Source organism: Paenibacillus tyrphae (assembly GCF_024158745.1).
GTDB lineage: Bacteria > Bacillota > Bacilli > Paenibacillales > NBRC-103111 > Paenibacillus_G > Paenibacillus_G tyrfis_A.
In genome coordinates, this window is the sequence record NZ_JAMZAW010000003.1 from 288,358 (window position 1) to 376,194 (window position 87,837).

Here is an 87,837-nt window from a genome sequence, read left to right on the forward strand (position 1 = left end):
GCGGCATATGATGGAAAGCGAAGTGATCTATCCGTCCAACGAGCGGTTTCTTACCGTGTTTATGCTTTCCGTATTTTCGTTCTTCCTGTTCACTTCTTGGCTGTTCTTCGCCCGCATCCGCAAACGGCTTCTCCGCTTCCAAATCGCCATGACGGAGACCGACGAATCCGGCATTCCGCAGCCGATCGCCGTGAAGAGAGTCGACGAAATCGGGCAGCTTGGGCTCGCGTTCAACCATATGATCGATCAGTTGAACAGCGCACGCCGCCGGGAGCAGGAGGAGGAAGCGCTGCGCAAGCAGCTGATTGCCAACCTGTCGCACGATCTGAGGACGCCGCTTACGACGATCCGGGGCCACGCTTATTCCCTGCGCAAGGAAGCGTTAACGCCCAAGGGAAAGCAATCGCTCGACCTGATCGAATCGAAGGTAGACAATGTGGCGCAACTGATCGAGAACCTGATGTCCTATACCTTACTGTCGGCGGGCAAATACCCGCTGCAGACCGCCCGGACGGACGTGCTCAGGCTGTGCCGGACCTCCGTCGCCTCCTGGTACCCGGTATTCGAGAAAGAAGGCTTTGACGTCGATGTCCGGCTGCCGGAGGCGGCCTTGTATTGGAATGTCGACCCGCAATGGTTTACCCGCATTCTGGACAACCTGTTCCAGAACATCGTCCGCCATGCCCATTCGGGAAAACTCGTCTGCGTCCGTACCGAGGAGCGGCACGGCACCACTGCCGTCGTCATCGCGGACAAGGGGCCGGGCATCCATGCAGAGTCAGGCAATAAAGGAGCCGGCATCGGCTTGACCATCGTTGCTTTAATGATCAAGGAAATGAGCCTGAAACAGGATATCGTCAGCTCCCGCGACGGAACGGCCATCTATATGTATCCGAAAATTTAAACGAATTTTAAACGAAAGCTCCCTTTCGTTTTAACCTTCGGCGTCTATCATGGAGGCTGAGGTGATTAAAGTGGAATCCATCATAACTACACATAACTTATCCAAGCACTACCGCTCGCGCAAAGCGGTCGACAAGGTCAATCTGGATATCCGCAAAGGCGATATCTACGGCTTCCTCGGTCCGAACGGCGCGGGCAAAACGACAACCATCCGCATGCTCCTCGGACTCATCAGACCGACGGAAGGCACGATCCGCATCTTCGGGAAGGATCTGAGGCAAGAGCAGCGGGCCATTCTCCGCAAGGTCGGCTCGCTGGTCGAGTATCCTTCCTATTACGGCCATCTGACCGCTTATGAAAATCTGGAGACGATCCGCCGTATTCTGGACGTGCCGAAATCGCGAATCGACGAAGTGCTCGCCGTCGTCCGGCTGACCAAAGAAGCGAAGCGCCCGGTCAAGGGCTTCTCTCTCGGCATGAAGCAGCGGCTCGGCATTGCCTCCGCCCTGCTCGGCCGCCCGGAGCTGCTTATTCTGGACGAACCGACCAACGGCCTCGATCCGACCGGGATCTTGGAAATCCGCGAGCTGATCAAAGCGATGCCGAAGGAGCATGGCATTACCGTGCTCGTATCCAGCCACCTGCTTAGCGAAATTGAGCTGATGGCCACCCGCGTCGGCATCATTCAGCAAGGCGCGATGATGTTCGAGGATACGATCGACAGGCTGCGCGAGCGGGCCCAGAGCAGCATCCGCATCGCGCTGTCGAACCCCGAAGGCGCCCAGCGTACCGTCGCGCTGACCGGGTGCCATGCCGAGCTCCGCGAATCTTCTCTGCTGGTTGAGCATATTTCCGACGATACGCTTGCGGAAATCGTCGCGCTGCTCGTTCAGTCGGGACACTCGATTTACCGCGTGGAGGAAATGAAGAAATCGCTGGAAGATATTTTCCTTGAGATGGTCGGGGAGGGAACCAGCCTATGATGTTCCGGGTGCTGGCTGCCGACTTTCTGAAAATTCGCCGGAAAGCGATCTGGTTTCTGATCTTCCTCGGGCCGATCGGCGTCATTGCGCTGCAGGCGGCCAATTACGGACTGCGTTACGATTATTTGATGGAAAAATACGCTGCCAACCTCTGGGGCGCTTTCCTTGGCAACATTCAGTTTCTCCTTCCGGTGACGATTCTGCTCGGTATCGCCATCATTGCGTCGATGGTCGCAAACATCGAGCACCAGATGAATTCGTGGAAGCAGCTGCTGGCGCTGCCGATCACGAGAACTGCCGTATTCAGCGCCAAATTTACGTTATGCGTGCTGATGCTGCTCGTCTCGTGCATCCTGCTGGGCATCGGCATCGTTGGGCTCGGGCTCGGACTGAAGCTCGGCACGGACGTGCCGCTGATTAGCGTTATCAAGCTGAGCTTCTATCCGTTTATTGCCTCTTTTCCGGCTTTGGCGCTGCAGCTGTGGCTGTCCGTGACGATGCGCAATCAAGCCCTTCCTTTGACGGTCGGAATTCTCGGAGGAGTCGTGTCGACCTATGCCAGCGATATGCCCGACTGGTTTTTATGGAAGCTTCCTTTGCTGACAAACAAAGCGGGCATACCCGAGTATTCGGTCGTTGCCGGTCTTGCGGTCGGAATCGTCATCTTCATCCTCGGACGAATTCATTTTACAAGACGGGATGTGAATTGAATGAGAACGTTTTTGAATGTGCTGTGCTCGGAGTGGCTCAAAATGCGCAAGGCCAACATTTGGCTGCTCGTCTTCGTCAGTCCGGCTCTTGCAGCGGTCAGCGGCTTCCTGTCGCCCATGGTCGCAGGTCTGCCCGAGTGGGAGTTGCTGTTTATAACGGCCGCCGCCATGCATGCTTTTCTGTTCCTGCCGCTGTTGACCGGGGTATTCGCCGCCTTCGTCTGCCGCTACGAGCATGCGGGCGGAGGCTGGAAGCAGGTACTGGCCCTGCCGGTTTCCCGCACGCAGCTTTACTTGGCCAAATTTACGATCGTCATCGCGCTGCTCGCCGTCACCCAACTGCTGCTGCTGGCCGTCGTCCTGACCATCGGTACGATTAAAGGCTTTACTTCGGCCGTGCCATGGGACGTTTTACTGCGGAGCGTGCTGGGTGGCTGGGTGGCAACTTTACCCTTGGCCTCCCTTCAAATGTTCGTATCGGTCGCTTGGTCCAGCTTTGCCGCGCCGCTTGCGATCAATGTCATCTTCACGATTCCGAATATGCTTATCGTCAATTCGAGCGACTACGGACCGTATTACCCTTGGGCGCAGCCCGTCCTGTCCATGCTTCCGAAGGGACAAGCGGATTTCGGCGCGTTTAACGTCCCGCTGGAGACGCTGCTGTTCGTAATTCTCGGGAGCTTCCTCGTCTTCTTCGCCAGCGGGCTTACTTATTTCCGCAGGAAAGAAATTTAATCGGAAGTGCAATAATAAAGAGACCGAACTCTCATTGGAGGATTCGGTCTCTTCGCTGTTTGTATGGTAGGTATTTTTTAGTTTTAATAGAAAAATCGCAATCGATAAGAAACAACAGCCTGTGATACATGTTACAATAGGATGGCTGCTGAACATTCTTTTGCCCCTACTTACCGCAATGAAATTCAATGTCGCACGGGAGGAAGTAGAGAGAAGTCGTTTGACAGAAAACTGTTGTTTTTATGCTTTTACAAAGAGAGGAGTAACAACGTGGAGAACCATACGAAACCAAACGACAGCGGAGGGACATTCGGGAGCAGAGCCAATTTAATGGTCGTTTTGGTTATGATTCTTGGGGTATTTGTAGCCATCTTGAATGAAACGCTCCTTAATGTCGCTTTGTCCAAAATTATGGCGGATATCGGAATTTTACCGAGTACCGCACAATGGTTGACAACCGGATACCTGCTGGTTATCGGGGTGCTTATCCCGGTCACCGCTTTTTTAATTCAGAAGTTCACAACAAGAACCTTGTTCCTTGCAGCCATGAGCTTGTTCACGCTGGGTACGCTGGCGGCGGCTGTTGCACCGGGATTCGGCATGCTTTTGCTGGGCAGGGTGCTGCAGGCGTCGGGAACCGGTCTGCTGTTTCCGCTGCTGACTAATGTCGTGCTGGCTACGGTCCCTCTGGAAAAAAGAGGCTCGGCCATGGGAACGATCGGGATCGTCATCACCTTTGCCCCGGCGATCGGACCGACGCTGTCCGGGATCATTGTCGAACATTTCAGCTGGCGGGTGCTTTTTTACGGCGTCATCCCGATCGCGCTGCTTGTTATCGCCATCGCCTATCTGAAGCTTAAGAACGTAACCGAGACGACGAATCCGAAAATCGACGTCTTGTCGCTCCTGCTCTCCACCTGTGGATTCGGGGGAATCGTGTACGGCTTCAGTAGCGCCGGCGAAGGTCACGGGGGCTGGTCGAGCGGCACAGTCCTGATTCCGGTTATCATCGGCGCCGTTGCTTTAGGTTTGTTCGTTTGGAGACAATTGACGCTGGCGGAACCGCTGCTGGATCTGAGAACGTTTAAATTCAACGTGTTCCGATTGTCGACGCTGATCATGATGATCGTCATGATGGCCATGTTCTCCGCCATGATGCTGCTGCCGATTTTCCTCCAGGGCGCGCTCGGCTACAGCCCGCTGCAAGCCGGTCTGGTCATGCTGCCGGGCGGAATTCTGATGGGCATTATGTCGCCGATTACGGGACGGCTGTTCGATAAATTCGGCGCCAAGTGGCTGGCGGTCGTCGGGCTGGCGTTGATCGCGAACACGCTGTGGCAGTTTTCCTCGATCTCCCTGTCGACGCCGTACGCGATGATCATGATTTTGAATACGCTGCTGATGCTCGGGATTTCGATGCTGATGATGCCGGTCATGACGAACGCGTTGAATGAGCTCCCGCCGCGGTTATATCCGCACGGCACGGCCATTATCAGCACGCTTCAGCAGGTGTCGGGTGCAGTCGGTACCGCGCTGCTGGTCACGGTGATGACCAACGGCTCCAAGAATTTCCTGGAAAGCGCCGCAGGAACCAAAGCGGATGCCCCGCTGCCTATACTGGCGATGATGGCCGGGATGAAGAGCGCATTTCTGCTGGCCTTCGGCCTGGTTCTCGCCGCTTGGATCGTTTCGTTCTTCCTGAAACGGGCGCAGCCTTCGGGAGGCGGAGGCGAACGGGTTTCCGCACACTAACAAGATTTAACTCCGGATTCGCCTTAAGCGATTGCGGACGCAAGAAGACGGCCCTCGCCAAGAGCGGGTGCCGTCTTCTTTGTTTTTCTACATGTACCTGATTATTGTTTGTCCACGATCACAATCGTCATCGATTCGGCGTTGTGCATGCGGACAAAAAGGGCACAACCCAGAGCCTCCGACGCGTCGCGGAGCGGAATGAAGCTGGAGCCGTCCACGATTTGAGCGGGAACGCCGAATTGGATCGTTTGTCCGTTGATCGTCGAGGACTTCTGACCGATCTTAAAGGTCATGACATCGCTGCCTTTCGTCGCCTTCACCGTTTGGGTTTCGGGGTTCCATTCCACTTTCGCTCCGAGCGCTTCCAGCGTGGAACGAAGCGGCACAAGCATGCTTCCATCCTTAATAAAAGGAGCCACCTCCGGGTTCAGCTTTTGGTTGTCGATGAAAATATGTACCCCCTCGCCGCGTCCGGCCCATTTCTCCGTCGCGCAAGTCATATGATACGTAACGTCGAGCGATTTCAAGTCCGCCCCTTGGACCGCACCGGGAAACGTAACATCCCATTTTTGGCTTTGACCCGGCTCCAAGCTCAGACCCGTCAGGAACGCATCGTTGTCCCATTCCCGTGTCGCCAATTCGTTTCCGCTGCCGTCCTGCACGGTAAGCTTGAGCTTTTCTACCTTGTTGACTTTTACGTTGCTGACGTTGACGAATACTCCTTTGACGACCAGCGCGTCCTTTTCGTATTTGCCCGACAACACCGCGAAACTAAGTTCTCCGGTTGACTGTACGGAAGCCGACGCCGGGGCGCCGAAGGCGAGCATCCATGTCATAACCATAACGGATAGCATGCTTAAAGCCAGAATCGATTTGAATCGTTGCTTCATCGTTTTCATAGAATGTGATCCTCCAAATGATTTGTCTTTTTTAATCGTTCATCGTCCCGTCCACAGGGTCCACCGAATAGCTCCAAAACTCGCCCGTTCTGTCAACCAAGGCGTTGACCGTCGGCTGCCCGGCCTTCGTAAAGATATGAGCGTAAGGATTTTCCGGGACGAATTCAACCGTATAACCGGTTAGATCGATGCCGAACAGCTTGTTCACCATCGGTTTTGCAGCGGCGACAGCTTCTTCTTTCGTATAGATCGGCTTTCTATCCTTATTCAGGAGAAGGGGCAAATTGGCTTCATTGTCTTCTTTCTTGCCGTACGCCGAGATCGATTGGATTGCGCCTGTCTTGGCGCCGATCACTACGACATAATTGCCGCCGTCGTCAAAAAACTTCCATGAATCGTATCGCCCGCTGGAATAATTGTGGTCTGCCTGTTTAAAGGCTACCGGATTTCCGATGTTCATCCGTTGAAATGCGTTCTGCGCGGCGTTCTTCGCTTTCTCGTCCCCCTGTGCGAAAGGATAGCTGATCAATATGCCTCTTTCGCTCAGCGTGTCCGCATCCAGGGTTACGATCATTTCCTTGCTTTGAAGCCTCCATTCATGCGTCGATTTACCGTCCTCAAACCGTTTCTCTCTCTCTACGGTCTCGGCGGTAAACGTTTTGTTCGCATCCACTTGACGAAAAGCTTCCGCAGCAGCCTCTTTCACGGCCGCATTCGTTTCGCCCCACGTATATTGGACATAAGCGTTCACTATTTGCTTCGTATTCCGGTCAATAGCGACTTGTCCTTTTCCGTTTTTATTCAGCAGGATCCATTCCGCAGTGATACCAGGGTCCGCTACTTCGTAAAGCTCCGCTTTCGAATCTCCCAGAAAACGGCGCAGCTCCTCTTGGGCCGCTTCAACGACGTTCTTGTCCAACGGGATATCGTGAATCGTCAGCTTCTTCTTCGCTTCCGAACTGCCGGACGATTCCGTCACGATCACAGGGGGCGCCGACAGATTGCCGGATGCGGACTCTGGCGAAGCTTTGGCATTGACCAGCGTCACGGAAGAAAGGGCAATGACGGAAGCCAGCCCGAGCGCCGACCAGCGGTAAGATTTTTTATGATAATTTTTGATCATGATGATTCTCCTTTTTATTTGTTGTTTGCCTCCCGATAAATTGGCCATACCCGGGGTCGGATACAAGGTGACATAATGCTCCAACAGGCGTATGATCGTATGGCCGTAGCTTTCTTTTTGCTCCGCTCCGATATAGGACAGCGCAAGCGCGTCGGCAGCCATTTCCTGATCTTCGCGCATCCGGTAATAGGCATACCACAGGACCGGATTGAACCAGTGCAGGATCAGCAAGCCGTTCATCAGCCAGTTCATGGCGACATCCTTGCGTTTCACATGGGCCAGCTCGTGAAAAAAAATAAACCGCAGCTGCCGGTCGTCCAGCATGTTCATGAGCGAATCCGACAGCACGATGCGCGGACGCATAAACCCGAACACGGCCGGGCTGGAAATCGGCCCCGCCGTGATTAACGGGATCGATTGTCGGATCGACATCGTCTTCCGGCACTGTTCGAACAGACCAGTAATTCTGAGGTCCGTAATGACGGGCTGCTTGGCGAGCCGGGCATAAACGCGCCGGTTTGCGGCTACAGTCAAGATCCCGAGACAAACCGCGCCCAGCAGCCACACGCCAAACACGAGCTTATAGATCGAAAAGCTTGCCGAAGGCTGCTTTTCCACCGGATCGGCCATCTGAACAGGCGGTCCTTGCTTGTCTTCTGCAGGAGCGGTCTTCACTGCCGCAGTGTTCGGCATTTCCTGGTGAACGATAGGCGATGCTTCCGGCGGACGCGGCGAAGGCGCATCGGAAGTCCGTAGAGCTTCTTGGCCGTAGGAAAGCAGGTTGTATACACTGAATGAGCTTTCGGGCGCCCACGGAAGAAGCAATCTTGCTACAATGACAAGCCACAGCATATAGTGCCATCTGGGGGACAGCTTGTTCCTTGCGATGACTTTGACTAACAAGACGAGTCCCACCAGCACGGCGGCCATCAGCGAGGTCTCCAATATCCAGTCAAAAAAGCTCAATAGAGAAAGGCTTAGACCGTCCAATGTCATCTGTCCTTTCTTCTGTCGCGATCCGGCCCCTCTTCCGTTTTCTCGTCGAGAATCCGTTTGAGTTCGCTAATTTCGTCCGAAGACAGCTTTTGCTCCCGCAAGAAATGGACCAGCAGCGGTTTGACCGCCCCGCCGTACAGCCGCTTGAGAAAAGACTGCGTCTCGGTCTGCACGTAATCTTCCTGCGAGACCAAAGGATAGTACAAGTAGGTTCTGCCCGTCTCTTGAAAGGCGATCGCATTTTTTTGAAGCAGCCGGCTAATCAGCGTCCGGACCGTTTTCGGTTTCCAGTCCATTTGCCCTTCGAGGGCCTCGATGACTTCGTTGCCCGTTTGCGGGGACCGGGTCCAGAGGATTTTCATCACTTCCCACTCGGCCTCGGATATTTTAGGCAGTTCTTTCATGAATCTTGTGTTCTCCTTTCCGTCCATCTGGATTACTGATGTAATCCTTTATTAGACTACACGCGTAATCCAAAAATGTCAACTTCAAAAAATCAATGCAGCCGAAAAAGGCATGCCCGCTTTCCCATTCGGAAGAAGCGGCGCATGCTTTTTGTTATAATTATTTATCCTTTTGCGCCCCATGCACAGCAAAGTTTACGCGCGTTCATTCATGCGTGCCGACATGCCTCTATTCCATGCTGCGGCCGGCGTGCAAAGGTGTGCTTTCCAACTGAGGGCGTCTTCTCGAAATCGTAAGCACAACCAGCATGACGAGCATCACGGCCGAGTAGAGCCACATAGCCGTCTGAATCGGGAAAGCGTCCATGACCCGCCCAACGCCCAGCGGCAGCAGTGAACCGCCGAGCCCGTTAGCCGCGAGCAAAATACTGGTCGTCCTCTCGGTCATGCCCGGCAGCGACTGATTGGCGTAAATGAGCGCCACCGCAAACATCCCGGACATCCCCAGTCCAAGCAGGAAGCTGAGTACGAAGCCTACCCAAGCATAGTGGCTGAACGGAAGGACGAGCAGCGACGCTAAGCTCAGCAGCGTTGCCGCCCACAGAAAGCGGAAGTAGGTCCACCGGTCGCCGAGAATGCCGGTCAGGATTCGCCCGATCACCATCGCCGTCCAGTAGACGGTGACGGTTAACGTCGCATGCGAGCTATCGATCCCCCACCGCTCCATAAAGATCGAAGGGAAGAAATGGACGACCGATACTTCGCTGCCGCCGTACAGGAAAAAGAAAACGGTACACAGCACCAGAAACGGAATGCCCGATCTCGCATAGGCCGGGCGTTGCGCCTGTTTCCCGCCGGACTCCGTTTCTTTGCGGGTCAGCATGCCGTCCATTTCCCCGAAGGACAGCCGCTTCCAGACGAGCGCCGTTGCAAGCGCGCCGATGCCGAGCAGAAAAAACGAATACGTCCACAGCCCTTTGGCGATCAGAAAGCTGGCGATCGAAGGCATGGCGAGCGCGCCGACGCCGAACGTCACCTCAAGCTTGCTCATAGCCGCCGCCTGCTTCTGCTTCACGGCCAAAAGAATAATCGTGCCGATGCACGATTCGACCAGGCCGGTGCCGAATCCGGCCAGCCCCGCCAGCAGGACGACCGCCGGCCAGGGAGGAAGCAGACCGGCGAACAGCTCCATTCCGACCAGCCCCAGACCGAGCATGACCGCAGATTTGCGGCCGAGCTTGCGGGAGATCCCCGGCATCGAGAGCACCCCGCTGAGCAAGCCGACAAACTGCACGAAAATAAGCATGCCCCCGCTGCCGTAGCTTTGCGAATAATGCGCAAGCAGCTCAGGCAGCACCGCGCCGACGATGACCGTGCCCACGCCGGTGATGACATAACACAAGCATCCCATCCAAATCAACCGGTTAATCATGATGCTCTCCTTCGCCTGCAATCAGCAGCTCCACCTGATGCTTATGAAGCTCTTCCTTCATTTCATCGCTCGGCTCCCGGTCCGTTATGATAAGGTCGATCCCTTCCAGCCCGGCGACGCGGTGAAACAGCTTCTTGCCGAATTTCGTATGATCGGCCAGCACAATCACTTGATCTGACTTGCGCATGACTTGCCGGATCAAATAGCTTTCCTCCTCGAACATGGTCGTCAGACCGTGCGGGGCGATGCCGCATGTGCCCAGCAGCGCTTTGTCCACCTGATATTCGGACAGCATTTCCAGTGTCCGCGCCCCGTAAACCAGCCGCTGCTCGTTATCGAGCAAGCCGCCGAGAAGATGGATGCGGATTTCGTCCTTCTGCGTCAGCATGCCCGCCAGATCGATCGAGTTTGTGACGACTACATTGCGCCGGGTCCGCATCGCCTCCACGGCACACCGAACCGTAGTGGAGGAATCGGTATACAAATAATCGCCGTCGTGAATCAGCGTCGCCGCCAGCCTGCCAATCGCCTGCTTGGACGGAGTATCCAGCTGCAGCCGCTGCTCGTAGTTCGGCACCTCCTTGGAGATCGACGGCAGCATAGCGCCTCCGCGGGTACGGATGATGCTCCCCTGCTCCTCCAGCTTGATCAGATCGCGCCGGGCAGTATCCCACGAGATTTGCAGCCACTCGCAAATTTCCGTAACGGTAATGCGCTGTTTTTCATTTAACTTCTGTACAATCGCAATCAGTCTTTCTTCTTGAAACATGCGTATTCCCCTTCCGAATACTTGCCCTTAAATTAAGTTTTTGTAAGTTATATTAAGCAAATTCAAGTGATATTCTTGATTATAAACCAAAATCCGCAGATTACAAGCGTTTGTACGGAAAACAACTTCTCATTTGCGCCCATAATAAAAACGACGGAGAAGGATCGTGTCTCCTTCGCCCGCCGTCTACCGTTCTTGGCATACTTTTAATACGGAGCTTTTCTTATATTTTTGTCCTTATCGTCGCCTTGCTCGTCTTTTTCTTCCTTCTCCTGCTTTTCTTCGTGAAATTCGATCGGCGTATTTCCCGTAATCTGATCGAAGGGAGTGTAATCGCTGTTCGGGATCGCCTTGCCGGCAATCATCTTGCAGATAATGACCGTAAGCAAAACGATGATCGGAACGATCAAGGAAAGCATCGTATATAATGCAAAATCGTCCATATTCCAGGTCCGCCCTTCCCCTTTATTAGCCATACTTGTCCGTCCATTCAACTTTTATACGAAGGGGGCCGAAAAATAGTTTCGCAGACCGGGTGTCAGGCAAAAAAATGTCCCCGCAAAGCTCCGGCCTCAAGCCGCCGCTCTACGGGGGTGTACAGTCTTCGATGAGGAATACATGACCGTTACAATTACTCGTTCGCCACGCCGATTGCGATCCAGTTGACCACTCCTTGCAGTTCCGGTGAAAATTTGGAACGGACCACTTCCAAAATAGCGCCGTCGGGCTCCTTTTGTTGAATGACGGCGTACGTGTTCGTCTGATCTGTGGAAGCTACCAGTACATAGTTATTGTCTGCAAAAGGCCGGTCAAAGATCAGCACAACTTCCGTCAGTTCGTCTTCGAGGCTTAGCAGGAACGGACTAAGCCCGAACTGTTGCACCGTCGTCCAGACCCCAACCGTCTGCACCGGCTGGAAGGACAAATGCTCCGGAGTGACCGCTCCGGCCGCCAGATGCTCCGACCCGACGCTTTCCGGCTGCAGCTGAATGCCCGCTATGGCGTCGGCTTTCGAGTCTTGCTCAGACACGGCGTCCAATGAGAGATCCAGTGCACTAATATGGACCTCCTCCAGCTCCGGCTCGAGCCCGGTAACCACCCCCTCCCCGGATTCCAGAATCACTGCTGCTCCATCCGCATCCGGTGTCTCAATTTCGTTCTGAATGCCGGTGTCTTCCGGATCGCCTGCCTCGGGGGCAGCTTCGTCCCACGCTTCCTCAGCCGGCTTTCTGGTCAGCAGCGCCTGCAGTGACGGTTCCAGATGAATGAAGGAAATCGTGCCCGGCACCAGATGGTAGCCCGAGATCGTCTCCTGCTTGATGTGCAGCCCGTCGACCGACTCGACGCACAAATGATCCGACGTCACCGAACGCTGTGCCAGTTTCTCCGACGTCACCGCTTGCGCCTGCAACTGCGCTTCGCCTACGGATTCCTCCGCTAACTGCTCCGCGCCTACTACGCCTTCGGCCAGATGCCGGCTGCGGACAGCCCCTTCCGCAAGGTGCAGGGACATCACTGCGTCTGCTGCAAGATGCCGGCTTCGCACTGACTCCTCCGCAAGGTGCAGGGGCGTCACCGCGCCTTCGGCAAGCTTCTCCGACGTCACCGCTTGCGCCTGCAGCTGCGTTTCGCCTACGGATTCCGCCGCAAGCTGTTCCGGACCCACCGCGCCTTCAGCCAGATGCCGGCTGTGAACCGAACCTTCGGCTAGGTGCTGCTCCGTCACTGCGCCTTCCGCAAGCTTCTCCGACGTTACCGCTGCCGTCTGCAAGTGCGCTTCGCCTACGGATTCCTTCGCTAGCTGCTCTGCGCCCACTGCGCCTTCGGCCAAGTGCCGCTCTGTCACCGCTCCTTTCGCAAGCTTCTCCGACGTCACCGCCTCCGCCTGCAGCTGCGCTTCGCCTACGGCTTCCTCCGCTAGCTGCTCCGTGCCCACTGCGCCTTCGGACAAATGCCGGCTGTGAACCGCGCCTTCAGACAGGTGCCGCTCCGTCACTGCGCCTTCCGCCAGATGCCAGCCGTGAACCGAACCTTCGGACAGGTGCTGCTCCGTCACTGCGCCTTCCGCAAGCTTCTCCGACGTCACCGCCTCCGCCTGCAAGTGCGCTTCGCCTACGGATTCCTCCGCCAGCTGTTCCGCGCCTACTGCGCCTTCGGACAGATGCCGGCCGTGAACCGAACCTTCGGACAAGTGCTGCTCCGTCACTGCGCCTTCCGCAAGCTTCTCCGACGTCACCGCCTCCGCCTGCAAGTGCGCTTCGCCTACGGATTCCTCCGCTAGCTGTTCCGTGCCTACCGCGCCTTCGAACAGGTGCCGGCTGTGAACCGAACCTTCGGACAGGTGACGCTCCGTCACCGCGCCTTCCGCCAGCTTCTCCGACGTCACCGCCTTCGCCTGCAAGTGCGCTTCGCCTACGGATTCCTCCGCTAGCTGCTCTGCACCTACTGCGCCTTCGGTCAGATGCCGGCCGTGAACCGAACCTTCGGACAGGTGACGCTCCGTCACCGCGCCTTCCGCTAGCTTCTCCAACGTTACAGCTTCCGCCTGCAATTGCGCTTCCCCTACGGCTTCCGCCGCCAACTGTTCCGTACCTACCGCGCCTTTCGCAAGCTTCTCCGACGTCACGGACTCCGCCTGCAATTGCACTGCACCTACGGCCTCCGCCGCTAGCTGCTCCATGCCCACCGTGCCTTCGGCCAGATGCTGGCCGTGAACCGCGCCGACGGCCAAGTGCAGCGCCAACACCGCGCCTTCCGCCAGCTTCTCCGACGTCACCGCCTCCGCCTGCAATTGCACTGCACCTACGGCTCCCGCCGCTAGCTGCTCCGTGCCCACCGCGCCTTCGGACAGGTGCCGGCTGTGAACCGAACCTTCAGTTAGGTGCTGCTCCGTCACCGCACCTTCCGCTAGCTTCTCCGACGTCACGGCCTCCGCCTGCAATTGCACTGTACCTACGGCTTCCGCCGCAAGTTGCTCCGTGCCTACCGCGCCTTCGGACAAATGCCGGCTGTGAACCGAACCTTCGGACAGGTGCCGCTCCGTCACCGCACCCTCCGCCAGCTTCTCCGACGTCACGGCCTCCGCTTGCAGGTGCGCTTCCCCTACGGCTTCCGCCGCCAACTGCTCCGCACCTACCGCGCCTTCGGACAAATGCTGGCTGCGTATCGCCCCTTCCGCAATGTGCAGGGCCATCACCGCGCCTCCTGCAAGATGCCGGCTTCGCACCGACTCTTCCGCAAGGTGCAGGGGCGTCACCGCGGCTTCGGCCAAGCGGCTGCCGTCCACAGCTCCTTCTGCAAGGAACGGCGTCGTGACGGTACCTTCGGCCAAGTGCCAGCCGTGAACCGAACCTTCCGCGAGGTGCTGCGCCGTGACCGTTCCTTCCGCCAGCTTCTCCGAAGTAACGGCACGCGCCTGCAGCTGCGCTTCGCCTACCGCCTCCGCCGCCAGTTGCTCCACGCCAACCGCGCCCGGCGTTAGATGCGCCGTCGTCACCGAGCCCTCCGCCAACCGGCTGCCGTCGACCGCGCCCTCTGCGAGATGCTCCGTTATGATCGCGTCTTCCGCCAGATGGCAGCTGTGCACAGCCCTTTCTTCAAGGTGCCTCGCCGTAACTGCTCCTTCGGTCAGATGCCCGCTGCGAACCGACTCTTCCGCAAGGTGCCTCGCCATTACCGCGCCTTCCGCCAGCTTTTCCGACGTTACGGCCTCCGCCTGCAAGTGCGCTTCGCCTACCGCCTCCGCCGCCAGTTGCTCCGCACCCACCGCGCCGGGCACCAGATGTGCCGTCGTTACGGCTTCCTCCGCCAGGCTACTTGTGCCTACGGCTCTCTCTGCGAGATGCCTCGCCGTCACCGCGCCTTCCGCCAGCTTTTCCGACGTTACGGCCCCCGCCTGCAAGTGCGCTTCGCTTACCGCCTCTGCCGCCAACTGCTCCGCGCCCACCGCGCCTGGCGTTAGATGCGCCGTCGTTACCGATCCTTCCGCCAAGCGGCTGCTGTCGACCGCGCCCTCTGCCAGGTGATTCGTTGTCACCGCGTTTTCCGCCAGCTTTCCCGATGTCACCGCTTGCGCCTGCAGCTGCGTTTCGCCTACGGCTTCCGCCGCCAGCTGTTCCGTGCCTACGGCGCCCGGCGCCAGATGCTGCGCCGTCACGGACTCCGCTGCCAGCTTTCCCGACGTCACCGACTGCTCCTGCAGCTGCGCCTCCCCTACGGCCTCCGCCGCCAGATGCTCCGCGCCCACCGCGCCCGGCGCCAGATGCTGCGACGTCACGGACTCCGCTGCCAGCTTTCCCGACGTCACCGACTGCTCCTGCAGTTGCGCCTCGCCTACGGCCTCCGCCGCCAGATGCTCCGCGCCCACCGCGCCCGGCGTCAAATGCTGCGCCATCACGGACTCCGCTGCCAACTTTCCCGATGTCACCGACTGCTCCTGCAGCTGCGCTTCGCCCACGGCCTCCGCCGCCAGATGCTCCGCGCCCACCACGCCCGGCGTCAGATGCGCCATCGTCACGGAGCCCTCCGCCAAGCAGCTGCCGTCGACCGCGCCCTTTGCGAGATGCTGCCCCATGACTGCGCCTTCCGCCAGCTTCTCCGACGTTACCGCCTGCGCCTGCAGATGGGTTTCGCCTACGGCCTCCGCCGCCAACTGTTCCGAGCCGACGGCGTCCAGCTTCAAATGCATCCCCGTCACCGAACGCAGCGCCAGCTTTGCCGACGTCACCGACTGCGCCTGCAGGTGTTCTTCACCCACGGCTTCCACCGCAAGCTGCTCCGCGCCGACCGAGCCGACCGCGAGATGCTGCGACGTCACGGAACCCTCCGCCAAGCGGCTGCCGTCGACCGTACCTTCCGCCAGATGACGGCCGCGTACCGATCCATCCGCAAGGTGCAGCGCCGTCACCGCGCCTTCCGCAAGCTTCTCCGAGGTCACCACGGCCGCCGCTAAGTGTCTGCCGCTCACCGCTCCTTCCACCAAATGCGGACCGCGCACCGAGCCTTCCATCAGGTGATGCATCATGACTGCGCCTTCCGCCAGCTTCTCCGCCGTTACCGCACGCGCCTGCAGTTGGTCTTCGCCTACGGATTCCGCCATCAGATGCTTCGCACCGACCGCATCCGGCGTCAGATGCGCCGTCGTCACGGACCCTGCCGCCAAGCGGCTGCCGTCGACCGCGCTTTCCGCCAAATGCTGCCCGTGTACCGATCCCTCCGCCAGATGCAGCGCCGTGACTGCGCCTTCCGCCAGCTTTTCCGTCGTGACGGCCTGCGTCTGCAATTGCGATTCGCCTACGGCTCCGGGTCTCAGATGCTCCGTACCGACTGCACCCGACGTCAAATGCATGCCCGTGACTGCCCCTGCCGACAAATGTCTGCCGCTCACCGCGCCTTCCGTCAGATGCGATCCCCGTACCGCACCTTCCGTTAGATGCAGCCCTGTCACCGCACCGGGCGTCAGATGCTTCGCCGACACCACGCCCGCCGCCAACCGGCTGCCGTCGACCGCTCCCTCTATCAAATGAAGACCTCGTACCGAACCTTCCGTCAGGTGCAGCGCCGTCACCGCGTTTTCCGCCAGCTTCTCCGACGTTATCGCACCGTCTTCCAGCTTATCGCGGGTAACGGCGCCGGTAGCCAGTTGGTGCGTCTTCACGGACGCTTTGCCGAGATGCGCATGTTGAATTGCACCCAAGGCCACATGCTCCGCCTGTACCGATTCCTTGCCCAGCTTCTCCGATGTTACGCTTGCGGAAGCCAGCTTCGCCGTCGTCACGGCCAAATTGGTCAGCTTGTCGGTCGACACCGATTCGCCGGACAGCTTGGAGGTGGTGACACTGTGTTTCGCCAGATGCGTGGTTTGTACCGCCCCCTCCTGCAAATGCTGGGTCTGCACCGCCCCCCCGGCCAGCTTATCGGAGGTGACAGCCCGGTCCTGCAGCTTCTCCGTTGCGATCGAGCGCTCTTGCAGATGATCGCTACCGACCGCCGCCGAGGCAATGTGCCCGGTCTGCACGGCTTTGTTAGCCAGATGCAGCGAATTGACGGCGTCTTCCGTCAAATGCTCGCCGGATACCGATTTTTTCGCCAGCTTCCGCGAGGTAACGGCTTGCTCGCCCAATTTCTCGGTCGTAACGGAGGAATCCGCCATCTGCTGCGTACTGACGCTATAAAGCGCCAATTTATCCGCTGTCACCGAGTGGGCGGACAAGTGACGGCCTTCTACTGCTCCTTGCTGCACATGCCGGCCTTCAATCGCCCTTTCCTGCACATGGAACCCCTGTACCGCTTCCTTAGACAACTTGCCTGAAGTCACGGCTCCGTCCTTCAGATGAATGGCCTGCACCGTGTCTTCCGTCAGATGGCTTGCGTCGATCTGCTTTGGCGAAATGTTAACGCCCCGGATCAACCCCGCCGTCAAATGATCGTGCAGCACCGAATTCAGCTTCAAATGCTCGGAAGCCACACTCCAAGGCGCCAGCTTATCCTCCGTAACCGACTGGGGTGCCAGCTTCTCGGCGCCAATTTCCCCATCGGCCAGCTTGGCGGAGGTCACTGAAAAATCGCGCAGCTTTTCCGTCGTTACCGCGCCTTCCAGCAGCTTTGACGAATTGACCACGCCGTTGGCCAAATGAATCGAATGAATCGCGCCGCTTCGGATTTTATCCGATGTGATCGACTGATGCTGAATCAGCTCGCCGGTAATCGCCTCGTCGGCAAAATGCTTCGTATAAATCGATTTTTCGGCAATTTTCATTCCGTCGATCGTCTTATCCGCCAGCTTCTCCGAAGTAATGCTGTTGTCCTGGAGCTTCTCCCCGCTGATCGCCCGGTCTTGAATTTTATCCGTCGAGACCGAGGCCTTGGCCAGATGCTCCGCCGTCACCGACTGCAAAGCGAGCTTTTGCGTCGTGACGCTGCGGTCCGCCAGCTTGGTGCTGTCGACCGCATAGTCGGTCAGATTGTCCCGACCGACGCTATTCCGTTTGATCCGGGCACCGTCGACGGCATAACGCGCGATTTTCTCCGTCGTGACCGACTCATCGGCCAAATCGTCCGTATACACGGTAGTTCCCTGCATAAACCGCGGTCTGACCGCCTCTTCAACCGAACGGATGGTCGGCTTCTCAACTGCACGGGTGACCGGCTTTTCAGTTGCCCGGGCGACCGGCTTTTCAGCCGCCCGGGTGACCGGCTCTTCAACGGCACGGGCGACCGGCTCTTCAGCGGCGCGGGTGATCGGCTCTTCAACGGTACGGGTGACCGGTTCTTCAACGGTACGGGGAGTGTCCGGAACCCCTTGCGATTCGGCAGCCTCTTGTTCTTCTTCTCCTTCCTCAAGGACTAGATGACCAATGCTGGTATCCTCATCAAAGTCGGCTTGCGGCCTCAAGATTCGCGGCTTATCGTCCAGCCACTTCAGCTCATTAATGTACGAGTCCATGCGCTTGCTGCGCACCGTTCGTCGCGTACCGGAAACCCGGCGGTTTTCTCGTTTCATGCTAGGTCCTCCCATATGGTGTAGTGCCTAGTTGGCCATGCTGGAAATGATTGCAAGTAGACACTTTTAACATATGCATTTACCTAGAAGGAGGTCATTCGCCCGGTTAAAAATGGGCGTACGCACAAGAAAGCCGAAACCGTTTTTCCATCGAACGCAAAGCGCAAAAAAAAGGCGGCCTCGTTCACCGCCCGTCATAAAGTGTAAGCCACCGCTCCGCCACCCGCTCCCATGTAAATAGCCGCTGTACCCGCTCCACGCTTTGCTCTCCCATGCAGCGGGCTTTGTTCTCGTTTTGCAGCAGGGAGATTACCGCCGGCGCAAGACCGCTCTCCAGAGCGTCCGGCTCCAAGGTCAGCCCGGTAACGCCCTCCTCCACAATTTCTGGCATTCCTCCGGCGCGAGTGGCGACGACCGGGACGCCTGCAGCCATCGCTTCCACGTTGACGAGGCCGAACGCCTCGCGGCGGACGGACGGAACGACGAGGACATCGGCCAAGCGAAACCAATCGTCCACTTCGCCGTGCGGAACATACGGAACGAAGCGTACATGGTTGCTCAGCGGCGCGCTCGTCCTCCGAAGCCGCCTCACGTAGGGGGTAAGCCGTCTCGAACCGTAAAATGCTCCCCCCACCACAAGCAGCAGCGCTTCCGGCACCTTGCCCACAATTTCGGGCATCGCGGCCAGCAAATGATGCACGCCCTTGGTCGGAATCAGGCGGCCGACGTACAGAATGATTTTACGGCCCTGCAGGCCGAGTCTGTGGAGCAGCGCCTCCCTCCTGGCTGCCCCTTCCGGAGACCATCGGGAAATAAAACGGTCCGGATCGACCCCCAGATGATTCACGATAATTTTGGCTTGGACACGCGGGTCTCTGCGCACCATTTCGTCCTTCAGGTAATGGCTATTCACCACGATCCGGTCCGCCGCGGCCAGACAACGCTGCAGCTCGGGCCGCCGGATATGGGGCTTCGAGATGAACGAAACGGAATGCAGCGACAGCCACACCTGCGCCCCCGGATGCCTTCGCTTGAGAAACCGGGCGAAGCGCGGGCGGTTCTCCACTTGAATGACCTTCGGCCGCAGCTTTCTCAGCTTGCGGCTGACGCTCTCCACATAGCGGCGGGGCGAAACGGCGGGCACGCGCTCGTAGAGAACGCCTTCGCGAATTTCGGTCCGGCGGAGCGTCCGGCCCCGCCGCCCGATCACCGCCAGTCGGACGTGCTTCTGCAGGCGACGGACGACTTGTTCCACGACCAATTCGACGGAACTGCTGTTGCCCGAAGGAATGACGAACGAACCCGGCGTCACGAAGACGACATCATGCTCTTTCATGGAGCAGCCTCCCCGCGATCTTTTTGATAGTATATTCTTGGCGCAGCGGATACGGATAGGCTTTAGTTGTCCGGGCCGCAGTTTGGGCCGTTTGAATTTTGCCAGGCAGGGCGTCATAATAAAAGAACGAACTTGCGAATATCCCGAGAGGAAGTGCAGACCGTGAGCCGATTGGAAACGTATATCGAACATTATGCGGAGCTCGCCGTGAAGGTAGGTATCAACGTGCAGCAAGGGCAGACGCTTGTAATAACCTCGCCCGTATCGGCTGCGGATTTCGTCCGCATCGTCGCGCGCAAAGCGTACGAGGCCGGGGCGAAGCACGTCTATGTCGAATGGGACGACGACGAACTGAAACGGCTGAAGTACGAGCTGGCTCCCGACGAAGCGTTCCTTGAATATCCGCAATGGAAAGCAGACGGCTTCCGTCAATTGGCCGAAGAAGGGGCGGCGTTCCTGCAGGTCTACTCCCCTACGCCCGACCTGCTTAAACAGGCGAAGCCCGAGCGGATTGCCGCGGCGAGCAAAACGTACGGCACCGCCATGCTGGAATACCGCCGCATGATGCAGGCCGGCCGAATCAGTTGGACGATCGTATCCGTTCCCTCGGCGGCTTGGGCGGCCAAAGTGTTCCCGGAGGCAAGCGAAGAAGAAGCGGTTCGTTCGCTGTGGGAACGAATCGTGCAAGCGGCAAGAGCCGACCGTGACCGGCCTGTGGAAGCCTGGCAGGAGCATCTGGCGGCGCTTCGCTCGAAGGTGGAGCGGATGAATGCGAAGAGGTACGCCCGGTTGATTTACCGTGCGCCGGGTACGGAATTGAACGTGGAGCTGCCTCCGGAGCACCAATGGGTCGCAGGCGGCATGCATAACGCCCAAGGCGTGTTTTTCGTGCCGAATATTCCGACGGAGGAGATGTTCACGCTGCCGCGCGCCGACGGCGTCAACGGAACCGTACGCAGCACGATGCCGCTGAACTGGAACGGGGCGCTGATCGACGGCTTCAGTTTGACATTCGAGAACGGGAAGGTCGTGAAGTGTACGGCGGAGCAAGGACAAGAGGCGCTGCAGCGTCTCATCGCGACCGACGAGGGCGCGGCCCGGCTCGGCGAAGTGGCGCTCGTGCCTCAGGACTCGCCGATTGCCGCGATGAACGTGCTGTTTTACAATACGGGGCTTGACGAGAACGCCTCCTGCCACCTGGCGTTAGGCAACGCGTATCCGCTATGTCTGGAAGGCGGCACCGCCATGACGCGGGAGCAGTTGGCGCAACACGGAGCCAATCACAGTCTGGTGCACGTCGACTTCATGATCGGGTCGGACGAGTTCGATATCGACGGAGAGCTGCCGGACGGGACGGTGGAGCCGGTGTTCCGGCGGGGCTGCTGGGCGGATTAATCCGCCCGGGCTCCGGAAAGCTCCGCGAACCGGAAGCAATCGGCCGTATGGTCCATCACCATGCCGGTCGCCTGCATAAACGCATAGCAGATCGTCGAGCCGACAAAGGTGAAGCCGCACTTCTTCAGCGCCTTGCTCATCGCATCCGATTCCGGCGTGCTGGCCGGCACTTCCTTCAGGCTCTGCCAGCGGTTGCGAATCGTATCACCGCCGACGAACTGCCATATATAACGGTCGAAGCTGCCGAATTCCTCCTGCACCGCGAGAAAAGCCTTCGCGTTCGTCACGGCGGCGCGCATTTTGAGCCGATTCCGGATCAGACCCGGATCGCCGAGCAGCTCGTCCAATTTGGCATCGTCGTACGCGGCTACCGCCCTGGGATCGAAGCCGTCGAACGCCTCCCGGTAGCGGTCTCTTTTTTTGAGCACCGTATACCAGCTCAGTCCCGCCTGCGCCCCTTCCAGGATCAGCATCTCAAACAGCTTTCGGTCGTCATGAACGGGAACTCCCCATTCCTTATCGTGATAGTCGATATATAAAGGGTCTTCGTTACACCAGCCACAGCGGCATTCCATAGGACGCATCCTCTCCTTTTTTCCCTAACTATACCACATTATTGCGACACGGTTTGTCACCGTTTTACAATTCGGCGGATTGAAATCTTTCCGATGCTTGTACGTATCAGGTATAATATCAGATATTACGCGACGCACAGACGCTTCGTATACGGCATATCCGAACCCGGCACAGTCAAGCCGAACGATACCAAACATCAGGCGGGGATTCTATGAATCATTCATTTACGGTATACGAACAGCAGATCCGGAAGCAGTTGATCGGGTGGGAGAAGGAACTGCTCAAGCCACCCGGCATGTTCGAAAAAACGTCCAGGGCGCTGCAAACGCGAATCAACCAAGCCATACCCGAGAAAGTGCATACGGCCATTACCGCAGCGGTCAAAGGCATTGTTCAGACCGCGCTGTTCAGCCTGGACTACATTCCGAAAAACGAACCGCTCCAAGACATGAGCTTGGCGTCGCGCGACCAGAAAGCCGAGGAACTGATCGGCTTCTACAAAAAGCTGGCAGCAGCGGAAGGCGCGGGGACGGGAGCTGGTGGCATTTTGCTCGGACTCGTCGATTTTCCAGTCCTGATCGGCATCAAGATGAAATTCTTGTTCGAGCTCGCCCACCTTTACGGGCATTCGACGCTCGATTATCGCGAACGTTTGTACATTTTGCATGTATTTCAGGTGGCTTTCTCCAGCCAAAACAAAAAGCCCGAGCTGTACCGCGCCGTCGTGAATTGGCCGCAAACCGTCAAAACGCTGCCACCCGCGGACTCATACGCCCAGCATATCGATTGGAGGCAGCTGCAGCAGGAATACCGCGATACGATCGATTTCCGCAAAATGCTGCAGCTTGTCCCCGGCATCGGCGCCGTCGTCGGAGCATGGGCCAACTACGGCCTGCTTGAGGAGCTGGGGCAGGCCGGCATGAACTGCTACCGCCGGCGCTGGCTGGACGAGACGGAGGAGAAAAGCAAGGCAACTTAAATCGAGGGAGAGGAAACGTAACTATGAAAATCAGTAAAGCGAATGCACCGCATTATATTTGGGGCGACCGGTGCGACGGCTGGCATCTGGTTCAGCAGCCCGAGCTGAGCGTCATACACGAACGGATGCCTCCGCATACGGCCGAGGTCCGGCATTACCATGAGCAGGCGCGCCAATTGTTTTTCGTACTGACGGGAACGGCCGAGCTGGAGGTGGACGGCGAGCTCCATACCCTCGGTCCGCAGGAAGGCTGTGAGGTGCCGCCGGGTGTACCGCATCAGATGAAGAACGTTTCCTCCGGTGACGTCGAGTTTCTTGTCGTCTCGCACCCGCAGACCCGGGGAGACCGGGTGGAAGCGCCGCCCTTGGCGGAGCCGAAAAGGGACTAGCCCGCCGCCCTCGCTTTGCTTCCCCGTTTCACTGCCGGAGGTGCCCGAATATACTATACGACCGATTCCAATGTTAGGAGCATGTCGTATGACCGTAGCTTCCAACCGGGCCATCCTGCTGGCCGCTATCGTCTATCAGGCCATCCGGCAGTACAACAATAACGGATCGTTCGAGCTGCCCCCCGGGTATAAGCTGGCCGCCGTCCTGGGCAAAAAGAAGTTTCCTTACCTCGGATTCATCCTGGAGTCCAAGCAATCGATCGTCATCGCGCTCCGCGGCACGGCGGCCGTATCCGAATTGAAGAAAGATTTGCAGTTCGATCAAATCCCGTTCCCTTTTGTCCGCAACGCCGGACGGACGCACCGCGGTCTTACGGAGCTGTACGCATCAGCACTCCGTGGGCCGATTATGAGCTACTTGAACAAAGCTTCCCCTCAAAAAAGACTATATTTGGCCGGCCACAGCATCGGCGGCTCGCTAGTTACGCTCTGCGCGCTCGACCTCGTCTTTCACACGCCCTTCAAACAGCCCGTAGTCTATACGTTCGGAGCCCCGAAGGTTGGTAATCCTGATTTCGTCCGTCGGTTTAACCGCCGAATTCACCACAGCACCCATATTGCCAACCGGTACGATCTCGTGCCGCTGCTGCCCCTCTCCTTCGGCAAAACCGTATACCGGCATGTCCGGTACCGCTACGTGATCCGCTTCCAAAACAAAGGCCTGCTGGGAAGCCATTCGATCAAAAGCTACTACAAAGAGCTGGTACGCCGGCGCACAGGCCGCAGCCGTCCATACTACAACCGCAGTCCGAAAGGCCTTCTGCCCGCAAAGACCGGCTAGCGGTCCAAATCCAAGGAAAAAAGCGAAGCCCGGAGGTGGGGTATCTACTGTAGGAGCGATAGCGTTCGCCTTTGTCTGCGGGAAATGCCCGCGTCTCAGCTGATAGAAATGATAGTTAGGAACAAAAATAAAATAACGCCCGGCGCTGTTCCGTACCCATATGTTCCAAGCCCGAGCGAAACAAAATTTCACGAGTAAAGATTTGAAGTTGTCTCAGGGATAGGCAGTCGCAGTGAACTACCCGCCACCTACGCTTTGCTTAGAGGTGGGGGCTTCTAAGGTAACCGTACCTAACGGTACGAAATTGACTTAGCTATCGAGCCTGTTCCATGCTCTATCTATGATTATGCTAACCATCGCAATCCTTCACGCTTGATATTGATCGAAGCATTCCAGTCTCGATCTGCAACAAAACCACAATCGCAGTGGAACGTACGCTCAGAAAGAGATAGAGACTCCTTCACTTGACCGCAACATGAACAAGTTTTGGATGAGGGAAACCACTTATCTATTTTGATAAGCCTTTTCCCTTGCTCCTCTAACTTGTATTGGAGAAATGTTGTGAACATGCCCCATGCATTATCGGCAACGCTTTTGCCGAAATTAAGGGCTTGTGCCATTCCCTTCATGTTGAGATCTTCGATAACCACGCAATCATACCGTTTCGCTAATTTGTGCGATTCCTTATGCAGAAAGTCTTTTCGCTGGTTTGCAATTCTTTCGTGTAGTTTTGCAATTTTCAATCGTTGCTTATGCCAACGGCTAGAACCTTTCTTTCTACGTGATAGAATACGCTGTTCCTTCGCTAATTTTTCCAAGGCTTGACGATAGAAATGAGGGGAATTGGCTGTCTTACCATCTTCACTATCAACAAATAAGCCGTTCATGGAAAAATCCAAGCCAACAACCGCTTGTACTTCTTTTGGTGTCGGTTGATGTTCGTATTCGGTCAGGATAGAAATATAGTATTTTCCTGTTTTTGTTCGAGAAACCGTACAAGACTTGATGACCTGATGTGACGGAATTTCTCGATGTTGCTTCATTTTTACAAGTTTTAGTTTCGGTAATTTGATATAGCCATCCAAGAGCATGATGTTTCCCTTGACCACGTTCGTTGTATAGGACTGCCTTGCTTTGCGACTTTTGAACTTCGGAAATGCAGCACGTCCGGAAAAGAAGTTTTGGTATGCCTTTTGCAGATGGAGCCCAGCGTTTGCTAATGCTAGGCTGTCTACTTCCTTTAGCCAAGGATACTCACCCTTGTATTTTGCAGGTGTAGGTAACTTTTGTTGCTTCAATGCATCTTTATCATCCTTGAATTGCTCATAGGTTTCCTTTCGTTCAGCCAACATTTGGTTGTAAACAAAACGAACGCAACCGAAGGTTTTTGCAAGCAGTTGTTCTTGTTGAGGCGTTGGATACAAACGGAACTTATAGGCCTTGTTCGCCATACCCAGTCACCTCACTTCAGTCCCTGATTTTCGATATATTTCTTGATTACTTCCATAGGTGCGCCACCTGTTGTAAGTAAGCAAAAACTTTTTGACCAAAAGTATTCTTTCCAAAGCTTCTTTCTTACTTGTGGAAACTCTTTTTTGACCAATCTCGAACTTGCGCTTTTATACGCATTGATGAACTTTGACAATTCGGTGTTCGGGTGTGCTTTGAACAAAATATGCACATGGTCCATATCATGATTCCATTCGACTAAGGATATATTGTAGTTTTCACCCAAACGAACAAACATATCTTTCACGTAGTCAGATGTGGTGTCATCCATCACTTTTCTGCGATATTTCACAACCAAAACAAGATGATAATACAATAGGAACACTGAATGATTATTGTTGTCTAATTTCATTAATATAACAGCCTTTCTTTTATCTAAGACTGATTATATCGCATCATACAAAAATGTGGCAACAAAAAGACTTTAGGCTTTGCCTACCGAAATCCATCTCCCACTTTCATCAAGCTTCGCAAGATTTAGAAGTGGGGGACTTCTTTCGGAGGAACGTTAAATAGCTTAGCTCTGTCTTTATCAATCGACTCCAAAACTTGTTGCGGCGTCGAGCCTCCCAGCATCATGTCCTGAATGTATTTGCCGACCGTCGTGTTGTCCCAGTACAACACCCCGTACTCCATATCCATGCCGTCACCTCCAGGTGCGTTTTCAAGGAGCGTTTTTCCACTCATTGTCGGTTTGGCTGGCACATCTATGAATGAAGGTGCAGGCTGAATGTCAGGTCGCGCATCGTAATACTTTTTCAAATTATCCGGTCTTGCCAGGAAATCAAAAAATGCTTTCACGCTCTCCAAATTTTTGGAATCTTTATACGCTACGCGCATATTGCCGCCTGCAGAATGAGAGAAAACATTGTTTCCCGCCATAGGAATAGGGAACATTCTCCAATCCATAGCTTTTGAATCCGCAAACCTTTCAGCGACTTCATTTTGATAGGAAGTGTAGCTCAGGAATGTCGCTGCCTGCTCGTTACCCATTGCCTCATAGCTGGAACCCCAAGTATTCGAAATCGGGTCCTTCCCAAAATATTCCTTGTCGTACATTTTCTTGAATTGTATAAGGAAGGTTTCAAACTCTTTTACGTCCGCAAACTTGATCTGATTCGAATTCAGCTTCTCGTACAGACCGGGATTGCTTTTTGCGGCAATAGGCCCCATTTGCGATAACCAAATGCCCCAGTGCCAGGATTCTTTTCCTACTTCATAAACAGGCGTAATGTTGTTGGCTTTTAAAGTGTCCAAAGTTTTCGTAAATTCAGTAAAGGTCTTGGGTACCGTTAAGTTATACTTTTCAAACGTTTTCGTGTTGTAAAGTATCCCCCATCCATCTACGGACCAGGTCATAAAGCCCATTACCTTGCCGTTGATCGTACTGCCTGCTTTGGCATAGGGCGCATATCTGGATACCCACTTCTCGTTCGACAAATCTGCAAAGTACTTATCCGGCAGGAACTTTTGCGCGCCTGCTCCGGCCCTGACCATGAAAATATCCGGCGCCTCTCCCGAAGCAAGTTTCGTTTTCAAAATGTTCGCATATTGATCGTCCGGAACGACTTGCATATTTACTTTAATGCCCGTTTCCCTCGTAAATGCCTCATTCAGCTCCGAATCGATCTTGGACCCTTTGTTTAACCAGTTTTGTGAACCTACGTAGGTGATCGTTATATCCTTAGCAGCGCCTTGTCCCTTGTTTTCCCTTTCGATTGTTAGATCCTTTTGCGTAGAGCAGCCGATCAATCCCGAAATGCCGAGGAGTGACACTATACTAACTGCCAATGCTTTTTGCCGATTTAGCTGACGCATATACGAACCCCTTAATTCATATTGTATTTTTTGAGATACACCCTTATTATTAAGGTTAAACAAAAATTAGTAAATAAAGGAATCTACTGTTTAATGTATATAAAATTTACTTCAAAGACAATGGATGATCGAAGGACATGAAACAGATCAGAACGGTGCAATCTAAACTTTTTTTAGTATACGCCAGCCTCATTACACTGCTTATTGTCATTTTTGTAACTTCATTTTATTTATACGTTTCTAGCGCGTTAGAGAAAAAAGCTTCCGAATCCATTCATCAGCTGTCTCTTAACATTTCGGATAAATTTGATGTTGAGTTAAAAGGCATGGATGCCATTGCTGAGAGAATCATTACATCTGATAATTTAAGAACCTATTTTTTCGAAAGCACTGACAGCCCTTATAAAGAACTTAATAACGGAAGGAATATATCCAACACTTTATTTTCCATTACCGGTTATCCATTTGAATTTTATCAAATTAATATTTTTCGCACCAACGGCAAGCTCATACAATTTGGTAAAAATTTCGATATGTCTCAACTGTCTCCCTATACGATACAGAGCCAGGTGTGGGTCAACCTTACACTTAAAGAGGACGGGCGTAAAACCGTCATTCCTCCGCGCATTACTGACTGGGATCAATCAAATAGGATTGTCCTTTCCGTCAGCAGGGCTTTCTCAGAGGTCTTGGGCAAACAGCTTGATAGCATCGTGGAGGTCCAGCAGGATTTCAGCGTTTTTCAAAATTTAGTCCATCGATCGATTACGATTCCTGGCGAAGAAATCTCTCAATCGACCAAGGTATACGTTTATGACAAGAACGGCGCGTTGATTTATCCGTTTTTCGAAGGCATCTCCCCGGACCAGACCTATTGGAATGAAGTGAAGGATCTTGCCAATCCGAGCGGTATTGTGAAACCGGACGGTCACTGGATTATGCCGGGGAATTCCACCAAGCCTTCGGAAATCATCGCCTATTCGCGATCCGAATTCAGCGGCTGGACCGTGCTGCTCATCGAATCCGAACCCGCTTTATTGCAGCCGGTAAAAGCATTCCGGAATCAAATCGTTTTGATCGGGATCGCTGCACTTCTGATCACGATGATTTTGACCTACTATATGTCCAAAGGACTGACCACCCCACTTAAAGCCATACGCAAGTCCATAGCCAACTTAAGCCTGCAAACGTTGCCGCCAACAACTATGCCTGCCCCTCCCTCTGATCTGAATGAATTGGAGGAACTGAACGCAGCTTTTGTGCAAATGTGTAAAAGACTCGAAGAGTCGCTTCACGAGGCCGTTGAGGCAAGGTCACGGGAAATAAAAGCTCGAATGCTTGCCCTGCAAGCCCAGATGAATCCGCATTTTCTATATAACACGTTAACTATCATTAGTATCAAAGCGGAAAACAATCATCAAACGGAAATTGTAAAAATGTGTAGCGATCTATCCGGTATGTTAAGATATATTGCTATCGATGGCTCAATTCCCGTCACGATTGAGCAGGAATTGGACTATACCGTGAAGTATCTGGACTTGATGAGGACCCGTCATATCCATCAGTTTTCATGCAGCATCGAAATACCGGCGGAAATGAACCAAGTGCGCGTACCGCGTCTTATCCTGCAGCCAATCGTCGAAAACTGCTTTAAACACGCTTTCAATAAAAGACCTCCTTGGCATATTCAAATTACGGGTAAAATGTGCGACAACGGCTGGGAAATTATCGTTTCGGATAACGGTATCGGATTTGACGACCAGGTTTTAACAAGTATTTTAACAAAAACCAACAATGCTGAGCCCGGAATTGAAGTTGATGATGATTTTCCTCATATCGGGTTGCTGAATATTTATCATCGATTGAAGTTATTTTATGGGGACAAGGCCTTCTTTCAGTTATTAAATAAAACTGGGGAGGGTGCGGAAGTTAAGATTGGGGAATCCGATCCAAGGGAGAATAATTATGCCTAGCGGCTACACATTCAAAGTACTGGTTGCTGAAGACGAGCAAACGATTCTTGAACACATTGTTGAGAAAATACGATATACCGACCCCAGCTTTCATGTCATTGCCACAGCTACGAACGGGGAAGACGCGCTGAAGCTTGTGGAACAACATAGACCGGATGTATTATTTACTGATGTGAAAATGCCGCTAATGGATGGGATTGAATTAGTACGCCTTGTGAAACAGCTTTTCCCTGAAATTCATGTCGTCATCTTAAGCGGCTTTGATAATTTCACCTTCGTGCAGCAGGCTCTTAAATTGGGAGTGTCCGATTATCTGCTGAAACCGATAATATCGGAAAACCTGCGGGATACGCTGCATGAGATCAAGGGCAAACTTGAACAACGCAATATGATTCTCGAAAGAACGATCATCACGCAAGATTTGAACGGAATTCCCCCGGTTCATTCGGAACATTCCGCCTTGCAAAACGAGATGTTTGTGCTGCACCTTATTTGTCTGGGCAATCTGTACAGATATGCAGTCAATGAATTGGATACGCATAGCCTAAGCAAAATTTGGGGCATATTGGAGTGGTCACAGCTACTGAATGACGAGCATCGGTCTACAACAAAATGGTGGGTCATTGACGAGAAAAATGATAACGTCAAGTTCCTTATTATGACGACAAATCCTAACCAAAGCGAATCGACAGTGAATATGACGCTGGAAATTCAAAAAGAAATCTCTCGATTCATGAAGGACGCTTTTTCTGTAACTTTGTGTACCCATCTTACTCCTGTTCCATTCGGTGAATTATGGGAAATGTCCCTGTCCCTTAGAAAATGCCTGGGCAAATTTCTTGTGCCTTGCCAATCGTCGATTATTACGTTTGGAGACTTGCCACAGCATCAAGATATGAACAGTTACCTGGATCCGGTAACTTTGAATGCGATCCAAATGCTTGTTAAGCAGCGAAAGTTTGATCAACTCGTACAGGAGCTGGCGCGGCTTTTTGAAGAATGGAAGCAAAAAAATTTGACGCAGGAAACATTAGAAAGGGTATTAGTTCAGATCATTAGGTTCATTTTTCTGCATTTGGAGGAACATAATCAAACCGTGATCGAGATTGAAGCCAGGATTTACAGTATTGTGGCGACCACCAAACATATCGACACTTTATACCAAGACATTCTGCAATTGATCGAAGAACACCTGCCTACACAAAAAAAACTTGATTCAGCCAAAGAATTGTACACGCGGCTTGAAGAATATATTCGTCTTAACTTCACTAAGCCAATTAACGTAGAGCATTTGGCTAACAAATTCCAATTCAATGCCTCATACATTAGCCGGGTATTCAAGAAATATCAAGGAGTGCCCCCTTTGCAGCACCTCATTTCAATGCGCATTCAAGAGGCCAAACGTTTAATCAAAGAAAAGCCCGAACTGGATTTTAAAGATATATCCGAAATTATTGGCTTTAACAATCAGCATTACTTCAGCAAAGTGTTTCGAAGCCGAGTAGGAATGAATCCGTCCGAGTATAGGGATTTGATGAAAAGCAATAGACCGTGATGCCAGAAAGACAAAGAGCCCCTCAAGGAGCGCTTTGTCTATGTCTTTCTTCATTACTTGATTAACTTCGCTTCCGCCCAATCCGCATGATCGTAAGCGATACCGTCTCCGTTGTCGGTTACCACAAGTCTCAACGTATTTTTTCCAGTGACGTTTACATTGACATTTACCGGTGCATCACCGCTTTTCATCGCTGCTGTGTTCTCAAAAGCCGGCGTGGTATTATTGTCAAGATAGACTTGGAACTTGACGGTACCACTACCAGTAGCCACTTCATCGTCGACCCCTACGGTTGCGGTAAATGTAGTATACTCCCCATTTAAGTTGTAGCGGATTTCACTATTCGCATGGGTTCCGATTCCTTTGGTATACGCCTTGTTTTTCAGCTTCAAAATATGATTGTCGACACTTCGGTCCAAATTAATTTTCCCATAACCGATTGTCGGAGTGCCTACCCAATTCATATCACTCAAGTAGTAAGGCGCTTCTACAGTAACACTCCTACCTGCTGGAACCGAAACCGTTACATAAGATACGTTCTTACCATTCAAATCTTTATGGCTTGCCGTTTGTGTATTGGTTGTCGCACCGTTGGTAACTTTCAATTGACTGGAATCCCCATAGAACTGAGCCTCCCAGTTAATAGCAGCACCAGAATTGTTTGTTAATGTCGTTTTGTAATTTCCGTCATGACGTACTTTCAGGTCGTTGCCACCGATACGAACATGATCCGCTTGCACCCAAGGAACTTCACTCGTAAGCCTCGGCACGGTAGCCACTTTTTGATTTGGCGCATCAGGTTGAACGCCCATCATACCGGTGATTGTGTTCGAAACGAACGTGAATGAAACTTCCGGATACGGATGCTGGTTAGTCATGAGATTTTTCATCCATTTCCAAGCCAAATCATTTTTTCCATGTAAGTAGAACATCTCGGGAATATACGTTTTCGCCTCGACATTTAGTTGCTTTGCCGTAATTGATTGATCAATGAAATTCAAATAAGAATCCGTTCTTGCTCCCTGATCGGTAATCAACTTCAACGGCATAAAGAAGCTGTTTTCGTGACCAAAATCTGTTTTGCGGGTGCCGTTTATGGTGATGCCCCGAACATACCTATCGCCGGAGTACCAGTAGGATTCGAAATATGAGCGCAGATTGTTAGCTTTGGTCAAGTAAGTTGTGGCGCCTGTTGCATCTCCGCGTGCCTCCAAAATTTTGGAATAAGCAAGCAGAGCCTGATATTGGCTGCCAATGCCGTCTCCGGATTCAAACAATTTGTCGGGGCCGCTAGGATCAAACTCGTGATAAGTGGCTAGCTGCTTCGTTTCGTCTGCAACGCCGTTATGATTTTGATCCTGATTATTCATAAAATTTGTAAACACGTTGGTATAATAAGTGTATAGATCACTATTGGGGTCTACCGTACCATCGTCTTTAAGTCCTATCCATTTCTTTTGACCTGTCCATAAATACTGCTCATAGCCTTTCTGTACGATCTCAAACGGAAAAGGCAGCTCGCGCCAATCCTTATCCATATAATAGCCATTGCCGAAAAAGTCGAATGACCAATAGGGCCAATATGGATTTGACGTATTGCTCTTGGCTGATTTGGCAAATGCATTAAACATAGAATAGTTTTGATTATCCATGTTCAGTAAATGCCCTGCTGCTGACTGATGTGCGATATCTCGGACGCAGAAGGCCTCTCTGAAATGAGTAATATCGTCAGCATAAGATCCCCAGTAGGCAGGAATGAGCGGTGGGGTGTAATTGGCTTTATATACTCCGGCATTCACCCAATCCGCATGGTCGTTGCTGATACCGTCTCCGGCATCGGTCACTCTCAACTTCAATACATTTACACCGGTGACGTTTACATCTACTGGTTTCGCTGCATCGCCGCCGATCATCCTACCGCTATCGAAAGCCGGGGTCGTAGCATTGTCGAGAAATACCTGAAACTGGACGGATCCGTTGCCAGCACCCACTTCATTGTCTACACCTACGTTTGCCGTAAATTTGGTATATTGTCCATTCAAATTGTAAACAATGTCGCTGTTTGCATGCGTCCCGAGACCTTTTTTGACAACTGGAAATGTAACGCCATTTAACTTCAATTCATTATTGGCCACACTTCTATCTTTACGAACTTCACCCCAACCGCTCCTTGTTGCGTCTTTTACCCAATCTAAATCACTTAGATACACGAAGCCTATGTATAAATTTTTGACTCGGGGATCTTCACATCCATCGGTTGTTGTACAACCGACGCTTTGCCGGGCTGCTTTGATATTATTCATCGTAGCATCGAGACTAAGAGCTCGGGTTTTCGCCCAATTAAAATAGTCATTCAGACTTGTGTTACCGGACGTCAGCGTCAAATCACTACTGGCTGCTTGGGCAGGGACAGGGGCTACATTTGACAGCATGCCTGTAACCATCGATGCAATCAAGACAACCTTTTTCACTTCTCTTGCTTTTCGTAACATTGAATCTCCTCCTCGTAATATGAATTTAAGCTGAGTCAATTAATTCCAGCGTGCACCTCCTTTCAATTCGTAAGCCCGATCCATATGCGGAAACCCTTTGACCCATTCCTCTATTTGGTTATAAATGGTATATAAATCATTTTAAGGAATCATTAAGTTAAGTATAGTAGCAAAACATTCGCTGTTAAATGTCGTTTCTTGACTACTTTATTTATACTTTTTTTACTTGTGCATTTTGAGCTCTTGAGGTACAAGGATTTCTGAACATTAAAAAGGGACTTTCCCCGACTTGGAGAGGTTTTCAAGCGAACAAACCTGAAAACAACCAAGCAAGTGAAGTCACTTGTACATTCTCTAAGTTTTTTTCCGGTTTTGCTTTTCCCTTGACAATCATCTTAAAAAGTATTATCTTAAATTTAAGACAAAATAGTAACTATCGACGGAGGTCCTCCCTATGAACGACTTTACAGCCCTGCTAAAATCGCGAAGATCGGCAACCAAATTCATCCCGAATACGGACATCCCGGACAAAGAGCTCGAAGAGATGTTCGGGCTGGTCAAATTCGCCCCTTCCGCTTTCAACTTGCAGCATGCGCATTACGTCGTCGTCAAAGACCCGGAGTTAAAAACGAAAGTGCATGAAGCGGCCAACAAGCAATACAAAGTGCTGACGGCTTCCGCAGCCATTCTGGTACTGGGCGACACGGAGGCGTACAAAGACGCAGCGAAAATCAACGAAGGCTTTCTTCACCTCGGCGTGATGAGCAAGCAGGAATACGACCAAACGGTCGAATACGTCAACGCGTTCTACGAGAACCGGGGCGAAACGTTCAAGCGCGAAGAAGCGATCCGCAACGCCAGCTTGTCGGCCATGCTGTTCATGCTGATTGCCAAAGACCGCGGCTGGGATACGTGCCCGATGATTGGCTTCGACCCGGATGCGATGCGCGCAGTCCTGAACATTCCGGACCGTTACGTTCCCGCAATGTTGATTACGATCGGCAAAGAGGATCTGTCGGGACAACGGCCGCGCGGCTATCGTAAACCGACCGGAGAATTTGTCACCTATAACCAATTCTAAACCAATCTAGCTCAGGTATGTATTGCCGCCCAGGAATGAGGAATACTGATTGCAGGCTCATTGGGCGGCAGCGAAAGGAGTTGCGAACGTTGAACGCAGAGAACAACCGGGACGAATCGCTGCATTTGTTCATTGTACTTTCCCGGGCGTGTGAATGGGTCACGGCCCACGCCCACCGGGACATCAGGCGGTACGGTTTGAATCCGACCGAATATGCGGTGCTGGAACTGCTGTATCATAAGGGCTCCCAGCCTTTACAGCAGATCGGCGGCAAAATTTTGATGACCAGCGGCAACATTACTTATGTCGTAGACAAGCTGGAGCAAAAAGGGCTTGTCGTACGGAAGCCGTGCCCGGAAGACCGCCGGGTCAGCTTCGCCGAAATTACGGAGAAAGGCACGGCATTTCTGGACGAGGCGTTCCCGCAGCACCGCAAAGCGATCGAAACCGCGGTCGCCGGCTTGAACGCCGAGGAAAAGCGTCAGGCGATCGGCCTGCTTAAGAAGCTCGGGGTCTCGGCGCAGGAAAGCTTCAAATAGCGGGTCGCCTCCGGCGAACCCGCAGCTCATATCTTAATATTGAGATAATCTTAAATCAAACCAGGCTTATCTATAAGGAGGTTATTTTGATGCAAATCATGATCTATCCCCCAACGATGCAAGGAACCGGAGCCTTCGACGGAGGCCGGATTACGGAGCAGAAGCCGATCGGATTTCCCGGCGAGCGGTCGGTGGTCAAGCGGGTCGGTCCGCTGTTTTATTGGGCGTGGGCTTTCGCCGCGGAGGAAGGCTATATCGGGTCTCATCCCCATCAAGCGTTCGAGATCATCACGTATGTTCTTGCCGGCAAGGCGGAGCATGGCGACTCGCTCGGTACGCGAAGCGTCGTCGGACCCGGCGGCGCGCAGGTGATGCAGACCGGATCGGGCGTGTCCCACGAAGAACGGTTTATCGGTCCGGATATGGAAGGCTTCCAAATCTGGTTCGAGCCGGAACTGAATGAAGCACTGAAACGGAAGCCGACTTATCGCCAGTTCGACCATGAGGAATTTCCGGAAGAAGCCGGAGAAGGGTTCGTACGCAAAACAGTCATCGGCGACGGATCGCCGGTCGAGCTCGTCGCAGACGCCAAAATGTGGGATTTGACACTGGAGCCAGGCGCCGTCTACCTGCACGTCATTCCGGCGGGCCATACGTTAACGGCACTCGCCGTCCGCGGACACGGAGCCTGGACGAACGTTTCGGCCGGAGACGCGGTCACTCCGTTCCGGCACAAAGATTTCATGCTGCTCGGAGCAGCTGCCGACACGAACGTGTCGCTTCAGGCCGCGGACGGTGAAACGGTGCGGATCATGCTAATCGAGGTACCTACCACCGTCGATTACCCGCTGTACCCGAAACGATAATCGTAAACTAAGCCCCGCGGATAACCGCGGGGCTTAGTGTTGAGAAAGAGGATTTTGACTGAAATAGAGATACATATGAAGGTGGGGTATCCACTGGAGAAGAGATAGCGGCCGCCTTTGTCTTCGGGAAATGTCCGCTATCAAGCGGTTTCCAATCAAATTTCCCGAGGACAACAGCGGTCGGAAGTGGATACCCCACCCCCTCGGATAACCGCGGGGCTTTTTGCGCGCAAAAAAAAAGGGCCTCCGCCGGCCCATGGCCCGTTCGGAGGCAAAAGAGAGAAAATGGAGGAATAGAGTATCGAATATTACCAGGTCTTGAATCCTTTCGAGCCAACGCTGGCATTCGAAATAATATCCATGACCGGTACGGAGTAAGCTACAAGAATAAGGACAACCAGCACACCGACCCATACGCCCCAGCGCTCGAAGATGGCCGGCGCTTTTTCCGCCGCTTCGCTCGCTTCCGCGATCGGGAACTCGGTTTCCCCTTTCGGGGCACTGAGCAGCATGACGATGTTAATGATCATCATGACGACGCCGATGAACAAGATCGTGCCGCCGATGGCCATTGCCACATGGTACGGCATCCAGCCTACCGCATCCGCGCTGTCCTGATACGTGGTAAAGGCGGTCCGGCGGGGCGATCCGAGCAGACCGACCGTATGCATCGAGCCCGACATGAAGAACATGCCGACCATCCACACGATCGTTTGAATAATCCCCATCCGGTGCATGAGCGGAGTCATTTCCCGCCCCAGCATTGCCGGAATCAGCCAATAAGTAATGCCGAAGAAGGTCAGCGCCACGCTCGTTGCCACCGTCAGATGGAAGTGGCCGGTTACCCACAGCGTGTTGTGAACGATAGCGTTCAACTCGTGGCTGGCGTTAATCAGTCCCCCGGCACCGGCCGGGATGAAGATCAGCATCCCCATGAACGGAGCGAAGAAGCGGACGTCCTTCCAAGGCAGCTTCTTCAGCCAGCCGAACAGTCCTTTCGCGCCGACGGAGCGGCCGTGCATCTCAAAGGAAGCGAACAGCGAGAACGCCGTCATCAGCGACGGAATAACGACCATGAACGTCAGAACGACCTGCACAAATTTCCAGACGTTCGAGATCCCCGGCTCCATGAGCTGATGGTGGAAGCCGACCGGAATCGAGAAGAGCAGGAACATGATGAACGACAGGCGGGCCAGCGCATCGCTGAACATTTTGCCGCCGATCACCTTCGGAATGACAACATACCAGCACATATAAGCAGGCAATAGCCAGAAGTAAACAAGCGGATGGCCGAAATACCAGAACAGCGTCCGGCTCAACACGACGTTGACCGTATCGACCCAGCCGAGCGACCACGGGATAAGCTGGAACAACACCTCGATCGCTACGCCCAGCGTTGCGATAATCCACATCAGCATCGTCACGACGGCCATAAACGTAAAGATCGGGGTCGTTTCACCACGGTGCGTTTTTTTCCAATAGCGGTAGTTGATGAAGATACCGAAGCCGCTCATCCAGCTCCCGACCACAACGAACACCAACGCGATGTAAAACGCGGGCGATGCTTTAAGCGGAGCATAGAACGTGTACAGCACCGTCGCCCGGTTCAGCAAAATCTCAACTGTGGCGATCGCCGTTCCGAGCGTCATCAGGCCGAAGCCGAGCCAACCGAGATTGCGGGCAATCGGCAGCAGATGGCCTCCGAGCGTACGGGCAACCCCCGCATACAAAAATCCGATGATGAAATAAGTGGTGAAGATGAGCGCCATCAAGACGCCGTGCGCCGTCAGCAGCTGGTAATAGCCGATGCCCATCGGCAGCGCAAGCATCCCCCCGCGGACAAGCCCTTGCATGACGCCGGCAATGCCGCCGAGAAACAGCGCGAAGAAAGCGAACAGAATATGGGCGAGCACTAGGGCCGAATCGCGCCGATCGAAACTTTTCAGATTTTGAATCATAGGGAATACGCTCCTTTAATTGCGGACCGGTCCGGACATTCCGGCGAAGGAATCGCCCCGCTTCCGCCTTCGAGAATTGTGATATTTTTCACAATATGGGATATTAAGGTTCTTTCCGCGACCGTATGCGCCTATTTTACGATGATTTTCATCATCATGACTTCGTGCGCCGCTCCGCAGTATTCGTTACACAGCACCAGATACTCACCCGGCTTATCGAACGTATACGAGAAATGATTCACTTCGCCCGGCACGGCCATCATGTTGATCGTCGTTCCGTTCACTTGAAACCCGTGCACGACATCGGAACTGGTCAATTGAAAGCGAACCTTTGACCCCGCCGGAATTTCCATTTTGTCGGGATTGTACCCGAAGGCAAAAGCAACCAAAATCGCCTCGTACTCTTTGTCGCCAATTTGGTGAAGCCCCGGCTTATCGAACGGCGGTGTCGTAGTCAGCGTATCCGGATTTACCGTATGCCGGTGATCGCCGGGCGGCTCCATCCCTAATGCAAACGCTCCCACACCAACGACCGTCAAAAACAAGACTAACATGGAAATCCCGAAAATGAGCCAAATTTTTTCCAAACGATGAATATGCATGCTCCTTCAACTCCTTCAATCTCTGTTCCGTTCCCGTTCCCCGTCTACGGTTTTACCCCCTGACTATGAACAATACGAAGACCCCGAACCAACTCAGCAGCAGAAACAATCCGAGCAGCATGACGGAAGCGAAAGTGCCTTTCAAGCCTTCCTCTTCGTTCTTTTGTTTGACAACCGGCGTTTCCCCTTGATGCATTTGGGATGCGGCGTTGTGCGGCTTAGCCATCTTATTCCCTCCCCTTGTGCGGGACATCTTATGTCCTTATTGTAGAGGTCCGGGACCGAAAGGCTCTATGATTTAAGTCACAGCGAAAGTCAAGGATTCTTGAACGTTTTATGGACGAAAAAGACGAAAAATGTCGAATCCACTTTCGGCTGTGACGAAATTCGATGACGGTATATTTTTGTTTATTTCTGCGCAACTTGTAAGGATAAGGGAGGATTCGCGTACGGAAGCGCACAGGAGGTAACGCCATGACCCCTATTTCGAAATCGATCGCCGAAAATTTGGATACCCTTTACCGTACCTTCAGCCATACGCCCGATCTGATCACCCGTCATTTCCAGATGAAGCCGGGAGCGCATGCGCTGCTGGTATATTTCGACGGGTTGACGGACAAGCCCGCCGTCAGCAATCATATTCTGCACCCGCTTATTCACGAGCTGGATTCGATAGACGACCTCTCGAACGCCTCGGCGATCACCGGACAAACACAGACGGTGACCCGGTGGGCCGATGTCGAAATGTCGCTTTTCCACGGGAACAGCGTTCTCTTCATCGACGGCCTGCCGTATTGTTACGTCTTTCCGACGCAAGGAGGACCGGAAAGAGCAATCAAGGAGCCCGATACCGAAAAGACTTTAAAAGGGGCGCATCTCGGCTTCGTGGAAGCGGACGGTCAGAACATTGCGCTCATCCGCCGCTATTTGCCGAACCGTGAATTAAAAATCAAGCAGTTCGTCATTGGCGCGAGAGGAAAAACCAAGGTTTCGGTTTTGTATTTGGAGGATGTCACCAAACCCGATTTGGTGGAGGAAATTGAGACCCGTCTTCGGCAAATCGATACGGACCACATCTTTAATGCGGGGGAATTAGAAGAGTATATCGAAGATCATCCGGCCAGCCTGCTGCCGCAATTCATCATTACGGAGCGTCCCGACTCGACCGTCTCGCACCTTCTGGAAGGCCGAATTGCAGTTATTGTCGATAATTCGCCGGGAGTGCTCATCGGCCCCGTCACTTTCCTGACGTTCTTTCAATCGATCGAGGACTACAGCAGCCGTTGGATCGTGGCATCCTTTATCCGGTTGCTGCGCTTTATTGCCTTTTTTATTACGATTTCCCTGCCGGCGGTTTATATAGCCATTATCTCCTTTCATTACGAAGTGCTTCCGCTGCGGCTGCTGATCTCCATCGGGGAGTCTAGAGCCAAAGTCCCTTTTCCGCCGATCATCGAAGCGCTTGTCATGGAAATCTCCATCGAAATGCTGCGGGAAGCTGGTCTCCGTCTGCCGGGCCCTCTCGGGCAAACGATCGGCGTCGTCGGCGGTATCATTATCGGACAGGCAGCCGTTCAAGCGGGCATCGTCAGCAACATTATGGTCATTATCGTAGCCATCACAGCCGTTTCGTCGTTCATTATTCCCGATTACGACATGGCTTCGGCTTTGCGCTTGATCCGGTTTCCGATGATGGTGCTGGCCATGATGTTCGGGATGGTCGGCATTGTGATCGGGCTTGCAATCTTTGTGCTGCATTTGATAGCGATGGAGTCGGTCGGCGTTCCGTACGGAAGCCCGGTCGCTCCTATCCGGATCATCGATTGGAAAGATATTTGGATGCGCATGCCACTGTGGAAAATGAACAAGCGACCGCTCTCCGCGAATCCGGCTCAATTGAAACGTCAGGGTCCCAGCCGGGAAGGGGACGATCAGAAAAGGTGACGGCTGGTCATGAAAAAATATACCATCAATGAAATCAACCTGAAGCAGTTCATCTTTACGATCTACAAGACCCAGATCGGTATCGGCGTGCTGTCCCTCCCGCGCGATTTGGCCGAGACGGCCGGGATGGACGGCTGGCTGGCGATTGTGCTCGGCTGGCTGCTCGCCATACTGTTCAGCGTCATCATCATTAAAGTGATGGAGAAGCATCCAAACGATTCGCTGTTCGACCTGTTCCCCAAATATTTCGGGCGATGGCTCGGCGGCTTCTTTTCCTTGCTGTGGATTTTGTATGCCTCCTTTTCCGCCAGCATCGCTATGCTCTCGTCGATTCACATTATTCAGGTATGGATTTTGCCGAATGCCAAAGAATACGTTCTGATGCCGCTGTTAGGCATTCCCGTCTACATGGCGGCCAAGCAAGGGATCCGGGTCATCGGCCGGTTTTCGGAGTTTGTGTTTCTGTTCACCCTGTGGATGCCGATGATCCTGTTCCTAACCTTGCAAGAGAGCACCTGGCTGAATCTTTTTCCGATTGCACAGAAGGGATGGCTTCCCATTCTTGCGACCGTCAAAGCGACCGTTCTCTCTTTTCTCGGATTTGAAATCGCGTTTATGCTGTACCCTTTCCTGCAGGACAAAAAATCGGCGGTCAAAGGCGTCTTTATCGCCAATACGATGTCCATGCTTATTTTTATGCTGATCACGATCTGCAGCTACGTCCGCTTCAGTCAGGATGTGATCATGGAATACGTCTACCCCACGTTGAACCTGCTGAAGCTCATCCGCCTTCCGATCCTGGAGCGGTTTGAAATTATTTTTCTTCCGTTCTATTTGTTTATCTTGTTTATGACGGTTATCCCTTATCTGTACATGTCCGTATTCGGCATCAGCCGGATGCTCGGCAAACCGGATCACCGTCCCTACTTGCGTCTGATCATGCTGGGCTGGCTGTTGCTCCCCTTCTTTTTCACTCCCTCCTTTTCCGAAATTACCGGATTGGGAAAGCTATGGGGCAATCTCGGATTGTTCGCGGCCGTCTTTTTCCCCATCTTCCTATGGGTATACCAAGGAATATTCCGTAAGCTTAGAAAGGGCGCATTCCGATGAAAAGACTCCTGATCGCCATCCTGACGCTCTCCCTGCTGCTCGCCGTTCCCGGGTGCGGTCGAAGAATGTATTTGGAGAACCGGCAAATTATTTTGATGACGGGCGCCGATCTCGGCAGCGACCAGCAGCTGACCGTCTTCACGTCCACCCCGGTGTTCAGTGTGGAGGCCAAGCAAAAATACAATATATCGGAAACGACCGCCGATACGCTGAGACAGGCCAGATCGAAGCTTGATACGATGAGCACCGGCCCGCTCGCTTCCGGGAAGATTCAGACGGTATTGGTCGGAAAAAAGCTGCTGCAGCGCGCGAATATACTGTATTATCTGGATGTGTTCATGCGCGATCCGAAAAGCGAGATCAACGCGAACGTCGTAGCTGTGGACGGCTCTGTCAAAGAGATTATGTATGCGAATATGGCGGATAAAGGACGGCCTGGCGTCGTCATAAAAGAACAGACGGAGGCAGCGTTCACCAGCCGAACGGCCGTAAAAACGATCATGCAGGAATTTCATCAGCAGCTCCTCGATCCGCGAAGAACGCCTTCCTTGACGGAGGTCAAGCTAAAGGACAACGAAATCGTCGTGTCGGGAACGACTCTTTTGTCCAAAGAAGGCACATACGTTACCTCGCTAAACAACGAGGAGAGTACGCTATTAATGCTTTTGCAGCAAAAAAAAGGGCAGCCCTTCCCTTTTACGCTGCACGTTCCGCCGCAGAAAATAAAGGCGCAGCAGCGAATGGCCTACGTCAGTCTGGAGATTGGACATGTGAAGTACGACATCAAGTCCAAGCATGAGAATAACCGGTTTGCCTTCGATATCCGAATGGACATTGATGTGAATATGACGGAACGGCTGTTCGAATACAACCTTGAGAAAGATAAGAAGCGATTGGAGCAAGCTATCGAACAGGAGCTGCAAAAAAAATGCGAAGCGCTGATCGCGAAAATTCAGAAGCACCGTATCGATCCGATCGGATTGGGGGTATATGCCAAATCGTTCCACTTCGATCATTGGAAAAAAGTCGAGAACGATTGGGGTCGGGCGTTAGGCGAAGCCAAGGTCCGCATGATGCCAAAGGTTACCATCAAAAGCTCCGGGGTTGCGATGTAGACTACCTTACGGTCGGCTTCGTTAACGGACAATCCGGGATCTCGAAGATGGCGATATTAAAGTTCGCCAGCTTGCGCAAAAAATAACACGTTTCCGGAAGATGGTGCTCCAGGAAGCGGAGCGTCGTCCGGTTTAACAGCTGGGAGTTCCGGTACAGGTCGAGAATATGCTCGACCAGATGATAGAAGACTACGACGGACTCGGACACTTGCTTGGCGAACAACCGCTGCAGCGGAAACAGCGGCGGGGTAAACCGCAGATAGCCTTTGATCGCTTTGTTTTTGATAATATGCGCTTGAAATTCCCGCTCGACTTGCTGTACCCTGAGGGATAAGGGAATTTCGACCGGGTCTAAGGCGTTACGTGCCAACACCGCATGCCCGAGCTGATCCTCCAGCCACAGGTCCAACAAATCGACCAGCGAAAGCTCCGGAGGCCTCTCCGCACGCATAGCATACAGGAGAAGCCGCAGGTATTCCTGATTCTCATTCAGCGTCCCGTTCAGAAACGTCGGCGACAAGTTTAAAATAATTAGGTTTTGCATCCGCAAATGCTGCATATGCCCTTCGAATTGAAAATAACCGACGGTTACCGGGTAACTGGCCTTGGCGAACTCCGCCATCTCGGGGGATTCGTATGGCAAGTCCGGGTCGACGGCGTACAGGCGCTCCCGCAATTGGCGGAACGCTACGATATATTCCTTCGCCGTATCGACCCACTGTTCTTCGGCCGGCGACAAATAATCGCGCATGAAGTAAGCGTGATCCTCCAATATTTCAAGCCAGAACCGGTGTTCGTCCCAGGCCGTCATCTGGGAATATTTCATAGCCATCCCTCCAAGACGTTATCAACCTATCCTATGTCTTGACCGGGAGCAATTAGTACCGGAAAAACAAACCGGCCATCATCAACGCAGGGTGACGCCGAGAGACAAACGATTTTGCAAAGGAGGGATCGTATGCCAGTTCCGTCGGTATTGGAAAATATCGCAAGCCTGTTTAAGGAAGAGCTGAGCGACAACCTGGCGGGCATTTATTTGCACGGCTCTTTGGCCATGGGATGCTTTAACCCGGACAAAAGCGATATCGACTTGCTGGTTGTTGCCAACCGCAGCTTGACAGCGGAAACGGCGAGGCGGATCGCCCAAAAGCTGCTTGCCATCGACGAAGAGCTCCCGAACGAAGGCGGAATCGAGCTGAGCGTCGTCTTGGGGAATAATCTTGACGAGTTCGTTTATCCTACGCCTTTTGAATTTCATTATTCCCCCTTGCACAGGGACAAGTATCGGACGGACGACAATTATATTTGCGGGGGCCGGGAAGATCCGGACTTGGCGGCACACCTTGTCGTCGCTTATCACCGGGGAATCGCTTTATACGGAAAGCCGCTGTGCGAGGTGATGCGGCCCATCGACAAGCGGTTTTATGTGGAATCCATTCTTCACGATGTGGAGGACGCTCCCCAAGGCATCCTGGAGGCGCCCGAGTATTATGTCTTAAATTTGTGCAGAGTGTTATATTATCTCAAGGAAGGCGTCGTTTCTTCGAAGCGCGAGGGCGGCGAATGGGGCTTAAAGGCACTGCCTTCGGAGTACGGAGAGACCGTTCGTCTATGCTTGGAGCGGTACGACGGCAGAGCGGACCGCATGGAGCCGGACAAGCGGCTTCTGCCCGATTTCGCCGGCTATATGCTGGGTGAAATCCGGCGGTCGGTTCAATGAGAAAAAGGCGCACCGTCGTATTCTGGCGGTGCGCCTTTTTGCGATAAGGACTATAATACCGGCCATGTCTCCTTGCGGTATGCCATGTCCCAGAACATGTACTCATACCGGCTGCTGAGAATAAAATGATTCTGCATCCGCTGCCGGTCTTGAGCCGTCGCCTGCTCCGCCAGCTCGTCCAGCCGGGCGATCTGCTCTTCGACAAGCACCCGGAACCATTCGCCGCCGTAGGCTGCGATCCATTCGCGGTAGATCGGCTCTTCCGGCGTGCAGCCCGCCAGCCGTTCGCCGATCTCGTAATACAGCCAATAGCACGGCAGGATCGCGGCGATGATGTCGCCGAGCTGACCGGTATAGGCCGCACGGATCATATGGGAAGTGTACGCATACGAAGTGGGCGCGGGCTCGAACGCCGCTTTTTCCTCCTCGGTGACGCCGAGCAGCTTGCTGAATTTCTCGTGCAGGGACAGCTCAGCCTCATAGGTGCCCTGCGCATGATGCGCCATGCGGTTAACTGTTGCCAAATCGTTCGCTTTAGCCGCGCCAAGCGCCTGCACACGGGCGAATTGGGACAAATAGTACGCGTCGTTCAGCACGTAGTGCCGGAAGCAATCGAGCGGCAGCGTACCGTCGCCGATGCCCTTGACGAACGGATGCTCGAAGCTGGCTTGCCAGCTTGCGTCCGCCGCTTGACGCACTTGTTCGGAAAATTTCATAACGAATCCGCCTCCTTCATATTCGATAAGCCAACCATTGCCTCATAACTACCGTACGTCGCCGACCGGAAAATACGGAAACTGCCAGCCGAGCAGCAAAGCGACCGCCCAGACCGTCAGCGTGACGACCAACAGCATACCGTCGCTGCCCGACCATCCGATGCGGTAATAATACGTACGCTTCGCCGCGGACGAGAAGCGCTTCGCTTCCATCGCCACCGCGATCCGCTGCGCGCGGCGGATGCTCTGCGCCAGCAGCGGAATCGAGTGGCGTTTCAGCGTATCGATCCAGCCGCAGACGCCCTTTCTCATCTTGACCCCGCGCACCTTGAGCGCCATCTGCAGCGTGCGGTATTCGGCCGCCACCATCGGCATGAGCCGCAGCGCGGCCATGAAGCTGTAGGCGTATTTTGCCGGGAGCCGGCACTGCTGCATAAGCGAGTAAAACAAGCCAACCGGACTGGTGGTCAAGCCGAACAGCAGACCGATTAGCGCCGCATTTACGGTTTTCAGCCCGATGGATAGCCCGCGGAAGAAGCTTTCCTCCGTTATGTGCACGAGCCCCCAACGCACCCACGTCGTCTCTCCCTTGCCGAAAAACACCATTGAGGTGGAGGAGGAAACGAACATCAGCGCAAACGGCAGAGACAGCAGCAGCAGTCTGCGCCACGGGTGTCCGGCGGCGGCAAAGAGCAGCACCAGATACATCCACGTGATATTGGTAAGCACGTTGATGTCATGCGTGAACAGAACAAGCAGGAACAGGCTTACCGATACGAGCAGCTTAAAGCTCGGATTGACGCGGTGCAGCCACGTTTCCCGATAGGACCAGGCCAACGGCACGTCTCGTCAACTCCCTACCTCTTCGAATGTCGGCCGCCGCTCCGGGCGCAGCCGCGCCTCGTAAACTTCAGGGCTCATATCCGCGGCAAGGGCGCCTTGCCGCACCTCCCACACCCGGGTGGCGAAGCGGCTTACAATGTCGGGATCGTGCGTCACCATGACAATGGCCGTTCCTTCCCGACGCCACGCTTCGAGCTTCTCCAGAAGCGCGAACGTATTCGCCGCGTCCTGGCCGAACGTCGGCTCGTCCAGCAGCAGCAGCCGCTGCGCTTTGACGGTTGCGGCCGCTACGCTCAGCCGGCGCTTCTGCCCGAGCGAGAGCTGGTACGGATGCAGGCTGCGATGGCCCTCAAGGCCGAACCACGCCAGCAGCTCTTCCGTCTTCGCACGGACTGCTGGTTCCGGCTCGCCGTCCCGGCGGAAGTTAAACGCCACTTCGTCGTATACCGTATGCGTGACAAACTGCATTTCCGGATTTTGAAACACGTAAGCCGCCATGTCGGCGACATCCTCGAATTCCCGGACCGTACGGCCGCCCAACCCGTAGCTTCCTTCCGTACGCAGCAGCTGCATCAGCGATTGAAGCAGCGTGCTTTTGCCTGCGCCGTTCTCGCCGACGACGGCGATCCAGTCGCCGGCGTTCAATTCGGCCGCCGCCGCTTCGATCTTCTTCACCGGGCCGTAATAGCCGGCGAAGCGGTCCAGCCGGAGCAGCGGCTCCTTCGTCGCTGCCGGCTCGATCCGCTCCCGCTGCGCAGCGGCATTGCGCCGGTCGTAGTCCTCCCATACGCCGGGATACCAGATGCCATACTCCTGAAGCTCGCGCTTATGCGATCTGAACACCGCGCCCGGCTCTCCGTCGGCCAGAATGCGCGCCTGCGTATCGAACAGCACGACCCGGTCGACGAAATCGACGATCTCGTCGATCTTATGCTCCACGATGAGCACCGTCTTGTCCCGGGTGACCCGCTTGACGGTTTCCCATACCTCGGTCGTACCTTCCGGGTCGAGCAGCGACGTCGGTTCGTCGAGAAACCAGACGTCCGGCTCCAGCGCCAGGAGCGACGCGATGGCGAGCCGCTGCTTCATGCCTCCCGACAGCGCGGCGATCGGGGTGTGCAGCTCCTCAAGCCGCAGGCCGACCTGCTCCAGGCAGTCCCGAATCCGCTGCTGCATTTGTTCGCGCGGCACCTGAAGATTTTCGAGCACGAACGCAATCTCTTCGTCTGCATACGGCATGCAGAACTGTGCGTCGGGGTCTTGGAACAAGTAACCCCAGGACGGCGGAATGCCGATGCTGTCATATTTAACCGGCACGTCGACCGCTTGCGGAATCAGGCCGCTCAGCACCTGCAGCAGCGTCGATTTGCCGCAGCCGCTCGGCCCGAGCAGCAGCACCTTCTGTCCTGCGCCGGCGCCGAAGCTCAAGCCGTCGAACAGCAGCGACGGACTGCCGGGAAATTTCAAGCGCAGCCCCGATACGTGCGCGATCCGGTCCGCGCCGCTCATTTCCGGTCCAGCGCCTGGTAATCGTCAAGGCTTGCCGGGCGGACAAGCTGCGTGACGCCGGTCTTCTCCAGCGCTTTAACCAAAGCGTAAGCGAGCGGTCCGGTAATCAGGAACGAACCGACGAATCGGAGCACGATATACAAAGAGAGGTTCCACGGCTGCAATTCGGTCAAGTAGCTCTTGAAATAGTCGAACACGAGCGCCCCCGCGCCCGACGCCATTCCGGCCAGGCCGGCAACGGCCGCGGTATACCGTTTATAGCCGAACGCTGCGAAGACGAGCTCCGCGCACAGTCCTTGCACGATACCATACGTCAACGAGCTGACGGAGAATTGCGAGCCGAGCAGCATTTCCGCCAGCGCTGCGGCCACTTCCGCCAAAAAGGCGACGCCCGGCTTGCGGATGATCAAGAAGGCGGCGGTCGATGCCATAAACCACATGCCGTACACAAATTGCTCCAATTGGATGCCCGGCACCGACGCCAGGTTGTACACGTCTCCCCATACCCGGTAAACGATACCGAAGACGACGGCGATGACGACGGTGACCAGAATGTCGGTCAGCTTCAAGCCTTTTTTCATCTGTTTCCTCTCCTTCGAAGAACTGAAAGTGTTGTCCGGGACATAGCAACGTCGGTCTGCCCAAGCGGATTACGCCAAGATAAACGCGAAACCGTAAATTACGGGAACTTACAGCTCCGCATCAACTAAAAAAGCCGCCCCCGTATAAGACGGAAGCGGCTCTTGTAAGCACAGTTTGATGCAAGCGTGCTGACGCTCTCCACTTCCCTACGCTGGTATCAACCAGATCAGGTTCAGAGGGTCTAGGATCTATCGATCCAATCTCAGCCCAAGCGGCTCCCCTAGTGACACACCTATATTACCACGGTTCACCAAATTGTCAATAAGAAAAGCATTATCGAGGAAGATACATTCGTGTCTTAGAGGAAGCTTTTCTTGCGAGCAGAAAGTTTACATGCGCTTTCGCGCTTTAGTGAAGTTAAACTTTATTTACTCTTAACAAAAAAGGCGGCAATCCATGGAACCAACCTCCGGATTTAGCCCTTTTGTACCGTATTCGTGTCGAAATTTGAAGAAGAACTAGGAGAATTTTACCTTATATTGAAAAACAATCGCAGTCCTTTTTGGGAAACGGTTACGAACTATGGCCTTCTTTGTCGGATTCTGCTAAAATAAAGGATACTTGGTACTACCCGGAACCTTTGCGCGCCTGCGGACCCATATGCAGGATGCAAGCGATGGAAGCGCTGTCTTCAACGGAGGAAAGGAGCCTTACTATGGACGAACTGCTTCGATCGCAGCTTGAGACGGAATCGATCACGACCGATATGGTGAAGCATTGTTCTTATTGCGTCATGATCTCGCCCGATCCGCTGCACCGAACTCCCGTCTACTGCATTAAATATTCCGGGTCAAACACCCCGATCCTGGTTAATTTGGCGACGTGTCTGACCTGCGGCGATTTCAAGAAGTGCGGGCTGCGCTTCGAGCAATCGTGACCGCGCCGCAACGAAAGTTTTTGCGGATGAAGCTTATATGCCCTGACCGTCTGAACGGAAGGCTCCTTCGGGAGCTTTTCTTGCTTTTTCGGACCCGTTTGGCGGTTGCTTTGTCTTTTGTTCTATGTCAAGATAAGCGTTGTACCGCATTTCCATATTAAAAGGAACAGGTGAACCATAACCCTATGAAGATTTCGTTTTTTCGGCTGCTGACCGAGCTCTCCTCCCGTAAAGCGGTGTCGAGGCTAACAGGAGCTTTTGCCAAATCCCGTGCCAGCCGCGGACTGATTCCCCGCTTCGCGAAAACGTACGGCATTCGTGTACAGGACGCGGAAAAAGCGGTTCACGAATACGGATCGCTGAACGAGTTTTTTTCCCGCCGGCTCAAAAGCGGACTTCGTCCGGTCGACGCGACGCCGGACACGCTGGTCAGCCCGGTGGATGCCATGATTACCGGCATCGGGCCGATTCATGAGGGACTGATCGTCAATGTCAAAGGACAGGACTATACCATTCAGGAGCTGCTCAACGAGAGCCCCCGGATGATCAACTATACGAACGGCTACTATTGCGTGCTCTACTTGAGCCCGACCGATTACCACCGGATTCATTCGCCCGTCACGGGCGACATTCTTGAAAAGGAGCATGTCCCCGGCAAGGTGTACCCGGTCAACGAATTCGGTCTCCGGCACATGCGGCGCGTACTCAGCCGCAACGAACGGCTCATCACCTACATGCAGCACGACGCCGGAGAAATTGCCGTGGTCAAGGTCGGCGCGCTGAACGTCAGCAGCATCCAATACGTCGTCCCGCTGCCGGACCGGCTGGAGCGCGGCGACGAGCTGGCTTACTTCGAATTCGGCTCGACCGTCGTCCTTCTGATGGAGAACGGCACATTCGTGCCGCGGACCGCTCTGGAAGTCGGAAGCAAGGTGAAAGTCGGAGAAGCGCTCGGAACGTTTAAGCGCCGGGATTAGCGCATACGATAGACGGAAGGAGTCGTTTCTCATGAAAGTCCAAACCGGTCCGGCACCCGCGGTTCAGCAGGCTGCGCGGATGGACGTCAAGCCGACGGTTTTTCGCATTCTGCTCGCCATCAGTCTGGTGCATCTGTTTAACGATACGATACAAGCGGTGATTCCGGCGATCCTGCCGATTCTCAAAGACAAGATGAGTCTCAGCTACATGCAGTCCGGCGTCATCGTATTCGCCTTGAATATGACCGCTTCGGTCATGCAGCCGGTTGTCGGTTTTTATTCCGACCGCAAGCCGATGCCGTACATGCTGCCGATCGGCATGGGCTTTACTTTTCTCGGCGTCTTGGGGCTGTCGCTCGCGCCGAATTACGCACTCATTCTGCTGTCCGTTCTGCTGATCGGCGTCGGCTCCGCCATCTTTCACCCGGAAGGCTCGCGCGTCGCTTATATGGCCGGTGGCTCCCGCCGCGGCTTGGCCCAGTCGATCTTTCAAGTGGGCGGCAACTCCGGACAATCGCTCGCTTCGGTCATGACGGCGCTCGTGTTCGCCCCGCTGGGGCAGCTCGGCGCCTTATGGTTTACGGCCGTGGCCGGGGCAGGCGTCCTCGTCCAGCTGTATATCTCCCGATGGTATCAGGGATATATGGCGGCCAACCCGCCGCAGGCCCGGAAAAGCGGCTCCCGCGCCATGAGCCCGGCCCGCAAGAAGCAGATCGCGTTTGCCGTAGGCATGCTGATCTTTCTCGTGTTTGCCCGTTCCTGGTACCATGCGGGCATTACGATTTATTATCCGTTCTACTTGATGGACAAATTCGGCATCAGTCTGGAGCGCGCGCAGATGTACATTTTCCTGTTCGCTGCCGCAGGCGCGCTCGGCACGTTTATGGGCGGCCCGCTGTCCGACAAGATTGGACGCCGGAACGTTATTTTTATGGCGATGCTCGGTGCGGCCCCATTGGCTCTGGCGCTGCCTTATGCCAATGCGTTCTGGACTTACGTTATCCTGCTGGTGAACGGCTTCATCATCCTGTCGAGCTTCTCCGTCACCGTCGTCTATGCGCAGGAGCTGATGCCCGGCAAGGTCGGCACCGTGTCCGGCCTGATCACGGGCCTCGCCTTCGGACTCGGGGCGCTCGGCGCGGTAGGTCTCGGCAGCTTGATCGACACCTTCCATCTGCCGTTCGTCATGCAGTTGGTCAGCTTCCTGCCGCTCATCGGCCTGCTGACGTTCTTCCTGCCGAGCGACCGTACGCTGAAGCAATGGGCGCAAGAAGCGGAGTAATACGCGCAATATGAAAAGGCCGTTTTGGAATCGAATTCCGAAACGGCCTTTTCTTCGTATGATGAAATTATCCGGAGTAACCGGTCCAAGAAATATCATCTACGGTGATCTGCGCACCGTTGGCGCCGTTCGTCGGAGCGCCAACATGTTTGATTTTGAGGTCAAAGTTCCCCGGGATATTTAAATTGTTGACCGTAAAAGTTTCCATCGTATCCAGCGTCAGGGTATACGTTCCTTTGGATACGTTGTTAATGAACAGCTCTACTTTACGTTCCCCGGCTCCCGTGAAACCTTTCAGCAATTTTACCGAGAAGCTTCCGATTCCGCCCGGAATATTAGATGCGCCGATTTCCCCTGCAGCCGCCGCTCCCGAACCGGTACGTTCCGCTTTTAGCATAATCCCTTTTCCGTCAATGACGTAAGTCGACAAATCGGTCCGTGCCGATACGTAGTTCCAAGTGATCGAGTTAATCCCAGCTACCGTACCGGAGGCATATGAGCTGGAAGGAGCTCCGATGCCGTCCAGTTTCTCGATGTTCCAACCGGAGGCATTGGCTGTGATCACATCCACCGCATTGGAATCTCCGTTGTACGGTCCGCCCGTCACGTTCAGCTTGAACTTGTACGCCGTTCCCGGTATCAATCCGTACACGGTTGCCGTTACGGAGCTTGCGCCTAGCGCTCCTTGCGTGTCTGCTTCCGTCCAAGCAGCTCCCCCATTGGCGGACTGCATCATTTTGACGGATGCGGCGCCGGCCGGAGCCGCAAAGCGAAGCGTCACGCTTGTGGAAGTTTTCGCTCCGTACACCAGGTCCGTAATCGTCATGCCGCCGGGAACGGTAATATCCGCGGAATCCTTGACTTTTACTTGAGCGCTCTCGTTAAACCGGCTGGATGCGCCGATTACGTCTACGGTGTTCCCGTTTCGATAACGGAACTGATCATACGTCAGGCCGATCCGGTTATCGACCCGTACCCGTACTTGCTCGGAAGCTTTTACCGCATCGAATTCAAATGTGCCGTAATCGTTAATCTTCGTTAAATTGGCGATCGTGACGCCGCTCAGCTTGACGAGTTGCCCGGCGTTGGCAGGGCCGACCTGGGCAGGCGTAACGTTAAGCGGAGATGGAACCGCTTCGGTCGCGGATTTGACAACTCCGTTTTTATCCGCATTGACTTGAAGCTCTCCATTGTATTTGCCGATCAGACCGGTGACGATTACATGGTCCCCGGGATTGATATCGATGCCGCTTTGAAAAATGTATATGCCGCCAGTAGCATCTTGGAGATAAAAGCCTTTGCTTCCCCAAATGCCCGATTTCGATGTGGCTACGCCTTCGATCGTTACTTTGCTGTTGTCAGCCGCCGCGCGTGCTTGCTGGATCGTAACCTTACCCAAATCCGGGCCCGGCTCAGGCGCTTTCGCTTTGGCGATTCGCCCGTCTCGGACGTACGCGATGTCACCTTTGTAATTCCGTACGAAGGCAACCGTGGCCTCCAAATCTTCCGGTCCGGTGACCGGATTTTTGCCAAGCTGACCGATCGGAGCGTATTTTGCTCCCGTGGACGTATACATGAAGTTGTTCACCACAAGCGTATACGTCTTGTTGTTGTCAATCGGCGAGCCGTCCGGCAATGTTTTTTTGGTGATTTTGCCCGTAGCGGCATCATATTCATACCGGAAGCCGCTGATGCTGTAGTCCGGGCCGAATGTAGAAGAAATCTGGGCATTGACGATGGCGTCCAAATCTTTCCCTTTAATCTCCACTTTCATCAGCACGTTATTGAACGGCTGGATATTGAACAGCTCACCCCACGTGATGGGCCCGGCGTTCAGGTTATCGCGGATTCCGCCGCCGTTCATCATCGCAAAATCGGCGTTCATCGACCATCTCATGCCATCCGCCAGCAAATTGCCCAGCGCATTGTCGCCGTCGTTCGCGTAGCCACCCGTCATCGGAATGGTTGCATTGCCTACGACTTCGTTGATCATCGGAGCGATTCGGTTTTCATACTTCTTAATGATGTTACTTATTTCAGCATCCGGCTGAATGGCGTCTTGTCTCGTATACACGATCTCCGCTTTTTTGCTTACGATATCCTGAGTCACCGGATCGATTTCCAGATCGATGTCAGCCAGTGCTTTGCCATACTCCCAAGCCTGTACGATCAGCTTGTTGTTCACCGTTCCGTTCACAATCACATGATTGTGCGCCGCCACAATAACGTCCACTTCCGGATCGATATTTTTAGCCAGCGTCGCGGACGCTCCGGTAACGGTGCCGTTCGCTCCTTGCGTTGCGTCCATATGGGCCAGAACGACCATCGCTTTAACGCCTTGGCTTTTCAGCTCCGCTGCCGCCTTGTTGACCGCCTGAGCTTCGTCTGTGAACTGAATGTCTTGAATGCCCGCCGGCATCACCATACCGGCTGCCGATGTCGTAACCACGCCGATAAAGCCGACTTTCACCCCGGCCACTTCCACGACCGCATACGGAGGCAGGACGGTTTTGCCCGTATCTTTATACACGATATTGGCTGCAAGCAGCGGGAATCTGGTACCCTTGTAGTTTTCGGTGCCCTTCGGATGCGTTCCGCCGTTCACCATACGCAGCATTTCTGCGGTACCTTCGTCAAATTCGTGGTTGCCGACCGTTCCGACATGGAAACCCATCGTTTCCGCCACTTCAATGGTCGGCTCGTCTTGAAGCAGGGCCGATACCGGAGAGCTTCCGCCCCACAGGTCGCCCGACTCGACAAGCAGCGTGTTCGGCTGTGCCGCCCGGCGCTGTTTCATGTAGGCCGCGACGTAGTCCATCCGGCCGACATAAGTGCTTTCGGTGACCGAAGGATTCGCCAGCGTCGGCACGTTTTTCTCGTAGTACGTTTGATCGATTTTTCCGTGAAGGTCATTGATGCTCAGCAGTTGTACCGGGATATTGCCTGAAGCGAGCGTCGTCGTCTCCAATGCTGCCGGTTCGGATTTGGTTCCGTTACTGCCGATCGTCGATACGCTTACTCTGTACGCCGTTCCTTTTTCCAGTCCGATGAAAGAATAATAGGAGTTCCGTGTGGTGGCTTCCGAACCGACCTGCTTGCCGTCTTTCGTAAACAAGCTGACGCTGTACCCGGTCACCTTGCTGTCGGCAGCTGCTTTCCATCTGGCCGTCAGACCATACATTCCCGTCGAAACAGTCAGGCCTGCCGGCGGCGCGGGTCTGACAACATCATCGTCGCTGCTTCCGCTTCCCGACGAGCCGCCCCCTGTCGGGGACCCGGCCCCATTCGAGCCCGTGATTTTCTTGTCGCCGACTTTCGTTTCGACGTTGGCAGCCAGTTCGAGCTTATTAGGCTCCTTTTCAAACGTGCTGCCGTTTTTATTGACGATCGCCTTCTCAATTGTTCCACTGCCTTTGATTGTGCTCGCCGCATTAAGCGTCAACGTTTTTACGGCAGCTTGTTCCCCTACCTGAATAGAGCTGTTGTCCGCTTTCTCGTTGACTTTCAACTGCTCGACGACGCCTCCGCTTAAGGTGACATTCGCAGCAGAGTCCAGTGTCAAAGCGTTTACCGTTCCGCCTTGCACATTCAGACTCGAACCTTTTCCTTGCTCGCGAAGCGTAAATGCTTTAAGATTCCCGCTTACTAATATGATCGTGACGTTCGATGCGTTCACGGACACCTCATCGAAGGTTCCGGCCAGTGTGGCCGTAGAGCCGGCAGGCATACGAGAGGTAAGATCCACCTTGCCGAAGGCCGCGCCCGACGAGCCGTTCGTTTCGAGCTTTGCTCCCGAATTCAGACGTACTTCACCTACTGTTGTCGTTCCCTTGGCGAGCAGACGGACTTGTCCGTTCGTTTTGCTCACCGTCACTTGACCGAGCTTGGAATCTTCGATGACGATGCTGTTCGGACCGCCACCGCGCACGATGGTACGGCCTTTCACCGTCACGTTTTTCAAGTCGGCATTGCCTTCGCCGATGCCTTCGGTCAAAATCAAATCGCCGTCGATGTCCATGTTCTCCAGCTTCACACCGGCCGAACGGACAATGACATGACCCTCGGCGCGGCCATTGTATGTACCCGCCTGATCATAAGAAGCGGTTTTGGAAGCGAGCGGGTTGGCGCGATTCAGCGTCATAACCGCCTCGGCCCGGGTAATCGACCGCGCGGGCTGATAGGTACGATCCGGATATCCCCCCATATACCCCCGAGCGGCAACCGTTCGCACGGCTTCCCGGCTCCAGCCCGGAATGTCGGCGGCATCCTGAAACGCAGGGCCGGACTGATCCGATGCGGAGAGCTTCAGCAGCCCTTGGAGCATAACCGCCACTTCCTGACGGCTCACCGGTTGATTTGGCTTGAAGCTTCCGTCCTCGTAACCGTTAATGTAGCCTGCTGCTTTCGCGGCCGACACTTCATCGCTGTACCAATCTGCCGGTTTTACATCCGAGAAACCGGAGGCGGCTTTCTGCGTCAAGCCGAACGCCCGGTTCACAAGCGCAACGAATTCCGCTCTCGTAATGGAGGCATCAGGTTTGAACGAACCGTCCTCGTAACCGTTTACCAGTTCAAGGTCGGTCCAATTGCGGATTTCTTTTTCCGCCCAATGACGGACGTAATCCCCACCGGAAGCGGCTGCCGATACTGGCGAGACAGAAGGCAGTTGACCCGCGAAGAGCATAGTGAAAGACAATAAAATGCCGGCGGATTTCTTTAACGTTTTTCTTAATATCAATTCCCGATCCCCCTCTTAAAATAAAAAATGGGACGACACCAATGTCGAACCATGTCCAGTATACATTTTTTGTGTAAATCGCACGTAAAGTGCAGCATAAGGTTTTATTAAGGAGGATCCTACGTTGTCGACTTCAACTTCCCAGTTACATACCTTGAAACAGACTTTCATCCTGTGGCTGCCTCAGTTGAAACATTTCGTACAGCAAAAAAGCGGTTGAGCAAAAATTTCTGCTCAACCACTTTTTCACAGCTTACTTGCCGTAGGAGCCGCTTGAAAACGTGCTCGGATCCCACCATTTGTAGCCCGGCGAAGGAGCAGCCCAGGGCTCGGATTTCGGCTCAACCGTTTGCTCCGGAATCTCATTCTCCGCCCCGCTCGTCAGCAGCGGAGTAACCGGGTCCAATTCCAAGCCCTGTACCTCGTCGAGCGTCCGGTAATTTTCCTTCTTGCTGAGCCACTGGACAACATTGACCAGCAGCACGCCGTCGTCGACTTCTTTGAAGCCGTCGTACGTTTTTTTGGACTGGCCGTTCTCTTCCCGCTTGTACTTCGGCGTCGCATCTTCCACGGGGGAGGAATCGCCGATAAAGGCGGCCTTGCCGAGTCCTACCTTCGCCACGGCGACATACGGCCCTTCGGCCAAGCCTCCGCCGGCGTACACGCCCTTGTCCACGGCATTGCCCCATCTTGCCGTAGTGGACGGCAGATAGACGATGCCTTTGGCTTTTTTCGGATCGACAATCGCGATCGTACTGCCTGCGTGCATCGCCACGGCTTTGACGCCTTTGGTAATGCCGAACGCTTGGGCCGGTTTGACGATCGTCGTGGCGTTAAGGTCGCCGAGCGCGTTGTAGCGGAAGCGGACGCCGAAATTTTTGCCGAGCCAATCGGAGCTCTGCACGCCCTGCATGGCCGCCGAGTTCGCTTCTTCGGCGCTCATCCCTTTGGCCGGATTGCTCCATGCCCCGCGGCGGTAGCCGTTGAACACCTCGGAGGCGTCCCAGCGGTTTTTGTTCCGGTCGGCATTGTAATGGTCGGATACGAAAAAGATGCTGCCGCCCTTCTGCACGTATTCGAGCATCGCCGCCTGCTCCGTCGTTTTGTACGGGATATTCGCTTCCGGGATGACGAAGACGTCGTAATCCTTCAGGTCGCCGTACGTAATAGGCTCCGACTTGCGCAGCTCCTTCACATAGTATCCGCTCTTGGCGATGCCACCCGCAAAATCCGAGAACCCGCCGTCGATGACCCAGTCTGCGGCGCCGGCCGTTTGGGCGTGCGTATTGTCGAACAATACCTTCATTCCGTTGGCCGGGCCGACCGGTTGAAGGAAAGGGGCCGGATCGGAAGAGCCCTCGGCGAACGCCGCGCCCGTTCCGGTCAAAGAATGGCTGAGCGGAAGCGCAATAGCGAAGGCCATCAGCGCCTTGAGCGCTTTTTTACGAAAATCGATCATAGCTTTGGATTCTCCTCCTTGTTACAGCTCTTCGATCACGATATCGTCGATGTTGATTTGGGCGGACACGCCCGACCCCGTAGGACGGGAAAGGTACATAAAAAATTGATTCGTGCTCTGCAAACCGTTGAACGTCCATTGCAGCGTCGTCCATTCCGTTTTGATCTCGGCCATAAAATCTTTGTACTGCGTTTTGGCGGAATAGTTCTCGGTATCTGATTTGCTTCCGAAGCCGACCACAAATCTATGAGTCGCTCCCGCATCGTTCGAAAGCTTGGCCTGCAGGGTGACCCGGTATTGCTTCTGCGGATTAATCGGGAATGCGTCGGCAAACAAATACAGTTTGTTCTGCGTGTTTTGATTCGTCCGCCATTTCAAGGAGCCCGTTCCGGATACTTTGACGGCCGTATCCTTTTTGGCGTTCGTGCCAGCGTTATTAAATGCGAGCTTGTTCGTCCAATTCGTAAATGTATCGGAAGATCCCAAAGTCCCGTTCACCGACTCGAACCCGCCGTTCGCGAGCAAATTGACCGTTCCGGTTCCGCCGTCGGCCGCTGTCGTCACATTCGGCTTCGCGGCATTCGCGGACAACGTCTTGTTGCCCGCTCCGTCGACCGCGACGACGCCGACATACACGTTCTCTCCGACATTCCAAGCGAAGGTCGCCGTCTGTACGCCGCGCGCGATGCGGGTCTGGCCGTATACAGTATCCGCAACCGTAGGGGCGGAGCCGGTCTTAGCGACAATCTCGTAATGATCCACATCCAAGGAAGCCGAATCCGTCCATGTAACTATCACATTGCTCTTGCCGTTGCCGTTCACGCCGTCATCCGCCGAAGTCGGCTCGTTGACGGCAAAAACATCCGGCGCGGTCGTATCCGACTCGCTGACGGTCAGAGTCAGTTGGACCTTCGTCGCGTAGCCAGCAACGGCGCCTTCGAAGTGATAGGTGCCGCTGACGCTGGTATCAACGGCCGCCGGATTCCATTCGACATTAACGAGCTTCGTGCTGCCGTCGCTCATCTTCGCCTGGACTTGGGCCGGCAAGCTGTACCCTGCGCCCCGGGCAGCCGCGGCCGCGATCGGATCGATGCTCTGAATTCCGATAAAGGCGATAGCCAAATTATTTTTCACCGCGCCGTTGACTTTGGAGGCATCTCCACCGGTAAATGCCGCGTTCGCAAACGTAAACGTCAGGTTGTTGAAGCTGTCTGCCGTCCGGTGGCCGGACGCCTTGCCATTCACTTGAACCGTGAGCTGCGTGGCGCTTGTGCGGACAGCCGATACGGCGAGTCCCGCCGGCAGCGATCCGATCAGCAGCTTGCCGGCAGCTACGAACTCTTCTCCTGCCGCGCCCGTGAACGTATCGTTGGCCAGCGTAACGATGAGCGGGGTACGATTATCGATGCTGCCGTCGTCGGCAGTCGCTTCCTTAAATGCGCTCACGGAATAAGACAATTGAGCTTGCTGCGGCGTGCCTCCTTCGACAAACTCCAGAGACGCGTATGTGTCGGCGAATCCTTTTTGACTCATATAAGCGTTATTCGTAATGATTCCGGCAATCCGAACCTTCTTCCCCGCTGCCTGTGCCCGGCTGAACACTCCGTCGCGGTCGGCTTTCTTAAACTTTACGATGATCGTGTTCGCTTTGTCCGTGCCCGGCGCATCCGCCAGCAAAATGCCGTATCCCGGAAAGCTCGGGTTCGCATCGGCGTCGACGATATATCCTTCGACCGTCGCACTAGTGCCGGTAGCCAGTGCCAATGCCGCCGAAACCGTAAGCGCCGCCGGCACATCGCGGACCGTCAAGGTCAGCGCCGCTTTGCCCGCATAGCTGGAGACGGTGCCTTCGAACAGGAACGTTCCCGCCACCGAAGTGTCCGCTGCGGCCGGATTCCAGCTTACGTTCACCTGCTGCGTCGTACCGTCGCTCATGTTCGCCGTCACCTGTGCCGGAAGCATATAGGTCGCGTTCTTGTCCACGGCCGCTTGAACCGGCGCAATGCTCTCGATCTGCAGAGGCTTCGTCTGCGCCTTCACCAGCAGTTGGAACGTCTTCGTAGCTGCGGCGGTTCCGCGGCTGATCGTGGCGGTCAGCTTGACGGAAGCGTCGTTCTCGCCCATCGCGGGACGCTTGACGGCACCACTCGGGGAAACAACCGTTTCGTTGTCCGAGGTCCAAGCGATGGAAGTTCCGTTCAATCCGGTTCCCGGCAGCTTGAGCGCCGTCGTCACTTGATTCACGTCCGGATTTCCGTTCAAAATAACTGTATCTGTCAGCGCATTTTGAGCCGAGGCGACAGCTTGCGCGTCAGTCATAGCGCCCGCTTCCAGCACGAGCACATAAGCGGCGCCGACCGCTTGCGAAGACGATACCTCAAGCACCGTTCCTTCCGGTTGAGGCGGAATGGAGACGGCAAACTCTCCGGTGACCCCGTCGGCTTGGGCCGTACCCAGCGTCTGCGGACCCGTTTTGACCGTCACCGCCGCTCCCGGTTCGACCGTACCTGTTACGATGGCGTCCGAAGCCGTTACCGCATTCACGGCAGGCTTCACCTGCGGCATTTTGACCGTCAGCGTGAATTCTTTAGCCGCTTGTGCGCCGCCCCGGCGAATCGTTGCGATCAGCACGACATTCACATCTTTCGCCAGTCCGCTGCGCGTTACTTTGCCGGTGCCCGGATCGATCACCCCGGCTTGGCCGGCGTCTTTCAGCGACCATACGATGGTCGTGCCCTCCACTCCGTTTGCCGGAAGCGCCAAGGATGCGCTGTAGCCGTTATAAGTCAGGGCCAAAGCTTCTTTAGCCTTGTTCACGGCTTCCGCATCCGTCATCGTGCCGGAGGATAGTGCCTTTACGGTCACGTTGAACGTCTTGGTCTGCACCGCCGCGCCTTTGCGGACCGTCGCGGTCAGCATCGCTTGTCCGTCCGGCATGCCTGCGGCCGGGCGCGTCACTTTGCCTGCAGCGGAAACGAGTGCGGCGTTGCTCGTTGCCCATGTCACTGTGCTGCCGTGAGGCCCTACCGACGGCAGCGTTAAATCGGACGTCACGGCGCTCGTATCGCCGAGCGTCAGCGCTTCGGCATCCCGTGCGGCCGCTTCGGCGTCGCCGTTTGGAGCCGGAACGACGGTCGCGAGGAAGGACGTCTGCGCGGTGCCGCCTTTATTGTCGTAGACGCTCACCGTGACGGTCGCGCTGCCTACGGAAATCGGGGCAACCATAAGCTCGGAGCCGTTTACGAACGCATGCACAATGGCTTCAGAGGAAGATGAAGCTTGATACGTCAGCGCATCGCCGTCCGGGTCCGTGAAGGTCGAAGCCACGGAGATCGTCCGGCTTCCGCCCGCAAGCGTCAGCGTCAGATCGTCCAGCGCCTTCGCGAGCACGGGCGCGCGATTGGCCTGCGGCTCAAGCGGCTGTTTGGACAGCGAGGCTTTGGACGATTCGTTGCCGCTCGTATCGAAGGCCGAAAGCTCGAAGAGGTACGGTTTGCCATACGTCAGCTCCGTTACGGTGTACGTCGTAGCCGTTACGGAAGCGGTATGTATTTTGACCCCGTCCCGATAAATGTAATAGCCTTTTAAATCCGTTTCCGTATTGGCTTTCCAGCCCAGCTCCACCGCACTGATCCATGCCGTAGCTCGAAAATTGCTCGGCTTGGCCGGAGCCGTCCGGTCGGACGAATCCCCGGAGCCCGAGCCGGACGAAGAGCTTCCCGAACCGGAAGAGCCGGAACCCCCGTTTCCTCCGCCATTGATCGTGCCGATATTGGAGCTGTTGATGTTCTTGCCGGCAACGATGACCGTCACGTCTTTGCCCAGCTCGAGATGCTTCGGCGCCTTATCGAGTGAAGCTCCGTTCACGTTGATGACCGCGTTCTCGATCGTACCGCTGCCGCTAAGAGCTACCGGAGCATTAATCGTCAGGCGCTTGATTACCGCCGGTCCGTCGATACGCACGGCGTCGCGCCCCGCTCCCGGCTCGACCGTCAACCGGTCGACAGTGCCGCCGCGAAGCTCCAGCCTCGTATTCGGGCCGATGCTCAGTTCGCTTACCGCGCCTTCGTTCACGACGATCGTCGTAACAGCGCCGACGATACGAGACGATACGCGCGTCGAGGAGCCTTTTTCCAATTCGACCGATACGCCGGCGGCAAGCACCTGTATGTCTCCGAATTGGCCGGCCAGCTTAATTGCCGAACCGGCTGGCGTCGGCGTGTCCACGATCACTTGACCGAATGCTTTCCCCGCTGCTTTGCCCGTCCGGTCTTCCAGCTTGCCGCCGGATTTCAGGCGCACCTCGCCCATCTCGGTGCCGCCGCCCGCAACCAGCCGGACATTGCCGCCCTTTTTGTTTACGACGACCGTCCCCAAGGAAGAATCGTCGATGAGAATGCTGTTCGGACCGCCGCCCTTGACAAGCGTCGTCCCTTTTACGTTTACATGCTTGAGCGACACGTTTCCTTCGCCGACGCCTTGCGTCAGCACGAGGTCCCCGGCAATCGTCATGTTCTCCAGCCTCACGTCGGGAGAAGACACGATCACCGAGCCGTCCGCCGCCTCCCGATACGTCCCGGCCTGATCATAGCGAACCAGCTTGTCCGAAATGTGCTTGGCGCGATCCAGCGTGACGACGGCTTCCGCGCGGGTGATCGGACGATCCGGCATATAGCTGCCGTCGGGGTAGCCGTTCATGTACCCTTGGGAGACCACGGCTTCAATAGCCGCCTTGCTCCAAGACGGAATCGTCCCCGCGTCTTTAAACTTGGCGACGGCCGAATTTTGCGCCGAAGCTTTCGCTTGGAATAGCCCTTGCAGCACGACAGCCGCTTCTTGCCGGGTAATCGGCACGTTCGGCCGCAAGGTGCCGTCCTCGTATCCACTCACATAACCTGCCGAGCGGGCTTTTGCGAACTCGTCATAGTGCCAGTCTCCCGCCATCACGTCGCTGAAGTCGACGGACGCCTTATCCTTCAAACGGAAAACGCGGTTGACCAGCGCCACAAACTCCGCGCGGGTAATGCTCGCGTCAGGACGAAACGTGCCGTCCGGATAGCCTTCGCTTAAATCGAGATCCTGCCAATTGGCGATTTCATTTTTCGCCCAATGGCCGGCAGCATCCGCCGCCGCCCGTGCCGTCTCCGGACCGGACATTCCCGCCGATACGGGAAAAGCAAGCGATGCGACCAATACCCACTTTGCTGCTTTCTTGAACAGCATAACCATCCTCCCGCTTACAAATTTGGATACCTTTATGACAAGGAATAGTAATACTGTCCTAGATTAGCAAAGTTTTGTTAAGGGATTATATAGAGTTATATGAAGATTCTGTTAATCTCAGGTCTCGAGACTCATCCGTTCCACACCCTGCCTGAGCTGCTCCTCGGACAAATGCGGAAAATTGAAGTACGCTCCGTACCTTACTCCCGCTTCCGTCTCCACCCGTGCTTCCGACCAACGAACGCCGCGGGCCTCGCAGGCTGCGCGGTAGTCCAAGTACTCACCTTCCGTCCCCAGCCACCAGCCGAAAATATGAAGCCCCGCGTCGCTTTCGACAAACCGGAACCGGTCCGACAGTTCGCTCGTGAGTATTTGCATGAACAAGGCAAACTTGCGGCTGTAGATCCGCTTCATCCGCCGCAGATGCCGTTCATACTCCCCGGAAGCCATAAAAGCGGCCAGCGCCTTCTGCTCCATCAGGTTGGCCGGGTGCGGCTCGTACAGCGCTTGGGCGCGGACGAACGGCTGTACGAGCGAAGGCGGCAGCACCGCATAGCCGATGCGGACGTCGGGAAGCAGCGTTTTGGTGAAGCTGCCGACGTAGACGACGCGCTCCTCGCGGTCGAGCGTCTTGAGCGGCTCCAGGCTTTTGCCGCGGTGGCGGAACTCGCTGTCGTAATCGTCCTCGACGATGACGGCTTCGCACTCGTACGCCCACCGCAGCAGCGCCTGCCGCCGCTCCAGGCTCAGCACCGCCCCCGTCGGAAACTGCCGCGTCGGCGTCACGAACAGTGCCCGCGCCTCCCAATCCGCGGGCACGATGCCCTGTGCATCGACCTCCGCGTCGATGCACCGTCCCCCGGCGGCCCGGATGGCCCGGCGGATGCCCGCGTAGCCCGGCGTCTCGGCGACAGCCGGCTCGCCCGGTTCGACCAGCAGCTGCGCGAGCAGCGCAAGCGCCTGCATCGAGCCGCCCGTGACGGCGATATGCCCGGCCTCTACGGCGATGCCGCGGGCACGGCGCAGATAGCGGGCGATGCCTTCGCGCAGCGGCCCGTAGCCTTGCGGCGGGCACTCCCCGCGGCCCGCGCCGGCGGCGGTCAGCTCGCGCACCGCGGCGTAAAGGCAGCGGTTCCACGCCTCGCGGGGAAAAGCGTCAAGGTCCGGCGCGAAGCAGTCGAAATCGACGGCCAGCCGCGGCACCATGCGGCCGCGGGGCGAGGCCGATTCGAGCCGCTCCCCCCAAGCCGACAAGCGGTACGACGCTTCCGGGCGGGCCTCGCCCGTGCCGCCCTGCCCCTCCTTGCGGAAAGCGACGTAGGTGCCGCTCCCGGTCCGGCACTGCAGATAGCCTTCGGAGGCCAGCATCTCGTATACCTGATTGACCGTCCCGCGGGAGAGCCCGTACAGCCCGGCCAGCTCCCGGGTGGACGGAAGCCGCAGCCCGTAGGCGAGAACGCCTCCGGTTACCCCGTCGTGCAGAGCATGGTAAAGCGCCAAAAGCTTCGTCGGATAACGCTCAAGATAAGCGTGGTAAGCAATGTGAAAGTGCATTTCCGATATCATCCTTTCAAGACGGAAGGTTCGTTCACTGTAAGTGGTCCAATAAAAAAAGTCTAGATTGATGATTTTCCATTGTCAATGTAACAAAAAAAAGAAACGGCCGGGCTTCTATGCCCGCCGTCTCTTAACCACGTCCCCCCTGCTATGCCGTTGTCCCAATATATAACCCAAATCCTTCCAGATGCGATCAACTTAGAGTCAGCGTACCATCCCAATCGGCAGGCGCTCCGTTCTGAAAGTAGTCGTCGCACAGATAAAAATACAGCCGGGCCGCTTGATCCCAGCGGTTTCGCCTGATGATCTGCAGGAAAGCCTCTCGGGCATCGTAAAATCGTCCGTTCTGATACCATTCGACAGCCGCTTCAAAGGCGGCCCGGGTCTCCTCCTTCAACTTCCGCACCTCGGCCCGGTCCCCTTCATAAACATCGTAAAGCCGGACCGCGCGATCCTCGCCGTACGGAAGCCCCCGTCCGAGCGAGCGGATGGAAAATTCCGCGGGATTCGCAAGCTGTTTGTGAAACGCCTCCGTGACCAGGACGGACACCCCAAGCTTGTCGGTCAGAGCTTCGAGCTGCTCTGTCCGGTTCACATGCTCGGAAATAACTCCTCCCTCCATCCGCTTTTCCTCCCCGATGACCCCCAGCATAACCGGGCCGTGATGAATGGCGATTCCCATATCGATCGGCGCTTTGCCGGCGCTTGTCCGCTCGTCGTTATATTGTTCGAGCGCCTTTCTCATCTCCGTCGCCGCCTTCAAGGCCCGATCGGCTTGCGACGGAAACAACGCCAGAAAGCCGGCGCCCAAATATTTGCTGACGAAGCCCTCCTGATGGCGGATGACCGGACCGAATCTTTTCAAATAGGCATTAATAAGGTTGAAGTTTTGCTCCGGCGTCAGCTCGCGCGAAAACCGGTAAAACTCCCTCATATTCGAAACCAGAATGCACATTTCCTGCTGCACCTGATCGCCCAGGTGCACGTCCACAATGCTGTCTTTACCGATAAACTTCAAAAACTGCTGCGGAACAAAGCGGTAGTAAGCCTCGCTAAAGCTGGTGATTTCACCGATGTAATTCCGGATATGGATCGCCATCATGTTGAAGCGGTCGCCCAAGTCCGCAAGCTCGTCCCGCGAACGGATATCGACAGCCACTTCCCATTTCCCGCCCGCAATTTCGTTGACGCTGGCACGCAATCGGCGGATGGAGATCGAGATCGACAAGGCGATGGCGCTGAATAAAAGCAAAATAACGAGCGTGATCAGCCCCATATTGCGGATAATGACCAGCTTTAAGTCCTGATTGTGCTCCCTGAGGCCATTCGCATCCTTGCCCGTTTCATAAACCCCGACCATTTTCCCGGAGGAGTTATAGACGGGACTGAGCGCATAAATCCAATACCCTCTGGAGTCGTCCGTCGAGCCGGTAACCGCCTTCCCCGTCTCGATGACCTGCCGGTAATCCGGCGTCAGCTCCATCGGCCGGAACATCGGCACGCTGCTGTCATCATCCATGACGACAAACAGCTCTCCATTCTCCAGCTTGTATAACGTCGTATACTGCCCCTCACGTTTGCCGCCCAAGGAACCGTACAGGGCCGATAGGCTGCTGCGAATCGTGCGGTAATCGCCGTTCATGTAATCCAGCGGAGAGTTCAGCTTCTCCAATTCGTCTCCCTTGACGAAATAATTGCTTCCGGCGGCAACGAGCAGGAAGTTATTCTCCACCTCATGCTCCAGCTTCTCCGACACTCTCTGGTAAACCGCCTCCGACAGCCAAAGCATGGAAACGACGACAATCGGCACAAAGGCGATCAGGAACTTAAGCATCAGCGGCACCTTCCGGTCCAGCATATGAACATAAACGAACCGGTGCAGCCAAATGACCAGTGCCAGCTCCACCAGCGTCAGGAACCAGAATAAGTACCCCAGGGCCGTATCTCTCGCCGTATAGGCAAAGGCTGAAAAAGACTGCGCAATCGTCCCGTCCCGGTCCCTCTTCACGAACTGATTCTCGGTCACGGCAAAAATGCCGCCGTTGGGCGATGTATAGACGTGCAGTAGCGTTCCCAGCTTGCCATGACCGGCTTTGTCAAAAAGCGTCTGATTCAGCAGCGATTCGACGATATACGGCTCCTGCGGATCGAGCCGGCTGATATCGTTCAACTGCTCGTTGACAAAAACGAGACGATGCTGCGGATCGACTCGCAAGGACAAGGCAATGTCGCGGGCCGTTCTGTCCATTCCCGGCAGCGGATACACCAGGCGGGATTCTCCATTCGGAAGAACCTGAAATATCCGGTCTTTTTTCGTGGAGTAAAATCGGCCCTCCGGACTTACGCCCGCCGCATCGGCCGGCAATTCGCCGGCCGGCAGCGTCGTGCGGAACACTTCCTCTCCGGTGCTGCCGTTCAGAGGCAGCGCATGCAGAATGACGGAGTTGCCTTCCAGGATGTAGTAGTACAGGCGGTTGTCCTGCACCGTCAACGACCGGATTTTCCCGACGCGGAGCATCGATTCGGTAGGGGTATCGTAGCGGTATTCGGCCAATGTGCGGACGCTGCTTCCGTCCGCGCTGATTTTGACGATGTTCTCCCCCGTCACGTATAGGCCGTATGGATCAAGCCGCGTATTCAGCACATAGACGCTGCCTTCGTCGTCGGCAACCAAGCCATTATATTGATTCATTCCGCCCGATACATTCTTGCTTACCGAGTGGGTGTACAAAATGCTGCCGTCCTTATCGGTCTTGATAATCGTGCGCTTGGACTTCCCGATGAAATACAAACGGTCCGCCGAATCCGCGGTCACTTTGTATATGCCTTCAAACGCCAAGGAGCGGTTCCAAGGAAGAAGAGCGACGCCTTGCTCCGCCGTGCGGTACAGCCCCCAGCCCGTCAATATAATGGCTGCGACAAGCAGTAAAAGGAATATTTTCTTGTTCATCCGCTATGGTTTCTCCCCTATTCGTCGAAGCCGTCGATCCGAATGGTCGCAGACGGCTCATGCCAAGTCACGCCAAGCCCCAAACCTTCGGCCACAAATCGCAGAGGAACCATCGTTCTTCCTTCGACGAGCCGGGGAGGGGAGTCAAGCGTGACGGGCGTTCCGTTAAGATAAGCTTCCGGCCGGTCCACACGGCAGAACAGAACCGCTCCGGCTTTACTGATCGTGACCGTCCGGTCTTCGTCGTTCCAGACCACGAGCGCGCCGAACGCCTCGGATACGGGACGGATGTGGATATAGGCGGCCCCGCCGATCCGTACGGGCGGCATCTCGAATTTCAGGGACACGGTATCCGTCAATAGGTTCTCCGCCGGCAGAGGAACGATTTGGCCGCCGGACGCCGTGCTAATCTGCTCCGCCAATTGTTCCAGCGCCTTGTATTCGTCCGCAGAATACAAGCTTTTCTCCAGCGCCTTCAGCTCGGTGATCAGCTCCGAAGCGACCTTATCCGCCGCTTCTCCCGTGACCGACTCGACGAGATTCAATTGAAGAAGCAGCTCCGCTTTCTTCGCGCCGGTCCACTGCTTCCGCAGCTTCGTCAGCGCCGCTTCCAACTCCTGCTGCGCTGTCCCGTTCTGGCCGCTCGCCGCGGCTTCCAGCTTCGCCATCGCTTCTTCCAACGACTCCCGCTTCTCCGCCAGTCCGCTGTCAATCGCTTTCCGCTGCGCCTCCACCCCGGCCCACTGCGCCAACAGCTTCGTTTCCGTCGCGGCATCTCTAGCGGCCGACGCCTCAGCCAACTGCTTCGCCAGCGCAGCGGCCTGCTTGGTCAGCTCCGCTGTCAGCAGAGCTTTTACCTCCCGCTTCTCCGCATCCAGAGCCGCTTGATTGGCCGCAGCCTGCGCCTGCAGCTCCGCGGCCAGCTTCGCATTGCCGGACTTCGCGGCCGCTCCGGCCAGCTGCTCCAGCTCCGCCTGCTTCGCCTTAATCGCTTCAAGCGCGACGGCGGCGGCCGCAGCATCCTTAGGCTGCCCGAGGGGACCTGCGGCGGCCGCCGAAGCTTTCAGCTTCGCTTGCAGCTCCTCCGCGAGCTTCGTGTCCCCTGCCGCCTCTGCCTGCTTCAGCTGCGCTTCCAGCTTCTTCCGCTCCTCGCCGAGCGTTTCCCCCAACGAGCTGGCTTTCGTCTGCAGATCGGCCAGCGCCTCCAGAGGATCGCCCATCCGCCCGAGCAGCTTATTCGCTTCCTCCTGTTTTCCGCCGTCCAGCGCCTCAAGAAAAGCTGCGCCCGCTTCGAGACGGTTCTGCTCCAACGCCTGCTGCGTCGCGGCGTTCGGCTTGTTGTCCTGAACGGCGGTCTGGCTGTCCTTCTGCAGCTTGTCCGCCTCCTTCTTCAGCTGTTGGATCTGCTTGGCGAGCTCGTCTGCCGGCAGCAGGCTATACATTTGGCCTTGACCGTCGATCCAGATTTCCAGCTTGAGCTGATCGATCTGGGCAGCCGATACCGCCTTCTTCCCCTTCGGGTCGGCGATGTCCCGAAAATCCGCGCTGCGGGACAAGTCGAACCAGGCCCCGTCCACAAACTCCGACTTGTAATACGTCCCCTGTCCGGACGCCTTCATCGTCGTCTTCGCGGCAGCGAAATTTTGTTTCGTCAGCGCATCCTTATGAATGAGATACGTTCCGACGATCAGGTACCCCGGCTTGTCCGCCGCTTCCGGCGGCAGCTTGGCGGCTGCGGGCAAAGCCCCTCCGGTCAGCGCCACCGCAAGCGCGAACGCGGCGGCAAGCCATTTTGTGCCGTTTTGACCGCGCATGGCTACTCCCCTTTTCCTTTAAGCGTGACCGGAAGCGCCCCCGAAGAACCGTACCCGTCCGGAACGGCTTCCGCGATCACCTCGGCATCTTTGTAGAACTGCACCTTCAACCCGCTCATATCGGCAAAGACGACATTCAAATGCACCAGTTTTCCGTCCAGAGGAACTTTGCCGCCAATGGGCCTGCCGTCTTTGGTGAGCAGCGCAAAGGCGGTTGCGCCCAACTCCTTCGGTACTTGGACGGTCAGCTCGCCGGTGACGCCTTCGACCGCGTCTTTCACGGTCCATTTTCCGCTGAAGGTGCGTCCTCCGCCCGGTTCGGGCGGTTGCTCCCCGATCGGCTCCAGCCCGTCGTCAATAGCCAGATAAGGAAGCGTTCCCGGCTTCCAGGCCGAATCGAGCGCGCCTGCGGAGACGACGTTCAGCGCCGACAAGGCGCTCTTGTAAGCGTAGTACCCGGCTATCGCCCCCTTCTGCGCTTCTTCCGAAGCCTGGCTCGCTTTCTCGAATTCGTCATCCTTGATCCAGCCGACGGCGTGCTTTTTGCTTGCCGCTTCCAGCTCGGTTTTTCGCGTGTCAACCAGCTTTAACGCCTGCGCATAAGCTTCTTCGGCGGTCTTGGCGTCGAGGTACGACTTTTTCACTTTGTTGATCAGCTTTTTGCGGGTGTCCTGTTCCTTCAGCCGGGCTTTGTCCGCCTCCAGCATCGACACCGGAAGCGAATACGGCGCGTCGTCGAAATAACGCAGCCCGTCATATTCCCCTTGCAGCACGACTTTCGGCACCGGCAGTATGATCGGAACGATAGGAACCGGGATCAAGAAAATCCCCTCCCACTTCCGCTTGATCTCGCCGAGCAAGCTGTCGTAGTTCGCCATGAACAGCTCGTAATCCATCGCCGGAGTAGAATACATCGCTTCAATCAGCCGCATGTCTTTCTCGCCGAATTTGGCGGAGTACAGCTTGCGTGTCAGATGGACCTTTTCCTCCGCCATTTTCCGGCTTTCCGTATCTTTATACAGCTCGAAATCATGCTTCTCCGCATAAGCGATAAACTTCCACATTTGCTCCTGCGTGAGCACAATATAATCAGGCTTCGCCTCCGCCGTGAACGCCGATTCGGGATCGATGCCCAGCTTCTCCCCGAGCTGCAGCTTGGCCGATTTGAGCGCCAGACGGGCCACTTTCAGCTCGGATTGCGCGCGATCCACGGCTTCCTTCTGCCTATCCGCTTCTTCTTGTCCGGCGGCCCCGAACTTCAACTTCGTCTCCAGCATTGTCTGCCGTTTTTGGGCCTGCGCCCATTTTTGCTCCAGCAGCGCTGCGTTATCCGCCGCCTGAAGCGTCGTAAAATAAAGCTTCTCCACCTCCGAACGCAGCTGCAGCTCCTTGCTCGCCAGCTCCCGTTTGGCTTCGCCCAGCAGCTTGCGCGCTTCCGGAACTTTGAGGCCGATGCCCAAATCTTGGGATAAACTATGCGGTTTCGCAAGCAGGCTGCTGTCTTTTTCGTTCTGATTCGTTACGGCGCCCTGCGCTTGCGTCAGCTCTATCGTCTTGGCTTGAATCTGAAGGCGGGATTGCGCAAGCTCCCCCGACTCTGCCGCTGCCAGCTTTAACGCTTCCTCCAGCGTAATTCGCCGCTCTTCCGCCAGCGCGCCCGAAGGCGTTAGGCCTTGTACGATCACCGCCGCCGCCACAAGCGCGACGGCTGCTTTTTGCAGCTTTCTCAAAGAACCCACTCCCGCCTCTCCGTATGCGACACGATTCGCCATTCTTTTTTCCACCACGCCTCCATACTACTATGAATTCCCAGCCCGAAACATCCATTTTGTTCTAAAAATGTCGAACTTTCGTTGCCTGCTTCAGGCGAGTGTAGTAGTATGAAGGTAACGAAGCAAAGCACGCGACTTTACAAAATAAAAAGGGGTGCGGCAAGATGGGACAACTTGTATGCGGAGGCGCGACGATCCGGTGCAGCTTCGGCAATGCGCCGGCTTCGCTTCAGGTATTGCCGGCGAACCGGGTCACAACCTCCATGCCGATTGCCAACATTATGGACAACAAGCCGATGGTCAACGTGCTGCCTTTCGGGATGTGCAGTTCTATGGCCAACCCGCAGGTCGCTGCGGCAACGGCGGCCAAATTCGGCGTCATGACCCCGATGCCTTGCGTGCCCGTGACCGCTGCACCATGGGCACCAGGCTCTCCGACCGTTCTTATCGGCAATATGCCCGCCTTGAACAACAGCTCGAAGCTTGTCTGTTCCTGGGGCGGATTGATCGAAATTGCAGTTCCTGGTCAAGCGACCATTCAAGTGCCGTAGAAGGAGCGACGAGTAGTGATTGAAACGATGATCAAGCCGTTTATCGCCCCATTGCAGAAGAAAATAGCCACCCCGCTGAAGCAAACGGCCGCTCTGCCGAAGCTGGCGGTCAAGAAGGCGGCCAACGCCTTCAAAACAATGCTGACCGCCAAGGAAGTCACCAAGCAAAGCTACGTGCCGATCGGCAATTACTATGTGCAAAAAAAGCTAATTGTCATTGTGGCGCTGGTCCTGCTGGCGCTCGTGTATTTCATCTGGATCAACCCCCCGGCCTTCGTGAGCCGCATGTTCGGATTCGTGCCGACCCTCCATGAGCAGAGCGGAACCCCTCTCACCTACACGGGCAAAGCCAAAGTATTCGATCAAGCCGGCTGGTTCAAATACGAAGGGGAGCTGAAGGACGGCGTCTTTCAAGGCCCCGGGAAGCTGTACGATCCCAAAGGAAAGCTGAACCGGCAGGGCGAGTTCGACAAAGGACAGCTTTCATCCGGCGAAGAGCTCGATCCCGACGGCACGCTGCTGTACCTCGGAGGCTTTGCCGAGGGACTGTACTCGGGCACGGGCACCCTGTTCCACCCGAACGGCAAAATCCGCTACCAGGGCGAGTTTCAGGCTGGCATGCCTGCGGGAAAAGGCAAGGCGTTCGACGAGAACGGCAAAGTCGTGTACGAAGGAAGCTTCGCAGGCGGACTCTACTCCGGAGACGGTACCGAATATTATCCCGGCGGCGCGGTAAAGTACCAGGGTCAGTTTCTGGCGGGAAAATATAACGGCGCAGGCAAGCTGCTCTCCGAATCGGGCGCGATATTTTACGAAGGCGGATTCACAAACGGATCGTACTCAGGCGAAGGCACGGAGTACTTTGGAACAGGGTCTGCCAAGTATAAAGGGGCATTTATGGCAGGCCGGTACAGCGGAACGGGACAAGCCTATTACGAAAACGGAAACCCGAAATACAGCGGGGACTTTGTCGCCGGCGTGTACAGCGGGAACGGAGAGGCCTTCTCCGAAAACGGCCAGCCGATTTATAAAGGAAGGTTCGCGGGCGGACTGTACGACGGATTGGGGCAGCAGCTCGGCAAGGACGGAAAGCCGACATACCTTGGTTTCTTTCGGCAGGGCCAGCCGGATTATACCGCCTTTCTGGGGATGACCGGGGCCAAAATCGAAGAGCTGCTTGGTAAAGCGCCAGAAACCACGGTCGTCGACACCCCTGACGGAACGCCGGAGCTGCTGATGAGCTACCGCAATTACCGGATGGCGTTTACCGTGAAATTATCGCAGTCCGACCCCCAGACCACCTATATTGCGGCTGTGAAGCTGACCGATCCGGATACGATCGAAGCTCTGGCGGCGAGCTTTGAAGAGCGTTACCGCAAGCTCATCAAGGACGATCCGAAGCAAATCCTGCTGGCGAAAACAAGCCTCAGCGTATCGCCGGACGAACGGAGAGACATTTATATCGCCGATTCGTATGTTTACCGTTTCCTCTACAACCCCGCCCATACGCTGAAAGAGCTTGAAGTGTCCGGCGGCCAAAAAGCGGAGAAATCGAAGCACTAGCCCGGCCTTCTCCGCTTGGCTAGACTGCCATTGAACTATCGTCTTCCGATAGTTCAATGATTAATGGTACTGACCGGTTATGTTGTCATCCATATCTTTCAGTAATTTGGAGAGCAGCACAATTTGACCTGCATGATAACCGTAATGTGCAGCAACCTGAATCAGCAGAAGTCTAATGACTCTTACATCATAGGTTTCGTCATCCGACGCATCAACTCGATGCATGTTATTCCAATCCTCTAGAGTATACCGGATTGTGACTTCCCTTTTTAAATCGTCCTCAGATAAGGTTGATAATGTACTGATCGATTCGGACCGTGTTCTCAAAAGAAGATTTTTCAATTCATCCCTAGTCATGCCGCCCTTGGGATCAAACTCTCGTCGGGAGCGTTCCCTAATGAACGGTTTGTTACCGATTGCACTTACGAAATTTTGATATTCGTTTCCTGCTAAATGCAAGCAAAGATTTCCGATACTGTTTGTCGAAGCCTTCAGCTTTTTCCAAATCAAATCATCATCGAGATGATCCAGGCTCTTTATAATGCGATAGAGCTGCTTATCCACGTCTTCGAGCACGTTCTTTACTATCTCCAGCATAGCTGTACACCTCTGTATCTGTTTTTTTGGGTACAAGTGCTCATTACTTTTATTATTCGCAAACAACCGCTTGCGTTCTCCGATTACCTTCGTCGAGAACGTATATCGTCTTCCTGCTCATCGTCCGCCCAATCATCCTCATCCTCATCCGTGAAAAAGCTCTTTCCTTCTTCCTCCATCGCGAATCCTTGTTCCTCTTCCTCATCCATGGCAAAACCCTGTTCCTCTTCCTCCATCAAGAAATTTTCTTCCTCTCCCGCCGCGAGGCTCCGTTCGTCTTCGTCCACTTCTTCCTCCGACTCGGACTCGTCCACATCGGATTCCGAGTCGGTATCAATGTTGTAAGAGAACTTGGGAACGTATTTCGAGTCTTTGTCCATCTTTGCTTGTTCCGACTTCGGAATACTGGCGTACGTTCTCGGGATGAGCCGGTTAATCGTACCCGCATTCGCTTCGATATCGTATCCATAAGTTGCCGCCTCGCTCAACCATCCCGGGCCGCTGCGCTCCGGAATATGAGGGCATTTGTCCATCCAGTCGTCGTTGCCGGCCTTATACTCTCCATAGTTAGCCATCATGCAGATTAAGCAAGGACGCTTCAAGCCCTTCACATGCCCCGCCCTAAACTTCTCGTCATCGTTCAAATACTTCTTGATCCGCCGTTCGGCATGGAGGTCCACATTTTTCTTGCCCTGCTTCTCCGTCTCCATCGCAACGATAGGCTTGGCGTCAAGGGCATCCGACAAATGGGCGTATTCCTCCGGCAGTTCGTCCTGCAAAAGACGCGCTTTGATTTTTTCCAAATGCCGGACCACTCGTTCCTTTACTTCCGGGAGCATTTTGGGAAATTTCTTGGCCTCGGTTTCTTCGTATTCCTGCACAATGTTCTCCAACAATCCCTTCGTGCTTAGCCCGGTTTCATCCACCTTTTCCTTCTTGTTCTTCTTAACAAAGTTTTTCTTGTTCTTATTCTCGTTCGCAGCGAGATAAAACCGGTTATCGTCGAACAGCCCGGCTTGAACCTCCTGGGTCTTCCCTTTAAGCTTGAAATAAAAGGCGGAGGATATCCAGCGCAGCACTTGATCCGTCCGGTTGTTCTCATAGCTTTTCGGTGGAATCAAGGACTCCGTGTTATTGTTGTACAAATCGTTGACGTTGACGTGCTCTTGATGCGAACCTGCATTTTTCTCTGCCGCAGCTGCGAACGTTAAAGGAACCTTATGAATTTCCCCGGCGGCCAAGCTTACGTTCGAATTTTCCCATTTGGAGTCGGTTAAACCTTCGTTCATTTTGGCTTTGACTCTCTTGAAATAGGCTTTCTTCTGCTCCAAACGTCTTTTGGCCAATGCCGATTGCCGCTTGCTTTTTTCTTCCTTGCTCTGTTGTTCTTCTTCATTCAGCTTTTTGGATTTGATCACTTTCTTTTTCTTTTTTTTCCGTTTCGTATCGTCTTCTGTGTTTTTCCTTTTCGTTGCCGGCTTACGCGTATCAGACTCTTCTTTCTTCCCCATAAGCTGCAAGACCGCCTGGTTCCCCAAGCTCCTCTGGAGCTGTATCATCGCTTGCAGGGGCGGAAGCAAAGACCCTGCTCCCGCTCGGGTCCGAGCTTGGCCGGATTCCGCCGTAGGGTCGGCCGTTCTATGCGCAATCGTCGGACGAACGGGCATTGGAGCTTCCTCGCTTTCTCGCTGTTTGATGCTTATTTGCTGTCCGTCCCGGCGGCCGCTTCGCGTTCGGAGAAGGACAGATCCGTTGCGGCCGCCTGTTGTGCCGTATCCTTGTTGCCGCGCACCGCCCACCATCTCAAACGCAAGCTTGAGCCTTCGGCCGGAGACAGCAGCTTCAGCCCGATCCGAAACGTTCCTCTCCGCGGATAGACGACCGTCCCTACGGATACTTTGGGCAGACCGATATCGTAATCGCTTCCCTGGAACACATCGGAAGCTCCGTAAAATACGCTCTCGTTCACGTTCAGAAGATCCGGAATCATATCGTTATCGGCAACCTCCACACCGACCGTAACCATCACCTGCCCCGGCCCAAGACCGTGGCTGATTTCATCCGTATAATAGCTCCGCTCCTGCTTGCCGAACGAGATCATGCCGCTTTTGACGATCCCCCCGGCCAAAGGAAGGTCCACGACGCCGCTGCTGATTTCTTCTTGAGCGGACTTTTGCTCCGGCAGTCCTAACGTGAAGTCAAAACGGCCCTTGTCCGCCCGGTAGCCTACGGAAAACTGCGGCGGCTCGTCCGCTCCAAGCTGCCGTACGGAGGTGTCGGCCGTAAACGCCGCCCTGTCGCTGCCGCCGCCCGGCGAGCTGCTGCCTGTTCGCCTTGCCAGGATGCCGAGCAGAGGCGAATTCGCGATCAGCTCGTTAAACGGCAGCGGCGTCACATGATCGATGACGTAGCTTGGGCCCATCTGCAACAGGCTGATTTTGGCCAGCACGACCTCCGGTTCCGCCGGTGAGCCCAGCGCCTCATCCATCGATCGGGACGCATAAATCTCCCACAGCTTCTCTTCCGTATCCGCCACAATTTCAATCGTCTGCGAGCAAGCGGACTCCACCTGAATACGCCGGTCGCCGATCGTGATAACCGCCGTGCCGGGCTTCGAACCGAAATCTCCTTTTTCCCCCGCGCTCCCGGCTGCCCTTACCGACCACCGGACGACGAAATCGTCCGATTTGTTGTCGGCAGGCACATCGACCCGGATTTTGCCGGCGGTTGAACAACCCAAGCCCTCCACCAATGGAAAAAGCCCGCCGAGCGGTTCGTACTCAAATGTAATCGGCGGCGTTTGCAGCGTCTTCTCGACCCGGAGCCGGGCTTCGAACGTCTCGCCCTCCGTCACGTAACGAGGCACCGTTTGCAGCACCCGAACGTGCCCGTCATCGTACAGAACGGCGGTCGCCAGTGCAAACTCGTTCCACTCGAATTGCGCGGGCTCCGGCGCGCTTTCCCGGATGAACAAGCGGTACCCTTCCACCACCCGGTTATATTCGCTAATCTCATCCGGGCGGGCCGAGCTATTCGCCACCGCATGTACGGGCTCCTTGCCTTTCTCGTCGTAAGCGATGCAAAGGTATACGTTTTTGGCGTAATCGTTATTGTTGAAGCCCTCCATCATCGAGAGCTTGAGCGTCACCGGGGAGGAGACCGTAATTTCCCGTCCGAGGCCGTCCAACGCGAGCCCGGACTGCACCGATACCGACTTGTCGTCCACCGCGACCACCTGCAAACCCGCCACTACGCCGCTTCCGAACAGCAGCCGGTTGAGCAGACGCCGCTTGTCGTTGAAATATTTTTGCTCGGATTCGAAATCTCGGACCGTCAGCAGCTTGCCGTAAAAGTACCGGTTGCGTTCAAACGGAAAAAACCTGGACTTTTTCATGCTCCGCTTCCTCTTTCATCGTTTAATGTTATTCAAGCTCCGAATCGAGACCGAGTCTCGTATGAATGTCCATGCGGTTGTCGCGCTCCACATCGATCAGCACCGTATGATAAGGCAGGGTGGCGCGCCGGTCCAGCTTCAGCCAAGACGGCTCGGCCAGAGTCGTATTGATGCCAAGGTACGTATGCATATCCATATTCATCCACGGCTGCAGCACAATCAGCTTGGCTTCCGTGAAAGCGGGCTTCTGGGCGTCCAATAGCTGCTGCAGCACATATTTTTGTTTATCCGAAGCGGCATGCTCCGGTTTCACCAGAACGCAAAACGTGTATGGATCGTCGCTGTACAGCCGGCTCGCGGTTTCGCGGAACTCGGCATTTTCCAACAAGTGCCGGATTTGAAAATGCTCGATAATCATCGGCGCCTCGCCCGTGTAAATCTCCACCATCCGCGAAATGGCCGCCCGGGTCCCCCGGAACCGATATAAGTCGGGGGCTTCACGCATCCACAATCGCAGCTGCTGTTCCGTCCAGTGCTCATCCGGCGAAAGGCCCAGCCACGAGGCAAGCCACCGCAGGTAAGGACCGTCCGTCGCATCCGGGTCGAAATAGCGCGCGATCCCGGCGATCGTCTCGTCCGTCTCCTCCATAAAGGTGGCGAACAGCGATAAATAACGCTCCAGAAAGCCCCGGCTCTTCTCGTCCTCCTGGTACACGGCCGGAAGATACGATAAATAGGACATGCGCGGATCGTAAATGCGGAGCCTGCGAAGCAGCGGGGAAGCCGTTTCGCTGCCGATCCACTCCAGCTTCAGCCATAAGTACCGCCCCTTGGCCGACACCAGCAGCGCATCCTTCGGATTCGTTAACGTATGCGTCCACAGCGGTTTCAAAGCATCCAGCTTCTCCTTGGCCGGAATAGCCGGGTCGGAAATATATTGATCCAGATCGAGCACGCGTCCGCCGAGCGCCACCGTTTTGCGGTCGGAGGCGAACCAGGACAGACGCAGCTGCAATCCCTCTTCCACGTCCGCATCCAGCACCGCTTTGTGCCATTCGTTTTCGCTGCGGGTGCTATCCAGAGAATAGGAGATCCACGTTCCTTCGTAGCGGCCATTCCCGCAGGAATTCGTGCGGGGCAATAGCTGCAGCACAGTGACGGTTTCTTCGGCACGGTTCCAGGCATAAAGCTGCCCGCTCGCATTCGTCAGCAGCTTGTCGGACCGCCCGTGGTACGAAGCAATCGGCCGGACGGTGCATTCTTCTTCGGACATCTCGGCCAAGAGCAGGGAATGCCGGTTTTCGCCGGCCGCTTCGCCCGAGGCGTCCCCGATAAACAAGCCTCCCCGTCCGTCAAGCGCGATACCTGAAGGCCTTGGCTGACGGACGGCTTCGCTATACCATTCCGACTCGCTGCCATCCGGCAGACGAAACAGCCGTCCCGTCCCGGTATCCAGCAGCCAGACGGTCCCGTCCTCCGTCCCGGCCAGTTGAAACCGCCCCCGCAACGCTTCCATTCTGTCAGGGAGTACCCGATCCGGATCGATCTCCGTTTCCGCCAGCAGCTGGCCCGAGGAACCAAGCCTCAGCAAGACGAGTCTGTCGCCATCCACAATGGCGAGCACCAGAAACTGCCCGCCCGCCTGGGTTGCCCCCAAGGGATACAAGCTTTCCCCGCGGTAGTCGCTGTAGCTCCATACCGCTTGGCTGTTACCGGCATGAAAGGCAATAAGCGGCGTATCGGCATGGGGATCTGCGGCCAGTACCGTATCTCCTACGGCCGCCAAGTAAGCGGAGGAGGTGAAGGTGCCGTGCCCTTCGCGAAGCAGAGGTTCCAGATGGCGGTTATCCGGATCGTACAGCCACAGGGCGGCTGACTCATCCAGCAGGTAGATTCGGTCCTGTCGGCCGGGAGTTATATCCGCAATCGCTCCGGGTCCCTCGCCTTCCCATTCCACAAGTGAAATTTTCGCCGCAATGCCGTACTGCTCCGTTTGCATGAGCGCAAGTCCGGCGGAATCGATGCTAACGTTACAGGTCATTCCCCGTTTCCAATCCGACGGCTTGTTCAGCGAGAAGAACCGGAAAGGTCCCACCATGCGCCGCCCCCTTTGTCATAGCTCGGTTAAGCTGATTAGTTCGATGTCGTGCTCTCCGGAATAAACGAGCCCATACGGCGGGATTTGAATATCGCCGTCGGCATCTTTATGAAATCCTTTGCCTTCCGCCGAAATCCACAAGTCTTGAATGTAGCTGACCCCCGGAATCCGATTGATGACGCCGTAAATGTCTCCCTTGTACACGGTCCGTCCGAAAGCCCATCCGCTCGTTCCATCCTTGTTGTCGAAAGGCTGAAGCAGTCGGGTCAGCTCGCGGATGACAACATCAGCCTCGTCCTTGAACGATGGCTCTACCACAATAACGGCATGCACGCTAATCTCAATATATTCCGGCGGCAAAATTTGAATGTCCGTCGTAATCATCCGGCGCTTGTCCAAATGCCGTCTCACCGTTTCCATAAACCCTCGGCTTGGCACGGGCTTCGGCGATTCGCTGTAGGGCACCACCACGACGGAAAGAGCCGCCGGCGACCGGTCTGCAGGATACTGCTTCAGCCCTTTGCGGAATAAAGGCAGCGCCCGCGCTCTCGCTACACGCAGGCCCGGCGTATTCAGCACGATCCGCTCCACGTCCTCCGCCGTCACGGCGGTTGCGGGCTGCTGCAGCTCCATTCTCGCTCTCAGCTTGGCCTCCTCCAGCGTTTCCGGAGCGCAGCCGCCCGTAGCGACCGTCCGGTTCACGGGGCGCACAAGCTCCAACTCCGGCCACGGCTCGGCGAAACGCTGAATCAAGGCGGCGTTAATATTCCCGGACACGCCTTCGGTCGAACGAAGGGCAAGCACCACAATGTTCGGCTCGTCGGATGGCGGAGGCGCCATCCCTTTCTCGTTGTCGCCGAAGAGAACGATGCCGTTCAGCGGGTCGAGAAGGAAATGCCGGTCGTCCGGACCGGACCGGTCAAAGTCGTCGACCCGGTGCCAGTCATACCAGAGCCATTCGCCAGATACAGCGTCCTTTTCTCCGACTTGGAGCCGGAATGCTTCGGCGGCGACTGAAACGCAGGGAAGCTCGAAGCGCTGATGGGGCAGCCCGTTTCCCGCACCGATCCGCCGCTGATCGCGAAACTGCCCGGTATGGCAAATGACCCTTACCCGTCCGATGCCGTCCGGCGGCGCCTGTCCGCCCGCCTCCTCCCCGAAAGCGATCCGAACCGTCTTGCTCTCACCGTTGCGGCTTAAAGCGTAAACTTTCCTTTTATCCTCCGGGACCTTAGGCGGCAGATCGCCGGCCTCACTCCATTCCTCCCAAGTCACTTGGTCCTCCAAACGGACTTGAATCCGCACCGTGCCGAAGAAAGCCAAATAATGACTGATTTCCAGCAATTGTTCGCTCTGCCCGTCCCAGTCGAACTCCTCCATCAGACTCCATGTGTCGTACTGGAAGGCGGTCACCGCATTAAACGCCACATGCTCGATCTTGGGCGGAAGCTCAAATCCCGGTTCGACGACCTCGCAGCAGATCCAATACCGCTCCCTGTCTAACGCCGGCCCCACGATTCTCGGCTGCATAGGCCGCTCCAGCCGGAACAACAGCTTGCCGCTTTGCGACAAATGGTTCGTCTCGTCCCGCCGCAAATCGACCGGCTGCCAGTCCGCAGGACGGTCCTCTTCGCCGTCGCCGAACATCCGCCACGCCAGCTTGGCCGAAGGAATGCGTTCTCGTTCGGGGTCCTGCACCGGAACGATAGGGTAGTTCTCGAATAATCGGATCGACAGGGTGAGCAGTTGATTCGTCGGCAGCGGTTCGGCGAACCCGATGTACAGTCGGCTGCCCGCTTCCCCCTTGGCCCCGAATGCCGGAAACGATACGTTGCGCCCCTCGTTGGAGGCGGTATAGTCGAAATAACCGGAGTCGGTCGCGACAATCAGTTTGTCCGGGATAGCGGGAACGAGCAAAAGCGGCTCCGCCGTCTCGAAGGTCAGCCCGCCTGCCGACAGCTTGGTTCCGCGGGGAAGCTTGGATTGCACGGCGACGCCTTCGAATTGAACTTCGACCGAAGCCGGTACGGCTCCCCGGGGCTTCACGCCAAGCAGCTTGAGAAATTTCAGCTCATTGGCTTCGGTGACCCGGTTTAAGTAATACTGCTGCATCTCGATGAGCCAAGTCAGCATTTCGAGCATCGTCATGCCCGGATCATGCGCGTTCTCGTCGGTCCATGCCGGATAAAGCGCAGGGATTTGCTTCCGGGCCGCTTCTACCATATGCTCGTACATGCGGTCATCCAAATTCGGCAGCTTGAGCATGCTTGTCCCCCTCCCGTCCCTTACACGATCTCGATAGCCAGCTTATGAATGCCTTCGGTGACGATGCCGTGCGGAATCGAAGACATGTTTTCGGGCAGCAGCTCCGTGCGCTCTCCGTCCTCCAGCTTCGTTACCGTCATGGTCAGACGGTCGACATGATGGATCGACCCGATGGATTTCAGCAGCGCATAGAACATGGACAGGTGCAGCGGCTTGCCGATTTCCCACCCGTTTCCGTTCAAGCCTCCAACCAGCGGATGCAGGAAGCGGCCGATTTTACCCAGCGCCTGACTTTCGGCCGCAGCCGCTTCCTCCATGCTTTTTACGGCCAATACCGCCTGTACGCCGATCTCCAGCCAGGCCGGCCCGATCACTTGAATGCTGCCCGGGAACGCGGTCGGATAAGCTGCGCGCTCCCGGAGATAGCTCTCGATCCGTTTCCTCAGCTCGATAAAAGAAGGGCCTTCGTGAAAGCCCGTTTTCGGCAGGACGACCAGCGTGACGCAGCCCATTTCTTTCTCCATGCGGACGTTGCGCGCGGGCAGGCATTTCACCTTGCCGATGCCCGGATAAGCCTCCCGCACGAGCCATTCGTAATCCTCCGCCGTCACCGCGCGTCCCCGGTGCTTGACCAACTGCGGTCCGCGTTTCAGCGCCTCCTGCAGCGATTCGGGCTCGCAGCCGCCGGAAGCGGGCTCGTGGTTCATGACGCTCTGGACGAAGGCAATGGACGTTTGCAGTTGGTTAATCGCCAGCCGATCCAAATTCCCCCGTTCTCCCCCGCCGGTTTTGTAGTTCACCTTGATTCGTTCGATATCTGAATTCGGTAGACGCTTCCCGTGAACCCCGTCCCCGAAATAGATCCGGCCGGTGGAACGATCTATCCGGTAGTGCCGGTCTGCCGGACCCGAAGCGAGGAAATTCGCCACCCGCTCGTAGCGGATCCAGCACTTCAGCACTTGCCCTTCCGAATCGCGCACGATGTCTGCCCGTCCTTCGTCGAGCTCCAGATCAGCCAGCTCTTCCTTCGCCAAATGCCCGGTTTCGTCCACCCACACCTCCTCCGAAATGACCGGCGGGCGGGCCAGGACGACGCCGGGCGACTCGTCCGGGAATTCGCCTGCGGCCGCCGCCTGCGGCGTTTCCTGCTCGACCGTCTCCTGCTGGATCGCCGCAACGGTGTTCAAATGAACCCCCTGGATTAACGGACAGGGGCTCGGCGAGCTGTCCGAATCGAACCTTGCGTCCTTGTTCACCGCGCGAATCCAATACCGGTCCCGGCCCCATATCCGAAGCTCCGCCAAATCGGACGGCGAATAGAAAAGAACCGTACCGCTCTGCGTAAACCCGTTCGTGCCGTCCGTCGTCTTCAAGGGACGCCAGCTTCCCGCCCCCGCCCCATATTCCCACTCGATAAGCGGGATGTCGCCGGACGCCGCTTTTTGCATCAGCACGGAAAAATAAAGACTGATCGGTCCGCGGACGGGGGCCCGGTCAAATCCGAAATAAACGGCCGGCTTGCCGCCCTCGGGCAACCGGAAAGGAGCAAAGGGACGGCCGCTGCCCCCCGTTTGCCCCGAGCAGTCCCGGCTCTCCGCGTTGTTGCGGTTCCAGCACGCTTCAGGCGGGTAGAGCGGCTCGTCGTAAGCGTACTTCAGCCGGACTTGCTCGATCCAGGGTGACAAATAGAGCGGGTTCGCCGAATACAAGTGCTCGATATGTAAAATCCGCGCGCGAATCCAATAGTTCCATTCCGAATTGACGAACGTCTGCTCCAGATCGGCCGGACATACAAAAGCAAACTCCGCACGGCCCTCCACAGGATGATAAAACAGCGTTTCCGCCGCTGCCGGAACGGGCAGCCTCACCCAAGCCAAACCGTTCCAATATTCCCATACGACACGGGTAATCGAGACCGGATCGGGGATATCGACCTTGTCCACATCTTTTTTCTTCATAATCGGCTTCCAGTCGATGTGCGGCGGCTTCTCCGGGATCAGCCGGTGCTCCCTACGCGATAAGCGGAAGCTGACCGTTATTTTGCCGCCCCGCTTGCTGAGTGGTTCCGCGCATGCGGCATAAAACGTTCCGAACGGCGCGAACAGATCGCCGAACGGATAACCGCCGCCCGAATCGATTTGGAGATCGCCGAAATACATCCGCTCCGGCTCGATTCCACCGTCGCCGTGAAGGTCCGCATAATCCGCCTTGATGCGCAGTCCGTCCAGTTCCAGCTCCGCCAGATCCGGAGTGCCCGAAGCTGCGCCAAGCGAACGAACCTTGCACCGCAGCCATCTTCCGGCGCCTTCCTCCAGCTCCGTCTCTTCCCAAGGGGCAAGCTTACGTTTGGTCAAAATCAACCGGTTTCCCCGGCTTTCCACCTCCTCGAACGGAACCCAAGCCCCGCCCGAGAAGTAGCTCCACGTCACCGCCCCGCTGTCCGCCAAACGTTCCGATAAGCCAGCCTCCTTGAACCGCTTCTGCGAATGCGTCAGCTCCAGCTCGATTCTCGCTTCATGCTTCAGCCTGAACAAATGATCGTGCTTTAGAAGCAGGCTATGCTCCTGCACGTCGCCCTCCGCCCCGAACCGGAACAGCGCCGCCGGCCGCTCCTCTCCCGAGGGAGCGTTAAGCCGGACGATCCGGTCGTGACGGACGCTGACATTGTACATGTCCGTAAGCCGGGCGGGTGTAACCATGACGGAATGCGCCGTTTCGAAGACGACCGGTTCTCCGCCTTCCGAAGGCGTTCCAGCCACCTTCGTCCCTTTGGGCACCGGAACGGTCTCCTGCGATCCCTCGCTTAAATAAAAGGTCAGGTAGCTTTTGGCCGGAAGGGAGGACTGCTGGGACACATCCAGCATATTGAGGAAAGCGACGAAATTTTTATGCGGCACTTGGTTAAGCCTGGAGATATTGTCCCCCAGCATCCGCGCGAACAGTAGAAACAAGGCCGTTCCCGGATCGGGGTCCTCCGGCGTGAATCTCCATTCGGGCGTATAAAAGGGCGTCATTTCCTGCATTTGTCGAATCAGCGCCGGGACATCCCGCGCGTCGATCGGAGGAACCCGCATCCGTGAACCGCCTCCTTTCCTAGCCTATTCGGCTGCTCATTTCGTGCCTTCATGAATATAGAACGGATACACCTGATTAAATAAGTTGTTCGTCGATCGGACCTCGTACCGGATGCGGATCATCACTTTGCCGGGATCGTCCGTATCCGGCTCCGCCCGGACCTCGACCTCGTGCACCCGAGGCTCCCAGATGCGGATCGCTTCCGCGATGTCCGACTCCAGCAGATGCATCGTCGTCTCGTCCGTCGAGCCGAACAGAAAGCGCTCCACGCCGCAGCCGAAATCCGGCCTCATCACACGTTCCCCTTTGCCGGTCCATACAATAATGCGAATCGCTTCGGCGATGTCCTCTTCATATTCGGACATTTTGATGCGGCCGGTCACTTCATCCACTTCGACGGGGAATTTCCATCCTCTGCCCAAAAACGACTTCACCCGTGCGCCTCCCTTGGCCGATTAGTTGATTTTGACCAGGCTGCCCTTAATGTTCACGACCCCGTCCGATTTGATATCGACGGAGGCGCTGCCTTTCAGCGCCAGACTCGCGGAAGCCTCGATGTTTACCTGGGTCGATTTGACGGTAATCTGCTTGTTGCTCTCGATCTGGATATCGCCCTTGGCATTCATGGTGATAACCGAAGTGCTCGACGTGATCTTGATTTCGTTCGCGGACCCGCCTTGAATGACAATCGAATGATTTCCGCTGGAATCGGCGATTTTGACCGAGCTTTCCTTATCCAAAAGCTCGACGATCTGGCCTTTTTGGGTTTTGACCGTGATCTTGCCCTCCGCGTCGTTGTCGTCAAAAATCAGCTCATGGCCCGACCGCGACTTGAATTTGCGCACGTCGTTCTTGTCGTTTTTCCCTTCGGGAGAAGGGTCCTTCTTATTCCACAGCGTGCCGATCACATAAGGCTGCCGGGCCTCCCCGAGATGAAAGGCGACCAGTACCTCGTCCCCCACCTCGGGAATGAACAGCGTCCCGCGGTCTTTCCCGGCCATCAGCGTGGCGATCCGGGTCCAATCGGTTTCCGTCTCCCCTTCGCGGAGCGGGAGCTTCAGCTTGACCCGGGCCAGGTTTTCCGGGTCCTTGTTGTCCGTCACGACAGCCACCATCACGCCGTTGATTTTCGGCGTCAGCGATTCCAGCGCTTCGTTCGGGTTTAATGGGAAAGGAAACTCGTTCATGTCAGCCCACCGCATTTCCTTGAACTTTAAAAGTAGTCATATACCCGGAGGCGTCAATCCGGTGCGTAGAGGACGTAATATAGTACGGTTGGTTGAGAACTCGCCCCAATCCCTCCAGCTTAATATACCGGCCCGCGCAAAGTTCAGGCAGGCCGATGCATTCGCCATGCCCGGAAATCAGCTTCATGGCCCGCTCGTTCATAACCGCCTCCGCCTTCGCTTTCGCCTCTTCCGCGGAATCAACGTTCGCACCGATATTTTCCTCGAACTCGCCATGCGTTTTTAACAAATCTTTGCCCGTCTTGGAGCCGGAGCCAAGCTTGGTGATCTCCGTAGCCGAAGCGACGATCGGCTTCTGCTGCTTGTCGTCCCAACCGCGCACCGTCACTTTGGTAATCTGGTCGGCGAGGTTCATATCGGTGGAGAAGCTGCGCAAATTTTGGCCATAGCTCAAGGTGAGCACGCTGGAAGTCCCCGTAAGCGGCTTGCGGAAATACATCGTTTTGCCCACGAGAAAAAAGTCGTAATTGCACATCAGCGCCATGTACCTAAGAAATTTAAAGTCGCTCATTCCTTTTTGGTCGATCGTGCCGATCACGGTTTGCGTATCGTCGACGATCACTTTGGGCACATATTTTTGGCCGATCTCCTTAGCTACGTCGCTGTACTTTTTGTCAATCCAATAGCCGGCTTTCGAGCCTTTCATCATCAGCGTCGACTTGTCCATGCCCTTCACCCGGAGGGTCGGATGGCCCTGTGCCGGATAATCGGCGGTGACTGAGGTGATGATCCCGTAAAATACCGTTTTCAGCTTGTCTGTGTAGCCCATTTTCACTTCCAGCGTTTTACCCAGAACAAAATATTGAGCCAGCCATTTAAAATCCCGCTTGACGATATCGTAGGCGTTTTTCACGGAAAAATCGACGTAGTTTGCTTTAGGTTCGACGCTTGTCGTGACGGTGATGGAGGGAATGGCCATACTTTCGGTGACAATATTGGAGCCATCGATATAAATCTCGTAGGCGGGTGCGTAGAAATTCCGGTATTTGCTTTCCAGCTCGTCAAACGTATACGTCTTGGTTTCCAGCGACATGGGCCATTCCCCTTTCTTCGTTATGTATTGGCAGGACGATGGCAGCGGCTATTCCAGCCTCGGAACGATCAGTCTGCGCCCGGCTTCAATGTGCCTGGGGTTATCGATCTTGTTCGCTCTGGCAATTTCGCGCCATAGTCCGGGATTTTCGTATTCTTGGGCAGCAATCATCCATAGCTGGTCGCCTTGGTTGAACCGCTTTTGCTTCGTGCGGTCGGCGGACTGGCGGGGAATATGCTGGAACTGCTCTTTCATGCTCATGACGGCCTTAAAGGTCACATGGAGCGTAGCTCGCACCGGTATTCCGGAATCGAGAAACATCGTAAATTTTTGCGAAACCTTTTCGACAATGCCTTTAAAATTCAAGGAGCCCCATACAAAACGGCAGGGCGGCGGCGCGTGCAAATCTTTATCCACATCGAGCAGCTTAACGACTCTGGAGGTGTGGGCGCGGACATCCGTGCCTTTCTCGTAGCTGTCGAAGAACAGGTCCATTGACAGCGTCGTTGCTTCCCCGCTCACAAACTGGGCAATCGGCGCGTTCAAGCCGGGAATCGTTTGCCAGGCAAATTTATTGGACGACTCCAACTGGTATTCCTTCGGGTTAAACAGCACCTCGATCTCCTGCCGGCTGCCGCCTTCTACAATAATTTTCGCTTTCGTTAAAGCCATGCCGTCTCATCCTTTGCAAGTCCGGGAATCGCGGCCACAGAGGTCAAAGCCCGCTCCGCTGCCGCTCGAATTTGATTTTGTTTTCCAGTTCTCTGTACACTTGGTCGACAAAACGATCCAAGTCCGGTAAAGCCGTCTGAGATGCGTTCGAAAGCTCGATTTTCATCGCTTCAAGCTGGGCGGAAACTTGGCTGACGGCCTGTGCCGCCGCTTGCTGCGTCAAGGTCCGGGTATCCGGCTTTTGCTTTTTATGGTACTCGATTTCGGAACGCACAGCCCGGTAGGACGGGCTCGGCGTGGCGGCGGCCTTGGCATGCTGCTGAGCCGTACGCGTCTGTGGCGGGACACGAGGCGTTAAAGTGCCTGCCGCACTGGCGGGCACCGTGGGCGAGCGCAGCGCGACAGCTTGCGGCCGATGCAATTGCAAAGGCAATGACGCGGCTTGGGCCGGCTGGGTGCCTGAGACGCTCGCGGGCATTACGTGTTGGTGCTGCTCGTCAGTCTGCGACCGATGCAGTTGCAATGTGCGTTGCGGCACTCCGGGCGACAAGACGCCAGAGACGCTCGCGGGCACCGTGGACCGACGAGACGCGACTGCCTGCGACGGATGCAACTGCAACGGGCGATATGATGCTCCCGGCGGCAAGGCGCCCAGAGCATTCACGGGCATCGCGAATGGCCGATCCGCAACTGCCTGCGACTGATACAGCTCCAACGGACGTTGCGGTGCGCGGGGCGGCAACACACCCAAGACGCTCGCAGCCATCGCGGACGAACGCTGCGCGTCAGCCTGCGACGGATGCATCTGCAACGCACGTTGCGGCGATCCAGGAGACAAGACGCCCGAGGCGTTCGCAGGCATCGCGGACAAACGTTGCGCGTTAGCCTGCGACGTCTGCATCTGCAACGCGCGAGACAGCAACACACCCGAGGCGTTTGCGAACATCGCGGGCGAACGATGCGCGTCAGCCTGTGGCT

The 87,837-nt window shown here is 55.4% G+C and carries 61 protein-coding genes, 1 pseudogene and 1 riboswitch (1 of these 63 only partly in view); of the genes and pseudogenes, 23 read left to right on the plus strand and 39 right to left on the minus strand.

Annotation, left to right across the window (positions count from 1 at the left end; all coding sequences use genetic code 11):
* From NI000_RS06520 to NI000_RS06540, 5 genes are all read left to right on the plus strand, one after another.
* Window positions 1-904, plus strand: the 3' portion of a protein-coding gene (locus tag NI000_RS06520) for a sensor histidine kinase (protein ID WP_253408845.1). The gene continues 464 nt to the left of window position 1, outside the view; the window shows 904 of its 1,368 coding nt (coding positions 465-1,368); its start codon lies off the left edge, out of view; its stop codon occupies window positions 902-904.
* A gap of 61 nt (window positions 905-965) precedes the next feature.
* The gene (locus NI000_RS06525) at window positions 966-1,886 is read left to right on the plus strand and encodes an ABC transporter ATP-binding protein (RefSeq protein ID WP_375540946.1); all 921 of its coding nucleotides are present in this window, start codon (window positions 966-968) and stop codon (window positions 1,884-1,886) included.
* Window positions 1,883-2,596, plus strand: a complete 714-nt coding sequence (locus tag NI000_RS06530; RefSeq protein WP_253408847.1) for an ABC transporter permease — start codon at window positions 1,883-1,885, stop codon at window positions 2,594-2,596. The genes NI000_RS06525 and NI000_RS06530 overlap by 4 nt, the downstream gene beginning before the upstream one ends.
* A complete protein-coding gene (locus NI000_RS06535) occupies window positions 2,597-3,331 on the plus strand; it encodes an ABC transporter permease (protein ID WP_253408849.1) in 735 nt (244 codons plus the stop codon).
* 270 nt (window positions 3,332-3,601) lie between these two features.
* The gene (locus NI000_RS06540; protein WP_446030831.1) at window positions 3,602-5,083 is read left to right on the plus strand and encodes a DHA2 family efflux MFS transporter permease subunit; all 1,482 of its coding nucleotides are present in this window, start codon (window positions 3,602-3,604) and stop codon (window positions 5,081-5,083) included.
* Window positions 5,084-5,184: 101 nt separating this feature from the next.
* On the opposite strand, the gene NI000_RS06545 is transcribed toward NI000_RS06540, so the two are convergent.
* The 8 genes from NI000_RS06545 to NI000_RS06580 all read right to left on the minus strand — a co-directional run bounded on the left by NI000_RS06545 (window position 5,185) and on the right by NI000_RS06580 (window position 19,543).
* A complete protein-coding gene (locus NI000_RS06545) occupies window positions 5,185-5,982 on the minus strand; it encodes a copper amine oxidase N-terminal domain-containing protein (RefSeq protein ID WP_253408850.1) in 798 nt (265 codons plus the stop codon).
* Between the two features lie 31 nt (window positions 5,983-6,013).
* Window positions 6,014-8,071, minus strand: coding sequence for a M56 family metallopeptidase (locus NI000_RS06550; RefSeq protein ID WP_253408852.1), 2,058 nt, complete (start codon window positions 8,069-8,071; stop codon window positions 6,014-6,016).
* Window positions 8,072-8,097: 26 nt separating this feature from the next.
* Window positions 8,098-8,505 carry a BlaI/MecI/CopY family transcriptional regulator gene (locus NI000_RS06555; RefSeq protein WP_253408854.1) on the minus strand — a complete coding sequence of 136 codons (408 nt, stop codon included), beginning with the start codon at window positions 8,503-8,505 and terminating at the stop codon, window positions 8,098-8,100.
* A 229-nt stretch (window positions 8,506-8,734) separates the two neighbouring features.
* Window positions 8,735-9,937 carry an MFS transporter gene (locus NI000_RS06560; RefSeq protein WP_253408856.1) on the minus strand — a complete coding sequence of 401 codons (1,203 nt, stop codon included), beginning with the start codon at window positions 9,935-9,937 and terminating at the stop codon, window positions 8,735-8,737.
* Entirely contained in the window at window positions 9,930-10,706 is a 777-nt protein-coding gene (locus NI000_RS06565; protein ID WP_054975078.1) for a DeoR/GlpR family DNA-binding transcription regulator, read from the minus strand. The genes NI000_RS06560 and NI000_RS06565 overlap by 8 nt, the downstream gene beginning before the upstream one ends.
* A gap of 206 nt (window positions 10,707-10,912) precedes the next feature.
* Window positions 10,913-11,182 (minus strand): DUF3951 domain-containing protein, encoded by a 270-nt coding sequence (locus NI000_RS06570; protein ID WP_253408858.1) that lies wholly within the window; start codon window positions 11,180-11,182, stop codon window positions 10,913-10,915.
* A gap of 155 nt (window positions 11,183-11,337) precedes the next feature.
* A complete protein-coding gene (locus tag NI000_RS06575) occupies window positions 11,338-18,207 on the minus strand; it encodes a WIAG-tail domain (RefSeq protein WP_253408860.1) in 6,870 nt (2,289 codons plus the stop codon).
* Between the two features lie 184 nt (window positions 18,208-18,391).
* The gene (locus tag NI000_RS06580; protein ID WP_253408862.1) at window positions 18,392-19,543 is read right to left on the minus strand and encodes a glycosyltransferase family 4 protein; all 1,152 of its coding nucleotides are present in this window, start codon (window positions 19,541-19,543) and stop codon (window positions 18,392-18,394) included.
* Between the two features lie 162 nt (window positions 19,544-19,705).
* Here NI000_RS06580 and NI000_RS06585 point away from each other — a divergent pair, with 162 nt between their 5' ends.
* Window positions 19,706-20,938: an aminopeptidase gene (locus NI000_RS06585; RefSeq protein ID WP_253408864.1), complete on the plus strand. Its 1,233-nt coding sequence runs from the start codon at window positions 19,706-19,708 to the stop codon at window positions 20,936-20,938.
* On the opposite strand, the gene NI000_RS06590 is transcribed toward NI000_RS06585, so the two are convergent.
* Window positions 20,935-21,513, minus strand: coding sequence for a DNA-3-methyladenine glycosylase I (locus tag NI000_RS06590; RefSeq protein WP_253408866.1), 579 nt, complete (start codon window positions 21,511-21,513; stop codon window positions 20,935-20,937). The genes NI000_RS06585 and NI000_RS06590 overlap by 4 nt on opposite strands.
* A 212-nt stretch (window positions 21,514-21,725) precedes the next feature.
* On the opposite strand from NI000_RS06590, the gene NI000_RS06595 reads away from it, so the two are divergent.
* The 3 genes from NI000_RS06595 to NI000_RS06605 all read left to right on the plus strand — a co-directional run bounded on the left by NI000_RS06595 (window position 21,726) and on the right by NI000_RS06605 (window position 23,723).
* Window positions 21,726-22,493, plus strand: coding sequence for an EcsC family protein (locus NI000_RS06595; RefSeq protein ID WP_253408867.1), 768 nt, complete (start codon window positions 21,726-21,728; stop codon window positions 22,491-22,493).
* Between the two features lie 23 nt (window positions 22,494-22,516).
* Window positions 22,517-22,882, plus strand: coding sequence for a cupin domain-containing protein (locus NI000_RS06600; RefSeq protein WP_253408869.1), 366 nt, complete (start codon window positions 22,517-22,519; stop codon window positions 22,880-22,882).
* Between the two features lie 88 nt (window positions 22,883-22,970).
* Window positions 22,971-23,723 (plus strand): lipase family protein, encoded by a 753-nt coding sequence (locus NI000_RS06605; protein ID WP_253408871.1) that lies wholly within the window; start codon window positions 22,971-22,973, stop codon window positions 23,721-23,723.
* A gap of 344 nt (window positions 23,724-24,067) precedes the next feature.
* Here NI000_RS06605 and NI000_RS06610 read toward each other — a convergent pair whose 3' ends face one another.
* The 3 genes from NI000_RS06610 to NI000_RS06620 all read right to left on the minus strand — a co-directional run bounded on the left by NI000_RS06610 (window position 24,068) and on the right by NI000_RS06620 (window position 27,050).
* Complete coding sequence (locus NI000_RS06610) at window positions 24,068-25,180, minus strand: transposase (protein WP_253408978.1); 1,113 nt, start codon at window positions 25,178-25,180, stop codon at window positions 24,068-24,070.
* 5 nt (window positions 25,181-25,185) lie between these two features.
* Window positions 25,186-25,584, minus strand: a complete 399-nt coding sequence (tnpA, locus tag NI000_RS06615) for an IS200/IS605 family transposase (RefSeq protein ID WP_253408873.1) — start codon at window positions 25,582-25,584, stop codon at window positions 25,186-25,188.
* A gap of 125 nt (window positions 25,585-25,709) precedes the next feature.
* A complete protein-coding gene (locus NI000_RS06620; protein WP_253408875.1) occupies window positions 25,710-27,050 on the minus strand; it encodes an ABC transporter substrate-binding protein in 1,341 nt (446 codons plus the stop codon).
* Window positions 27,051-27,187: 137 nt separating this feature from the next.
* On the opposite strand from NI000_RS06620, the gene NI000_RS06625 reads away from it, so the two are divergent.
* The gene (locus NI000_RS06625; protein WP_253408877.1) at window positions 27,188-29,023 is read left to right on the plus strand and encodes a cache domain-containing sensor histidine kinase; all 1,836 of its coding nucleotides are present in this window, start codon (window positions 27,188-27,190) and stop codon (window positions 29,021-29,023) included.
* On the plus strand, window positions 29,016-30,578 hold the full coding sequence (locus NI000_RS06630; protein WP_253408879.1) for a response regulator: 1,563 nt from the start codon (window positions 29,016-29,018) through the stop codon (window positions 30,576-30,578). The genes NI000_RS06625 and NI000_RS06630 overlap by 8 nt, the downstream gene beginning before the upstream one ends.
* Window positions 30,579-30,631: 53 nt before the next feature.
* Here NI000_RS06630 and NI000_RS06635 read toward each other — a convergent pair whose 3' ends face one another.
* On the minus strand, window positions 30,632-33,070 hold the full coding sequence (locus tag NI000_RS06635; RefSeq protein ID WP_253408881.1) for an NPCBM/NEW2 domain-containing protein: 2,439 nt from the start codon (window positions 33,068-33,070) through the stop codon (window positions 30,632-30,634).
* Window positions 33,071-33,524: 454 nt separating this feature from the next.
* Between NI000_RS06635 and NI000_RS06640 the strand changes: the two genes are divergently transcribed.
* The 3 genes from NI000_RS06640 (at window position 33,525) to NI000_RS06650 (ending at window position 35,556) form a co-directional block, all read left to right on the plus strand.
* Window positions 33,525-34,151, plus strand: a complete 627-nt coding sequence (locus tag NI000_RS06640) for a nitroreductase family protein (RefSeq protein WP_253408883.1) — start codon at window positions 33,525-33,527, stop codon at window positions 34,149-34,151.
* An 89-nt stretch (window positions 34,152-34,240) separates the two neighbouring features.
* Window positions 34,241-34,690 (plus strand): MarR family winged helix-turn-helix transcriptional regulator, encoded by a 450-nt coding sequence (locus tag NI000_RS06645; RefSeq protein ID WP_253408885.1) that lies wholly within the window; start codon window positions 34,241-34,243, stop codon window positions 34,688-34,690.
* Window positions 34,691-34,779: 89 nt separating this feature from the next.
* Window positions 34,780-35,556: a pirin family protein gene (locus NI000_RS06650; RefSeq protein WP_253408887.1), complete on the plus strand. Its 777-nt coding sequence runs from the start codon at window positions 34,780-34,782 to the stop codon at window positions 35,554-35,556.
* 308 nt (window positions 35,557-35,864) lie between these two features.
* On the opposite strand, the gene NI000_RS06655 is transcribed toward NI000_RS06650, so the two are convergent.
* From NI000_RS06655 to NI000_RS06665, 3 genes are all read right to left on the minus strand, one after another.
* Window positions 35,865-37,514: a b(o/a)3-type cytochrome-c oxidase subunit 1 gene (locus NI000_RS06655; protein WP_253408889.1), complete on the minus strand. Its 1,650-nt coding sequence runs from the start codon at window positions 37,512-37,514 to the stop codon at window positions 35,865-35,867.
* Window positions 37,515-37,645: 131 nt separating this feature from the next.
* Window positions 37,646-38,116 carry a cytochrome c oxidase subunit II gene (locus NI000_RS06660; RefSeq protein ID WP_054972021.1) on the minus strand — a complete coding sequence of 157 codons (471 nt, stop codon included), beginning with the start codon at window positions 38,114-38,116 and terminating at the stop codon, window positions 37,646-37,648.
* A 52-nt stretch (window positions 38,117-38,168) separates the two neighbouring features.
* Window positions 38,169-38,342: a cytochrome c oxidase subunit 2A gene (locus NI000_RS06665; RefSeq protein ID WP_081890242.1), complete on the minus strand. Its 174-nt coding sequence runs from the start codon at window positions 38,340-38,342 to the stop codon at window positions 38,169-38,171.
* Between the two features lie 248 nt (window positions 38,343-38,590).
* Between NI000_RS06665 and NI000_RS06670 the strand changes: the two genes are divergently transcribed.
* The 3 genes from NI000_RS06670 to NI000_RS06680 are packed head-to-tail and all read left to right on the plus strand — an operon-like array spanning window position 38,591 to window position 42,285.
* Window positions 38,591-40,060, plus strand: coding sequence for a spore germination protein (locus tag NI000_RS06670; RefSeq protein WP_253408891.1), 1,470 nt, complete (start codon window positions 38,591-38,593; stop codon window positions 40,058-40,060).
* Between the two features lie 9 nt (window positions 40,061-40,069).
* Window positions 40,070-41,170, plus strand: coding sequence for a GerAB/ArcD/ProY family transporter (locus tag NI000_RS06675; RefSeq protein ID WP_253408893.1), 1,101 nt, complete (start codon window positions 40,070-40,072; stop codon window positions 41,168-41,170).
* Window positions 41,167-42,285: a Ger(x)C family spore germination protein gene (locus NI000_RS06680; protein ID WP_253408894.1), complete on the plus strand. Its 1,119-nt coding sequence runs from the start codon at window positions 41,167-41,169 to the stop codon at window positions 42,283-42,285. Before NI000_RS06675 ends, NI000_RS06680 begins: the two co-directional genes overlap by 4 nt.
* Before the next feature lies 1 nt (window position 42,286).
* On the opposite strand, the gene NI000_RS06685 is transcribed toward NI000_RS06680, so the two are convergent.
* On the minus strand, window positions 42,287-43,111 hold the full coding sequence (locus NI000_RS06685) for a DUF2935 domain-containing protein (RefSeq protein WP_253408896.1): 825 nt from the start codon (window positions 43,109-43,111) through the stop codon (window positions 42,287-42,289).
* A gap of 132 nt (window positions 43,112-43,243) precedes the next feature.
* Between NI000_RS06685 and NI000_RS06690 the strand changes: the two genes are divergently transcribed.
* Window positions 43,244-44,005: an aminoglycoside adenylyltransferase domain-containing protein gene (locus NI000_RS06690; RefSeq protein ID WP_253408898.1), complete on the plus strand. Its 762-nt coding sequence runs from the start codon at window positions 43,244-43,246 to the stop codon at window positions 44,003-44,005.
* A gap of 50 nt (window positions 44,006-44,055) precedes the next feature.
* Here the strand turns inward: NI000_RS06690 and tenA are convergent, their stop codons facing one another.
* The 4 genes from tenA to NI000_RS06710 are packed head-to-tail and all read right to left on the minus strand — an operon-like array spanning window position 44,056 to window position 47,654.
* Window positions 44,056-44,721 (minus strand): thiaminase II, encoded by a 666-nt coding sequence (tenA, locus tag NI000_RS06695; protein WP_108533374.1) that lies wholly within the window; start codon window positions 44,719-44,721, stop codon window positions 44,056-44,058.
* Between the two features lie 48 nt (window positions 44,722-44,769).
* The gene (locus NI000_RS06700; RefSeq protein WP_253408900.1) at window positions 44,770-45,564 is read right to left on the minus strand and encodes an energy-coupling factor transporter transmembrane component T family protein; all 795 of its coding nucleotides are present in this window, start codon (window positions 45,562-45,564) and stop codon (window positions 44,770-44,772) included.
* Window positions 45,565-45,570: 6 nt separating this feature from the next.
* Window positions 45,571-47,073: an ABC transporter ATP-binding protein gene (locus NI000_RS06705; protein WP_253408902.1), complete on the minus strand. Its 1,503-nt coding sequence runs from the start codon at window positions 47,071-47,073 to the stop codon at window positions 45,571-45,573.
* Complete coding sequence (locus NI000_RS06710; RefSeq protein WP_253408904.1) at window positions 47,070-47,654, minus strand: ECF transporter S component; 585 nt, start codon at window positions 47,652-47,654, stop codon at window positions 47,070-47,072. Before NI000_RS06710 ends, NI000_RS06705 begins: the two co-directional genes overlap by 4 nt.
* A 187-nt stretch (window positions 47,655-47,841) precedes the next feature.
* Window positions 47,842-47,947, minus strand: a riboswitch (TPP riboswitch).
* 423 nt (window positions 47,948-48,370) lie between these two features.
* Here NI000_RS06710 and NI000_RS06715 point away from each other — a divergent pair.
* The 3 genes from NI000_RS06715 (at window position 48,371) to NI000_RS06725 (ending at window position 50,851) form a co-directional block, all read left to right on the plus strand.
* Window positions 48,371-48,592, plus strand: coding sequence for a hypothetical protein (locus tag NI000_RS06715; protein ID WP_253408906.1), 222 nt, complete (start codon window positions 48,371-48,373; stop codon window positions 48,590-48,592).
* Between the two features lie 185 nt (window positions 48,593-48,777).
* Window positions 48,778-49,569 (plus strand): archaetidylserine decarboxylase, encoded by a 792-nt coding sequence (gene asd / locus NI000_RS06720; protein WP_253408908.1) that lies wholly within the window; start codon window positions 48,778-48,780, stop codon window positions 49,567-49,569.
* Window positions 49,570-49,600: 31 nt separating this feature from the next.
* Window positions 49,601-50,851 (plus strand): MFS transporter, encoded by a 1,251-nt coding sequence (locus NI000_RS06725; RefSeq protein ID WP_253408910.1) that lies wholly within the window; start codon window positions 49,601-49,603, stop codon window positions 50,849-50,851.
* A gap of 67 nt (window positions 50,852-50,918) precedes the next feature.
* On the opposite strand, the gene NI000_RS37075 is transcribed toward NI000_RS06725, so the two are convergent.
* The 7 genes and pseudogenes from NI000_RS37075 to NI000_RS06765 form a co-directional block, all read right to left on the minus strand.
* Window positions 50,919-55,589 carry an S-layer homology domain-containing protein gene (locus NI000_RS37075; protein ID WP_375540947.1) on the minus strand — a complete coding sequence of 1,557 codons (4,671 nt, stop codon included), beginning with the start codon at window positions 55,587-55,589 and terminating at the stop codon, window positions 50,919-50,921.
* Window positions 55,590-55,848: 259 nt separating this feature from the next.
* Window positions 55,849-57,048: pseudogene (locus NI000_RS06740) on the minus strand (DNA-binding protein); the annotation flags it as partial.
* A gap of 21 nt (window positions 57,049-57,069) precedes the next feature.
* Window positions 57,070-62,271 carry an immunoglobulin-like domain-containing protein gene (locus tag NI000_RS06745; RefSeq protein WP_253408913.1) on the minus strand — a complete coding sequence of 1,734 codons (5,202 nt, stop codon included), beginning with the start codon at window positions 62,269-62,271 and terminating at the stop codon, window positions 57,070-57,072.
* A gap of 117 nt (window positions 62,272-62,388) precedes the next feature.
* Entirely contained in the window at window positions 62,389-63,825 is a 1,437-nt protein-coding gene (pdxR, locus tag NI000_RS06750; protein WP_253408915.1) for a MocR-like pyridoxine biosynthesis transcription factor PdxR, read from the minus strand.
* A 196-nt stretch (window positions 63,826-64,021) separates the two neighbouring features.
* A complete protein-coding gene (locus NI000_RS06755) occupies window positions 64,022-66,778 on the minus strand; it encodes an adenylate/guanylate cyclase domain-containing protein (RefSeq protein ID WP_253408917.1) in 2,757 nt (918 codons plus the stop codon).
* A 17-nt stretch (window positions 66,779-66,795) separates the two neighbouring features.
* Window positions 66,796-68,592 carry a stalk domain-containing protein gene (locus NI000_RS06760; RefSeq protein ID WP_253408919.1) on the minus strand — a complete coding sequence of 599 codons (1,797 nt, stop codon included), beginning with the start codon at window positions 68,590-68,592 and terminating at the stop codon, window positions 66,796-66,798.
* 2 nt (window positions 68,593-68,594) lie between these two features.
* Window positions 68,595-70,331 (minus strand): TolC family protein, encoded by a 1,737-nt coding sequence (locus NI000_RS06765; RefSeq protein WP_253408921.1) that lies wholly within the window; start codon window positions 70,329-70,331, stop codon window positions 68,595-68,597.
* 197 nt (window positions 70,332-70,528) lie between these two features.
* On the opposite strand from NI000_RS06765, the gene NI000_RS06770 reads away from it, so the two are divergent.
* Both NI000_RS06770 and NI000_RS06775 read left to right on the plus strand, forming a co-directional pair.
* Entirely contained in the window at window positions 70,529-70,915 is a 387-nt protein-coding gene (locus tag NI000_RS06770) for a DUF4280 domain-containing protein (protein ID WP_253408923.1), read from the plus strand.
* Between the two features lie 15 nt (window positions 70,916-70,930).
* A complete protein-coding gene (locus NI000_RS06775; protein WP_253408925.1) occupies window positions 70,931-72,478 on the plus strand; it encodes an MORN repeat-containing protein in 1,548 nt (515 codons plus the stop codon).
* Between the two features lie 60 nt (window positions 72,479-72,538).
* Here the strand turns inward: NI000_RS06775 and NI000_RS06780 are convergent, their stop codons facing one another.
* The 11 genes from NI000_RS06780 to NI000_RS06830 form a co-directional block, all read right to left on the minus strand.
* Complete coding sequence (locus NI000_RS06780; RefSeq protein ID WP_253408927.1) at window positions 72,539-73,075, minus strand: DinB family protein; 537 nt, start codon at window positions 73,073-73,075, stop codon at window positions 72,539-72,541.
* A gap of 83 nt (window positions 73,076-73,158) precedes the next feature.
* Window positions 73,159-74,586 (minus strand): hypothetical protein, encoded by a 1,428-nt coding sequence (locus NI000_RS06785; protein WP_253408929.1) that lies wholly within the window; start codon window positions 74,584-74,586, stop codon window positions 73,159-73,161.
* Between the two features lie 188 nt (window positions 74,587-74,774).
* Complete coding sequence (locus NI000_RS06790) at window positions 74,775-76,469, minus strand: hypothetical protein (protein ID WP_253408931.1); 1,695 nt, start codon at window positions 76,467-76,469, stop codon at window positions 74,775-74,777.
* Between the two features lie 28 nt (window positions 76,470-76,497).
* Window positions 76,498-78,567: a phage tail protein gene (locus NI000_RS06795; RefSeq protein WP_253408933.1), complete on the minus strand. Its 2,070-nt coding sequence runs from the start codon at window positions 78,565-78,567 to the stop codon at window positions 76,498-76,500.
* Window positions 78,568-78,582: 15 nt separating this feature from the next.
* Window positions 78,583-80,832: a putative baseplate assembly protein gene (locus NI000_RS06800; protein WP_253408935.1), complete on the minus strand. Its 2,250-nt coding sequence runs from the start codon at window positions 80,830-80,832 to the stop codon at window positions 78,583-78,585.
* 20 nt (window positions 80,833-80,852) lie between these two features.
* On the minus strand, window positions 80,853-83,906 hold the full coding sequence (locus tag NI000_RS06805) for a baseplate J/gp47 family protein (protein ID WP_253408937.1): 3,054 nt from the start codon (window positions 83,904-83,906) through the stop codon (window positions 80,853-80,855).
* Window positions 83,907-83,942: 36 nt separating this feature from the next.
* Window positions 83,943-84,341 (minus strand): GPW/gp25 family protein, encoded by a 399-nt coding sequence (locus NI000_RS06810; protein ID WP_253408938.1) that lies wholly within the window; start codon window positions 84,339-84,341, stop codon window positions 83,943-83,945.
* Between the two features lie 21 nt (window positions 84,342-84,362).
* Window positions 84,363-85,094: a phage baseplate assembly protein V gene (locus NI000_RS06815; RefSeq protein WP_253408940.1), complete on the minus strand. Its 732-nt coding sequence runs from the start codon at window positions 85,092-85,094 to the stop codon at window positions 84,363-84,365.
* A 1-nt stretch (window position 85,095) separates the two neighbouring features.
* Window positions 85,096-86,187, minus strand: a complete 1,092-nt coding sequence (locus NI000_RS06820) for a phage late control D family protein (RefSeq protein ID WP_253408942.1) — start codon at window positions 86,185-86,187, stop codon at window positions 85,096-85,098.
* 48 nt (window positions 86,188-86,235) lie between these two features.
* Window positions 86,236-86,859: a CIS tube protein gene (locus NI000_RS06825; protein ID WP_253408944.1), complete on the minus strand. Its 624-nt coding sequence runs from the start codon at window positions 86,857-86,859 to the stop codon at window positions 86,236-86,238.
* Between the two features lie 43 nt (window positions 86,860-86,902).
* On the minus strand, window positions 86,903-87,337 hold the full coding sequence (locus tag NI000_RS06830) for a hypothetical protein (protein WP_253408946.1): 435 nt from the start codon (window positions 87,335-87,337) through the stop codon (window positions 86,903-86,905).
* Between the last annotated feature and the right edge of the window lie 500 nt (window positions 87,338-87,837).

Coding starts and splice junctions, on each gene's coding strand:
- NI000_RS06670 (WP_253408891.1), top strand. CDS start 38,591: ATGACCCCTATTTCGAAATCGATCGCCGAAAATTTGGATACCCTTTAC.
- NI000_RS06640 (WP_253408883.1), top strand. CDS start 33,525: ATGAACGACTTTACAGCCCTGCTAAAATCGCGAAGATCGGCAACCAAA.
- NI000_RS06710 (WP_253408904.1), bottom strand. CDS start 47,654: ATGAAAAAAGGCTTGAAGCTGACCGACATTCTGGTCACCGTCGTCATC.
- NI000_RS06770 (WP_253408923.1), top strand. CDS start 70,529: ATGGGACAACTTGTATGCGGAGGCGCGACGATCCGGTGCAGCTTCGGC.
- NI000_RS06685 (WP_253408896.1), bottom strand. CDS start 43,111: ATGAAATATTCCCAGATGACGGCCTGGGACGAACACCGGTTCTGGCTT.
- NI000_RS06545 (WP_253408850.1), bottom strand. CDS start 5,982: ATGAAAACGATGAAGCAACGATTCAAATCGATTCTGGCTTTAAGCATG.
- NI000_RS06535 (WP_253408849.1), top strand. CDS start 2,597: ATGAGAACGTTTTTGAATGTGCTGTGCTCGGAGTGGCTCAAAATGCGC.
- NI000_RS06660 (WP_054972021.1), bottom strand. CDS start 38,116: ATGCATATTCATCGTTTGGAAAAAATTTGGCTCATTTTCGGGATTTCC.
- NI000_RS06565 (WP_054975078.1), bottom strand. CDS start 10,706: ATGTTTCAAGAAGAAAGACTGATTGCGATTGTACAGAAGTTAAATGAA.
- NI000_RS06605 (WP_253408871.1), top strand. CDS start 22,971: ATGACCGTAGCTTCCAACCGGGCCATCCTGCTGGCCGCTATCGTCTAT.
- NI000_RS06590 (WP_253408866.1), bottom strand. CDS start 21,513: ATGGAATGCCGCTGTGGCTGGTGTAACGAAGACCCTTTATATATCGAC.
- NI000_RS06725 (WP_253408910.1), top strand. CDS start 49,601: ATGAAAGTCCAAACCGGTCCGGCACCCGCGGTTCAGCAGGCTGCGCGG.
- tnpA (WP_253408873.1), bottom strand. CDS start 25,584: ATGAAATTAGACAACAATAATCATTCAGTGTTCCTATTGTATTATCAT.
- NI000_RS06675 (WP_253408893.1), top strand. CDS start 40,070: ATGAAAAAATATACCATCAATGAAATCAACCTGAAGCAGTTCATCTTT.
- NI000_RS06745 (WP_253408913.1), bottom strand. CDS start 62,271: ATGCTGTTCAAGAAAGCAGCAAAGTGGGTATTGGTCGCATCGCTTGCT.
- NI000_RS06805 (WP_253408937.1), bottom strand. CDS start 83,906: ATGCGGGTTCCTCCGATCGACGCGCGGGATGTCCCGGCGCTGATTCGA.
- NI000_RS06715 (WP_253408906.1), top strand. CDS start 48,371: ATGGACGAACTGCTTCGATCGCAGCTTGAGACGGAATCGATCACGACC.
- NI000_RS06630 (WP_253408879.1), top strand. CDS start 29,016: ATGCCTAGCGGCTACACATTCAAAGTACTGGTTGCTGAAGACGAGCAA.
- NI000_RS06635 (WP_253408881.1), bottom strand. CDS start 33,070: ATGTTACGAAAAGCAAGAGAAGTGAAAAAGGTTGTCTTGATTGCATCG.
- NI000_RS06825 (WP_253408944.1), bottom strand. CDS start 86,859: ATGGCTTTAACGAAAGCGAAAATTATTGTAGAAGGCGGCAGCCGGCAG.
- NI000_RS06600 (WP_253408869.1), top strand. CDS start 22,517: ATGAAAATCAGTAAAGCGAATGCACCGCATTATATTTGGGGCGACCGG.
- NI000_RS06815 (WP_253408940.1), bottom strand. CDS start 85,094: ATGAACGAGTTTCCTTTCCCATTAAACCCGAACGAAGCGCTGGAATCG.
- NI000_RS06790 (WP_253408931.1), bottom strand. CDS start 76,469: ATGAAAAAGTCCAGGTTTTTTCCGTTTGAACGCAACCGGTACTTTTAC.
- NI000_RS06690 (WP_253408898.1), top strand. CDS start 43,244: ATGCCAGTTCCGTCGGTATTGGAAAATATCGCAAGCCTGTTTAAGGAA.
- NI000_RS06785 (WP_253408929.1), bottom strand. CDS start 74,586: ATGGGGAAGAAAGAAGAGTCTGATACGCGTAAGCCGGCAACGAAAAGG.
- NI000_RS06555 (WP_253408854.1), bottom strand. CDS start 8,505: ATGAAAGAACTGCCTAAAATATCCGAGGCCGAGTGGGAAGTGATGAAA.
- NI000_RS06800 (WP_253408935.1), bottom strand. CDS start 80,832: ATGCTCAAGCTGCCGAATTTGGATGACCGCATGTACGAGCATATGGTA.
- NI000_RS06655 (WP_253408889.1), bottom strand. CDS start 37,514: ATGATTCAAAATCTGAAAAGTTTCGATCGGCGCGATTCGGCCCTAGTG.
- NI000_RS06760 (WP_253408919.1), bottom strand. CDS start 68,592: ATGCGCGGTCAAAACGGCACAAAATGGCTTGCCGCCGCGTTCGCGCTT.
- NI000_RS06780 (WP_253408927.1), bottom strand. CDS start 73,075: ATGCTGGAGATAGTAAAGAACGTGCTCGAAGACGTGGATAAGCAGCTC.
- NI000_RS06830 (WP_253408946.1), bottom strand. CDS start 87,337: ATGCCCGCGAGCGTCTCAGGCACCCAGCCGGCCCAAGCCGCGTCATTG.
- NI000_RS06755 (WP_253408917.1), bottom strand. CDS start 66,778: ATGAACAAGAAAATATTCCTTTTACTGCTTGTCGCAGCCATTATATTG.
- pdxR (WP_253408915.1), bottom strand. CDS start 63,825: ATGCACTTTCACATTGCTTACCACGCTTATCTTGAGCGTTATCCGACG.
- NI000_RS06625 (WP_253408877.1), top strand. CDS start 27,188: ATGAAACAGATCAGAACGGTGCAATCTAAACTTTTTTTAGTATACGCC.
- asd (WP_253408908.1), top strand. CDS start 48,778: ATGAAGATTTCGTTTTTTCGGCTGCTGACCGAGCTCTCCTCCCGTAAA.
- NI000_RS06705 (WP_253408902.1), bottom strand. CDS start 47,073: ATGAGCGGCGCGGACCGGATCGCGCACGTATCGGGGCTGCGCTTGAAA.
- NI000_RS06530 (WP_253408847.1), top strand. CDS start 1,883: ATGATGTTCCGGGTGCTGGCTGCCGACTTTCTGAAAATTCGCCGGAAA.
- NI000_RS06560 (WP_253408856.1), bottom strand. CDS start 9,937: ATGATTAACCGGTTGATTTGGATGGGATGCTTGTGTTATGTCATCACC.
- NI000_RS06620 (WP_253408875.1), bottom strand. CDS start 27,050: ATGCGTCAGCTAAATCGGCAAAAAGCATTGGCAGTTAGTATAGTGTCA.
- NI000_RS06580 (WP_253408862.1), bottom strand. CDS start 19,543: ATGAAAGAGCATGATGTCGTCTTCGTGACGCCGGGTTCGTTCGTCATT.
- NI000_RS06795 (WP_253408933.1), bottom strand. CDS start 78,567: ATGGTGGGACCTTTCCGGTTCTTCTCGCTGAACAAGCCGTCGGATTGG.
- NI000_RS06680 (WP_253408894.1), top strand. CDS start 41,167: ATGAAAAGACTCCTGATCGCCATCCTGACGCTCTCCCTGCTGCTCGCC.
- NI000_RS06650 (WP_253408887.1), top strand. CDS start 34,780: ATGCAAATCATGATCTATCCCCCAACGATGCAAGGAACCGGAGCCTTC.
- NI000_RS06820 (WP_253408942.1), bottom strand. CDS start 86,187: ATGTCGCTGGAAACCAAGACGTATACGTTTGACGAGCTGGAAAGCAAA.
- NI000_RS06665 (WP_081890242.1), bottom strand. CDS start 38,342: ATGGCTAAGCCGCACAACGCCGCATCCCAAATGCATCAAGGGGAAACG.
- tenA (WP_108533374.1), bottom strand. CDS start 44,721: ATGAAATTTTCCGAACAAGTGCGTCAAGCGGCGGACGCAAGCTGGCAA.
- NI000_RS06570 (WP_253408858.1), bottom strand. CDS start 11,182: ATGGCTAATAAAGGGGAAGGGCGGACCTGGAATATGGACGATTTTGCA.
- NI000_RS06595 (WP_253408867.1), top strand. CDS start 21,726: ATGAATCATTCATTTACGGTATACGAACAGCAGATCCGGAAGCAGTTG.
- NI000_RS06575 (WP_253408860.1), bottom strand. CDS start 18,207: ATGAAACGAGAAAACCGCCGGGTTTCCGGTACGCGACGAACGGTGCGC.